This window comes from Stenotrophomonas sp. CFBP8994 (assembly GCF_034044835.1).
In the GTDB taxonomy this organism is placed as follows: domain Bacteria; phylum Pseudomonadota; class Gammaproteobacteria; order Xanthomonadales; family Xanthomonadaceae; genus Stenotrophomonas; species Stenotrophomonas rhizophila_A.
Map to the genome: position 1 here is coordinate 525,902 of NZ_JAXCWT010000003.1, position 112,178 is coordinate 638,079.

A 112,178-nucleotide genomic window follows, 5' to 3' on the forward strand; every position below is an offset into this window, starting at 1 on the left:
TCGCTGTTATCCAGAAGGTGCATGATGCTGGGCTTGCGGTCGGTGCGGACATGAGCATCTCTGTCTCCGGAAAAGACGTCTGCGGATTCTGTAAGGGCGACATCGCTGCGGCGGCCCAGGCTGCTGGCTTGAATTCCCTTAGTGTCAGAGCGGTTGACAACAAGACCGGTCTACCAAAGACCTGCTATTGGACCCAGGGTATGCGCTCAATCAGAGAGAAGCAATCGTGAAACTAGCCGGATTCTACGTAAGTTCGGATGCTGCGCGCACGCAGCTGCCAGTTCGGAATGATCCTTCCAATGAAGAGATTGACGCTGCGCTGCAGCTATTTTCGGCAATGAGCGGAATTGTCAGCCTGAGTGAAGATCCCGTGCCTGAGGTCGGAGTCTACGAACTAGCACTATATGCAGACAGCGGAAACTTCATGCTTATGCTTAGTCGCTACACCGACGACGGAGATCACGAGGTAGATACCATCACAAATCCCACTGCGGGCGAAGGTGAGATTGAAATCCTTGGGGACCTGTATCAGCGATGCATGACGACACGTGACATCGAGCCGGTAAGAATGTGCTTTCATGAATTCGCCTCTACTGGAAACGTCCAATCGGCGTCGCTGAAACTTCACGAGGGTGCCGGCTCCCCATAACTTCGGCTACTTGATCGGTCAAGGTCAGGCCAACGAATGCCGTGGTCAGCATGGGTGAACTTGCGGCGCTGCGAAGTGCACTAAAGTCAAAGCCAGGCACTGGAGGCTTTAATGCGCTGCTTGAGCAGATGATCGTTGATGCTGTCAGTAGTCCTGCGGGGCTTGGCGACAGCGGCATGCAGTCCATCTCGCGAGGCGGACCGAAGGGGATCCCCGGTTCTGGAGAGGGCGTCGGCACGCTCCACCCTGTCGCGGGAAAATTCACCAATCGACAGTTGCAGGATGCGGTCGACGCTCTCCACGCAGTTCTCGGGTCTCCATCTGTACGCGCGAGGAAGGTGACAACCGTCTCGGTCACTCCGGATGGTAAAGTGATCATATCCAACAACAATTCCGTTCCGTCGATCGCACAGCAGAAGCTGGCTCGGGAGATCTTTGGAGACAGCGTCATATTTGTCAGAGGGACAACACGGACAAATGCGCCAGGCGAGAAGGGTAATCACGCCTAACGTCGAGGCATGCAGGCAATTGAGAACCCGGCGGAACCCTACAGGCATCGAGTCACTACGCTTGCGGAAGTTGTGAGGGAGCGCAAGCCGAAGCTGGAGTTCGCAACGCGACCGGCGCTGCTTCCCAGAACGGAGGGAAAGTGACCCGTCCGATCAATCCTCCAGAAACGCCCTCAAGGCTCCATCCGCGCCCACGAAAGAGAACATCAGAATGATCGATTTGTATGACCAATACATTGAAAATCTGACCAAAAGACTTGCGTCCCTGGATCAAGATTCCGGGGTCGCAGTAATGCTGTCTGCGTGCGAGCGGATGTTCTTTGTGATTTCTCGCCCCGATACTCGCGACGCTTGTGATCCATCTCGCCTGAGAGACTTGCTGGACGCCATGTGGGACCGCAAGCCTATGAAACCCATGCAGTTATCCGTCCCAGACGAGTTCGAACTGGAGTCTCTGGCTGATGAGCTGGTAGTCATGGCGACAGATTCGATTCTGATGACAAAGGAAGCGCTGGGTGAGCAAACCATCCCGCCGGAGAGAGTTCTGATGATCGCAGTCGAGCTCGCAAATGCGGTTGACGCCGCTCAGGACCCTGACGGAAAAAGTGATGCTGGATCTCTGGATGCGTTCCTTAGGGACCCGCAATCGTGCGCCTCAATTGAAGCGGCGCGTCAATATCATGACATTGCAGATATCGCTGTGACTCGTTTCCGTGCCGATGCATGGGCAAGTCTCAGGGCAAGGGCGATCCATCAGGACATCACTCGCGGGTTGCCGCTCTAAGGTTATCAATGGCAGCTGTTGCAGGTTGACCTGAGCGTCGCCAAGGCTCCAGTGCTGGACTCGGCGGAGAAGAACGAAGGTTGATACGCTTCACATCGTTATGAAGGATGGCAATGCAATTACGTTGAACTCCCGCATGCGTCCCCCTAGTGAGTAAGGCAGATGTCAGAATTCAATTGCATATTTCTTCGTCGTGAAGTGGATCGGTCCCCCGAGCTTTCCCGGTACGCGGAAAGCTTCCTGAACTATTCCGCCGCGGAGTGGAACAAGGGCGGCGGAGACTGCGTCTTTAGCTACATAGAAGATGGACTTTCACTTGCAGTCCTCGTAGTTCTGCATGACGGAAAGGGTCGAATGTCTGTTCGATACGATCTTGCTAGGGGGAGGAAGGCCTACTACTCCATTGGAAGCAAGGATGAGATGAACACAATTGTGGATGTCGGTGACGACCGGTTCGTTCCTCTTGGCTCCTTGGTCTCACCCCTGACCGCATGGCATGCGGTAGAGGACTTCTTTGTTAAACCTCTAGAGATGCCCGGCAGACTCCACTGGATGAATGCCGAAGAGATTGTTTGGCCCGAGTAGGAGCTTCTTCAAGGGTGTCGAGAATTGCAAAGTAAAAGATCCAATCATCAATGTCGGTTGGGTACAACCTCAGATGCCGGTGGGCCAGGAACAACGTGCGTGCGAAATCGCTGGCTCCATTACCGGCCAGGGGGCGCAGCTCTCGGCAGAAGGTGATAACGGGGGTCGCCCCGAAATCATCACTTTCAACAATTCACCGGGTGGCCAATGACTCGCGCGGACAATGATATCTATCCCGATATAGCTTCCATCTTGTCGGAAGCTCCGCCAATCGGTGAAGCTCAGATGGTGATGAGTGCCAAACTTACACCGGAATCAGATGCATGCAGGCTTACGTACGATTCGGTTAAGGGCGCTGGAGAAAAGAGCTGGCTTGCACCGGGAGCGAAAGTTAACTCGTCTTTGATGGATCTACTCGTTGAGCTGCGAAATTGATCTGTTGCTGCCGGCTTGACGGCTGATCGTGCACCTTGGAGCGGTTGTGAGTTCACATTGGATCTCTCTACCGAGCGGATTAACGTTCAACCTTCTTACGATTGATCTGGAATCGTCGCAATAGCCAGGGCGAAGAGGCAAGGCTACCGGGCACGTAGTCGCGCAACTAGGTTGGTCTAGTGGGCACCCGCGCAGGCCGGCGCGTATGTGTACGCCCAAGGCCGTGTGTTCAGCCACGGCTCCAAGTCGGGCGGCGGCACGTGCTCGTTGCGCTCCAAGACACGGTGGACACCCAGAACGCCAGAACACCCAGTCCAGCAAGTCCAGTGGCTTCTCGATGGCTACAATAGGTACTTGTGTGGGGCTTTGGAAGTTTTCGATGGCCGATGCCGAAGCAGGGCGAAGAATGATGAGGTTGGAAACGTTGTCTGAGGATTTGATGATCCGATTGAGGCAGGCGTGCCCTTCTCAAAGAAGGATTGCCGCACTGGCGGCGTGTGCTTATGCAGTCGAGTATGCGCAGGTGCACGATAGTGCCGTGCTCTCCGTTCTCGGCGAACTGAACTCAGCGCGCGGCGTTGCAGCTTCTGCGATTGAGAAGGTTAAGACACTCTTGGAACAAGCCGACAAGCAATACTTCGACCTCCATGACGCCAGTGACTCATCGGAAGACATCGGTTGCCTCGCGGCATTCAGCAGGGCTCGCGCCTTGTCAGCAATGCTGTTTGTGGTCGAGGAAGAGTCGCTACGTTCGTCGTCTGAGGCGATATACGAGGCAGTCTCAGCTGTGGACGATGCTAGCGCCATTACTCTTCGAGTCGTTTCCGCTTTGGTCTGATCGCTAGTGGGGGGGCGAGGAATTGGCTACAGTTGCCGACAGGGAGGTCGTATGGAGCGCTACTTGATGCGGGCGGACTTGGCTATCCTGGACCGATGGGTTCTGGGCGATGTGAGTCACATCAACAATTGGCACCTGATCGAACCGCCGGTCAACTTCATGGAGCCCGGTAGCTATAGCCTCTCGGTCACGCACCCTGGGCGCGAGGTCGACTATTCACTGGCTGGATACGCAAGTGCCCCGGTTGTCAGTGAGAGGCTCTTCAGTGCATTGAGGGGTTTGGCCGAGGTCGACGAGCCATATGAGAACGTTGTCTTCGAGCCTGTAACTATCGTAGGGCAGGAAACGGATCATAAATATTTTCTCATGATTGTTGAGACACAGGTCGACTGTATCGACGAGGCGCGTTCAGAGTTCGTCAGGTTCGACGACGGCGATGTGGCAAGGCCAGACTCGGCTGGACAGATTCGAGCGTTCTTCAAAATGACCTTGGACGAGGATAGGACAGAATCGCGGCACGTGTTTCGATTGAAGGGTTACCCAAGCGCATTGATCGTCAGCGATGAAGTGAAGCGGCGTATCGAGGCTGCCGGTGCGGTGGGTCTTAGCTTCGAGCGGGTCAGCGGACACTGAAGCGCGACGCCCGAGTGAGCCTCTCAATGTCCGTAGTCAAAAGATGCTTCTGGGAATTCGCGGATCGTGGCGAAGTCTCTCCCGGCGAGCTGGATCTTTCGTAGCTGTCAGCAGCTATTCCGGCGCCGAGGCAGGCGTCGGCGTATCGGTCGGCGCGCAGACCGGCGTCTTGGCGCTTTCGTCTAAAGCCGCGCCTGTAAGCCGCTCAATGATCAATTTGCCCGATATCGCGAGCGCGCCAATTTTCCATCTTGGAGATTTGTAGTAATGAATGGAACGGTTCTTCCAGCGTGGTTGCATTCAATCGTATTTGCAGTGTTATCGGTCTACATGTTCATGCTTTGGGCTGGATTGAAGCGCGACTCCCTGAGTGAGGCGCAGAAGCGTTTGGTTGAACGCATTGAAGTACTTCGGTCGCCGGGCGCGGCCCTATCTGGGGGCTGCCTGTTTCTGGCTCTCGCAGTCGGCAATGCCGTTTGGGCTTATGGGTACCGGTGGTGACCGTTCCCAGCGATGCGACGCACATGTCTGGATCCTCGACTATGCCAATGCTCTCGCACCGCAACTTCACAAATGGCGGATCCACGATGAAACGGGGCCGAATACAGATAACATCGGCTCTGAGGTCAACTCCTACAAGCTGCCGTGGATACCGGGCGCACCGCCCGCCAAGTGCTGGCCGTCCATAATCGATGGAAAGAAATTTGAGGTTTGTCAATGAGTGCTTGGAACCTGCATGCCAGGATGCTTGCAGTGCCACTGAGCACTGCAGTGGCCAGTGGCATGTTCTTTCTGATCCCTGTCAAGTCCTCGAGCGGAACGTCGGTGCATGGTGCACTGCCTGTGTTGGGCATTTTCCTGATCATAGGTGCCATCATTGGCTTGATCGTGGGATGTCCACTTGTCTTGCTGGTCGACGGCATTTTCCCCAGATGGCGCCCCAGGTACATTGTTTTTGGCGCGGCCGGGGCTTTGGTGGGCTGGCTAGTCCTGGACGGTGGGTTCGCGCGCGGCGCCTGGGAAGCAATATGGTCCAATCCAAAATTCTGGGTGGACTGGGCACCCAGGCGACTCATCCTCTTCTCGCTCATCGGCGTAATGAGCGGCCTTCTTTACACCGCGTTTGTGCGGTTCATTGATCGCGCAATCCCTCGTGACACCAGGTAGCTCGTGGAATGCGCCTTGCGCAGCCGCTGGCCACGTGGCTGCCCGCCCCAATCCAAAACGTGCGCAACCCGGCGAGCATCGTGTTGCGCTACGATTTCTGCCCGCTCGCCACGACTATGCATCCTTCCAGGCAGCCCAATGAAGAGCCTGATCAACATCGTCTACTACGTCGGCTGGATTGCGTGCGCGGCGCTGTTCCATGCGGTGGCCTACAACAGATACACGTCTGGAGCCCTTGGCCTGTTTGACGTCTACGATCTGAACCCGGAGCGTGCGCTGCAGGTTGTTCAGGCAGGCGTGGTGGTGCTGTTGATCCAGACAATGGCGATCATCATCAGGATCACCGATTGGAGGAGGGCGCGAATCCTTGAGATTGCACTGGCCCTCCTTGCATGGCTGCCATTCCTCTATAACCTGTCGTTCGTTCGGGGTTGAGAAGGAAGAAAGTTCAGGGCCACGGGGAACGCACGGCGTCGTTCATCACCCGCGCAAGCACGTGGACCCCAATCTGCACGGGTGGGATTTCGCGATCCAGGACTCGCATCCTCGTCGTGAGGCCAGGACCCGCGCAACCCGCTCTCGAATCAAGCACAATCGGGTGATGCGCCAAGTCCGCCACCCGCTCGTGCTGCTCGCCACCCTCCTGCTCGCCGCGTGCGCCAGCACCGACGTGCGCAGCCCGCTCGCCACGTGGGTGCCTTCGCCAAACCACAACGTGCGCAACCCGGTGATCATCGTGTTGCACCACACCGACCAGGACAACGTGCAGCAGAGTCTGCGCACGCTGCGTACCGCCAATAGCGGTGGCCGGGTCAGCTCGCACTATCTGGTGGGTGCGGATGGGCACATCTATCAGCTGGTCGCCGACAACCGCCGAGCCTGGCATGCCGGCGGCGGGCGCTGGGGCAGCATCAGCGATCTCAACTCGGCCTCGATCGGCATCGAGATCGACAACGACGGCAGCAGCCCGTTCGCGCCGGCCCAGATCGCCGCGCTGATCCGTCTACTCAACGATGTCTGTACCCGCCTGGACATCCCGCGCCGCCAGATCATCGCCCATGCCGACCTGGCGCCCGCACGCAAGCAGGACCCCAGCCGCTACTTCCCGTGGCAACAGCTGGCCGAAGCAGGTTTCGGGCTGTGGCCGCGCGCCAATGATGGTCCCGCTCCGGAAGGCTTCGATCCGTGGCTGGCGCTGGAGGCTTTCGGCTACCCACTGGACGACCGCGCCGCCGCCGCCGGCGCCTTCCACCGCCGTTTCCGTGGCCGCGACGACCTGCCGCCCACCCTCGACGTCGAGGACGCCCGCATCCTGCATTCGCTGCTCCTGCAGCGGTAGAGCGGCCGGTTGGTCCGCTGCTTCAGCAACCCCCTACAATCAATCGCTGATACCGCCCAGAACGAGCATCCATGAAGGCCAAGCGCATCACCGCTGCAATCAGGCACCCTGCCTTGACCCTTCTAGGTCTGTCCCTGCTCACCGCCTGCAGCGTCAGCACTCCCAAGTCCGATGCGCCGCCGTCTGCAAGTCCCGCCACCTACGCAAAGGCGGACTGGAAAGCGCTCCCCGCGGTCAGCGACAGCGACCTGCAGGCCGGCTTCAGTGCCTGGCGCAGCGCCTGCCCGCGGCTGAAGAGTGACGCCACCTGGGCGCCCACCTGCGCGGCGGCTGCCAACATCGCCAACACCCCAACGGCCATCCGCCAGTTCCTGCAGGACCATCTGGAGGTCTATTCGCTCCGTGCCGGCGGCCACCGCGCCGATGGCCTGATCACCGGTTACTACGAGCCGGTGTACAGCGGCACCCTCACCCGCACTGCCAGGACGCCCGTACCGGTCTATGGCGTGCCGACCGACATGGTCAGCGTGCAGCTCGATGAGCTCTACCCCGAGCTCAATGGCAAGCGCCTGCGCGGCCGCGTGGATGGGCGCGTGCTTCGCCCCTACGACGACGCAGCAAAGATCTCCGCCAAGGGCGTCAACGCGCCCGTGCTGGCCTGGCTGTCCAACCCGATGGACCTGCAGTTCCTGCAGATCCAGGGTTCCGGCCGCATCCGCCTGGACGACGGCCGCCAGCTGCGCATCGCCTACGCCGACCAGAACGGGCATCCCTACCGCCCGATCGGCCGCTGGCTGGTGGCGCAGGGCGAGCTGAAGAAGGAAGACGTCACCATGGACGCGATCCGCGCCTGGGCCGATGCGCACCCGCAGCGCGTGACCGAGCTGCTGGCCAGCAACCCCAGCTATGTGTTCTTCACCAAGGGGCCGGACGGCGACGAAGGCCCGCGCGGCTCGTTGAACGTGCCACTCACCGCCGGCTACAGCGTCGCGGTGGACCGCACCGTGGTGCCACTGGGCAGCCTGCTGTGGCTGTCCACCACGCGCCCTGATGGCAGCCCGGTGGTGCGCCCGGTGGCCGCGCAGGACACCGGCGGCGCCATCGCCGGCGAAGTGCGCGCCGACCTCTACTGGGGCACCGGCGACGCCGCGGGCAAGTTGGCCGGAGACATGAAGCAGAAGGGCAACCTGTGGTTGCTGTGGCCCAAGGGTGCAGCACTGCCCCACACTCCCGTCGGCGGCTGAGGACACCCACATGGCAATCTGGTACATCGTGGTCGGGGTGATGGTCCTGGAGATCGTGCTGCAACTGGCTTGGAGCCCGTTCTACTTCGGAACGGGCATCCGCCTGTTCAACGAGCGGATTCCCGCCACCGCGGAGATGCGCCACCGACTGGTGCTGAACTGCCTGGAGCGCGACGTGGCCACGTCGGACTGGATGCCGATGGTATTCCGTCCACTGCCGGATGGCCGCATGGCATTCCGCGAAAGCTTCTTCACCAGCTTCACCGGGCGCTACTACCCGGTAATGCGCGGCCTGGTGGTGGTGGACGCCAGGCGCAACCAGGTACGGGTGGAAGGTATCTGCAACTGGATGACCCTGGCCATTGCGTTGCTGTGCGTGGCCATGCCGATGGTGGCCGCCTCCACCTGGCCGATGCTGATGATGCTGGGGTTGTTCGTGTACTGCTACTTCATCCAGCGCCGCCGCTACCACGCGGTTGCCGAGGCCCTGCGCGAACAGATGCGTGTGGAGCTGCCGGAAGCGATCATGGCGTTGAGGCGCCGCACCCAGTAGAACTACTGCGCCCGGCGCAGTGATTCTGCGCAGGTAGCCGCCGCGCGCCAGGGCTAGCATTCCAGCTTCAAGCCCCGTCGAGTCATACCCATGCACGAAGGACTGCTCAAAAGCTGGAACGCCGGCGCCACGCGCCAGGCCATCATCGCCTTCGTCGCACGGGTCACCCTGGAGGACGGCCCCGACTACGTGCCGCCGGCCGCACGGATCGCCGTGTTCGACAACGACGGCTGCCTGTGGTGCGAAAAGCCCACGCCGATCCAGGCCGGCTTCCTGTTGCGCCGCATTGCCGAACAGGCTGAAGCAGACCCGGCGCTACGTGACCGGCAACCCTGGAAAGCCGTTCACGAAAAGGACCAGGCGTGGCTGGGCGATGTCATCACCAAGCATTACGAGGGCGATGACACCACGCTCAAGGAAATGGCGGCCGGCCTGCTTTCGGCCTATGCCGAAGATGACGTGGAGTCGTTCGCCAGCAAGGCCGACCAGTTCCTGCGCAGCGAGGAGAACCCGGTGCTGAAACGCCCCTACCTGAAAACCGCCTACGCGCCCATGCGCGAGCTGCTGCAGTACCTGGAAGCCAATCAATTCACCAACTACATCGTGTCCGGTGGCGGACGCGATTTCATGCGGCCGATCACCCGCGAGCTGTACGGCGTTCCGCCCGAGCGCGTGGTCGGCACCACCGTCGCGCTGCAGTACCGCGAAGAAGACGGCATCGGCAAGCTGGTCCACACCTCGAAACTGGAGGTGTTCGACGACGGCCCGAACAAAGTGGTGCGCATATGGAGCCGCATCGGTGCGCGCCCGATCTTCGCTGCCGGCAATTCCAATGGCGACATCCAGATGCTGCAGTTCGCCACGCAGGGAAAGGGCGCGTCGCTGGCGTTGCTGGTTACCCACGATGATGACGAGCGGGACATTGCGTACACCTCGGGCGCCCAGAAGTCGGTGGCGCTGGCGAAGGAGCGCGGGTGGCCGCTGGTCAGCGTCCGGGAGGACTGGGCGAAGGTGTTCGTGGATTAGCGGCGGGCTGCGTGGCTGCGTGGTCCCGGACGGAAGGCGAAATAGACCCTCGTTTTGCACTACATTGGTGCAATGACCCCCGCACCACCGTCTCCGTCCCTCGAAGTCCTTGGCACCCCGGTCGCCTGGGCCGATGCTGAAGGCCGCGTCGCCGGCTGCAATCCCGCCTTTGCGCGCTGGCTGGGGGTAAGCGTGCGTCGCCTGCTCGGCCAGCCACTGGCCTCGCTGGAGGTACAGGGCGAGGCGCTGGCCCACTTCCTGGCGCGCGGCGAGCGCGACACCCTGCGCCTGCACCGCCTGGCCTTGGCCCTGCCCGGGGAGGCCCCGCGCTTCGCCGAGGGCTGGCTGAGCCGGCATGAGGAAGACGGCTGGCTGCTGGAAGCGCACCCGGTGGATGAATTCCCCGGGCTGGACCCGACCCAGGCGCTACCGAGCGCACTCAGTGCCGCCCTCAAAGGACTGGCCCACGAGCTGCGCAACCCGCTGGCCGGCCTCAAGGGCGCGGCCCAGCTGCTGGCCCGTCGCAGCGCCCAGCGCGACCCGGAAGAGCGCGAGCTGATCGAGCTGATCGGCTCGGAGATTGAACGCCTGAACGGACTGCTGGAACAGCTGCTGTCGCCGGCGCCGGCCGCGCCGCATGCGCCCCTCAACATCCACGCCTCTCTGGAGCGCGTGCTGCGCCTGGCCGAAAGCGAAGGCGGCTGGGCGGTGCGCCTGCAGCGCGATTACGACCCCAGCATTCCCGAATTCGACGGCGACGCCGACCGTCTCACCCAGGCGATATGGAACCTGGTGCGCAATGCGATCCAGGCCGGCGCCGGTACCGTCACCCTGCGCACCCGGGTGGAACATGGCGTGCGCATCGGCGACCAGCTGCAGCCGATGGCGCTGCGCCTGGAGATTGCCGATGACGGCCGTGGCGTGCCCGAAACGCTGGCCGAGCACCTGTTCCTGCCGCTGGTCAGCGGCCGCGCCGAAGGCACCGGGCTTGGCCTGGCGCTGGCCCAGCAGGTGGCGCGCGAACACCGCGGCACGCTGACCTACCGCTCGCGCCCGGGGCATACCGTATTCACCGTGCATCTGCCGATCGGGCAGGGCACCCCCGCTGCCGAGGAGACCGCGCATGGCGGATGACAGCCAAGCCACCGCCCAGCGTGTCTGGGTAGTGGATGACGACCGCGCGGTACGTTTCGTGCTGTGCACCGCGCTGCGCGATGCGGGCTATGCGGTGGAAGGCTTTGATGGCGCGGCGGCGGCCTTGGAGATGCTGGCCAGCCAACCCGCCCCGGACCTGTTGTTCACCGATGTGCGCATGCCCGGCGATGATGGCTTGGTGCTGCTGGACAAGCTCAAGGCCGCGCACCCGCAACTGCCGGTGATCGTGATGTCGGCCTATACCGATGTGGCCAGCACCGCCGGTGCGTTCCGTGGCGGCGCGCAGGAGTTCCTGTCCAAGCCGTTCGATCTGGACGATGCGGTGGCCCTGGCCCAGCGCGTGCTGCCGGAGCCGGACACCACCCTGGTCGAGCCCAGCCTCCCGTCAGTGGAGTCCGCGCCTGACCAGCGCCCGCAGCTGGTCGGCGACACGCCGGCCATGCGCGCGCTGTTCCGCGCCATCGGCCGCCTCGCGCAGGCGCCGCTGTCGGTGTTGATCAACGGCGAAACCGGCACCGGCAAGGAACTGGTGGCGCATGCGCTGCACCACGAATCGCCGCGCGTGCAGGGCCCGTTCGTGGCACTCAACACGGCGGCCATTCCCTCCGAACTGCTGGAAAGCGAGCTGTTCGGTCATGAGGCCGGGGCGTTCACCGGCGCGCAACGGCGGCACGTGGGCCGCTTCGAGCAGGCCGATGGCGGCACGCTGTTCCTGGACGAAATCGGCGACATGCCGCTGCCGTTGCAGACCCGCCTGCTGCGCGTGCTGGCCGAGGGCGAGTTCTTCCGTGTGGGTGGGCGCGAATTGATCCGGGTGGATGTACGGGTGATTGCGGCCACCCATCAGGACCTGGAAACGCTGGTGGCGCAGGGCCGCTTCCGCGCCGACCTGCTGCACCGGCTGGACGTGGTGCGGCTGCGCCTGCCGCCGCTGCGCGAGCGCCGCGATGACGTCGCCCAGCTGGCCGACACCTTCCTGGCCGCCGCGGCGCGCAAGCTGGACACGCCACCGAAGCGTCTCACCGCCGCTGCGCTGCAGGCGCTGCGCGAGCACGACTGGCCGGGCAACGTGCGCGAGCTGGAAAACGTGTGCTGGCGCATGGCCGCACTGGCCGCCTCCGACACCATCGGCGTGGCCGATGTGGACAGCGCGCTGCATCGCGGTGCCGGGCCGCGCACCCGCACGCAGGGCGACCCCAGCCAGTGGGAAGCCATGCTGTCAGCGTGGGCGCGCCAGCGCCTGGCCGAGGGCGCCGAAGGCCTGCATGCGCAGGTGCGCGACCGGGTGGACCAGGCGCTGCTGGAGGCGGCCCTGCAGATCACCCACGGCCGCCGTGCCGAAGCCGCCGCGCGCTTGGGCATGGGCCGCAACACGCTGACCCGCAAGCTCGGCGCCGGGCGCCGGCGCGGCGGATGAATCCCTGTCCATGGCATGTAAGCACCGCGTCGCGGTGCCTTTCATGGTCCGTGGACGACCATGACGTTAGTTTGCACAGAAGGAGTTCCAGATGCGTCGTTCCCACCTCGCCCTGCTGATCCCGTCACTGCTGGTGTTGGCCGCCTGTGGTTCCGCGCCCGAGCAGCGCAGCGCGCCGGTGCCGGCCGTACCGGTGGTGAGCACCGCCAAGCTGGCCGAAGCCAACCTGGCGCCTGCCTCGGCAAGCATTGTCAGCGGCCGTCTGGTGCTGGTGCCCGATGCGCAGGGCGTGCATATCACCGGCACCATCGGTGGGCTGCAGCCGTTGCAGACCGCCGCGTTCCACGTGCATGAGCGCGGTGACTGCAGTGCCGTTGACGCCAGCAGTGCGGGGCCGCATTTCAATCCGGCCAACCAGCCGCATGGCCGCAATAGCGCTGGGGCGCATCACGCTGGCGACATGGACAACCTGCGCGCCGACGCGCAGGGCCGGGTCAGCGTCGATGTACGCCTGCCAGCGGTTACCCTCGGCGGCGCTGCAGCCACCGATATCGTCGGCCGCGCGCTGGTGGTGCATGCCAACGCCGACGATTACCGCAGCCAGCCGGCAGGCAATGCCGGCGCCCGCATCGCCTGCGGCGTCATCAAGGTCACGCGCTGAACGCGCTGCCCCCCGACGTCGCTTTTCCACTCGTTACCCGCAAGGAGATCCACATGCGTCTGATCCATACCTCGCTGTTTGCCGCCATCGCCGCCATCGGCCTGACCGCCTGCAACAAGCCGGCCGACGCGCCGGCCGATGCCGCCACCGCCACCCCGCCGATCGCCGAAACCGCGCGCACCACCGAAGCGCCGCCGGCCATGACCAGCGAAGCCCACGCCAACCACACCGCCGTGGCCGAGCTGGCCCCGACCCAGGGCAATGACGTGAAGGGCAACGTGACCTTCAGCGTCGTCGACGGCAAGGTTCACGTGAAGGGCCAGGTCAGCGGCCTGAAGCCGAACAGCGAACACGGCTTCCACATCCATGAGAAGGGCGACTGCAGCGCGCCGAACGGCGACAGCGCCGGCGGCCACTTCAATCCGAGCAAGGAAGACCACGGCAACGTGGCCACCACCCCGCACCACGGTGGCGACATCCCCAACATCAAGGCCGACGCCCAGGGCAACGCGGTGGTGGATGCAGCCGTGTCGACCAACGTCAACATCGGCGAAGGCAACGACAGCGACATCATCGGTCGTGGCCTGATCGTGCATGCCGACCCGGACGACTACAAGACCCAGCCGACCGGCAACGCCGGTGCGCGCCTGGCGTGTGCGGTCATCAAAGCCGCACCGTAACCGGTAGCGCCGGCCGTTGGCCGGCCCCGTGAAACGAAGAACGCCGGCATCGCCGGCGTTTTTCTTGAACGGTAGCGCCACGCCCTGCGTGGCTGCGCGGCGTCACCGTCAGCGGGTCAACAATTCCCGCGCATCCTGGCCCGCTTCGCAATGCACGAACAGCACCGGCAGCCCGTGCGCTTCCAGCACGGCAGCCATCTGCCGCTGACGCATCAGGTACTGCTCGTAAATGCCCTGCAGGCGATCGCAGTTGCCCTTGTCGTGGCTGTAGTAGCTGCACCAGCCGGCCGGATCGAACAGTGCCATACGCACTTCGCCGTCAGCGTATCGAAGCAGCGGTTCCGGCGCTCTGTCCAGCCACTGCTCCGACTGCGGCGCCATCAGCGCCGTTTCTATCAGCGGCCACAACTCGGCCAGGCCCTGGTTGTCGTATTGCATCGACATCATCGCGGCCAGGTCGTTCACCGTGAAATACCGGGCGTGCTCGATCTGCGCGCCGAAGGCATTCTGCGCCTGCAGGGCGGTATCGGCCTGCGCCATGCCCTGGGCCAGCAGCACCTCTTCCAGTGCTTCGGCTACGGCCGTGGTCTGGGCCACGTCGGTGCCCGTCAGCAGGAACGGCACCACGCGCAGGCCACCGCCGGTGAGGCTCGCATCGGCCTGGAACGGCAGCGGCACTTCGCCGTCGGCACCGGCGCCGAACGCCAGCAGGCGCGGGCCTTCGTTGCGGCCGGGCGCACGCATCTGCAGTTCTTCCAGGCGGCGGTGGATCGGCCAGCCGGGGCGCAGGACTTCGGCGGGGTCGAAATGGGCGCCGGCGAACACGAAATCGAGTCCGCTCACGCCGGGTACCAGCTTGGCCAGGTCGCGGCCAACGCGGTCGGCCAGTTCGCCCGCCTGCGCGGATGTCAGGGCCGCGTGGCGGGGGGCGTCTCCTCCGGCCAGTTCCAATGCCAGTACGCCAAGGGCATTCATGCCGGGGTCGGGTTTGCTCATGGGTTCACAGTTGGCCCATCACAGGGCGGCAGCTACACTTGGCCCCATTATGCCTGCTCCTTCGTGCAGGCCATGTTGCAGACACCCCTCCCATGCCAGGTATCTCCATGCCCAACGCTCGTCCCGTCGCCATTCTCGGTGGCGTCCGCATCCCGTTCTGCCGCCAGAACACCGCCTATTCGGACGTTGGCAACCTGGGCATGTCGGTACGTACGCTTGGCGCGCTGGTGGAACGGTTCGGCCTGCACGGGCAGCAGCTGGGCGAAGTGGCGATGGGCGCGGTGATCAAGCATTCCAGCGACTGGAACCTGGGCCGCGAAGCTACGCTGTCCTCGGGCCTGTCCCCGCTCACCCCGGGCATCACCATGCAGCGCGCCTGCGGCACCTCGCTGGACACGATCATCGCGGTGGCCAACAAGATCGCGCTGGGCCAGATCGAATCGGGCATCGGCGGCGGTTCGGACACCACCTCCGACGTGCCGATCGTGTACGGCAAGAAGCTGCGCGCCCGCCTGCTGGCCGCCAACCGCGCCAAGACCACCGGCGACAAGATCAAGGCGATCGTGCGCGGCTTCAAGCTGGGCGAACTGAAGCCGGAATTCCCGGGCGTGGCCGAACCGCGCACCGGCAAGAGCATGGGCGACCACTGCGAAGACATGGCCAAGGAGTGGAACATCTCCCGCGATTCGCAGGACGAGTGGGCGGTGTCCTCGCACAAGAAGCTGGCCGCGGCCTATGAGCGCGGTTTCTTCAATGACCTGATCGCGCCGTTCCGCGGCGTGGAGCGCGACAACATCCTGCGCGCGGACACCTCGCTGGAAAAGCTCGCCACGCTGAAGCCGGCCTTCGACAAGGTCTCCGGCCGCGGCACGCTGACCGCGGCGAACTCCACCCCGCTCACCGATGGTGCGTCGGCGGTGCTGCTGGCCAGCGAGGAATGGGCGCGCGCGCATGGCCACGAACCGCTGGCCTACCTGCGCGATTCGCAGGTGGCCGCCGTTGATTTCGTGCACGGCGAAGGCCTGCTGATGGCGCCGACCATCGCGGTGCCGGAAATGCTCAAGCGCAATGGCCTGACCCTGCAGGATTTCGACATCTACGAAATCCATGAAGCCTTCGCCGCGCAGGTGCTGTGCACCCTGCGTGCGTGGGAAAGCGAAGACTACTGCCGCAACCGCCTGGGCCTGGATGCGCCGCTGGGCAGGATCGACCCGGCCAAGATCAACCCGTTGGGGTCGTCGCTGGCCACCGGCCATCCGTTTGCGGCTACCGGTGCACGCGTGATCGCCACGGCGGCCAAGCAGCTGGCCGAACGCGGCGGTGGCCGCGCGCTGGTCTCGATCTGCACCGCCGGCGGCATGGGCGTGGTGGCGATCGTCGAGCGCTGAGTTGTTCGCATCGCGCAAAAAAAAAGGCCGCCCGGTTGGGCGGCCTTTTTTGTTGGGGACGGCGTCAGCGGATCGGGTTGCCGTATTCATCGCGCTCGTCGCGATGGATGTCGCGCACCGGCAGCGGTTCGCTCATCAAGGATTGTTCTTCGACCGTGGCGCGTTCGGGCACTACGGCCGCCAGTGGGGCGACCGGGCGCGCGAGCACCACGCTGTCTTCGCCGCGCTGCTGGCGCAGGGCGTTGATGTAGCACTGCGCAGCCAAGGCGGGTTCGCCGCGTGCGGTGAAGACCTCACCCAGCGCTTCCCAGGCGGGGGAGCCGGCGCCGGCGGCGATGGCACGGTGCAGGTAATCCTCGGCCTGGACGTGCTCACCCTGGCGCGCGGCGATGCGGCCGAGCGCCAGCAGCAGGGCCGGGCTGGACGGCTGCTGGCCCAGCCAGCGCTGCAGGTTGGCCTGGCGGGTGGCCAGCTTCTCCACCGGCATCTGACCGTACAGCGTCACCAGCGATTCGTCCCAGCGCGTATCCAGCGCCTGTTCCAGGTTGAGCAGGGCCGGTTCATCCCAATCCAGCGCCACGGCGCGCAGCGCGTAGGCCGACACCACATCGGGGTCGCTGCGCAGGGCCTTCGGGGTGGCTTCCCACTGCGCGGCCAGCGCATTCACATCGCTGGCCTCCAGCAGCGACTGCGCGGCCAGGCGCACTTCCAGTTCGGCCACGGCCTCATCGGGCAGCACCTTCTGCTTGCGCAGCGCGCCCAGCTGGCCATAAGCCTCGTGCGCGCGGTCGGCACGTGCCAACGCTTCGGTGCGCAGCCACAGGCCGCGCGGCGGCAGCGGCTGGATGCCCGGGGCATCCAGCGCGTTGATCGCATCCACCGGGCGCTCCTGCTGCAGCAGGCGTTCGGCCTGCATCAGCGCGTAGGCGGTCGCATCGGTGGTGGACAGGCGCTGCAGGTACTGGTCCACCGCGGCCTGGTCCCCGCGCGCTTCGGCGCTGCGGATGGCGGTCACGTAGGCCACCGCGCTCACTTCTTCGTCTTCGGCGGCGGTGCCCAGCAGCTTCTCGGCGCGCTGCCAGTGGCCGTACTCGTGCGCCTGCATGCCTTCGATCAGGCGGGCGCGGCCCTGCTTGCGGCGGTAGCGGCCCCAGGCACGGAACGGCGAGGCCACCAGGCTCCACAGCAGCCACAGCACCAGCAGGCCCACCAGCACCATCAGTGCCACCTGCGGCACGGTGGAGCGGTAATCGTTGCCGCCGGCGCGGTAGATCACCTCGCCGTACTGGCGCAGCGATTCGGTGCCCAGCCATTGCGCGGCCACCACGCCCAGCACCACGGCCAGCAACAGCACCACCACGGATTGAATCGGCTTCATGTATCAACTCCCATCGCGCATGGCGCGCAGTTGCTGCAGGGTGCTGCCCAGTTCGGGCAGCGGCGGGCGTAGCACTTGGGTGCGCAACTGCTGCAGTTCACCACGACGCTCGCGCAGGCCGGGTGAATCCGGCCACAGCCGCGGCATCCACAGCGCCACCCGGTCCAATGCCTGTTCGAAACCGGCCTGGTCGCCGCGTTCAACCGCGGCACGGGCCAGGGTCAGCTCCAGCTGCAGCGAATCCCACGCGGCGGTGCGCTCGGCGCGGGTCAGGGGGCCCTGCACCGCGGTGGGGGTGATGGTCACGAACGGGGCGAGCACTTGGTGCCACCACGGCGGCGCGGCGGTGTCGGTCGCCGGAGCGATCTGTTCGGGCAGCGCCAGCAGCGACTGCGAGAAGGTGCCAAGGCGCTGGTTGATGCCGGCGCGCACGCCCGGACCGAGGGCATCGACCGCGTTACGTTCCTGCATCAGGGCCTGGCGCAGGTTGAGGAACTCGGTGCCCTGGACGTCTTCCAGCGCCGTGGCCGCCAAGGCGTACAGGCGCTTGGCGCCCTCCACGTCATCGGCGAACGCCAGGCGCTGGCCGGCCTGGCTGAGCAGCAGTTCGGCCTCTTCCAGCTGCAGCGCCTGGGCGTTGTGGCGGGTGCTGTCGGCCAGCCGTGCCAGGTTCTCTTCCAGCAGGGCATTGCGCTGGCTCAGGCCCAGCATTTCATCGCGCAGCACCCGGTTGGTGGCGGCCGCATCCTGCACCCGCTGCGAGGTGGAGCGCTGGTCGCGGCGCAGCGCTTCCACGCTGCCGGCCAGGCCCTGCACGAGCACGGCGGCATCGGCCTCGCGCTGCGCGACACGCGCCTGCTGCGCCTGCCATTGGGTCCAGCCCCACGCGGCGCCAGCGGCCACCACCGCAAGCGCGGCAAGCGGCACGATCCAGCGCAGCGGTCGGTGGGGCGGGGGCGGAACCATGTCGTTCATGCAGGCATCCTTGTCGACCGCGCCGGTGCATTCACGAGCTGGCGATCGACGAAGTGCACAGCATCGCTCGCCGCCCGCAGGCCCTGCAAGGCCGCAAACGACCCCTGTTCAGGAAGTTGCTGCGGTGGTGACAGCCGCGTGTGCGGCCTGCGCCAGCTGCGCCGGCAGCGGGCCGGCGGCGAGGGTGACCCGGGTGAATCCGGCGTCCGTCGCCAGCGCTGCCAACCGCTCGCTGGCGGCCACCACGTGCGCCTGGCGAAGCTGCGCCAGCAGGTCCGCCGGCAGCTGTTCGCTGAGCAGCGCCAGGGCCTCGGCACTGCTCAGCGCCAGCACCCACGGCCCGGCCTGGTGGCGCAGCCGCTGCAGTTGCCGGGGCGGCAGGCGCAGCGCTCTGCGCTGGTAAACATCCACCCGCTGCAGCGTCGCGCCACGCGCCTGCAGCGTACTGGCGATGATGCCGCGCCCGCCGGGGGCGGTGACCAGCGCCGCGCGCAGCCCCTGCAGCTGGGCCAGCGCCGGCAGGTCGAGCAGGCCTTCGCTGTCCATCCGGGTGGGAGCCACCACGTTGTCAACGCCATGCCCGCGCAGCGCAGCGGCAGTGCCGGCGCCTACCGCCAGCCAGGTGCCGGCGTGCGGGGCCTGCAGCGGCTGCAGCCGCGCGGCGGCATGCACCGCCGCCGGGCTGCTGAACACCACGCGGTCTGCGCCCAGCGCCTGGGCCAGGGCCGCGCGGGTGCCCGCATCGTGGCGCGCCACCAGGGCCCACGGCGACAAGCCGATCACCTGCGCGCCCAGCGCTTCGGCCGCGCGCCGCAGCGGTGCGTGCTGGCCGCGCGGGCGCAGCGACACCAGGGTCCAATCCGGCACATGTGCGTGGCTGTTCATTGCGGGCATTATGCGAGGCCTTCGTTGCAACGTCGCCGTACTGATGTCTGAACAAGATTCCCTCCCTGCGCACCTGGCCGCACTGCAGCAGGTGCTGGAGCGCATGCCGCCGGTAGCGGCCATGCAGATCCGCGTGGATGCCTATGCCGACGGCGTGCTCGCCCTGCGCGCGCCGCTGGCCGCCAACGTCAATGACAAGGGCAACGCCTTCGGCGGCAGCCTGTCCTCGGCGCTGACCCTGTCCGGCTGGGCGCTGGTCACCCTGCGCCTGCGTCTGGCCGGCTTCGATGCCGATGTCTACGTGGCCGACAGCCACGTGCGCTACCTGGCCCCGGTCTATGAGGACCTGCTGGCCCAGGCGCAGGCGGCCGACGATGCGGACTGGGACACCTTCCTGGCCACCTTCGCCCAGCGCGGCAAGGCCCGCATCGAGGTGGTGGCCCGCCAGCCCGGCGAGGCCGGCAAGCCCGCAGCTGAACTGACCGGACGTTTCGTTGCCTTCGCAAGGCGGTAGGATGGGCGCCTTGCCGATTGGGGAATTCGCATGCGTCGCACCTTTCAGATCCTGCTGCTGGCCTTGCTGGCCCTGACTTCCGTGTCGGCATTCGCCGGCGAGCAGAAAACCACCAAGAAGCAGCGCAAGCAGCTCGAGGAAACCCAGGTCAAGTACGACTCGACCATGCGCTGGGGCACCGTGGAAGACATGCTGCCGTACCTGGACCCGGCCTACGCCAAGGAGCACCCGCTGACCGACCTGGAACTGCGCAGGTTCGAGCAGGTGAAGATCTCCAGCTACCGCGCCGGCGACAACGTGCCGCTGCCCGATGGCCGGATCGGCCGCAATGCCGAGGTCCGGGTGATCAATATCAACACCCAGTCCGAACGTTCGGTGCGGGTCAAGGAAATCTGGCGCTGGGATGCCGATGGCAAGCGCTGGCTGCAGGCCAGTGGGCTGCCGGACCTGTGGCAGGAATCCTGAGCTGGCCCAGGGCTGGACGCCGGTTCGCCCGCATGTGCGACAATCGGCGCCCGCTAATCGACCCGTGATCTAAGTGAATTACGAAGAGTTGCTGGCCTTTGCCGGCCGAAACCCGATGTTGTCGATGGCCTTCGTGGGCCTGACCGTCGCCATCCTCGTCACCGAGGTGCGCCGCCTGCTGCGCGGCTACAAGTCGATCAAGCCGGCCGAGCTGACCCAGCTGATCAATGCTGGCGGCGCGGTCGTGGTCGACCTGTCGGCGGGCACCGATTTCGAGAAGGGCCATATTGCCGGCAGCCGCAACGTGCAGCCTGCCCAGTTCGGGCCGGAGCACAAGCTGGTGGCCAACGCCAAGCAGCGCCCGGTGGTGCTGGTGTGCCGCACCGGCACCGCCTCTGAAACCGCCGCAAAGGCCTTGAAGAAGGCCGGTTTCGAGCAGGTGCACGTGCTCGACGGCGGCCTGCCCGCCTGGCAGCAGGCCGAGCTGCCGCTGGTCAAGGGCCGCAACTGATTTTGCCCGGATTGCGCGGCATGCCTTGTGCGCGCCGCCACACGCCCCCATCGCAGGGCATGTAACAATCCGTTTTTACAGCATTCATTCTGGAGCAACAGGAAATGTCCGAAGCGAACACCAACGGCGCCATCGCGCCGGCCGACGCCGCCACCGGCCCCGCGTTCACCGTCGAAAAGATCTACGTCAAGGACGTTTCCTTCGAATCGCCCAACGCCCCGGCCGTGTTCAACGAAGCCGTGCAGCCGGAGCTGCAGCTCAACCTGAACCAGCGCGTGCAGCGCCTGGGTGAGAGCGCCTTCGAAGTGGTGCTGGCCGTGACCCTGACCTGCAAGGCCGGCGACAAGACCGCCTACGTGGCCGAAGTGCAGCAGGCTGGCGTGTTCGGCCTGGTCGGCCTGGACCCGCAGTCGATCGACGTGCTGCTGGGCACCCAGTGCCCGAACATCCTGTTCCCGTACGTGCGTTCGCTGGTGAGCGAGCTGATCCAGGCCGGCGGCTTCCCGCCGTTCTTCCTGCAGCCGATCAACTTCGAAGGCCTGTACGCCGAAACCCTGCGCCAGCGCCAGGAACAGGGCGAAACCTCGCTCGCCGATTCCGAGCCGGCCGGCAACGCCTGATCGGCGCTGCAGCAATGAGCAACAACGCAGACAAGGTCGCCGTTCTCGGCGCCGGCTCCTGGGGCACCGCCCTGGCCAGCCTGCTTGCACGGCACGGTCGCCAGACCGTGCTGTGGGGCCGCGACGCGGCGATGGTCGAGGCCATCGACCAGCGCCACGAGAACACCCGCTACCTGCCGGGTATTCCGTTGCCGGAATCCCTGCGCGCCACCACGGACCTGACTGCGGCCGTCAAGGATGCCACCTGGATCCTGGTGGTGGTGCCGTCGCACGCGTTCGGTGAAACCGTGCGCGCGCTGGCGCCGCTGCGCCCGGCGGCTGCCGGCGTGGCCTGGGCCACCAAGGGCTTCGAACCCGGCTCCGGGCGTTTCCTGCATGAAGTGGCGCGCGAGGTCCTCGGGCCTGAGGTGCCGCTGGCGGTGGTTACCGGCCCGTCGTTCGCCAAGGAAGTCACGCTGGGCCTGCCCACCGCGATTACCGTGCACGGCGACGATGCCGAGTTCGCCCAGCAGGTGGCCGAAGCCATGCATGGCCCGGCGTTCCGCGCCTATACCGGCGACGACATGGTCGGTGCCGAACTCGGTGGCGCCATGAAGAACGTGCTGGCCGTGGCCACCGGTGTGGCCGATGGCATGCAGCTGGGCCTCAACGCCCGTGCCGGCCTGATTACCCGCGGCCTCAACGAGATGCTGCGCCTGGCCGCTGCGATTGGCGCCAAGCCGGAGACCCTGATGGGCCTGGCAGGCTTGGGTGACCTGGTGCTGACCTGCACCGGCGATCTCTCGCGCAACCGTCGCCTGGGCTTGGCGCTGGGGCGTGGGCAGTCACTGCAGGACGCGATCCGCGAAATCGGCCAAGTGGTGGAATCGGTGCAGACCGCCGACGAAGTCATGCGCCAGGCCCGTCGCCACGGCATCGACCTGCCGATCTCCGACCGGGTCCGCGCCGTGCTGCACGGCGAACAGACCCCGGAAGAGGGCCTGCGCGCGCTGTTGGCCCGCGAACAGAAACCGGAGTATCCGGACACGCTGTTCAAATGATCAGGAAGGACCCCGGCATTGCCGGGGTTTTTTTTTACCCCGCCCGGATGCCCAGAACGCGAAAACCCAGCTTGCGCTGGGTTTCTGCGTGGCACCCCGACGAGGTAGGCGCCATATAAGTGAAGCCCGGCCTACTAAGCCGGGCTTCATGGCGTGAGGGAGAGAGAGATCACGCCATCCAACAACGTACCGTGCAGCTACAGGCTTACCAGGTGAAGCGCGGGCCGACGAACCATTCCTTGTCGCCACCCTTTGCCAGCTTCACTTGGCCGCTCAGGCCCCAGTTCTGGTTGAACTTGGCCTGCGCGCCCACCAGACCGTAGAACTCGCCGTCCGGGTTGATGCCGTGCTTCTTGCTGAAGTCTTCGTAGCCGGCCATCGCGTAGCCTTCGATCATCGGGGTGAACGCGGTGCGCACGCCCACTTCGGTGGCGTAACCGTTGAAATCCAGGCCTTCCTTCGGATCGAACTTCTGGTAGGCGACGCGGGCCACCAGGTCGGTGGTCGGCGCGATGCCGTAGTTGTAGCCCAGGCCCACGCGCCACTGGTCAACATCAACGTTGCCGCGGTCGGTTTCCTGCGAGTTGTAATCGCCAAAGACATGGAAGTTCGGCGCAATCGCGGCCGAGCCCTTCACCGCCCAACCGTCGGCGGAGCCGCCCTTGGTATCGGTGTTCACGTAGCCGCCTTCCACGTAGTTGTACGACAGGCCATCGGCAGCCGAAGCAGCGAACGGCAGGGCAGCAATCAGGCCCAAGGCAAGCAGGGAGGTCTTCATCATCGGGAACACACCTTTTTATTATTTGGTTTTGCCGACCGTCCCCCTTGGGGAGGGGAGAGAGAAGGACGGTCGACAGGTGTGAATTATCCGTTAGGCGCTCTAATCAACCCTGAATATTGAACTGACCGGTACATGAATGAAGGGCGCGTTCAGGGAACTTGGTGGAAGCGTCTTCATACCGCTCCGGCAGGCGATAGGCCGCACCTATAGGTGATGGTAGACAGCTGATAACGTAACTTATAGGTAACAAATGACGTTGCAAAATGATAACTATAGGTTACATTATAGGATGAAGCCTCAACGCCACAGGTGGCCCCATGTCATCCAGAGATGGTTCGCAGATGCGCAGACTTGCCCGGGCACGGCTGGATGAAGTTGGCAGCCGCCTTCGCGACATGCTTCCCAAGCTACCGCGCACGCCCGGCGGTGGGTGGATCGCGGGAACGCGCGAAGCGTTGGGAATGTCCAAGTCAGATCTTGCAAGGCGGCTGGGAGTGTCTCCGGCTGCGGTGGCAAAGCTGGAAAGCAATGAGCGGGCGGGCACGGTCCAGATCGACACGCTTCGACGCGCGGCAACCGTGCTCGATTGCGAGCTGGTGGTACTGGTCGTGCCTCGTCAACCGCTGCAGGCTGCGGTGGACCAGCGTCGCCTGCAGCTCTACAGCACGGAAATCGATCGGGCCTCCGTACACATGAACCTGGAGGACCAGGCCGTATCCGAGACGCTGCGCCGACACTTGTTACTGCAGGCCGAGGCGGCAATCCCGGACAGTATGTTGTGGCGGGAGCTACCCATTGGCTGACCCGTACTTCCGCGATGCACTGGACGAGGGGCAGACGCCGCTCGATCCCGATGAAGCGCGTGGCCTGAAGCTTGGGTGGGTAGCAACACGTACCGACCTCAATGATGCGGAGGGCGAAAACATTCTCCACGGAATGCGCTGGGCCCGTGCCCAGATCAGGAGGAAGGACGTCGTCGTAAACAGCGAGGCATTCCTGCGCCAGCTCCACGAACGCATGTTCAACCAAGTGTGGGACTGGGCGGGGACCTTCCGCCAGACCGAACGAAACATCGGCGTTGCCCCCTATCAGATTGCAACGCAACTGCGGCAGCTGTTCGACAATGCACACGCCTGGCAGGAGTTTGGAACCTACCCCCTTGATGAGCAGGCCGTGCGCCTCCACCACCAGCTGACCTTCATTCATCCTTTCCCAAATGGCAATGGCCGCTGCTCGCGTGTGATGGCTGACATGTTCCTGCTCAGGCATGGGGGCGAGCAGTTTTCGTGGGGGCCTGCTCCCCACGGCCCAATGGTCCGCCAGGAATACCTGGCGGCCATCAGGAAGGCGGACTGCGGAGATATTGCTTCTTTGCTCGCCTTCGTCAGAAGCTGACCAACGTCAAAGCAGCCGGCTTGCAGCCGAAGCCAGCGCATGTCTCTCGATGCTGGCGGCGAACAACGGGGTCTCGCGGCTGTTGTGGTTGCCGCCATCGCGCTGGCGGGCGTCGGCCGCGTCTTCGAACGGCGTGCCGTGTTCGGCGATGAAGTCCAGGAATTCCTGCGTGGGGTGGGCCACGACGCTGTTGGTGTATTCGCAGGTGTTCTCGTCGATCTTCTTCACGCTGAGCGTCCAGATCACCTGCACCCGCGTGCGACCGTTGGGCGTGAACGCGTCCGACGTGGATACCATGCGGCACAGGCTTGGCCTGGCAATTTCAGCCACGTAGTGCTGGACCATCAGCGTCTTGCCGATCATCTCGACATTGATGGACATGCGCGTGCCATCGTCGGTGCGGGTCGAGCCAGCGGAGATATGGTCGGGCGGGCAGCAGCGCTGATACTCCGCTTCGGGCAGGTTGAACAGCCAGTCCGCGATGTCCACCTTCTCGATCGGCGCGTTGATGATCGCGGTGTAGGCGGAGGCGGACAGCAGCTTGTCGGTGATGATGATGTCGGACATGGTGGACTCCTTGGGTGAGGCCCCACTATCGATTCGGCACCGGGTGGCGCACAGCCATCTCTTGGTATGCACGGTTGGACCGGCGCGGACACCAGGCTGCATACCAAGGTTTTAGAACGCGGCCAGCCGCACGCCGTCCACGCTCGCAATGGCATCCAGGCGCACCACGCTTCCGTCGTCCAGGTGCATGTACTCGGCGCCCTCCTTCGCACGCAGGTCGGTGATCCGCGCCAGCGCCGTGCATTCCTCTCCAGCCGCGTCCACGTACACGATGGTCACGCGGCGTTGGCCGGTGGCAGTGGCTTCCAGCACATCGTGGAACTCGCAGTTGATCGGGCGGTAGGTTGTGGTCATTGCCGCAGTCTCACGCATCAGGACGGAGGGAACACCTGGGTTGGCTGGCCGGAACCCGGCCAGCACGGACCGCTGGAATCAACGCAGTTTGACGCCGGGGAAATCGACCGGCACCGCAAAGGCGACGTTGACGTAGTTGGTGAACAGATTCAACGCCACGTGGGCGAGGATTTCGACGATCGCTTCATCATTGAAGCCCACGTTCCGCAGCTGGGCGACATCGGCATCGTCGATCTGGCCACGGCCTTCCACCACGCGCAGCGCGAAGTGCAGCGCAGCAGCCGTCTTGGGATCATCGGACTCACCGCCCTGCGCGGCGCTCATTTCCTGGCTGCTGGCACCTGCCTTGCGGCCCAGTGCGGTGTGCGCGGCCAAGCAGTACTCGCAGGCGTTGCGGTTGGCGATGGCCACGGCGATCTTCTCGCCCAGCGCGGCCGGAATGATGCCGCCGCCGAGCGCGCCGAACGACCCCCACATGCTCTTCAGGGCAGCGGTGGAATTGGCAACGGCACGGAACATGTTGGGTGTGGCACCGAAGGCGGAATGGATCTGGCCGAGCAGGGCCTGGCGTTCGCCGGTGGTGTCGGCGGCGTTGATCAGCGGGATACGGGACATGGTGTGGATTCCTCTGAATGCCGGCGCGGGGTGGCCGGTTGATGGGCATAATAGGAACCCGACCGGGACGTTTGGTGTCTTTATGTCGCTCATAGATGTCAATTCGTCCAGTCCTTCCATCGACCGTCTGACCCCGGTCCTGGAGCGGTTCCGGGTCCAGGCCACGCTGTTCCATGCCGGCCCGCTGTGCGGGCACCAGCGCTTCGACGCGCAGCCTGGCCGCGGCTTCCTGCACGTGCTGCGCCGGGGCGAAATGGACCTGCTGTATCGCGACGGCTCGCGCCTGGCGCGCACCCATCTGAGCGAGCCCACGCTGCTGCTGTTTCCGCGCGCGGTGCACCACGAATTCATCAACCCGCCGGTGGACGGCTCGGACTTCACCTGCGCCACGCTCGATTTCGATGGTGGCGCCCGCAACCCGATCGTGCAGTCGCTGCCGGAAGCGATCGTGTTGCCACTGGGCGCCATTGACGGCCTGCAGGCGACGCTTGACCTGCTGTTCGCCGAATCGGACCAGTTGCGCTGCGGGTCGCGCCTGCTCGCCAACCGCCTGTTCGAGGTCGTGTTGATCCAGGTGCTGCGCTGGATCATCGACCACCCCGGCAAGGCGCAGGTGTCGCCCGGCATGACGATGGGCCTGTCCGACCCGCGCTTGGCCAAGGCACTGATGGCGGTGCACGCCGAACCCGATGCCGACTGGACCCTCGAACGCATGGCCGAACGCGCAGGCATGTCGCGCAGCGCATTCGCCGCTGCCTTCAAGACCGCCACCGGCACCACGCCGGCGGCGTATTCGCTGGACTGGAAACTCAACGTGGCCACCTCGCTGCTGCGCGCCGGTCGTCCGGTGAAGCAGGTAGCGCTGGAGCTCGGCTTCGCCGACGCGCCCACCTTTTCGCGCGCCTTCCGCCGGCGCACCGGCACCTCGCCGCGCGAGTGGTTGAACGCGCACGGCGAGGGTGGGTAGTCAGGCGGCTACTTGTCCAGGAACGCGACCAGCGCGGGGATCGTCTGCTCCGGGGCTTCTTCCATCAGCCAATGGCCGGAGCCTTTGACGATCACGCCTTCCACGTTGGTGTCCACCAGCTTGGCCTGGTCGATCAGGAACTGGCCGCCGGCCTTCTCACCGGACAGCACCAGCATCGGCATGTGCAGCGGTGTCTTGGCGAAGCCCGCAAAGTCCTTGGCATCCTGTTCGAAGTTCTTGAAGTACTCAAAGCCCGCGCGCATGCCGCCGGGGCGTGCGTATTCGGACGCATAGAACTGCCGGTCGGCCTCGGGCACGGAGTGCGTGCGGTCGGCGGCGAAGTCGTTCCAGAAGTGCTCGAAGTAGGTGCGCTCGCGGCCATCCACCAGCTTCAGCGGGGTTTCGCCATAGAAGTGGAAGTGCCACAGATCACGCAGCAGCCACACGTGAGTCCAGTCGCCCACGCCCGGCAGGAACGCATCCATCAACACGATGCTGTCCACTTCGTCCGGGTACTGGGCGGCGTACGCGTACGCCACCATCAGGCCGATGTCATGGCCGACGATCTTGACCTTGGGGTAGCCCAACGACTTCACCAGCGCATGGACATCCTGCGCCAGTGTCTTCTTGTCGTAGCCGCCGTCCGGTTTGGACGACTGCCCGGCACCGCGCAGGTCGGGCGCGATGACCACATGGCGGCCGGCCAGCTGCGGCATCAACGGGCGCCACATGTGGCTGGTTTCGGCATAGCCGTGCAGCAGCACCACCGGCGACGCATCGCCTTGGCCGGCCTGCAGGTAATGCAGGGTGACGCCGTTGACGTCGGCGGTGTGGCTCTGGATGGCCGCGCTGCCGGCCGCCTGCGCAGTGGCATGCACGGCCAGCATCAGCACCAGCGCGGTGGCGGCGCGGCGGAATGAACGGGGAAGCAGTTTCATGACGATTCTCCTGGAAAAGGGCGGGGTGTCAGAGCTGGCTCATGCCACCGTCGGCGATGATTTCGGTGCCGACGATGTAGGCCGATTCGGGTGAGGACAGGTGCAGCACGGTGGCGGCAATTTCTTCCGGGGTGCCGAAGCGGCCCAGAGGAATCTGGCTCTGGATCTGTGCGGCGGTGGCGTCCAGCGCGGCCGCATCCAGGCCGAGCTTGGTGTAGATCGGGGTGGCCACCGGGCCCGGGCTGAGCACGTTGACGCGCACGCCGCGCGGCAGCAGTTCGGCCGAGAGCGTTCTGGCCAGCGAGATCACCGCCGCCTTGCTGGCCGCATACACCGAGGTGTTGGGCATGCCGATGCGGGCGTTGATCGAGCCGTTGATCACCACCGATGCACCTGGATTCAACAGCGGCAGCAACGCCTGCAGCTGGAAGTAGGGGCCCTTGATGTTGGTGTTGAAGATCTGGTCCCACAGCGCTTCGTCCACGTCCGGGTAGGCGGCGAACTTCGCTGCGCCGGCGTTGACGAACACGGCGTCCAGGCGCACCTCGGCGGCGGCCAGGGTTTCGGCCAGGGCACGCGCGGCGGCGATGTCGCCGGCATCGTTCACCACCACCAGCGCGGTGCTGCCCACCGCCGCTGCAGCCTGCTCCAATGCGGCGGCATCGCGGCCGGTGATGACCACACGGGCGCCTTCGGCGGCGAAGGCCTTGGCCGCCGCCAGGCCGATGCCGCTGCTGCCGCCGGTGACAAGGACGGTCTTGTTGCTGAAACGGTTCATGCTGATCTCCTTCGATGGTGGCGTTGTGCCGTGAGCCAATGTTGCGCGGGCGTTCTGCCTTTTCCGTGCCACAATCGCGACGAACTCGTTCGAAGGGATCGAACATGTTGTCTGCCGACGAACTGGCCCTGCTGGAAGCCATCCGCGAGAGCGGCAGCCTGTCGCGTGCTGCAGCCCGCTTGGGCAAGGCGCCGTCCACGGTGTCGCACGCCGCCCGCCAGCTGGAGGCACGCTTCGATGCCCTGCTGTTCGACCGCCGCCGCTACCGCCTGCAGCTCACCCCGGCCGGCCACCTGCTGGCCCAGGAAGCGGCGCGCCTGATGCTCGATGTGTCCCGGCTCACCCGCCGGGTCAAACAGGTGGCCGGTGGCTGGGAAGACCGGCTGTGGATCGTTACCGACGAAATCCTGGAATTCGAAACGCTGCTGCCGGTCATCCATGCCTTCGACGCGCTCGCCTCCGGCGTCACCCTGCGGATTACCCACGAAGTCCTTACCGGCACCTGGGACGCGCTGCGCGACGGGCGTGCCGACCTGGTGGTGGGCGCCACCAACGAACCGCCCGTCATTCCGGGCCTGCGCTGGTTCGAGCTGGGCGTGATGGAATGGGTCTTCGCCGTGGCGCCCCACCATCCGCTGGCCAAGGCGTTGGAGCCGGTCGACGCGTCAGCATTGCTGCAGCACCGCGCGGTGGTGGTGGCCGATACCTCCCGCAGGCTCGAGGTGCGCGGCTATGGCGTGCTCGGTGGCCAGCCGTCGCTGGCGGTGCCGAGCATGCATGCCAAGATCCGCGCGCAGTGCGAGGGCCTGGGCGTGGGCTGGCTGCCGCGCGAGCGGGTGGCCGGCCTGCTCGCGCGCGGCGCGCTGGTGGAAAAACGCATGGCCGACCCGCGCGAGCCCAACCTGCTGTACGTGGCCTGGCGCGGCGATCACCAGGGCAGGGCGCTGGAGTGGTGGCTGGCACAGCTCAAACATGAACGCCTCGCCTCGCGTCTGGTGAAGGGCATCGCGCTGGCGTGATCACGCGCTGCGCTCCGCGTCCACGGCGACGTCGCGGGGCAGGTGCCGCTCGATCCATTGCTGGAAGTCGCGCACCACGCCTTCGCGCCCTGCATCGTTGAGCAGGTCATGGGCGTGGTCCTTGTACAGCAGCAGCGTCTTGTCGGCGGAACCGGCGTTGTCGTCGAACACCTGGCTGCCGGCGGGGACGGTGACCTTGTCGGCGGTGCCATGCGCGATCAGTACCGGCAGGCGCAGGCTCGGGAAACCGCGCCTGAGCCGGTCGATGCCGACCAGCATCTGCGCCACGGTGAGCGCCGTCTGCTTCTCGTTGGCGATGAGGGGATCGGCATTGAGCGCGGCTACCACCTCGGGCAGCCGCGAGAATTCCTTGTTGGGCAGCTTGAGCACCCGCAGCTTCGGGAACGGGCCACTGAGCCAGCGCACCAGTGCCAGTACCGGCGCCGGTGCCGGCACCTGGAAGGCGTAGCTTTCGCAGATCAGGCCGGCCAGTTCGTCCTGGTGCGCCAGCGTGTACGCCGAGGCGATCACCCCACCGGCACTGTGCCCGAGCAGGAATACCGGCAGCCCGGGTTCGCGCGAGCGCGCGACATCCAGCAGCGACTGCACGTCGGCCAGGTAATCGTCGAAGTGCTCGACATGGAAACGTTCGCCAGTGGATTTGCCGCGGCCGCGCAGGTCCACGGCATACACGGCCAGGCCCATCGCCGTGAACTGCGCGGCGGCCCACTGGTAGTGCCCGCTATGGGAGTTGAAGCCTGGCACGATGGCCAGCACCGCGCGCACCTTCCCGGTCGGGCGCCAGCTGCGGATGAACAGCTCGCGCTCGCCCCCGCTGATGAACTCTTCGCTGCGCGATGGACCCCTGCCACGAACGTCGTCGGTCAGGTCATGCAGGGCGGTGGGGGGAACGGTGTTCATGGCGGCTCCTCGTCACGGAGGGAAGGACGACAGGCTCACATGCGGGTGCATGCCGGGCATCGGGCGTTCGGGCGCGCGTCGATGCCCCCACATGGGGGAGTTACGGATACCCCGGGCAGCGCCGGCCACACCGGAGTGCCGGCGCTATGCTTTGCCCCGGCACGGCACCGCGCCGTGCATCGGGAGAACGCCATGCTCGACCGCCTGGCTGTGCTGGATGAGATCCTGGAGCGCCACGCCAATGTGCTGGGCCGGGACTTCCATCCCTACCGCAACCACACCTACCGCGTGGCCAATTTCCACTGGTGCATGCTGCCGGGCACGGTGCACGATCTGTACGCCCTGTCGGTGGCCGTTGCGTTTCATGATCTCGGGATCTGGACTGCTGGCACCTTTGATTACCTGGCGCCTTCCGAAGCGCTGGCCCGGCACTACCTGCTCGAGCAGGAGCGGCCGGAACTGGTGCCGGTGGTGGTGGCGATGATCAGCGAGCACCACCGGATCTCGCGCGTCCCACCGGACCAGGACCGCCGCATCGAGGCGTTCCGCCGCGCCGACTGGATCGATGTTTCGCTGGGGCTGCTCCGCTTCGACCTGCATCCGGATGACTTCACCCGCGCCGTAGAGCGATTCCCGCGCCTGGGCTTCCACCTGCGCCTGGTCCAGTTCTCGCTGCGGCATGGGCTGCGCCATCCGCTGCGGCCGCTGCCGATGATGAAGCGCTAGTCGTCCAGCCGCACCAGCCCACGACGCAGGGCGATATGGATGGCTTCGGTACGGGTGCGTGCACCGATCTTCTCGAAGATGCGCGCCAGGTGTGACTTCACCGTTTCCGATGAGATGCCCAGGTCATTGGCGATGCGCTTGTTCTCCCACCCCTGCGCCAGCGCGGCCAGGATGGACTGCTCGCGCGCGGTCAGCGGTTCCTCGCCGATGTGCTGGGCGATCTCTTCGGAGATCTCCGCCGACAGGCAGCGTTTGCCCTGTGCCACGCGGTGCAGCGCCTCCACCAGTTCGCGGCGCAGCGAGCTCTTCAGCAGGTAGCCGCAGGCGCCCGCTGCCAGTGCGTCGCGCGCATTGGCGTCGCCCCGGTAGGTGGTCAGGATGACCACGCGGGCCTGCGGAAACTCCGCGCGCAGGCGGCGGGTCAGTTCGATCCCATCCACACCGGGCATCTGCAGGTCGACCAGCGCGATGTCCGGCCGCAGGCGCCGGTACTGTTCGATGCCGTCCAGTGCATCGGCGGCCTCGCCGACCAGTTCCAGGCCCGGTTCCACCTCCAGCATGGATGCGATGCCCTGGCGGATCAGGGGATGGTCATCGATGGTCAGGATGCGGAGGGTCATGGCAAGGTCCTGGTGAGGAGTGCACCGTGCATCGTGGCGCTGCCCAACGCAAGCGCTTTCCTCAGCGCCGGAAGCCCCGCCAGCGTGGCAGGCGCACCGCTACCCGGGTGCCGCCGGTGGCCAGTGCCTGCACCGACAACGTGCCGCCGCACAGTGCCGCGCGTTCGCGCATGCCAGGCAGGCCCCAATGTCCTTCGCTGCCGCCGTGGACCACCACCTCGTCCTGGATGCCACAGCCATCGTCCTCGATCTCGACGAGGGTGTGCAGCAGCGCATAGGTGATGCGGACGGTGATGCGCGATGCATGGGCATGGCGGGTGGCATTGGCCAATGCCTCGCGCACGATCCGGTACACCTCGCCCAGTTCGGGTTGGCGCCAGCGACGCGGCCGGCCGCGTACCTCGAGCGCGAACGCGATCCCCGCGGGCAGTTCGAGCTGGGCCGGCAATGCGCGCACTGCCGTTTCCAGATCGTCGACGCCGGCCTCGTCGCGGCGCAGCGCCCGGATGCGGTCGCGCCCTTCGGCCAGGCCGGACTCGGCCTCTTCCAGCGCATGCACCAGCCCGGCCTCGGCGCCGGCGGCATCGCCCAACGCCAGCCGGCGGCGCGAGGACTCGATGCGCAGCATCAGTGCCTGTACCGACTGCAGCAGGGTGTCATGCAGGTCGCGGGCAATCCGCTCGCGTTCACCCACCCGCGCCCGGTACAGGCGCTGCACCCGCAGCCGCGCGATCGCCACCCGCCAGCGCACGAACAGCCACACCAGCGCGCCGGCCAACGCCAGCATCGCCAGCGCGAACCAACCGGTCTGCCAGAACGCGGGCAACACGGTGACGTTGAACGATGCTTCCTGCGGTGACCAGGTGCCGGCGTCATCGCTGGCGATCACCCGGAAGCGGTAGCTGCCGGGTTCCAGCCGGCTGTACAGCGCCTGGCGGCGGGTGCCCGCTTCGCGCCACGCATCGTCCACCCCATCCAGCCGGTAGCGGAAACGCACGCGTTCGGGAATGCGCAGTGCCGGCGCGGTGTAGTCCACGCGCAGGTCGCGGCTGCCGGCGGGCAGGCGCAGGTGCGGGGACAGTGGCAGCGCCTTGTCGTCCACCTGCACGCCCAGCAGGGTCGGCGGCAGTGGCGCGGGCGCGGGGTTGCGGGTGATGGCGTGCGGGTCGATCCAGTGCACGCCGCGGTTGGTCGCGAACCAGATGCGGCCCTGGCCATCGCCCAGCACCGAGGGCACGCCACCGTTCTGCTCGGTGCTGCCGCGCAGGCCGTCGAGCACGCCGAACCGTTCGAAGGCCACCGCATGGGAGGGATCGGCGCGCCAGCGCTTCACCTCTGCGGCCGGCACCCGGCTCAAGCTCGATCCGCCGCCCAGCCACAGCTCGCCATCGGGCAGCAGCACGATGCCGGTGGTGCGCTCGAAGCGCTCCCCGCCCTGGCCGAGCAGGCGGTGGAACACCTCGCCACTGCGCACCGCCACGCCCTGCGCGGCGCCGATCCAGAGGTCGTCGCCGTGCGCCTGCAACAGGGCGATTCGACCGATGCCCGGGCCGTCATCGGTGAAGTCGCGTCGCTTGCCGTTTTCGAACACGCGGATGGTCTGCCCGGCATCGGACCAGATGCGGCCCTGCGCGTCTTCGGCCAGCGCGCGTGGCATTACCCCCGGTTGCAGGCCGAACTTCGCGTTCTGGCCTTCCCACGTGCCGTTGTACAGCCGGAGCAGGCCGCCATTGAGCCGGCTTACCCAGAGGCCGCCGGCGCGGTCGCTGGCCAGCATGCCGATCATGCCGCTGCCCTGCAGCTCCGGCGGCAATGCCACGTTTTCCAGGCCGGCGGGTCCCACCCGTGACAAAAGGCCACCGCCGCTGCCGACCCACAGCGTACCGCTGCCGTCGCGGTGCAGGGCCGTTACCCCATCCATCTTCATGCCACCCAGGTCGACCACACGGGCGCCACTCGGCTGGCTGGCATCAGGCGTGACCCACATCGGGCTGCCGTCGGCGTTCCCGGCCAGCAGCCGCCCGGCCTTGTCCATCGCGATCGAGAAAGACTGCTCCCGGCGTGGCAGCGATATCGCCGCCAGTGCATTGCCGCGGAAGCGGTCCAGCCCGTTGGCCGTGCCGGCCCAGACGCTGCCCTCGCGGTCCTCGAACAACGTCCACACCACCTCGGAGCTGAGGCCCTGCTGCGTGCCGAAGTATTCAATCGGCGCCGGCAGGTTGCCGCTGCCAGGGGCGCGCAGCACCTTCGGATCGCGCACGCGCGCGATGCCGCCGGCGGTGCTGAGCCACATGCCGCCATCGCGGTCGAAACGCAGCCCGGCGCCCTTGAAGGCGGGATCGAGCCAGCTGACCGTGGCCCGTGGATGGCGCGCGTCGGGGTCGGCCTGGGCGAGCGGACGCGCGCCCCAATAGTCCACCGCCCACAGCGTGCCGTCGGCGGCTTGGTCGAAATAGGGAATCTGCACCGGCTTGGGGTAGGCCTGGAACCGCGCGGCGCCCGGCGCCAGATGCGCGATGCCGAAGGTGTTGCCGACCGAGTACGCCAGCCAGAGACCGCCCTGGCGGTCGGCAAAGAGGCGCTCCGGTCGCCACGCCGGATCGATCCCCTGGTCCTGCGCGGTTTTCCAGGTATCGCTGGCGGGGTCCAGCCAGACCACCGCCGCCGCCGTGATCGCCCACAGGCGGCGGGTGCTGTCGCGGGCGAAACCCATCACCGAACCCAGCGGGACATCTTCGCGCTGGTACGCGTACTGCCCGGGATGCGGACCACCGAGACGACTCATGCCGCCGTTGAAATAGCCCACCCACAGCGAGCCGTCGGGCTCGGCCAGCAGGCTCAGCACGTCGTCATCGATCAGCGGCTTGCTGCCGGCCGTGGTGATCCGCTCGAAGCGCACGCCATCGAAGCGGTACAGACCCTGCCGCGAACCCAGCCAGAGCAGCCCGTCGGGGGTCTGGGCAATGGAGAAGATCTGTGCCGGTGCTCCGTTGTCCGGGGTCCAGCGGTCATGCCGCAACTGGGACAGCGCCCGGTCCGGCGACAGCGCCTGCGCCGACGGCAGCGCGCCGAGCAGGGCCAGCAGGCCAATCAGCAGCGGCCGGCAGAAACCGGCGCGGCTCCTGTTCGTGACGTGCGCGGATGCATGACGAACCGGAAGCCAGGGCATGGCGGCGGACCAGAGGAGCAGGCGCACCTGCGGCCGGAGGGAAAGTCGGCGGAGTATGCCACGCGTCGCGCCGCATCCGGCCCCACCCGTAGGGGCACGCCATGCGTGTCCTCGCGGTGCCCGGCGCCCACGAAGCGCGACGGGGCCGTTCCTTGCACAAGTAAACCTAACACTGTTAGATTCGCTCCCTAACAACGTTAGGTAGAAGCCCCCAGTGCGTCAACCCATCGCCCGGGACAACATCGTCGAGGCTGCCTTCAAGATCCTCGACGAGGCCGGCATGGAGGGCGTGACCCTGCGCAAGGTGGCCTGCACGCTGGGCATCCGCGCGCCGTCGCTGTACTGGCACTTCAAGAGCAAGCAGGCGCTGGTCGATGCCATGGCCGACGCCATGATTGTCGACGTGGCCCGCGACATTCCCGAAGGCCAGCCCTGGCGGCAGACCCTGCTGCAGATCGCCCGCGAATTCCGGGTAGCCTTCAAGGCCCGCCGCGATGGTGCCCGGGTGTATGCCGGCACCTTCCTGGCCACCGAGAACGTGCTGCGGGTGGGCGAAGCCAGCATCGCCGCGCTGGTCGGCGCCGGTGCGTCGGTGCGGTTCGCCGCGACTGCCTCGATGGACCTGGTGTATTACGCGATGGGCTTTGTCATCGAAGAACAGTCCTGGCCCGGCGACGGCAGCATGGAAGCGCTGGGCGAGGCCTTCATGGCCCTGGCCGAAGCGCGTTTCCCGCACTGCTGGGACGCCCGTGAGGTCTGGAGCGAGGTCGATTTCGACACGCGCTTCGAACAGGGCCTCGGCCTGATGCTCGACGGCATCGAGCTGCGCCTGGCCCGCACACCCTGATTCGTTTTCCCTTTCCCCTGTTCCCGCGGTTTCGACACGGAAGCTCCTCCATGCGTGCACCTCTTCTCCGCAGTTCACTGCTCCTGCTCACCCTCACCCTGGTCACCGCATGCGGCGGCAAGGACGAAAAAGCCGAAGCGGAGGCAGCGGCCGCCAGCTCCGCGCTGCCGGTTTCGCTGGCCACCGTGCAGCAGCAGACCATGGCGCGCACGGTGCTGGTCTCCGGCCCGGTCTCCGCGTACGAGGAAATGCAGCTGGGCGTCGAAATCAGCGGCCAGCGCGTGACTGCACTGCCGGTGGACGTCGGCCAGTGGGTCAAACAGGGCCAGGTGCTGCTGCAGCTGGACCACCGCACGCTGGACAGCGAACTGGCCCAGGCCGACGCCTCGCTGAAGCAGGCGCAGGCGGCGCAGGACCTGGCGCGGATGAACTACGAGCGCAGCGCCAAGCTGGCCGCGCAGCAGCTGATCAGCGAAAGCAGCCTGGACGAGCTGCGCGCCAACCGCATCAATGCCGAAGCGCAGACCGCCACCGCCCGTGCGGCGCGTGACGCGGCCAAGCTGCGCCGCGACTTCGCCGATCTGCGCGCGCCCGCCGATGGTCTGATCTCCAAGCGTCTTGTGCAGCCCGGCCAGGTCGTGTCGGGCGGCACCGAGCTGCTGCGCCTGATCCGCGACGGCCGCCTGGAATGGCGCGCCGAGTTGCCCGAAGACCAGCTCACCGGCGTGGCCGTGGGCAACACGGTGGAGCTGCCGTATGCCGGTGCCGTGGTCACCGGGCGCATCCGTGCGGTGACCCCGGGCGTGGACGCGCAGACCCGCACCGGAACGCTGTATGCCGACCTGCCCGAGCCGGGCACGCTCAAGCCGGGGGTGTACGTCGAAGGCCGCATCGTCACCGGCGAGGGCCCGGTGCTGACCCTCCCGACCGCTGCGATCGTGCAGCGCGATGGCCACAGCTATGTGTTCACGGTGAACGACAAGCAGCAGGCCGCGCGCCTGCGCGTGCGCACCGGCCAGGCGGTGCAGGGCCGTACCGCCATCCTCGAAGGCGTCAAGGCCGGCGACCGCGTGGTGGTGGACGGCGCCGGCTTCCTCGGTGAAGGCGATCGCGTGCGCGTGGTGGCCGATGCCAAGGCGGCCGCGAAATGAATGTCTCCGCCTGGGCAATCAAGCGCCCTTTACCCGCGCTGCTGATCTTCTTCGTGCTGTGCGTGGCCGGCCTGTGGGGCTTCTACCAGCTGCCGGTCGCCCGCTTCCCCGACATCGCCTTCCCGATGACCACGGTCACCGTGACCCAGCCGGGCGCCTCGCCCAGCCAGCTGGAGGCGGAGGTCACCCGCAAGGTCGAGGACTCGGTAGCCACGGTCAACAACGTCAAGCGCGTGATCTCCTCGGTCAGCGAAGGCGTCAGCACCACCACCATCGAATTCCAGCTCGAGGCCGACCTGGCCACGGCGCTCGACGATACCCGCGATGCGGTCACCCGCATCCGCACCGACCTGCCGCAGGACATCCAGGAGCCGGTGATCTCCAAGGTCGATATCGGCGGCTCGCTGATGACCTACGCGCTGGTCGCCCCGCACATGACCCCGGACGAGGCCAGCTGGTTCGTGGACCGCGACATTTCGCGCGCGATGTACGGCGTGCCGGGCGTGGCCCGGGTCACCCGCGTGGGCGGCGTGCAGCGCCAGGTGCGCGTGGACCTGGACCCCAACGCCCTGATCGCCATGGGCATCACCGCCGGTGATGTCTCGCAGCAACTGGCGCGCATCCAGGTCGAGCGCGCCGGTGGCAAGGCGGAGATCGAAGGCGCGCAGCAGACCATCCGCACCTTGGGTACGGTCGGTGACGCACAGGCGCTGCGCGACTACTCCATCGCGCTGCCGGATGGCCGCGCGGTCCGGCTGTCCACCCTGGCCACGGTGACCGACGCTGCGGCCGACCCCACTGAAGCGGCGTTGCTGGACGGCGAGAAGGTCGTGGCATTCTCGATGTCGCGCACCCGCGGTTCCAGCGAAGTGAAGGTGGAAGCCGGCGTGCATGACGCGCTGGACAAGATAAAGGCCGAGCACCCGGGCATCGACTTCCGCCTGGTCACCACCGCCATCGACGAAACCCACCGCTCCTACGATTCGTCGATGACCATGCTGTGGGAGGGCGCGCTGCTGGCGCTGCTGGTGGTGTGGCTGTTCCTGCGCGACTGGCGCGCTACGTGGGTGTCAGCGCTGGCGCTGCCGCTGTCGATCATTCCCACCTTCGCGGTGATGTACTTCTTCGGCTTCACGCTCAACATCATCACCCTGCTGGCGCTGTCGGTGGTGGTCGGCATCCTGGTGGATGACGCGATCGTGGAGATCGAGAACATCGTGCGCCACCTGCGCATGGGCAAGCCCCCGCTTGAGGCCGCGCGCGAAGCCGCCGGCGAAATCGGCAATGCGGTGATCGCGACCTCGCTGACCCTGGCCGCCGTATTCGTGCCGGTGGCATTCATGCCCGGCATCGCCGGCAAGTTCTTCCGCGAATTCGGCTGGACCGCCGCAACCGCCGTGCTGTTCTCGCTGCTGGTGGCGCGCCTGCTCACCCCGATGATGGCGGCCTACCTGCTCAAGCCGCATGGCGAGGAGAAGCCCGAATCGAAATTGATGGGCTGGTACCTGGGCTGGGTGGACAAGGCACTGCGCCACCGCGGCTGGACCCTGTGGCTGGCCTTCGCCATGTTCGTAGGGTCGCTGGCGCTGGTCCCGTTGATCCCGGCCACCTTCATTCCGCAGTCCGACCTGGGCCGCAGCAACCTCAATCTGGAGCTTCCACCGGGCACCCGCCTGCAGGAAACCGTGGCCGTGGCCGAACATGCGCGTGCGCTGCTCAAGGACATGCCCGAGCTGAAGCAGGTCTACACCGCCGTGGGCGCCGTGCTCGACCTGGGCGACCCCAGCGCCACCGGCGTGGGCGAGCCGCGCAAGGCCACGCTGATCCTGGATTGGGGCGTGGCCGATGACCGCGACCGCGACCAGCGCGCGCTGGAACGCGATGCGCGCGCACGCCTGGCCAACCTGCCCGGCGTCCGCGTGAGCTACGTCAGCTCCGAGCCGGGCAACCTGCTGCAGCTGGTGTTGTCCGGTGACGACCCGCAGCGCCTGCAGGACGCCAGCACCGCCTTGGAGCGCGACCTGCGCGGTATCCAGGGCCTGGGCAGCGTGACCTCCACCGCCTCGCTGCTGCGCCCGGAGCTGCAGATCGTGCCCAATGCGGCGCGTGCGGCCGACCTCGGCGTGGCCACGCAGGACATCGCCGAAGCCGCGCGCATTGCCACAGCGGGCGACTACGAACAGCGCCTGGCCAAGCTCAACCTGCCCGACCGCCAGGTGCCGATCCGGGTCGGCTTCGCCGAGGCCACGCTGGCCAACCCGGCGCTGATCGGTCAGCTGCGCGTGCCCGGCCGCGATGGCCCGGTGCCGCTGGCGGCGGTGGCCGAGATCCGCCAGGGCAGTGGCCCATCGCAGATCTCGCGCTACCAGCGCCAGCGCAACGTGACCCTCACCGCCGAACTCAACGGCCGCCCGCTGGGCGATGTGATGACCGAAGTGCAGGCCTTGCCCAGCGTCAAGCAGCTGCCGCCGGGCGTGACCTTCCTCAACACCGGCGATGCCGAAGTGTTCGTGGAGCTGTTCATCGGCTTCATGCTGGCCATGGCCGCCGGCCTGATCTGCATCTACATGGTGCTGTTGCTGCTGTTCAACCACGCGCTGATGCCGGTGACCATCCTGGCGGCGGTGCCGCTGTGTGCCGGCGGTGCGTTCGGTGCGCTGCTGATCACCCAGAACATGCTCTCGCTGCCGGCGTTGATCGGGTTGCTGATGCTGATCGGCATCGCCACCAAGAACTCCATCCTGCTGGTGGATTACGCGGTGATGGCCGAAGACGAACAGGGCATGAGCCAGCATGACGCGCTCATCGATGCGTGCCGCAAGCGTGCGCAGCCGATCATCATGACCACCCTGGCGATGGGCGCCGGCATGATGCCGATCGCGCTGGGCTTCGCCGGTGATTCCAGCTTCCGCGCACCGATGGCGATTGCCGTTATCGGCGGCCTGATCACCTCCACGCTGCTCAGCCTGATCGTGATCCCGGCGGCATTCACCGTGATGGATGACCTCGGCGAATGGATGTCGCGCAGGTTCCGCCACCGCTCCACGCACGGCGCGCATTGAGGGAATGACACGTGCGCGCGACGGAACGCCCGTCGCGCGCATGTCATGGGCACGTAACCCCAGCTGCCAATACTGCCGGCCGACCCCACTGCCGCGCCCATGACCGATGCTCCACCGACCCGGCGCTGGGCACCGGGGCGATGCGCTTTCTGCTCGACTGAGGCATTACGCGCCGGCGGTGGCGGCGCGTTCGATCAGCTTCCAGCCGTTGCCGGACGGATCGCGGAAGCCGGCATCCACCGTGCCGTAACGCTCCACTGGTTCCTGGTTGAATTCCACTCCGGCGGCTGACCACTGTTTGTAGACCGCCTTGCAGTCATCCACGGTCAGCACCAGCGGCGGCATTGCGCCCTTGGCCACCAGCGCGTTGAGCGCCTGTGCGGTGGCCGCGTCGTGCACCGGCGGGCCGGGCTGGAACAGGCCCAGCTGGAAACCGGGCTGGTCGGGGTGCTGCACGGTGAGCCAACGGTAATCGCCATTGCCGGCATCGGTGTGCACCACAAAGCCCAGCTTGCCGACGTAAAACGCGAGTGCTTCTTCCTGGTCGCGCACGTACAGGCCGACCGTTTCAATACCCTGGTTCATGGGACCTCCGTTGTTGGTGGGTCCTTTTTACCGGTCCCGCCGCCCAGCCGCTTCTCCGAAACTGAGGTCTTGAGATCGGGCCGGCCGGCCGCGCGCGCGATGCATTCCGGCGCCTGCGCAGCGGTACCGGCGGCCAGGCTTGTACGCAGCTCGCCCGGGCTCTGCCCGGTGATGTCGCGGAAGATCCGCCCGAACGTGCCCAGGCTGTTCCAGCCGGTCTGCAGCGCGATCTCGGTGATCGGCAGGTCGGTGTCGCGGCACAGTGCCACCGCGCGTTCAATGCGCCGCGTCAGCAGGTAGCGGTGCGGCGGCAGCCCGAACGCCTGGCGGAACTGCCGCGCGAAGTAAGCGTCCGACACCGCGCTGACCTGCGCCAGCCGCGCCACCGGCCACGCCTCGTGCGGGGCGCGGTCCATGTGGTCCTTGGCCCGCAGCAGCCGGCGCAGCAGTTCGGGGGTCTGGTTCATCCACGCAAGCCTAGCGCGGTTTCAGTGCCGCCCCGGCATGGCCCGCGGCCGACCACGCGCGCAGGCCCATCACGGCCAGGCCGACGAACACCAGGTACAGCCCGGCGGTGATGTCCAGCGATTTGGCCAGGTACATGCCCACGTAGACCACGTCCACCACGATCCACAGCCACCAGGTGGCCACGTGGCGACGTGCCTGCCACCACTGCGCCACCAGGCTGAGCGCGGCCAGCATCGCGTCCAGCCAAGGCAGCGCGGCATCGGTCCAGGTGTGCATGGCCGCGCCCAACGCGATACCGAAGACGATGCCCACGCCGAGGTCACGCAGCAGCTGCCGTCGCGGCAGCGGCACGATCACGATCGCGCCATCCTGCTCGGCATGCCGGTGCCAGCTCAGCCAGCCGTACAGCAGGAAGCCGCCGAAAGCGACCTGCAGCAGGGTGTCCGAATACAGCCGTGCTTCGATGAACACCACCGCATACAGGCCCACCGCCAGCAGTCCCACCGGCCACGCCAGCACGCGGCGCTTGGCCATCAGCCACACCCCCAGCAGGCTGGCGGCGACGGCGCTCCATTCGAGCAGGAGCGCGCTCACAGGCCGAAGGTGACTGACAGGCGCGCCTGGCGTGGTGCACCGGCGAACAGGTAGTAATCGCCATAGCTGCTGCCGGTGTCACGCCAGTAGAAGCGGTCGAATACGTTGTCCACCGACAGCGTCCAGGTCACCGGATGCTCGCGCAGCGCGTGCTGGAAGCGCACACCGGCATCGAACACCGAATACGAGGGTGCCTTGACGCTGCCATCCACGGTGGCCGCATTCGACGAGGCAAAGCGCCAGCCGCCGCTCACCGCCAGGCCGGCCACGAACGGCAGGGCATAGTCCACGTGCAGTGCCGCACGCACCTTGGGCACGTTGACCAGCTGCTGGCCGTCGTAGAACGCGGTGCCGGCATCGCGCGCGCGCGCCTGCAGCACGCTGGCGCTGGCGTTCAGCGCCAGCCGCTCGGTGACCTGGCCATTGGCGGTCAGCTCCAGCCCGGTGTGGGCCTGGGTGCCTTCCTGCACGAAGGTGAAGCCGGCATCGCTGGCGTCCGGCTTGGCGTATTGGAACGGCTGGGTGGTGCGGAACACCGCCGCGCCCAGCATCAGGCCGTCGGTGGCGGCGTACTTGACCCCCAGCTCGCGCTGGCGCGACTGCATGGCCGGCAGGAAGGTGCTGCCGTTGGAGGTCCAGAACGGCGCTTCCTGGCCCAGCGACAGGCCTTCCACGTAGCTGGCGTACACGTTCAGCTGTTCGGTGGCCTGCCACACCAGTGCGGTCTGCGGCAGGAACTGCGACAGCCGGCTGTGCCGTTCCGGGGTGCCGCGCTTGTCGTAGGCGCGCTCATCCAGGCGCACGTAGCGGCCGCCGGCCAGCCATTGCCAGTCATCGCCGAAGTGCATGCGGTCCAGCGCGAACACCGCGCGCTGCCAGCTGTCCAGGCGCCGCGCGGACGGGCCCGGCTGCAGCGGCGAGGGATCGAACACGGGTACCTGCGCATCGCCGATGTTGGCCGTGCCCACGTACTCGTTGACGTTCTGGCGCTTGTCCACGGTGCGGTGGAACGCGCTCAGCCCCACCGACAGTTCGTGTTCCACCGCGCCGGTGCTGAAGCGGCCGCGCAGTTCGCCGCGTGCCTCGTCATTGCGGCGCACGTCGTCGGGGCTGCGGTAATCGTAGATGTCGTAGTCGCCGTTAGGCGCGAAGTAGTTGCCCGGCACGCTGCCATCGGCGCAGCCAGCAGCGTAGTAGCAGCCGTACGCAAAGGCGACGTTGTCCTGGATCACCGAGCGGCTGTGGCCCACCGACACGCGCGACTGCCAGTCCGGGCTGAAATCGTAGGTATGCAGCGCGGTGAGGTTGGTGCTGTCGATGCCCACCGGCTGCTGCCACGGCTGGTGGCCCAGCATGCGGCTGCGGTCCACGCCGCGCGGCAGTTCGCTGCCGCCCAGCAGCTGGTAACCGGACGCCGAACGCTGCGCGCTGGTCTGGTAGTTGGCATCCACTTCCAGCTTGCCGCGTTCGCCGATCAGCCAGTCGGCGGCCAGCGAATAGAAGTTGCGGCGGCCGTCGGCATGCTCGATGTAGGACGAGGTGTCATCCCAGGCCGCGTTGAAGCGCAGCCCGAAGCGCGGGGTAAGCCAGCCGCCCAGGTCCACCGCCGCGTAGCGCGAGCCTTCCGAATCGGTAGCCAGGGTGATGTTGCGCACATCGGCGGGGCGCTTGCCGACGTAGTTGATGATCCCGCCCGGCGCCATCACGCCCGCGGCCAGCCCCGCCTCACCCTTGAGGATTTCCACCTGCTGCACGTTTTCCAGCGCCAGCCGCTGTTCGCCGGCGATGGACAGCCCGTTGAAGCGGTAGCCGGTGGCCGGGTCCAGCGCGAAACCGCGGATGGCGATGTTCTGGTAATAGCCCACCGGTGCGTAGCTGTCGCCCAGCGACGCGTCGTGCCGGGCCAGCTCGGACAGGGTGCGTACCTGCAGGCGGTCCAACAAGGCGCTGTCGAGCACGTTGACCGAGGCCGGGGTGTTCTTCCAGTCCGCGCTGCCGAAGCTGCTCGACGGTGCCAGCGGCGCGGCGGGCTTGCGCGCCTGTACGCGGATGCCGGCCAGATCGGTGGGCGAGCGCTCGCCCGCGGCGCTGTCGGCGTCACTGGCGTACAGCGGCAGGGCGGCGCAGAGGGCGGCGGTCAACAGCGTGAGGCGGTAGCAGCGGTTCATTCGATTCGTCATCAGCCAGAGGAGACGAAGCGACGGCGCGCAGGCGCACCGGCCCGCAATGGGGGGATGCGCTCGCTGCTCAAGCTCCCTACGCCGGTGCAAACCGGATCAGGTTCCAAGGGACTCTCTCAGCCTGGCAACGCCAGGCACCCCCGCTTCAGTGGCTAGTTTCACACCAATCGGCCGCCGTTGCGACCCCGGTGGCTCAGGCAGCGGCGTGCAGGGCATCCAGCAGGGCCCGGCCCGGGCGGCTGGCGAACCAGTCGGCATGGCCCAGCAGGAACGTGTGGTACGCCACGTCGGCGTTGGCCGGGGAGCCGGTAACCCCTTGGAAGTACTCCACTTCCGAAAGGGCGAAGTCCAGGTGCACCACCGGCAGCAGGTCGGCCAGCAGGTGCACCTGGGCGGCCTCCAGCGGCCGTACCTGGCGGTAGCCGGCCAGCAGTGCCAGCGCGATATCGGCATGCGCCACCGGGCCATCGCCGCCTGCATCCAGCCAGGCGATGGCATTGCGCTCGATCGCCGTGGCCAGGTCGAACAGGGCGCTGGTCGGCGACGCCAGGCCGAAATCGAACACGGTGGCGATCGACGCCGTGGCGCCCTGGCCGTGCCAGAGCAGGTTGGAGACGTGCCAGTCGTTGTGCCCCCACAGCACCGGCTCGGCGGCCAGGCGCTCGCCCAGGGCCGCGTGCCAGGGCAGCACCGCGCGCTGCAGGTCGTGTTCCCACTGCTGGCGCGACAGGTAGCTGGCCAGCCCCGGTCGGTCGGGCAGCTCACGCTGCAGCAGTGAAAGCGGATCATGGGCGCGGATCAGGTCATCGCGCGCCACCAGCAGGTGCGTGCTGCGCTGGGGCGCGGGGTAGCTGGCCGATGCAAGGTGCAGGCGGGCCAGCATCGCACCGGCAGTGCGCGCCTGCGCGGCATCGCCGAGCGGTGTCCAGGAGGGGCTGTCGCGGTACAGGTCATGGCCGTCACCCTGCGCGTGCAGTTCGTAGGTCCAGTCGCCATGGGCGATCGCGGTGGCGCCATCGCAGCCCTGCAGCACCTGCACGACCGGGAGTCCGGCAGCGGCCAGGTGCGCGATGAAACGGTGCTCTTCGACCAGCACGTCGGCCGTGCGTACGCGGCGATGGTGGCGTTTGATGAAGCAGCGCCGTGACCCGCACTCCACCAGCGCGGCCGCTGAAAACGGTCGCGGGCTGTGCCACACCACGTGGCAGTCGCCCTCAAGCACCGGATAGTGCCCGCGCAGCCAGGCAAGTTCGGCGTCGTCGATTGCAGGCCAATCTGCGGCGACGTCATCGTTGTCCAGGCCCTGCACGCGGTGATCGGTGTTCGTCATTGAAACGGTAGTGTCGGCAAACAGGGCATGGATCGGTGACGCACCTTCAGAAGCGGTGGATCTTGATGTAATCGAACAGATCGGCGTCATTGTCCAGGCCAAGCTTGAGCATGGCATCGCCTTTCTGCCGGCTGATGGTGCTCACGCTCTTGTGCAGTTTCGCGGCGATTTCCTTCACGATCAGGCCGCTGCCCAGCAGGCGCAGGACTTCCACCTCACGGGGCGACAGCGCGCGTGCGCGATCGTCGCCCATGCCCTCCGTGCCGATCTTGTCGATGCGTTTTTTCAGGGTCCGGCTGACATACGGCTGGCCGCGGTGCACGGTCTGGATCGCTACCGGCAGTTCTTCCATCGACGAGGTCTTGTCGACCAGCCCGAGCACGCCGGTGCCTACCACCATGCGCAGAATCGCCAGGTTGTTGGAGACGCTCAGCATCAGCACCGGCAGGTCCGGATAGTGACGGCGGACCTGGCCGATCATGGCAAAACCGTCAGGCTGGCCGCCGCCGGGCATGGAGTAATCGGTGACCAGCACGTCGCACTCCTTGACCTTGAGCACGGCCAAAAGCTCATCCACGCTGCTGGCTTCGGCCACCACGTGGCCCACGCCACTGGATTCGATCACGGATTTGGTGCCGATGCGGACCACCGGGTGGTCGTCGGCGATGATTATGCGCAAGCTCATGGAATAGTATGGCCGTTAAGGCAGCGGCCCCTCGGGGCACGTCGCGGTGGGCGGATCACTCCTGGGAGAACTGACAGCATGCGTACCTCGGTTGTCCGCTGGCTGGTCGTGCTGGGCCTGGTGATCGCGCTGGGCGCCATCGCGGCTCCGGCGCCTGCACCGTCGCTGTCACCGCGCCAGGCTGAATGGATCGACCGGAACCCTACCATCTTACTGGGGCTGTACGACAGCGGCTGGCCACCATTCGAATTCATGCACAACGGCCGCCCCGACGGACTCGGCTACGACTACCTGATGTTGTTGACCCGGCAGCTCGGCGTGCGGGTGAAGGTGCGGGTGTATCGCGATTGGGCAGACGTGCTGGATGCGGCATGCCGGGGCGAGGTCGACGTGGTGATGAACATCACCCTCACCCCGGACCGCACCCGCTGCATGGTCTACACCGGCTCCTACGCCGACGCGCCGTTGGCCCTTGTGGGCCGGGTGGGCGATACCCGGACCTCAAGCGACCCGGACCTGGCCGGGCTGCGCGTGGTCACCGAGCAGGAATTCCTCACCAGCAACCAGGTGCGTTCACGCTTCCCCGCCGCCCGCCAGGTGACCGCGCCCAATACCCGGGCCGCGCTGGCGATGGTGGCCCAGGGCAAGGCCGATGTGTACATCGGCAATGCGCACGTCGCCAGCACCCTGATCCGCGAGCAGGACATTGACGGTATCGCCCTGCTGCGGCCCAGCGACCTGCCGCCCGAGCGCCTCCACTTCGGCGTGCCCAATGCCCGCCAGCCGCTGGCCGAAGCGCTCGACAGCGCGCTGTCCACCGTGACCGCCGCGCAGCGCGAGGCGCTGTACAAGCGCTGGCTGCCGCCACTGCAGTGGTCGGCGCAGTCGCGGCTGATCCTGGGCGAGGCCGAACGCCGCATCCTGGCCACCCCGTTGCGCATGGGCTATGCGCCGAATGGGGCGCCGCTGTCGTTCATCGATGCGGCCGGCGAACCCAGCGGGGTGGCCGGCGATTACCTGCGCCAGCTGCGCATGGTCGGGGCCCAGTTGAACCGCGTGCCCGCTCACGACTGGTTCGAGGTGCGCGAGCAGATGCGCCGCGGCGATGTCGATGTGGTGATGGGCATGCCGAACGATGCGCATTACCTAGGCGATGACTGGGTCTTCAGCCAGCCCTTCATCAGCGTGCCCAACGTGATCGTCACCCCGAACAACAGCCGTTCGGTACTGGGGCTGGGCGACCTGGACGGGCGCAGCATCCTGCTCTCCGACCCCGAGCGCCTGCGCGGCTACATCCTCCAGTACGCGCCCAAGGCGCGCATCGTGCCGGCGCGCGGCGTTGAGCAGGCACTGTCGCGACTGGCCAATGGCGACGCCGATGCCTACGTGGGCAACCTGGCGATGGTCGACCGCGTGGTTCGCGAGGTGTATCCGGCCAAGCTGCACGTGGCCGCGCCGGCGGGCTTCAGCGACCAGCTGTCGCTGGCCGTCAAACGCCAGTACGCGCCGCTGGCCACCACCTTCGACCGGGTGCTGGCCAACCTCACCCCACGCGAGCACGCCGCCATCCGGGGCGACTGGCTGCTGGCCGAATACCGCACCGGGCTGGACTGGCGCTCGGTCGCGCGCTGGGCGGTGCCGCTGTCGCTGGTGCTGCTCACCGGCATCATCGTGCATGGCTGGGGCTACTGGCGGCTGCGCCGCGAGGTCGGCATGCGGCGCCGGCTGGAACAGCGGCTGGTGGAAGTGACCGACAACCTGCCGGCGATCGTCTACCAGGCGCGCCGTGACAGCGATGGCCGGGTGACGTTCCCGTACATCACCGGCGACCTGCAGTCGATGTTCGGGGTCAGCACCGCCGAAGTGGTCGCTGATGAAACGCGCCTGGTCGACCAGATCGACCCGCGCGACCGCGAGGCGGTCAACCGCGCGCTGCACGACGCCGCGCGCGATTTCTCCGCGCTGGACATGGAGTTCCGCACCAGCCCGCACGGCGCGGTGCGCTGGGTGCGTACCCGCGCATTGCCGTATGCCGCCGAACACGGCGTGGTGCTGTGGAGCGGTTACTGGGTGGATGTGACCGAAGCGCGCGCACAGGCCGATGCGTTGGCCGCCGCCAAGTCCGACGCCGAACGGGCCACCGCGGCCAAATCCAACTTCCTGGCCACCATGAGCCACGAAATCCGCACGCCGATGAGTGGCGTGCTGGGCATGGTTGAAGCGCTGTCGCATACCGACCTGGATGGCGAGCAGCGGCGCATCATCGCGGTCATCGAGGATTCGGCGCAGATGCTGCGGCAGATCCTGGATGACATCCTCGACTACTCGCGCATCGAAGCCGGCGCGTTGCCGCTGGAACCGCAGCCGGTCATGCTGCGCAGCCTGCTCGACAACGTGCAGCAGCTGCTGTCGCCACAGGCCTCCAGCAAGAACCTTTCGCTCAGCCTGGAGGTCGATCCCGCCGTCGCCCACCAGCACCTGGTCGATGGCATGCGGCTGCGCCAGATCGTGTTCAACCTGCTCAGCAACGCCATCAAGTTTACCAACGAAGGCGCGGTGACCATCGCATTGAGCGTGGAGCGCGATGATGAGATGGCGCAGGCGTTGCGGCTGACGGTGGCCGACACCGGTATCGGCATTTCACCCGAGCAGCGCGAGCGGCTGTTCAAACCGTTTGCCCAGGCCGATGTGGCGATCACCCGCCACTACGGGGGCACCGGGTTGGGCCTGAGCATCTGCCAGCGCCTGGTGGGGTTGATGCGCGGGCGACTGGAGATGCACAGCGTGCCGGGCGAGGGCACGCGCGTGGAGGTGCTGTTGAGCCTGCCGCTGGTGCCCGGCGAGGAAACCGTGCGTGACGAGCAGCGCCCCGGCGGCGACGTCGACCCGCTGCCGCCGGGCCAGGCACGGCGCCGGGTGCTGGTGGTGGAAGACCATCCCACCAACCAGGCCCTGATGCGCTGGCGGCTGCAGCAGCTGGGCCTGCAGCATGAGCTGGCGGTGGATGGTGAAGCCGCGCTGGCGTTGCTGGCATCCTAGCACTTCGACCTGGTCATCACCGATTGCCGCATGCCGGTGATGGACGGCTACACCCTTACCCGGCGCATCCGCGAGCGCGAACGTGGCAGGGGCCAGCGCATGCCGGTGCTGGCGCTCACCGCCAGCGCGCTGGCCGAAGACGTGCAGCGCTGCCGCGAAGCCGGCATGGATGACCTGCTGGCCAAGCCGGTGGCGCTGGCCACGTTGCGCCAGGCGCTGCGCCGCTGGCTGCCCTCGGACGATGCGGACGACGCTGTGCGTGACGCCACGCCGCCGGTGGAAGCCGCGCCTGCGGCGGCGCCCACGCGCGCGGCGATCGTGCGCCGCTTCGGTTCCGAACACGTGGCCACGGTGCTGATCGACAGCATGCGCCAGGCCACCGCCGACGACCTGCAGCGCGGCTGGGAAGCGCGCGACATGGGCGACAGCAACACCGCGGTTGAGGTGCTGCATCGCATTGTCGGAGGGCTGGGCACGCTGGGCGCCGAAGCACTGGCCACCCAGGCGCGCGACCTGATGCAGCGGATTCCAGAACACGGCCTGACGGCCAGCGCCGACGACATCCGCGCGTTCGAGGACGCCTTGCAGGTGTACCTGGCCAGCCTGGACGAATCGTAGGGACACCCCATGGGTGTCCGCGCGATGCCTGATCAAAGCGCAGACACCCATGGGGTGTCCCTAGGGCTGTTCCTTCAGGTATTCGATGACCAGCCGCCGGCGCTCCGGATCCGCCGTTGCATTGACCATCCTGGAGCCCGGCACCACGGTGGCCGGAGAGCGAAGGAACGCATCCAGGGTCTGCTCGGTCCAGACCAGGTCGGCGCGCTGCATCGCAGGCGAGTAGGGATAGCCGGCCACGCTGCCCGCGCGGCGCCCCAGCACGCCGTGCAGGTTGGGACCGAAGCGGTGCACGCCGCCGGCAGTGACCGTGTGGCAGCCACCGCAGATCGCGAACGCACGCTGGCGTTCCTGCTGCCGCGCCTGCTCGGGCGTCTGCGGCGTACGTGCGCACGCGCCCAGCAGCAGGCAGCACAGCAGCACCAGCAACCGGCGCGGCAGCCGCATCACATCGCCGGGTAGTTCGGCCCGCCGCCACCTTGCGGAGTGACCCACACGATGTTCTGGGTGGGGTCCTTGATGTCGCAGGTCTTGCAGTGCACGCAGTTCTGCGCGTTGATCTGCAGCTGCTCGTGGCCTTCGCTGCCGACGAATTCGTACACCCCGGCCGGGCAGTAGCGCGCTTCCGGCCCGGCGTACTCGGCGAGGTTGACCCGCACCGGTACGCTCGCGTCCTTGAGGGTCAGGTGCGAAGGCTGGTCTTCTTCGTGGTTGGTGCTGCTCAGGAACACCGAGCTGAGCCGGTCGAAGGTGAGCACGTTGTCCGGCTTGGGGTACTCGATCCTGGTGTGCTGCGATGCCGGTTCCAGGCACTCGTGGTCAGCCTTGCTGTGGCGCAGCGTCCACGGCGGGTTGCGGATGCCCAGCTTGGGCAGCAGCCACTGCTCGATACCGGTCATCAGCGTGGCCACGCTGCGGCCCTTCTTGAACCACTGCTTGAAGTTCTTGGACTGCTTCAGCTCATCGTGCAGCCAGCTGCTTTCGAACGCGGCCGGGTAGGCGCTGAGCTCGTCGCACTGGCGATCGGCCGCCAGCGCGTCGAAGGCGGCATCGGCGGCCAGCATGCCGGTCTTGATCGCCGCGTGGCTGCCCTTGATCCGGCTGGCATTGAGGTAGCCGGCTTCGCAGCCGACCAGCGCACCGCCGGGGAACACGGTCTTGGGCAGGGACAACAGGCCACCGGCGGTGATCGCACGCGCGCCGTAGGCGATGCGCTTGCCGCCTTCAAGGTGCTTGCGGATCGACGGGTGCGTCTTGAAGCGCTGGAACTCCTCGAACGGGCTCATCCACGGGTTGCGGTAATCCAGCCCGACCACGAAGCCCACTGCGACCTTGCCGCCGTCGGCGTGGTACAGGAACGAACCACCGTAGGTATCGCTGTCCAGCGGCCAGCCGGCGGTGTGCACCACCAGGCCCGGCTCATGCTTGGCCGGGTCGATCTGCCACAGCTCCTTGATGCCGATCCCGTACGCCTGCGGGTCCTTGCCGGCGTCGAGCTGGAAGCGGGCGATCAGCTGGCGGCCCAGGTGGCCGCGCGAGCCTTCGGCGAAGATCGTGTACTTGGCATGCAGCTCCATGCCACGTTCGAAGTTGGGCCCGTGCGAGCCATCCTTGCGGATGCCCATGTCGCCGGTGGCCACGCCCATCACCGCGCCGTTCTCGTCGTACAGCACTTCGGCGGCGGCAAAGCCGGGGAAGATCGCCACTTCCAGCGCTTCGGCCTGCTGTGCCAGCCAGCGGGTGACCTCGCCCAGGCTGATGATGTAGTTGCCTTCGTTGTGGAAGCATTCCGGCAACAGCGCATGCGGCGTGCTGCGCGCGCCTTCCGGGCTGAGGAACAGGAATTCGTCGCGGGTGACCTTCTGCTTCAGCGGCGCGCCGCGTTCGGCCCAGTCCGGGAACAGTTCGGTCAGCGCGCGGGTATCCATGATCGCGCCGGACAGGATGTGCGCGCCGGGTTCGGAGCCCTTTTCCAGCACGCACACCGACAGCTCGCGGCCGGCCTCGATGGCGCGCTGGCGCAGGCGGATCGCGGTGGCCAGGCCGGCAGGGCCGGCGCCGACGATCACCACGTCGAATTCCATGGCTTCACGCGGGGGCAGGGCAGTGGTCTCTTCGCTCATGGGGGTGCGTAACTCGTGGGTAGTGCCGTCCCGGCCGGAGCCGGCGGCGGTTGCCTGGGAATCGCGCGCGACGTGTCACTGCGCAATGCTGGATCAAGCCATCAGGGTAGCGGCACGCGGCGTTTCCGCCTAGTTCGCTGAGATTCGCTGTCATATGGTGCGCCGCATCAATCCAGCACGGACGGTGATCGTACGGGGATTGCGGACAGCACGTCAGCTCGCGGCCCCGAACGCCGCGTGATACTCCACCTCTGCATCTGGACACCCGCCGTGCAGCTGCAGCGCCTGGAAATACGCCGCCGGCACCCCGGGGAACCGCAGGCGCGGTTCGGCCCGGAACCCGAACCGGCCGTAATACGCCGGATCCCCCAGCAGCACGCAACCGGCCGCACCGCGCGCCCGCAGTGTCTCCACTGCTGCCCGCATCAACGCGCTCCCCACGCCCTGCCCCTGCCGCCCCGGTGCCACCGAAATCGGCCCCAGCCCATACCAGCCCGGGCTGCCATCACTGAGCTGCACCTTTGACAGCGCCACGTGCCCGACGATGCCATCGGCGTCTTCGGCCACCAGGGAGACCGCCAGCGCACCGGCACGGCGCAGCGCATCCACGATGTACTGCTCGGTGTGGCTGCTGTGCGGCGCATCGACGAACGCTGCGCGGGTGAGGGCATGAATGGCGTCGGCCTCGCCGGGACGCTCGCTGCGGATCTGCATGGGCGGAGATCTCTGCGGGAGGAGGTCGCCATTGTACCGGCGTGGTGCGGCGTCCCTTGGCCGGTCCCGGGCCAGGCATCACAATGGAGGTCCTGCTACTGCCCCCGATGTCGCCGCCCATGGCCCTCAATCCGTACGATCTGTTCGATGTCCGCTCGCTGCTCACCGAAGAGGAGCGCGCAGTGCAGGCCACGGTGGCGCGTTTCACCGACGAACGCGTGCTGCCGATCATCGGCGACGCGTTTGACGAGGGCCGCTTCCCGGATGAACTCATTCCCGAAATCGCCTCGCTTGGCCTGCTCGGCTCCAGCCTGCCGGAACAATACGGCGGTGGCGGCCTCAACGCGGTCAGCTACGGCCTGATCTGCCAGGAACTGGAACGCGGTGACTCGGGCCTGCGCAGTTTCGTTTCGGTGCAGAGCTCGCTGTGCATGTACCCGATCTTCGCCTACGGCAGCGAAGAACAGCGCCTGCGCTGGTTGCCGGACATGGCGGCCGGCCGGGTGATCGGCTGCTTCGGCCTGACCGAAGCCCACGGCGGTTCCGACCCGGCCGCGATGAAGACCCGCGCGGTGCGCGATGGCGGCGACTGGGTGATCAACGGCAGCAAGATGTGGATCACCAGCGGCCCGGTGGCCGATATCGCCATCGTCTGGGCGCATACCGAAGACGGCATCCAGGGGTTCGTGCTGGAAAAGGGCATGGCCGGGTTCACCACCCAGGAAATCAAGCACAAGATGAGCCTGCGCGCCTCGCTCACCGGCGCGCTGTTCTTCGACAACGTGCGCGTGCCCGAGCGCAACCGGCTGCCCAACGCGCAGGGCCTGAAAGGCCCGCTGGGCTGCCTCAACCAGGCCCGCTACGGCATCAGCTGGGGCCCGATCGGCGCGGCCGTGGCCTGCCTGGACGAGGCGTTGAACTACACCAAGGAACGCGTGTTGTTCGGGCGCCCGGTGGCGGCCACCCAGAGCGCCCAGATCAAACTCGCCGACATGGCCCGGCGCATCACCACCGCGCAGCTGCTGTCACTGCAGCTGGGGCGGTTGAAGGATGCCGGCCAGCTGCAGCCGCAGCAGGTCAGCCTGGCCAAGTGGAACAACTGCCGCATGGCGATCGACATCGCCCGGGAGTGCCGCGACCTGCTCGGCGGCGCTGGCATCACCACCGAACACGTTGCGATCCGGCATGCGTTGAACCTGGAATCGGTGATCACCTACGAGGGCACCGAAACCGTGCACCAGCTGGTGATCGGGCGCGAGTTGACCGGAATCAACGCGTTTTAAGCGCCGCCGGCGAATCCGTTCTGGCGCCACGCTTCGTACATCACCACGGCGACCGTGTTGGACAGGTTGAGGCTGCGGTTGTCCGGCTGCATCGGCAGGCGCAGGCGGCGGCCGTGCGGCAACGCATCCAGCACGTCCTGCGGCAGGCCACGGGTTTCCGGGCCGAACAGGAACGCATCGCCGTCTTCGAACTGCTGGGTGTCATAACGCACGCTGCCGCGGGTACTCAGGGCGAACAGGCGCTTGGGCGCGATCACCTGCAGGGCGGTATCCAGGTCCGGATGCACCTGCAGTCGAGCGTATTCGTGGTAATCCAGGCCGGCGCGCTTGAGCTGCTTGTCGCTCAGGTCGAAACCGAGCGGCTCGATCAGGTGCAGTCGCGCGCCGGTGTTGGCGCAGAGCCGGATCACATTGCCGGTATTCGGGGGAATTTCCGGCTGGAACAACACAACATGGAACGTAGGGTTGGCGGTCATTCGTGCATTTTACGCCGCGACCCCCTGGCAGGTATCGACCGTCGGTCAATACCTGCGGTTACGGACGAACCAGGACCGACGCGGTTTCAACCGCGAAGGCCTGCAGGTCGTTCGGCGACGGGCGCACCTGCAGGGTCGGCAGGTTGATGATCACGTCGCGGGCGATCGTGCCGGCGGCCGAGGCCAGGGCACCCATGTAATCGGTGCTGCGGGTGTCCTGCTCGGCAGCCAGGGCTTCGCGCTGTTCGGCGGTCGGGCGGACCTCGACGGCGGCCAGGGTGGTGACGCGCTGGCTGTTGGCCAGTTCGGCACGGTATTCGGCGATCTGGCCGGCGGTCGGACGGACTTCCACCAGCGCCAGGGTGGGGATGCTGCTGGTGCGTTCGACTTCGGCCTGGGCCAGCTGGTCGGCGGCGGGGCGGACCTGCACGGTCGGCAGCGTGGTGATGGCGGAAGCGGCATGCACGTTCGAAACAAACGCGGAGCCGGCAGCGAGGGCGATGGCAATTGCGATGGTCTTGGTGTTCATGACGGGGCCTGTTTAGTGTTGGTGAGCAGTGGTGTGGTAGTAAGGTAGTACACCGAATCTGGGAGTGCAAGAGAAATTTTCAGATTCCGTGTTGTGTTCAGCGATCAGTCAGCTTTGGTTTGATCGCGTCCTTTCCGCACTTGGGTGTAAGCAGGGCCCGTGCCAACTTTTAGTCATTGATTTGAAAGGGTTTTGTCGGATGCGCAGAGTGTCCGCTGTCCGGACACCTGTCCGATCCAGGGCTGCGCGACTGTCCGGACGTGGGTTCAGGTGGCGGCAGAAGGCGCCGTGGCGGTCAGCGGCGCGCCCGGAAAGTTCCCTGACAAAGGGAGTGACTGTTGGCCGATGCCTTTACCCGTACTCCCGGGCTAGCATCCCCCTTCACTTTCATGACCAAGGAAACGGAATGACCTCCCAACTTCGACCGCGTGCCGCGCTGCTGGCTGTAGCGCTTTCCGCCGCCCTGGGCAGCTTCGCCCCGGCCCCGGCGATGGCAAGGCCGGCACAGGTCGCCAAGGTCGACATTCCGTTTGAAGAGTTCACCTTGCCCAACGGCCTGCGCGTGGTGGTGCACACCGACCGCAAGGCGCCGATCGTGGCGGTGAACATCTGGTACCACGTGGGTAGCAAGGACGAACCGGCCGGCCGCACCGGCTTTGCGCACCTGTTCGAACACCTGATGTTCCAGGGCAGCGAAAACCACGCCGGCGAATACTTCGAACCGTTCAAGCAGGTCGGCGTGACCGGGCAGAACGGCACTACCAACACCGACCGCACCAACTACTTCGAGAACGTACCCACCACCGCGCTGGACATGGCGCTGTGGATGGAATCGGACCGCATGGGCCACCTGCTCGGCGCCATCGACCAGGCTGCGCTCGACGAACAGCGCGGCGTGGTGCAGAACGAAAAGCGCCAGGGCGAGAACCAGCCTTACGGGCAGGTGTGGGACAAGCTCACCCGCTCCATGTACCCCGAAGGCCACCCGTACCATCACGGCGTGATCGGGTCGATGAACGACCTCAACGCGGCCTCGCTGGACGACGTCAAGAACTGGTTCCGCACCTGGTACGGCCCCAACAACGCGGTGCTGGTGCTGGCCGGTGATATCGACGTGGCCACCGCCAAGGAAAAGGTCGCCCGGTACTTCGGCGACATCCCGGCCGGCCCGAGCATGGCCCAGCCGGCGGTCAACGTGGCCAAGCGCGAGACGTCCACGCGCGAAACCATGACCGACAAGGTGCCGCAGGCGCGCATCTACCGCGTCTGGAACGTCGCCCAGACCGGCACCACCGACATCGACCAGCTGCAGCTGTTCGCGCAGGTACTGGGCGGGGCCAAGTCCTCGCGCCTGGACCAGCGCCTGCTCCACCAGGACAAGCTGGTGGACAACATCAGCGCCGGTGCCTACACCTCGCAGCTGGGGTCCAACTTCGTGATCATGGCCACCGTCAAGCAGGGCGTGGACCCGGCCAAGGTCGAAGCGATCATCGATGAGGAAGTGCGCCGCCTGGTCAAGGACGGCCCCACCGCCGATGAGCTGAGCCGCGGCAAGACCGCGTTCCGCGCCGGCTTCATCCGTGGCATCGAACGCATCGGCGGGTTCGGCGGCAAGGCCGACGCGCTGGCCGAGTGCGCCGTGTTCGAAGGCGACCCGGGCTGCTTCCGCCGTTCGCTGGCCAACATCGACGCGGCCAGCGCCGCCGACGTGCGCGCGGCCGGCGCCAAGTGGCTGGGCGTGGGCGACCACACCCTGGTGGTGGAACCGGGCGCGCGCGTGGCGCTGCCGGAACTGCCGTCGGCCACCCCCAAGCCGTTCACCGTGCCGGGCGTGGACCCCAGGTTCAGCACCAGCCCGACCGTGGTGGACCGCAGCACCGGCGTGCCGCAGACCAAGACCTTCCCGGAGCTGAAGTTCCCGCAGCTGCACCGCGCCACGCTGAAGAACGGCACGCAGGTGATCCTGGCCGAGCGCCATGACATTCCGGTGGTGCAGTTCAGCTATGAATTCCCCGGTGGTTTCACCGCCGACCAGGGCCGCAAGTCCGGCACCGCGAACTTCACCATGGACCTGATGGGCGAGGGCGCTGGCAAGCTGGGCGCACTGCCGTTCGCCGATGCGGCCGACGCATTGGGCGCCAGCCTGGGTGCATCGGCCACGCTGGACAGCGCCGCCGTGTACCTGTCGGCGCTGAAGGAAAACCTGGCCCCGTCGCTGGCCCTGTACGCGGACATGCTGCGCCAGCCGCGCTTCGACCAGGCCGAGATCGACCGGGTCAAGGCCACCTGGATCGCCGGCATCCAGCAGGAGAAGGTCAACCCGAACGCCTCGGCCATGCGGGTGCTGCCCACCCTGCTGTATGGGGCTGGCCATCCGTACGCCATTCCGTTCACCGGCAGCGGCAACGAAGCCGACATCCAGTCGCTGACCCGCGCCGACCTGGTCGACTTCCACCGCGATTGGCTGCGCCCGGAGCAGGGCACCCTGATCGTGGTCGGTGACACCACCCTGAAGGAAATCGTGCCGCTGCTGGAGCGCCAGCTTGGCGACTGGAAGAGCAGCACCCCGGCGCCGCTGGCCAAGGCGCCGGTGGATGTCGCGCGCCCGGCCAAGGGCCGCGTGTACCTGATCGACCAGCCCGGCGCGGTGCAGGCCAACCTGTTCGCCGGCCAGGTGGTGCCCTCCACCATGGACGCGGGTGCCACCCGCTTCGACATCGCCAACGGCGTGCTCGGCGGCGACTTCACCTCGCGCCTGAACATGAACCTGCGCGAGGAGAAGCACTGGTCCTACGGTGCCCGCACCATGGCCAGCAGCACCCTGGGCCAGCGCCCGTGGATGGCCGTGGCCCCGGTCCAGATCGACAAGACCGCCGAGGCAATGAAGGAGATGCAGAAGGAAATCGCCGACTTCGCCTCCGGTGCCGAAACCATCACGCCGGCCGAGGTCACCCGCATCCGCAACATCCAGAACCTGAGCCTGCCGGGCGCCTACGAGACCGCCAGCGCGGTGCTGGGCACCATCAGCGGCATCGTCCGCTACCAGCGCCCGGACGACTACGTGTTCAAGCGCAAGGCCGAGATCGAAGCGATGACCCCGGCCCAGGTGCAGCAGGCCGCCGCCACGCTGGATCCCAAGACCCTGACCTGGGTGGTGGTGGGCGACCTGAAGCAGACCGAAGCCCCGGTGCGCGCGCTGAACCTGGGCGAGGTGACCATCATCGATGCCGATGGCAAGCCGGTTCCGTAACGGGCGACCGGGTGGCTTCGGTGGGTGTAAACGCCGGTCGGGTTGATTCGACCGGCGTTTTTCCCGCGTCGGACGCTTTGGCCGCGCTGCGCGCGGTGTCCGGCCAACGGCCGGACCTACGAATTGCTACGTGGCGGTTGGGATCTGGATCAATCAACCAACGGCAGTTCCCGGTAGCGCCGGCCGTTGGCCGGCCCTCGGGGTCCATCTACCCGCGATTCAGCCCGTTCAGGCACACTGCCTTTCTCATCTTCACGAGCCCTCCGCCATGCGCATTCTGCTGCTCTCCCTTCTTACCCTCAGCGCCACCGCCTGCACCTGGGTGCCGATCGAACCGGTGGGCAAGGCCGTGCGGGTGCTGCCGAACGGCCCGGTTCCCACCGGCTGCGTCACCAAGGGCGAGGTGGTGGTCACCGTGAAGGACAAGGTCGGCTTCTACAACCGCAACCCGCTGCGGGTGCAGGAAGAACTGGAAACCCTGGCCCGCAACGAGGCGCCCAGCGCCGGCGCAAATGCGGTCCAGGCGTCGGGCCTGCCGGCTGATGGCAGCCAGCGTTTTGCTGCCTTCCAGTGCCCGCCACGCTGAACCCGTCAGGTCCGGGCCGGAACCATACGCCCGGACGTGAATTCGTAAAGGTGCGGTGAAGGCGCAGGGGGCTTACAATAGCGCCCCCTTTGCCTGAGCCTTGGCGCTAACTGATGCTCTTCAAGAATGTATCGATCGCCGGCCTGGCGCACATCGACGCGCCGCACACGCTGACGTCCAAGGAAATCAACGAACGTCTGCAGCCGACGCTGGATCGTCTGGGCATCCGTACCGACGTGCTGGGCGATATCGCCGGCATCCACGCCCGCCGCCTGTGGGACGCGGACATGCTCGCCTCCGACGCCGCGACCCTGGCTGCCCGCAAGGCGCTGGACGACGCCGGCATCGGCGCTGACAAGATCGGCCTGCTGGTCAACACCTCGGTCAGCCGCGACTACCTGGAGCCGTCCACGGCCAGCATCGTCTCGGGCAACCTGGGCGTCAGCGACCAGTGCATGACCTTCGACGTCGCCAACGCCTGCCTGGCCTTCATCAACGGCATGGATATCGCCGCCCGCATGCTTGAACGCGGCGAGATCGACTATGCGCTGATCGTCGATGGCGAAACCGCCAACCTCGTCTACGAGAAGACCCTCGAGCGCATGGCCCTGCCGGGCGTGACCGCCGACGACTTCCGCAACGAGATGGCCGCCCTGACCCTGGGCTGTGGCGCTGCCGCCATGGTCATGGCGCGCACCGAACTGGTGCCCGACGCGCCGCGTTACCGCGGTGGCGTGACCCGTTCGGCCACCGAGTGGAACCAGCTGTGCCGCGGCAACCTGGACCGCATGGTCACCGACACCCGCATGCTGCTGATCGAAGGCATCAAGCTGGCGCAGAAGACCTTCGTGGCGGCCCGCGAAGCACTGGGCTGGGCGGTGGAGGAACTGGACCAGTTCGTCATCCATCAGGTCAGCCAGCCGCACACCGCTGCCTTCATCAAGAACTTCGGCATCGACCCGAAGAAGGTGATGACCATCTTCGGTGAGCACGGCAACATCGGTCCGGCCTCGGTGCCGATCGTGCTGAGCAAGCTCAAGGAGCTGGGCCGCCTGAAGAAGGGCGACCGCATTGCGCTGCTCGGCATCGGTTCGGGCCTGAACTGCTCGATGGCCGAAGTGGTCTGGTAAACCGCCACTTCAGCGCCGCTGCGCGGTTCTTCCCATACTCGAGGGCCGGTTCTACCGGCCCTTTCCACAGGTGCGCTTCCATGCCCAAGCTTCCCGGTTATCCCGCCCATCCGCAGCGCTTCGAGGTCCGCCCGGGCCTGACCATGGGCTACCTCGACGAAGGCCCGCGCGATGGCGAGGTGGTGGTGATGGTCCACGGCAATCCGTCGTGGAGCTACTACTGGCGCACGCTGGTGGCCGGGCTGTCGGACCGCTACCGCTGCATCGTGCCCGACCACATCGGCATGGGCCTGTCGGACAAGCCCGATGACGCGCACTACGAGTACACCCTGCAGTCGCGCGTGGACGACCTGGACGCGCTGCTGGCGCACCTGGGCATCACCGGCCCGGTGACCCTGGCCGTGCACGACTGGGGTGGCATGATCGGCTTTGGCTGGGCGCTGTCGCACCATGTGCAGGTCAAGCGACTGGTGGTGCTCAACACCGCCGCCTTCCCGATGCCGGCGGCCAAGCAGATGCCGTGGCAGATCGCGCTGGGCCGGCACTGGAAGATCGGCGAGTGGATCATCCGCACCTTCAACGCGTTCTCGTCCGGTGCCTCGTGGCTGGGCGTGGAACGGAAGATGCCGGCCGACGTGCGCCGTGCCTATGTGTCGCCGTACAACAGCTACGCCAACCGGATCAGCACCATCCGCTTCATGCAGGACATTCCGCTGAGCCCGGCCGACAAGGCCTGGTCGCTGCTGGAACGCGCCGGCAAGGCGCTGCCGTCGTTCGCCGACCGCCCGGCCTTCATCGGCTGGGGCCTGCGCGATTTCGTGTTCGACCACCACTTCCTGGCAGGCTTCCAGGCGGCGCTGCCGCAGGCGCAGGTGCACGCGTTCGAGGACGCCGGGCATTACGTGCTGGAAGACAAGCACGAGGTGCTTGTGCCGGAAATCCGCGCGTTCCTGGACCAGAACCCGATTTAACGGAGTACCGACCAACGGTCGGTACCTACCTTTCACGCTGCGTCGGGGTGGTCCGCGCCATCGCGCCAGGCCCAGCTCTCCAGGCTCAGCGCCGGCAGCCCATGGATCGCCCGCGCCTTGTCGCACTGCGGGCTGGCCTTGCCGAACTCCCACGACGCATCCACCTCGCGGCACACGCTGGGGCGGTTGGGGTGGATGCTGCAGCGTGAATACACCCCGATCTCCGCATCCAGCGCCACGCAGCGCACCGGCTTGGAATGGGTGCCGCGCATGCACAGGCGGTGCGGGTCGAGCGGCTCGGTCAGCTGGTGCGGCACGCCGCCGGGGGTGACCTCGTCCGATTCCATCCAGTGGAAGGCCACGCGGTACTGGGTGCAGCAGGCGCCGCACGTCATGCAGGGATGGGACATGGGCGTGCCGCCTCGGGCGGCAGGGGGATGGAAAGGCGAAGGGGGCGAATTTTCCACGCCTGCGGCCGCCGCGCAAGAATTTTCTGCAGCGGCGACAATGAACGGATGAACAGCCCGATCAACATCGCCGCGCGCCTGCCCGAACTGGCCCGCGAACGCCCCGACCAGATCGCCATCCGCTGCCCCGGCCGGCCCGGCCCCGGCGGCATGGCGCGCTATGACGTGACCCTCGATTACCGCACCCTGGACGCCCGCAGCGACGCCATGGCCGCCGGCCTGGCGGCCTACGGCATCGGCCGCGGCGTGCGTGCGGTGGTGATGGTGCGGCCCTCGCCGGAGTTCTTTCTGCTCATGTTTGCGCTGTTCAAGAACGGCGCGGTGCCGGTGCTGGTCGACCCGGGCATCGACAAGCGCGCGCTGAAGCAGTGCCTGGACGAGGCCCAGCCGGAAGCCTTCATCGGCATCGGCCTGGCCCACGTGGCGCGGCTGGTGCTGCGCTGGTGCCCGTCCGCCACGCGCCTGGTCACGGTCGGCCGCCGCTGGGGCTGGGGCGGCACCACCCTGGACCAGCTGGAAGCGCAGGGCGCACGCCAGCCGCAGCCGATGGCCGCCACCGATGGCGAGGATGTCGCCGCCATCCTGTTCACCAGCGGCTCCACCGGCGTGCCCAAGGGCGTGGTCTACCGCCACCGCCATTTCGTCGGCCAGGTGGACCTGCTGCGCTCGGCATTCGGCATGGAGGCCGGCGGGGTCGACCTGCCCACCTTCCCGCCGTTCGCGTTGTTCGACCCGGCGCTGGGGCTGACCTCGGTCATTCCGGACATGGACCCGACCCGCCCGGCCAAGGCCGACCCGCGCAGGCTGCACGACGCCATCGCCCGTTTCGGCGTGACCCAGCTGTTCGGCTCGCCCGCACTGATCCGGGTGCTGGCCGACCACGGCCAGCCGCTGCCCGGCGTGCGCCGGGTGACCTCGGCCGGCGCGCCGGTGCCGCCGGACGTGGTGGCCCGCATCCGCCGCCTGCTGCCCGACGACGCCCAGTTCTGGACCCCGTATGGCGCCACCGAGTGCCTGCCGGTGGCGGTGATCGAAGGCCGCGAGCTGGAAAGCACCCGCCAGGCCACCGAGGCCGGCGCCGGCACCTGCGTGGGCCGCGTGGTGGCGCCCAACGAGGTGCGCGTCATCGCCATCGACGACGCGCCGCTGCCGCACTGGTCGCAGGTGCGCGAAGTCGCCCAGGGCGTGGTCGGTGAAATCACCGTGGCGGGCCCGACCGCCACCGACAGCTACTTCAACCGCCCGCAGGCCACCGCCGCGGCCAAGATCACCGAAACGCGCGCCGACGGCAGCACCCGCGTGGTGCACCGCATGGGCGATGTCGGTTACTTCGATGCCGACGGCCGCTTGTGGTTCTGCGGGCGCAAGACCCAGCGCCTGGAAACCGCGCACGGCCCGCTGTACACCGAACAGGTGGAGCCGGTGTTCAACGCACTCGACGGCATCGCGCGCACCGCGCTGGTCGGCGTGGGCCCCGCTGGCCGGCAGCTGCCGGTGCTCTGCTATGAACTGCAGCCGGGCAGCGCCGATTCGCCGGCCCTGCAGCAGCGGTTGCGCGATGAAGCGGCCGCGCACGCCGGCACGCTGCGCATCGAACGCTTCCTGCTGCACCCCGGCTTCCCGGTCGATATCCGCCACAACGCCAAGATCGGCCGCGAGAAGCTCGCGGTCTGGGCGGCAACCCGAATGGAACAACCCGCATGAAGATCCTTGTCACCGGTGGTGGTGGTTTCCTCGGCCAGGCGCTGTGCCGTGGCCTGGTCGCGCGCGGCCACGAGGTCCTCAGTTTCAACCGCGGCGATTACCCGCCGCTGGCCGCGATGGGCGTGGGCCAGATCCGCGGCGACCTGGCCGACGCCGACGCCGTGCGCCACGCGGTGGCCGGGGTGGATGCGGTGTTCCACAACGGCGCCAAGGCCGGCGCGTGGGGCAGCTATGAGAGCTACCACCTGGCCAACGTGGTCGGCACCGACAACGTCATCGCCGCCTGCCGCAGCCACGGCGTGCGCACGCTGGTGTACACCTCCACGCCCAGCGTCACCCACCGCGCCACCCACCCGGTGGAAGGCCTGGGCGCCGATGAAGTGCCCTACGGCGAGAACTTCCAGGCCCCGTACGCGGCGACCAAGACCATCGCCGAGCAGCACGTGCTGGCCGCCAACGACGCCACCCTGGCCACCGTCGCACTGCGCCCGCGCCTGATCTGGGGCCCGGGCGACCAGCAGCTGGTGCCGCGCCTGGCCGAACGCGCGCGCGCTGGCCGCCTGCGCTTCGTTGGCGATGGCAACAATCTGGTCGACACCACCTACATCGACAATGCCGCGCTGGCCCACTTCCTGGCCTTCGAACACCTGGCCCCGGGCGCGGCGTGCGCCGGCAAGGCGTACTTCATCTCCAACGGCGAACCGCTGCCGATGCGCGAGCTGCTCAACAAGCTGATGGCCGCGGTAGGCGCGCCGCCGGTGGAGAAATCGATCAGCTTCAAGACCGCGTACCGCATCGGCGCGGTGGCCGAACGGCTGTGGCCGCTGCTGCGCCTGCGCGGCGAGCCGCCGATGACCCGCTTCCTCGCCGAGCAGCTGTGCACGCCGCACTGGTACAGCATGGAACCGGCGCGGCGCGACTTCGGCTACGTGCCGCAGGTCAGCATTGACGAAGGGCTCACGAGGCTGAAGGCTTCATCGCGCGGCGAGGAATCCATCACTTCCTGAACACCGGGGGTTGGTGAAGATGGCAGCACGCCAATCCGGCACGCACGACGCGAGGATCGACATGCTGCACTACGCCGTAATCTTTTTTGTCATCGCCATCATTGCGGCGGTGCTCGGCTTCTCCGGCATCGCCGGCGCTGCCAGCAACATTGCCTGGATCCTGTTTGTGGTGTTCCTGATCCTGGCCATCATTTCGATGTTCCGTAAGCGAGGGTAGTAGCGCAGGATCCTGCGCGCCCCCTCTCTCCGGGCAACCAGGATCCAGCGCAGTCTCCGACGGCCTGGCGCTCGCAAGAGCGCCGGGCCGTCGTTGCATCAGGTGCCGGTGATCGAACTGCGCAGCGCGCGCTCGCTGGCGTGCCGTTCCAGTGCCAGCTCCAGCAGCCGGGTGATCAGCGCGGTGTAATCCAGACCGCTGGCCGCCCACAGCTTGGGATACATGCTGATCCGGGTGAAGCCGGGCAGGGTGTTGATCTCGTTGATGACCACCTCGCCATCGCGGGTGAGGAACACATCCACTCGCGCCAACCCCGCGCAGTCCAACGCCTGGTAGGCACGCACCGCGATCTCGCGGATGCGCTGCTGGTCGCCCGCGCTGATGTCGGCCGGTACCACCACATCGGCGCCGTTCTCGCTGATGTATTTGGTGTCGTAGGAATAGAACTCGTCGTGCACCACCACCTCGCCGCACACGCTCGCCTCGGGCGACGCGTTGCCCAGCACCGCGCATTCGATCTCGCGGCCGTCGATGGCCGCTTCGACCAGTGCCTTGTGGTCGTAATCCAGTGCCAATGCCAGCGCGTCCTGGAATTCCTGCGCCGTGCGCACCTTGCTCACGCCCACCGACGAGCCCTGGTTGGCGGGTTTGACGAACAGGGGGTTGCCCAGCCGGGCGGTCAGCGCGGCGTAATCGGCTGCACCTGCGGTGGCCCGGGTAAAGCAGGCGAACGGTGCCACGGCCAGCCCGGCATCGCGCAGCAGGCGCTTGGCCACATCCTTGTCCATCGCCACCGCCGAGCCCAGCACGCCCGAGCCCACGAAGGGCAGGTTGGCCATGCGCAGCAGCCCCTGCAGCGAGCCGTCCTCGCCCAGCGTGCCGTGCACGATCGGGAATACCACGTCGATCTGGGCCAGCGCGGCCGCCGGGGTGGCCGGCACCAGCTGCTGGCGTTCGGCGCCGGGCAACACCGCCACGCCCTGGCCGGAACGGTTCAGCGCGATCCGCGCCGGGTCGTCGGCGTGCAGCAGGAACCCGTCCTGATCGCTCACATGCCACTGGCCCTGCTTGTCGATGCCGATCAGGGTGACCTCGAAACGCTCCTTGTCCAGCGCGTCCAGGATGTTTTTCGCCGACTGCAGCGAGACCTCGTGTTCGGCCGAACGGCCACCGAAAATGATGCCAACCCGGATCCTGCCCATGCTGCTGCCGCTCCTGCCATGCGTGTGAGGGATATTGTAGAGCCACGCCCTGCGTGGCTGGAGCGGCCGACGATGGTTCAGCCACGCGGCGCGTGGCTCTACGCATCAAGGCGGCGGGTACAATGACGCAATGGCACGCTCCCTGCTCTCTTCCCTCAAGCCCCTGGCCGGCAATGCGCTGCAGCTCGCGCTCAACCGCACCCTGGCGCTGGACCCCGATACCCGCCGCGCGCTGGTCGCGCTGGATGGCCGCCACATCGCCCTGACCCTGGAATCGCCCGCGCTGGCGATGCGGATCGGTGTCGAGGGCGAGCGCCTCACGGTGGGCCCGGTGGACCCGCAGCAGGAACCGGACCTGGCCGTGCGCAGCACGTTGGGCGGGGTGCTGGCACAGCTGCCGTTCCTGGCCAATGCACGCCGTGGCGGCGACGCCCCGGCCGGGCGGGTCAAAGTGTCCGGCGACGCCGAACTGGCGCGCCGCCTGCAGCAGCTGGCCAGTCGCTTCGATCCGGACTGGCAGCAGCCGTTCGTGCGGGTGTTCGGCGAAGTACTGGGTGTGCAGATCGCCAATGCCCTGCGCTCGGCCCTGCAGCATGCGCGCCGTGGCGCGTCCGACCTGGCGCACAGCGCCGCCGATTTTGTCACCGAGGAGTCGCGCGACGTGGTAGCCCGAGCCGAACTGGATGCCTTCCATGACGATGTGGATGTGATGCGCGACGACGTCGAGCGCATCGCCGCCCGCGTGCAGCGCCTTGCCCAGGTGCGCGCATGAAGGCGGTGTTCCGGGCAAGCCGCATTGGTCGGGTGATCCTGCGCTACCGCCTCGACGACCTGCTCGAAGGCACCCCGCTGGAAGGCTGGCTGCGCTTGGCCAAGCCGTTCGTGCCGCGCGCCTCGGCCGACATTGCCGTGCAGTCGCGGGGCGCGCGCCTGCGCCTGGCGCTGCAGGACCTCGGCCCGATCTTCGTCAAGTTCGGGCAGATCCTGTCCACCCGCCGCGACCTGATCCCGGCCGACATCGCCAACGAACTTACGCTGCTGCAGGACCGGGTCAAACCGTTCGATGGCGCCACCGCGCAGCGCATCGTGGAAGCCGCGCTTGGCCGCCCGGTCAGTGAGGCGTTCGCCAGTTTCGAGCTCGAACCGCTGGCCTCGGCCTCGATCGCGCAGGTGCACGCCGCCACGCTGGCCGATGGCCGCCAGGTGGTGGTCAAGGTGCTGCGCCCGGATATTGAAAAGCAGATCGACGCCGACATCGCGCTGCTCAAATCGGCCGCCGCGCTGGTCGAACGCACCCACCCGCGCGCCGACAAGATCCGCCCGCGCGAAGTGGTGGCCGAAGTCGAAAACACCCTGGCCGCCGAGCTGGACCTGCAGCGCGAAGGCGCCAATGCCAGCGTCCTGCGCCGCAACTGGGTGGACTCGGACGACCTGTACGTACCCGAGGTGGTCTGGAGCCACACCGCCGAACGCGCGCTCACCCTGGAACGGGTGTGGGGCATCCCGTCGGATGACATCGCCGCGCTGGACAAGGCCGGGATCGACCGCAAGGCGCTGGCGGCCAAGGGCGTGCGCGTGTTCTACACGCAGGTGTTCCGCGACAACTTCTTCCACGCCGACGCGCACGCCGGCAACATCTGGGTTGATGTCGATCCGGCGCGCCGCGACAACCCGCGCTTCATCGCGCTGGATTTCGGCATCATGGGCCAGCTGTCCGAGGAAGATCAGTACTACCTGGCCGAAAACTTCATGGCCATCTTCAACAAGGACTACCGGCGCATGGCCGAGCTCCACGTCGAAGCCGGCTGGATGCCCAACAACGTGCGCATCGATGAACTCGAAGCCGCCGCACGTTCGGTATGCGAACCGTACTTCACCCGCCCGCTGTCGCAGATCTCGCTGGCCGAAGTGCTGATCAAGCTGTTCCGCGTGGCCCAGCGTTACGAACTTACCCTGCAGCCGCAGCTGATCCTGCTGCAGAAGACCCTGCTCAACATCGAAGGCGTGGGCCGCCAGCTGGATCCGGAACTGGACATCTGGGCAGTGGCACGGCCGGTGCTGGAACGCATCCTGCGCGAACGCTACAGCCCGCGCCGCGTGTTCAAGGAACTGCGCAAGCGCCTGCCGGAAATCATGACCCACACCCCCGACATGCCGCGCCTGGTGCACGCCTGGCTGCGCCAGCAGGTGGAAGGCGGGCATGAGCTGTCGATGCGCTCGCAGGACCTGGTGGCACTCAACAGCAACCTGCAGAAGCTGCAGAAGCGCGCCGTGGCCGCCATTGCCGGCGTCGGCCTGCTGATCGTGGCGGCGGTGCTGTACGGCATGCAGCCGGGCGGCTGGTACTTCGGCGATGCGCCGGTGTGGAGCTGGGTGAGCGGGGCAGCGGGTCTGTTCTCGCTGGCCAGCGCCTGGTGGCGCCGGTGACCAATATCGGGATGTCCGCCGACGCCACGGTCGAGGCGCCGGTGGCGCTGCCGCCGCTGCAGCCGCTGCAGCTGCTGCACGTGGACGAGCGCCTGGCCGTGGTCAACAAGCCGGCCGGGCTGATGGTCCATGACAGCAAGCTGGCCCGCGGCGAAGATGATTTCCTCGCCGACCGCCTGCGCGAGCAGCTGGGCAAGCCGATCTTCCTGGTCCACCGCCTCGACCGCGCCACCAGCGGCTGCCTGCTGCTGGCCTTCGACCGCGAAAGCGCCAGCGTGCTGGGCAAATCGCTGATGGGCGGCGATGTCACCAAGGATTACCTGGCCATCTGCCGTGGCTGGCCGGCCGAAGAAGCGTTCACGGTCGACCACGACCTGGATGGCGGCCCCGGCAAGCCGGTGAAGAAGCCCGCCATCACGCATTTCCAGCGCGTGGCCGTGGGCGAGATCAGCGTGCCGGTGGGCGAGTTCGCCACCTCGCGCTATGCGCTGCTGCGCTGCCAGCCGCAGACCGGGCGCTTCCGCCAGATCCGCCGGCACCTCAAGCACCTCTCACATCACCTGATCGGCGACACCAGCCACGGCGATGGCCGCCACAACCGCAGCTTCCGCATGCAGGGCATCCACCGCATGCTGCTGCACGCCGAGCGCCTGCGTTTCCCGCATCCGGACGGCACGCAGATGGATGTCAGCGCGCCGGTGGATGGCGAGTTCCGCAAGGCGATGGATCTGTTTGGCTGGTAACGCGTTGCGCGGGTCTCGGGCCGCGAGGACACGCATGGCGTGTCACTACGTGGCAAGCCCGTCACCGTCTGCAATCACCCCGCACCGACCAACCGCGTAGCGACACGCCACGCGTGTCCCACGCACATCCACACCGTTCGACCTTACTTGGCCGGAGCCGGGGCTGCCGCCGGTGCGTTTCCTTCGTTCACGATCGCCTCCAGGTCCTTCTGCAGGTCCACGAACAGCGGCTGCATCTTGTCCTGGATGGCCACCATGACGTTCTGCATCAGCGCGGGGGTCTTGTCCAGCAGGCTCTGCCCGGCCGAGCTCTCGTAGAACTCGGCCATGGCCAGCACGTCTTCCTTGCTGAAGGTCTTCTTGTAGAGGTCCACGTACATCGGCCGCAGCTGCTGCCACGACAGCGCCTGGCGGATGGTCTGGTTGGTGCGCTGTTCAATGCGCTGCAGCTGCGCCTTCTTGGCCTCATCCAGCTGGCGCTGTTCGGCCACCTGCTGGAACTGCTGGCGCTGCATCGCCTCGATCTGCGGCAGCATGGTGTCCAGCATGCTCTGCGCGCGCGACGCCGCCAGCAGGCGGTTGATGTCCGCATCCGACGGCGGCGCGGCCAGCGCCGGGGCAATGGCGGCCAGCCCCAGCGCGAGGGTCAGGGCCAGGCGGGTCAGGCCACGGCGGGCCGGCGAACGGGTCGACATCATGTAAGTGCATCCTGCGTTGCGTGGAAGCCCGAGCATACCTGCGATCCGGTCAAGCAGCCGTGCGCGCGTCGCATTGCCGCGTCCGGTGCCGACGGTTCCGGCCCGTACCCGGCTTTTATGCCCCTTATCGGCGGTATTGGTGAACATTACGGTCACCTCAGGCGGCGATCCTGCCCTTACAATGCCGCCCATGGGAAACGGGCCTGTCACCATCAACGCGCACCTGGCGATTCCGGACACGGAGATCGTCGAACGTTTCGTGCGCGCCAGCGGGGCCGGCGGGCAGAACGTGAACAAGGTATCCAGCGCCGTTGAACTGCGGTTCGACGTGGCCGGATCGCCCTCGCTGCCCGAGCCGCTGCGCACCCGCCTGCTGGCCCGGCGCGACCGGCGCATGACCGGCGACGGCGTGCTGGTCATCGATGCCCAGCGTTTCCGCACCCAGGACCGCAACCGCGACGATGCGCGCGAGCGCCTGGCCGCCTTCATCCAGGCCAGCCTCAGCGTGCCCAAGCCGCGCGTGGCCACCAAGCCCTCGCACGGCTCCAAGCTGCGCCGGCTGGATGAAAAGAAGGGCCGCGCGCAGATCAAGCGCGGCCGCACCACACGCAATTGGGAGTGATTGCTTGAACAACCGAAGTCCGCTGCTGCCAGCCGTGCCGCCCAACATGCCGCAGGTCAAACCGAACCGCTTCCTGCGCTGGCTGGCACGCTGCACCCTGCGCCTGGGCGGCTGGAAAGTCACCGGCACCTTCCCGGACGTGCCCAAGCTGGTCTTCATCGTCGCCCCGCACTCCTCCAACTGGGACGGCTTCTGGGGCATGGCGGCCAAGATCGCGCTGGGCATGCAGGTCAAGGTGCTGGGCAAGGCCTCGCTGTTCTGGTGGCCGCTGTCGCCGCTGCTGCGCACCCTCGGGGTGATCCCGCTGGACCGCAGCTCGCCGCAGGGCACCGTGGAACAGGCGGTGAGCCTGCTGCGCAACTCCGACCGCCTCTGGTACGCGATCACCCCCGAGGGCACCCGCAAGGCCGTGACCCACTGGAAGGCCGGGTTCCTGAAGATCGCCCGCATGGCCGACGTGCCGGTGCTGGCCTGCTATTTCCACTACCCGGAAAAGACCATCGGCATTGGCCCGCTGTTCTACTCCACCGGCGACGACGTGGCCGACATGGCCGCCATCCGTGAGTATTACCGCCCCTGGCAGGGCAAGAACCGCGGCACCGTTTGAAGCAAGCCCAGGCGCCACGTCCGGCACATGCCGGGCGCGGGCAATGGGAGTAGGGTGACCGGCTGCGGTTGTGTGCCGCTTCACCTCATTCCAGGAGCCCGTTTCATGTCGCGTACCGTTATCTTGGCCGCCGCCATCAGCCTGGCGCTGGCGGCCTGTTCCGGCAAGGAGTCCACCCCCGTGTCCGACGCCCAGACCCCCGCCGCGCAGCAGCCGGCCGACGCCTCCACCAACCCCCTGTTGAGCGCCAGCACGCTGCCGTTCCAGGCCCCGCCGTTCGACCGCATCAAGGACAGTGACTACCTGCCGGCCTTCAACGAAGGCATGAAGCAGCACCTGGCCGAAGTGCGCAAGATCGCCGACAACGCCGAACCGGCCACCTTCGACAACACCATCGAAGCGCTTGAGCGCAGCGGCGAAACGCTGGACCGCGTGTCGCGCGTGTTCTTCGGCCTGGTGCAGGCCGATACCAACGAAGCGCGCCAGAAGATCCAGGAAGAAGTCGCCCCGAAGCTGGCCGAACACCAGGATGAAATCAGCCTGGACCCGAAGCTGTTCGCGCGCATCAAGACCATCTACGACCAGCGCGCCTCGCTGGGCCTGGACCCGGTGCAGACCCGCCTGGTCGAACGCGATTACCAGGAGTTCGTCCGCGCCGGTGCGCAGCTGAACGACGCCGACAAGGCCGCCCTGCGCAAGCTCAACGTGGAAGAAACCACGCTGGCCACCCAGTTCCATACCCGTCTGGTCGCCGCGACCGCCGCCGCTGCCGTGGTGGTGGATGACAAGGCCAACCTGGCCGGCCTGGGCGAGGATGAGATCAACACCGCCGCTGCCGACGCCAAGGCCCGCAACCTGGAAGGCAAGTTCCTGCTGCCGCTGCAGAACACCACCCAGCAGCCGGTGCTGGCCTCGCTGAGCAACCGCGAGCAGCGCGCCGCCGTGCTCAAGGCCTCGGAAACCCGCGCCGAGCGCGGCGATGGCAACGACACCCGCGAAACGGTGCAGCGCCTGGCCCAGCTGCGTGCGCAGAAGGCCAAGCTGCTCGGCTTCGAGAACTACGCCGCCTACAGCCTGGCCGACCAGATGGCCAAGACCCCGGCCGCCGCGCTCAAGCTGCTCACCGACACCGTGCCGGCCGCCACCAACAAGGCACGCGGTGAAATCACCGAGATGCAGAAGGTGATCGACGCGCAGAAGGGTGGCTTCCAGCTGGCCGCATCGGACTGGGACTTCTACGCCGAACAGGTGCGCAAGGCGCAGTACGACCTGGACGAATCGCAGATCAAGCCGTACTTCGAACTGGACAACGTGCTGCAGAACGGCGTCTTCTACGCCGCCACCCAGCTGTACGGCATCACCTTCAAGCCGCGTACCGACATTCCTACCTACCACCCGGACATGAAGGTGTATGAAGTGTTCGACAAGGACGGCACCTCGCTGGCGCTGTTCTACACCGACTACTTCAAGCGCGACAGCAAGTCCGGTGGCGCCTGGATGGACGTGTTCGTCGAGCAGAACGGCCTGACCGGCGCCAAGCCGGTGGTCTACAACGTCTGCAACTTCACCAAGCCCGCTGCCGGCCAGCCGGCCCTGCTGAGCTTCGACGACGTCACCACCATGTTCCATGAGTTCGGCCATGCGCTGCACGGCATGTTCTCGAACGTGAAGTACCCGTCCATCGCCGGCACCAGCACCTCGCGCGATTTCGTCGAGTTCCCCTCGCAGTTCAACGAGCACTGGGCGCTGGACCCGAAGGTGTTCGCCAACTACGCCAAGAACTACAAGACCGGCGAGCCGATGCCGCAGGCGCTGGTCGACAAGATCCTCAAGGCGCGTACCTTCAACCAGGGCTACGCCACCACCGAGTACCTGTCGGCCGCACTGCTCGACCTGGCCTGGCACACCCAGCCGGCCGACGCCAAGCTGCAGGACGTCGCCCCGTTTGAAGCGGCTGCGCTGAAGAAGTACAAGGTCGACCTGGCCCAGGTGCCGCCGCGTTACCGCACCACCTACTTCGACCACATCTGGGGCGGCGGCTACTCGGCCGGTTACTACGCCTATTTCTGGGCCGAAGTGCTGGACCACGACTCGTTCGAGTGGTTCAAGGAACACGGTGGCCTGACCGCTGAAAACGGCCAGGTGTTCCGCGACAAGATCCTCTCGCGCGGCAACAGCGTGGAACTGGCGGACCTGTACCGCGAATTCCGCGGCAAGGACCCGTCGGTCGAACCGCTGCTGGTCAACCGCGGCCTGAAATAATGCGGCCGATGTAACAACGAACGGCGGGGGAAACCCCGCCGTTCGCATATCGGTGCCGGGGCCGGCCGGTGCCGGGGCCTGCCGGTGCCGGTCGCCCAACCGGTAGTGCCGACTGTTAGTCGGCAAAGCGCGGTCCAAGGACGTTCGATCGCCTACGTTCCCACGCGACAACCGACCTCGCTGCATCCCAGGTGATCCAACGCGATCTCCAACGCGTGCATGTAACTCTGCGCGCAATACCCGTGCGCCACGCCGATGCGCTGGCCCACGTCCGCCGGCAGGCAATCCTCCGGCGCGCCCGCATCATCGTCATGCACTTCCACGTACACGTTGTGCAGATGCGGCAACAACCGCTGCAAGCGCGTACTGCCCACGCACGCCCCCGGATCCAGCAGTGTGACCTCGCCGCGGCTGTGATCGGCCACGCGCAACGCATCCAGCAGCTCCTGCTCCGACCCACACGCACGGATTGCCACCGTGGTACCCGCATCGATCGCCCGGTGCACCAGCGCCTTCAGAACGGGCGCCGGCAGCGGCTGCGCGGTGCGGATCAATTGCCCGCTCGCTTCCGGGCCACGAATGATGAAGATCGACATGGCTCAGACACTCCCGGCAACGGTCTGCAACCGGCGCGCGGCAATTGCCAGCGACAACCGGCACGCATCCTCGCGGCCACTGCTGCACACCACCCGCGCCACTGGCGCATGCAGCGGGTGCAGGTGTGCATCCAACCCATCGTCATCGTTGGCCGCCATCTCGATGTACGGCGCCGGCAACGCCTCCAGCGCCGCGCACAGCGCGCGGCCATGCGCGGCCCATTGCGCCGGCTCGGCGGCGCCGGTCTCGATCAGCACCCACGCCGGCTGGCTTTCCCGGGCCTGGCGCAGGCACTGCAGCAGCGCCGGCAGCGTGGCGCAGTCCTGGCAGTGCACGGCGTGGCCGGCCAGCTGGGCCGGCACCGGCAGCGGGTCCGGCGACGGCTGCCGGAGCAACAGGATGGTCATGGAACACCTCGACAAAGCGCCCGGAGGCGCGGTGTCGACACGATGCGCGCGCGGGCCATAAAGGGGCGATCACCCGCTTGCCCGGGGCGCGTAAACAACGCGTAGTTTTTTTATCGGGGCACGACCAACGGTATGCCCGGCCGTGGCCGGGCACCCTCCGGGCCGTCGCGGGCGACGTTACTCGCGGCTGCGCCGCTCCTTGCGTGCCCTACCGATCCTGGCGGTAGGTGACGACCGTTGGTCGTCACGGCGGGAACTCCGGAACGTCCTGATGGTCAGACCCCAACCAACGCCCGCAAGGATCGCCACCATGACCGCTGCCGCCGCCGAACCCCGCTCCAACGGCCTGCTCCACTGGCTGAAGAAGGAAGCCCTGCCGCTGCTGGTCATGCTCGGCCTGCTCGCCGCCGCGCGCGACAGCCTGGCCAACCACTACCAGGTGCCCAGCGGCTCCATGCAGCACACCCTGATGCCCGGCGACCGGGTGGTGGTGGACATGCGCGCCTACGGCCTGCGCCTGCCGTTCACCTCGGTGGAACTGCTGCACACCGGCGTGCCACAGCGCGGCGAGGTGGCGGTGTTCGATTCCCCGCAGGACGGCACCCGCCTGATCAAGCGCATCGCCGCCGTGGGCGGCGACCGCGTGGACCTGCATGAAGGCCACCTCAGCATCAACGGCCACCCGCTCGGCCAGGTGGGAACCGATGACGTGGAGGACTTCGGCCGCACCCTGGCCCAGCTCGACCTGGGCCAGGGCGGCGGCCCGGAGATCACCGGGCTGGCCGTACCCGCCGGCAAGGTGCTGATGCTGGGCGACCACCGTGGCAACAGCGCCGACGGCCGCTACTTCGGCCTGGTCGACGCCAAGGCCCTGTATGGAAAGGCGGCGCGCGTGTATTACCGCCGCGGAGAGGGTTTTACCTGGCAGGCGCTGTGAGATCACGGGGGCCGGCCAACGGCCGGCGCTACCGGGGTCGGGCGCCCAAAACCGCGATCGGGGTCGGGTGCCCAAAACCGTGATCCACGGGTAGCGCCGGCCGTTGGCCGGCCCTCGCAAAACCTTGATCGATACGTACAACGTCTCAATCCAGACCCGTCAGGTTATGGATCGACCTGTACCGGCTGCCTATCCTGAGCGCTGATCCTTACGCACCGGCCCGCCCCCACGGGCCCAGACGCAATGAACGGCGACACCGCAGCGCTGCCCGAGCGCAGTTCCACCGCCCATCCGCCCGCGCCCACTCAGCACATCGAGCAGGGCACCCCCGCGTTCCGGCGCACGGCGGCGGCGCTGTTCCTGGCCGGCTTCTCCACCTTCGGCCTGCTCTACACCGTGCAGCCGCTGCTGCCGGAGTTCAGCCGCCACTTCGGCGTCTCCGCCGCCAACAGCGCCCTGGCCCTGTCGCTCAGCACCGGCCTGCTGGCCGTTTCGATGCTGGTGGCCGGGTTGATCTCCGACCGGGTCGGCCGCCGTGGCGTGATGATCACCGCGCTGCTGGCCTCCACCGTGCTCTCGGCCGCCAGCGCCATGGTCGACGACTGGACCACGCTGCTGATCCTGCGCACCCTGCTCGGCATCGCACTCAGCGGCGTGCCGGCGGTGGCGATGACCTACCTGGTCGAAGAAATGGACAGCCGCGCGCTCGGCCTGGCCATGGGCCTGTACATCGGCGGCAACGCGGTGGGCGGCATGAGCGGGCGCCTGATCGCCGGCATCGTGGCCGACCACTGGGGCTGGCGTTGGGGCATCGGCGTGGTCTCGCTGATCGCCGTGCTCAGCACCGTGCTGCTGTGGGTGCAGCTGCCGCCGTCGCGCCATTTCCAGAGCCGTCGCGGCGGCCTGCGCGAACTGCCCGCGCGCTGGCGCCAGCTGTTCGCCGATCCCGGCCTGCCCTCGCTGTTCGCCACCGCGTTCGTGCTGATGGGCGTGTTCGTCACCCTCTACAACTACCTCGGCTACCACCTGCTGGCGCCGCCGTACCGGCTCAGCCAGACCGTGGTTGGCCTGATCTTCAGCGTGTACCTGGTCGGCACCTTCAGTTCGGCGTGGATGGGCCAGCAGGCCAACCGGCATGGCCGGGGCCGCGTGCTCGGCATCTGCTACGGCCTGATCGCGCTCGGCATCGTGCTGCTGTCCCTGCCGTGGCTGGGCTGCATGGCGCTGGGCATCGCGCTGGTCACGTTCGGCTTCTTCGGCGGCCATTCGGTGGCCAGCAGCTGGGTCGGCAGCCGCGCGGGCGTGATGCGCGCCGAAGCCTCGGCGCTGTACCTGTTCGCCTATTACCTCGGTTCCAGCCTGGCCGGTGCCGCCGGCGGCGTGTTCTACACCCGCTGGGACTGGTGGGGCGTGTGCGCCTTCGCCGCCGTGCTCACCGCGATCGGCGCCACCATCGCCTGGCGGCTGGGCCGCCGCGCACAGCCGCTGCCGGCCGCGCTCGCACTCAGCCGCTGAAGCCGCCCTGCAGCAGCCGGGTGAAATGGGTAATCAGGGGTGAGGGTGCGCCACGCCGGTAGGCCACATGCACTTCCGAACTCGCCGCGCGATCACTCAGCGGCACGAAGCGCGCGCCTTCCACGTGGATGTGGCTGCATGAAGCCGGCAGCACCGTCACCCCCAACCCGGACGCGGCCAGGCTGATCAGCGTGGACGCCTCGCCGGCTTCCTGGATGATGCGCGGCGTGAAGCCGGCACTGCGGCACAGCGCAATGAAGTGATCGTGGATGCCGGCGCCCACCTCGCGCAGGAAGCCCACGAACGGCTCATGCGCGAACTGGCGCAGCGCCACCGGCGCACTGGCCGGCAGGTCGCGGATCAGCGGATGCTGGTCATGCACCACCAGCGCCAGGGGATCGCTGAACAACTTGCGTGACATCAGCGGCGTGGGCAACGCGCGCTTGCGGATCAACCCCACATCCAGCTCATTGGCTACCAGCGCATCGATCTGCTGCAACGTGTTCATTTCGCGCAGCTTCAACTGCACCTGCGGGAACTGCTGGCGGTAGGCGAAGATCGCCCGCGGAATCTGCGTGGACAACGGCGTGGCGCGGGTCAACCCGATGCGCAGCTCGCCGGTTTCACCGCGTTGAGCGCGCTGGGTGAGTTCGATGGCCTGGTCCACCCGTGCCAATGCGTCGGTGGCCTGCGCCTGCAGCACGCGCCCGGCCTCGGTGAGTTCCACCCGGCGGTTGCTGCGCAGGAACAGGCGCGCGCCCAGCAGCGTTTCCAGCTGCCGGATCTGCTGGCTGAGCGGCGGCTGCGACATGCCCAGCCGCTCGGCGGCACGCCCGAAATGCAGGGTATCGGCCACCGCCAGGAAGTAGCGCAGGTGGCGCAGTTCAATCGACATGGCAGCGCATCAGCGTTCGGAATGACCGCTTTCATCATAGCTGCGCGGACTGAACAGGTCCGGCTGGATCAGCTCGATGAAGGCGCGTGCCTGCGGCGACAGGAAGCGGCCCCGGCGCACGATCACCCCATAGCTGCGCTCGGGGAACCACGCGCTCATCGAGCGCGTCACCAGCCGGTCGCGGTCGGCATCGTTGAGGCACAGCGCCGGCACGATGGAAATGCCCATGCCCATCGCCACGTACTGCTTGATCACCTCCCAGCCGCCCACCTCCAGCGCCACCGTGTACGGCACGCGCTGGCGCTGGAACACCTGGTCCACCAGCCGGTAGGTGATCTGCCGCTTGGGTGGCAGCACCAGCGGGTAGGCCGAGATCGCCTGCAGGGTCAGCTCCGGCGCGGTGGCCAGCGGGTGGTCGGGCGGGGCGATCAGCACCTGCTCGAAGCGGTAGGCCGGCGCATAGCTCAGGTCGGCCGGCACATCGGTCATCGAGCCCACCGCCAGGTCGGCCGCATCGCTGCGCAGCAGGTCGGTGCCATCGGCGCTGATCGCGTTGTGCAGGGTCAGGCGCACGTCCGGGTGGCGCTGGCGGAAGCGCTCCACGATGCGCGGCAGCAGGTACAGGATGGTGGAGCTGTTGGCGGCAATGTTGAGCTCGCCCGCATCCAGCCCTTTGACCTTGTCGCGGAAGCTGGCCTCCAGCCCGTCCAGGCTTTCCACCAGCGGCTGGGCCATTTCAAACAGCAGCTGGCCCTCGCGGCTGGGCACCAGCCGCCGCCCGCTGCGCTCGAACAGGCCCACCCCCAATTCGCGTTCCAGCGCCTGCAACTGCTGGCTGATCGCCGGCTGGCTGACGAACAGCGCCTCAGCCGCACGTGAGACTGAGCCCAATCGCACCGTCTGGCAGAACGCCCGCAGCGGCTTGAGCCGGTCAGACTTGTAGGAAAAACGGGGACTTGGCGGCTTGGGTGTGGGCATGGCGTAACGAATATAAGCGCAGCTTATGTAAAGCATTGCGATAACTGTTTTGTCAAATACCACACTCCGGCGCACGGTGGCATCACCCGCAACGCAGGAGTTGGACATGTCCGCTGTCGCCGCCTTCGCCACCGCCCAGCCCACCCCGGCCGATGCCCCGGCCACCCCGGGCATCGCCCTGACCACCCAGCTTGCCGGCCAGTCGGCCCTGCTGCCGGCGGGGGTATTGGCGCTGCTGGTGTCGCTGCACCGCGCGGTGGAACCCGAACGCCAGCGCCGCCTGCAGGCCCGCCGTGAGCGCCAGGCCTTCTTCGACGGCGGCGGCCTGCCGGATTTCCGCACCGACACCGCCGCCATCCGCAGCGAGGACTGGCGCGTGGCGCCGATCCCCGACGCCCTGCAGGACCGCCGCGTCGAGATCACCGGCCCGACCGACCCGAAGATGGTCATCAACGCGCTGAACTCCGGCGCCAAGGTGTTCATGGCCGATTTCGAGGATTCCACCGCCCCGGCCTGGCGCAACCTGCTGGCCGGCCAGCAGGCGCTGATCGGCGCAGTGCGCGGCGACCTCACCCACACCGCGCCCGGCGCGGACGGCAAGCCGGGCAAGCACTACGCGCTGCGCCCGCTCGACGAACAGGCCGTGCTGATCGTGCGCCCGCGCGGCTGGCACCTGGATGAAAAACACGTGCGCATCGATGGCCAGCCGCTGGCCGGCGGCCTGTTCGACGCGGCCGTGTTCGCCTTCCACAACGCCCGCACCCTGATGTGCCGCCAGCGCGGCCCGTACTTCTACCTGCCCAAGCTGCAGTCGATGGAAGAGGCCGCGCTGTGGGAAACCGCCCTGTCGCACATCGAAGGCATGCTCGGCCTGCCGCATGGCCAGATCAAGGTCACCGTGCTGATCGAAACGCTGCCGGCGGTGTTCGAGATGGACGAGATCCTGCACGCGCTGCGCGACCGCATCGTTGGCCTGAACTGCGGCCGCTGGGATTACATCTTTTCCTACATCAAGACCTTCCGTAAGCACGCCGACAAGGTGCTGCCCGAACGCGGCCAGGTGACCATGACCCAGCCGTTCCTGAAGGCCTATTCGGAACTGCTGATCCAGACCTGCCACCGCCGCGGTGCCCACGCGATGGGCGGCATGGCCGCACAGATCCCGATCAACCACGATGCCGCCGCCAACGAACAAGCCATGGCGCGGGTGCGTGCCGACAAGCTGCGCGAAGTCACCGCCGGCCACGACGGCACCTGGGTGGCGCACCCGGCGCTGATTCCGGTGGCGCAGGCGATCTTCGACGCGCACATGCCCGGCCCCAACCAGCACGCGGTGCTGCGCCGCGATGTGCGGGTGGGCCGCGACGAGCTGATCGCCGCGCCCACCGGCACCATCACCCGCGCCGGGTTCGAGGGCAACGTGGAAGTGTGCGTGCGCTACCTGGCCGCCTGGCTGGACGGCAACGGCTGCGTGCCCATCCACCACCTGATGGAAGACGCGGCCACCGCAGAGATCAGCCGCAGCCAGCTGTGGCAGTGGCTGCACGTGCCCGGCCAGCACCTGGACGACGGCACCGCCATCGACCTGGCCCTGCTCGACGCCACCCTGGCCGCGCTGCCGGCGCGGTTGGGCGAGCGCAGCGCGCTGCCGGGCGGGGCGCGGATCGACGAGGCCATCGCCCTGCTCGGTGAGCTGAGCCGCCGCAATGAACTGACCGATTTCCTGACCTTGCCGGCCTACGACCGGATCGATTGACCCGCCCAGCCGGGCAGGGCCCGGCGCTACCGCTTTCGATGTTCATCCCCTGGAGAATTGCCATGACCAAGCTGCCGACCGCCGAACAGATCCAGCACGAATGGAACACCGACCCGCGCTGGGCCGGCATCCAGCGCAACTACAGCGCCGCCGACGTGGTGCGCCTGCGCGGCACCGTGCACGTGGAGCATTCGCTGGCCCGGCTGGGCGCGGAGAAGCTGTGGAAGTACCTGCATGAAAAGGACTTCGTCAACGCGCTCGGCGCGCTGACCGGCAACCAGGCCATGCAGCAGGTCAAGGCCGGCCTCAACGCCATCTACCTGTCCGGCTGGCAGGTCGCCGCCGATGCCAACCTGGCCGGCCAGATGTACCCCGACCAGTCGCTGTACCCGGCCGATTCGGTGCCGGCCGTGGTCAAGCGCATCAACAACACCCTGCTGCGCGCCGACCAGCTGCACCACGCCGAAGGCAAGGACGACATCGACTTCCTGCAGCCCATCGTGGCCGATGCCGAAGCCGGCTTCGGCGGCGTGCTCAACGCCTTCGAGCTGATGAAGGCGATGATCGAAGCCGGCGCGGCCGGCGTGCACTTCGAAGACCAGCTGGCCTCGGTGAAGAAGTGCGGGCACATGGGCGGCAAGGTGCTGGTGCCCACCCGCGAGGCCATCGAGAAATTGAACGCCGCGCGCCTGGCCGCCGACGTGCTGGGCGTGCCCACCCTGCTGGTGGCCCGCACCGACGCCGAAGCCGCCGACCTGCTGACCAGCGACATCGACGCCAACGACCAGCCCTTCGCCACCGGCGAGCGCACGGTGGAAGGCTTCTACAAGACCCGCAACGGCCTGGACCAGGCCATCAGCCGCGGCCTGGCCTACGCTCCCTACGCCGACCTGATCTGGTGCGAGACCGGCAAGCCGGACCTGGAGTTCGCGCGCAGATTTGCCGAAGCCATCCATGCGAAGTACCCGGGCAAGCTGCTGGCCTACAACTGCTCGCCCAGCTTCAACTGGAAGAAGAACCTGGACGACGCCACCATTGCGAAGTTCCAGAAGGAAATCGCCAGGTACGGGTACAAGTTCCAGTTCATCACCCTGGCCGGCTTCCACGCCCTGAACTACTCCATGTTCAACCTGGCCCACGGCTACGCCCGCCGCCAGATGAGCGCCTTCGTGGAACTGCAGGAAGCCGAATTCGCCGCCGCCGATCGGGGCTTCACCGCGGTCAAGCACCAGCGCGAGGTCGGCACCGGCTACTTCGACGCCGTCACCCAGGCCATCCAGCAGGGCCAGTCCTCCACCACCGCCCTGGCCGGCTCGACCGAAGAGGAACAATTCCGGGCGGCGTGACGCCCGGAATCGGCGGCTGCGGCCGCCGCCGGGTGGCCGCGCCACCCGGGTAACCCCGGCCGTTGGCCGGATCCCCGGGAACCCACCCCGAAGAAGGCCGCCCCTGTAGGGGTGGCCCTTCTTCTATATGCTCCCGCCAGATGCTACGGTCCGCAAAAGGCTACATGCGGTAGGGGATGGCCGGTTCAAACCGGTCGCTGCGTTGGGGAAGACTGGGCCGGAGCGCCGGAGAAATCCGGGCGCCGGGGCATGGAAATGGGATGAGGCGCACACTTTTAAGGGGTGCTATCCTCATTCGCTCACCGGGGAACGCTGGGAAGCGGGTGTACGGGAATGACCGGCAAGCTTGCGACGAATGTGTGCGAACGAGCGTCAGACATCGCGCAGACCGCGATGGCTGAGATCGTGCACGCTGTCCTGAGCGCCGGCGAATTCGCCCTGTTTGCCGAATTCGGCCAACACCGCGCGCTGCGCGCCGGAGAGCACCTGTTCCTGCGCAACCAGGCCGGCAGCACCATGTATGTCATCGTTACCGGTGCCATCGAGCTGGATTTCGGCGAAGACCTGGTGGTCAAGACGCTGGGCCAGCATGAGTTCTTCGGCGAACTGGGCCTGCTGATCGGCGACCACCCGCGCAGCGCCGACGCGCGCGCCACCACCGATTCGCTGGTGCTGGAACTGGACCACACCGATTTCCAGCGCCTGGTCGACCGCGACCCGGGCCTGGTTGCCTACTTCCTGCGCCGCACGATCATGCGCGTGGTGAGCAACGAACAGGTGCTGATCCGCCAGCTGCGCCGGCGCAACCATGACCTGGAAACCGCGCTGGACAACCTCTACGTCACCACCCACCAGCTCACCCACACCCGCGAGCTGGTGCGTACCGACGAGTTGACCGGCCTGCACAACCGCCGCGGCCTGGCGTTGTACCTGCAGGAATGTCGCAACCATGACAACGGCGCGCCGCAGGGCCTGCTGCTGATCGACTGCGACCACTTCAAGCAGGTCAACGATGAGTACGGCCACCAGGCCGGCGACCGTGTGCTGCAGAGCGTGGCCAACATCCTTCGCTCGGTAGCCACCGAACAGGATCGTGCCTGCCGGTTGGGCGGGGATGAGTTCTGCCTGCTGCTGCGCCAAGCGGATCCCGATGCCCTCCAGCACGCGGCCCAGTTCATCCTCAGTGCCGTGCACGGCCTGATGGGCCGACCGGGCGGCCAGCCGCATGTCTGCCCGGTCAGCATCGGCGTGAGCCTGCTGGAACCGGACAGCGACTGGAGCGATTGGTACGCCCGCGCCGACAATGCGCTGTACCAGGCCAAGCGCCTGGGCGGCAACCGGTTGCACTGGTCGCGTGCCGCGACCGCCACGCCCTGACGGGGTATTCGAATGAACGGCGACAACGGAACGTCGACCCAGTCCCCACAGCTGCGCGCGCTGCTGTTCACCGATCTGTGCGATTCGCTGATCCTGGTTGAACGCATAGGCGACAGCGCCGCAGCCGAGGTCTTCCAGCAGCACGACCGTTTGGTGCTGGCGCTGCAGCAGCAATGGAATGGACGCCAGATCGACCGCTCCGATGGTCTGTTCCTGCTATTCGACCGGGCGATCGACGGGTTGGGGTTCGCGCTGGACTATCGCCGCGAACTGCAGAAGCTGGGCGAGCAGTGCAACCTGCCACTGCGCGCCCGTGCCGGACTACACGTGGGCGAAGTGTTGATCTGGGACAACACGCCTGAAGCTGTCCAGGCGGGTGCCAAACCAGTGGAAGTGGAAGGTTTGGCAAAGCCGATGGCTGCGCGCCTGATGGCGCTGGCCCTGCCCGGGCAGATCCTGCTGTCGTCGGTAGCCGAATCGTTGACTCGTCGCGCCAGCAGCGAGTTGGGAGAACGAGCGGAAAAACTGCAATGGCGCTCGCACGGCCCGTGGTTGTTCAAAGGCATTTCAACAGTGCAGCAGGTGTTCGAGGTGGGTGAGCCCGGCTTCGGACCGATGCGCATGCCCAAAGCCAACGCCAAGGCACAGCGCAAGCTGCCGATCTGGCGTCGCCCGGCGGCATTGGCGGCAGAAATTGCAGTGATGGCGATGTTGGGCGTCGGGGGCTGGATGCTGCTGCGTCCCGAGCCTGCCATCGCCTTCGCCGAGCGCGACTGGGTAGTGGTGGCAGACGTAGACAACATCAGCGGCGAGCCGCTGTTCGACAGCAGCCTGCAACGGGCATTGTTGCTGAGCCTCGAGCAGTCACGCTACGTCAACGTGCTGTCGGTGGCGAAGGTGCAGGAGTCGCGCGAGCTTCTGCGGGTGCCGGCCGAACGTGGGCTTGACCGCCAACTGGCCGGCGACATTGCCTCGCGGGAGGGGGCGCGCATGGTCTTGGCGCCCAGTATCAACGTGTCCAACGGACGTTATGTCGTTGCAGTGGACCTGCTGGATCCGACCACCGACAAACTGGTACGAACCTACCGGGCGGAGGCCAAGGGGCCTGAAAGCGTTATCGAAGCGGTAGACGACGTGATTGGTCGATTGCGCGCTGGCCTGGGCGAAACCGTTGCATCGGTGCAGGAATCGGTGCCTCTTCCGCAGGCATCCACCGGCAATCTGCAGGCTCTTAAATCCTTCGCGCTGGCCGAGAACGCCCTGGGACGCCGCCGCTTTTCCGAAGCGGCAAAGTTGTACGAAGCAGCGCTCGATGCAGACCCGGATTTCGCCATGGCGCATGTAGGACTGGCCAAGCTGCTGGTACGCCTGGACCGGCGAACCGAAGCGCTGCCACATCTGGAACGCGCCCAGTCTTTGTACGACCGCCTTCCCCACCGCGAGCGGCTTTACCTGAAGGCATGGGCCACCGAGATGCGACCCGACGCGTGGCCGCTGGAAGACTGGCGGGTGCTGGCCGATGTGTATCCGGATTCCTTTGCTGGACTCGCGAACACATCCTGGTATCTGGTTATGGACAATCGGTTCGAAGAGGCTGAGCGATATGCCCGTGCGGCGGCGGTGCCGCAAGACCCGATGCGTGCATATCCAATGCAGCACTTGGGCTGGATCCAGCTGGGCACCAATCGCTATGACGAAGCGATGCGCAGCTTCCAGGTATCCGAGCAGATGACGGGGCGCAATGCCAGCGATGCACGGGTGGACGCTCTCATCGCGCTGCGGCGCTACAAGGATGCCCACGCACTGCTGGCCATGTTGCCCAAGGGCCGCGACGAGGTGCAGGCCATCATGAACCAGCGCGCGCGAATGTTGCTGGCGGCAGATCAGGACGACTGCACCGGAATGGCAGATGCGATGGCCAGCGAGGCCGAGCCGGCTGAATCGGTGGACTTCCGCATCCACGTGCAGCTGATGCATGCAGTGGTGGATGCGGCCTGCGATCGCCGCAATTCCACGGCGCTGGCCCAGATCGCCACTCAGCTGGCTCCGTTGCTGGCGAACACCCGTGACCCGAACCTGCCGGACCGGGTCAGCCGGCTGCTCAGCCTGATATACCTGGCCCAACGCCAAGGCGACCACACCTTGGCAAACCGCTTGCTGCGTGAGTACGCGCCGCTGTTTGTGGAACAAAAGAGTCCGGTCATCACCAAGTGGCGCACCCTGGTGCTGGCCATGCAACAACTGGGCGAAGGCCAACCTGCGAAAGCAGAAGCGCTCTTGCTACCGTTGATGGACGGCACCGAGCCGGTGCAGGCGCGTGTGGCCCTGCGCCAGGTGCAGCGCGAACTTGGCAACGTGGTGGAATTCCAAGAGCAGAACGAATGGCTGTTTGATCATCGCGGCCGCGGCTTTGCGGAAGTCGCAGTCATGCAATTGATGCAGCCGCTCAACGTTCACGACACGTTGGCCGACGCCAGCCTGCGCCCGCAGTAACGCGGGCACAGGCCGACTGTCTTACTTGAGCGCGTCGCCGACCTTGCCAGCTTCAAAGCAGAAGATCACATGCATGGCGGTGTAGGAGGTGCTCAGGTGCTGCTCGAGCTGCGCCTGCACGGCGCGCAATTCCTCCACCGACGCCAACTTCTGGATATCGCAGCAGTCCGGCTGCGCGTCCACGTCGTAGCCGATCTCGGCCAATGCCTTGCGTGCGTCCGCCTGGAAACGTTCGCGGAAAGCGGAATCGTCGATCAGCTTGCTGACCAGTCGTGCAGCGGCTTCAGGTGCAATCTTGCTCTTACCGGAGTTTTCTTCGCTCATTGCGGTCAGTCCAAGGGTGGAGACACCGTTATCGGCCGGTTTGACCCGGAATGTAGAGCCACGCCCTGTGTAGCTGGTTAGCGCAGGGTTGCGGGCTGTGAGGCAACACGTAAAGCCCGCCGATTACAGGACACGCAGGCCGTGCTGTCCAGTTTCCTCCCTTAGAATGGCCAACTACGCGTACTGACCGTCCACATGAAACTGCGCCGCTGCACCATCGTGATGTTTGAGCCCCGGGAAGAGGTCCAGTTCGACCTGCAGGCGATTCTGCAGGGCCGGGCGGAGCTTGCTACCCGCAGTGCCTGGTTCGCCATTGCCGCGCATCTCGAACAGCCCGTGGCGGTCAGCGTGGCGCAGCGCGAGCTGCTGGGCAGCTTGAGTCCACGGCATTGGCAGCATGCATCCAGCCTCGAGGACAGTCAGCAGGTGTGGCAACCCCTGCTCGATGCAGGCCTGCTGATCTCGGACGACGACTCACATTCCTCCCATCGCCTGCGCGATGAAGCCCTCCGAGACAGCCACTGGTGGCCACTATCCGCCTTGGCGCACCGCCATGGCCGCTGGGAAGGGGTAGACAGTGCAGCCGAGATGCACGCCAACAACCTCACTACCGCCAGCGGGCTGCGCTCGCAGCTGGGTGCGCCGCCGCCGGCCGTGGAGCCACGGCCCGGGCACTACGAACCGCTGCCGCCGGTAGGCCGTACCGACTACGATCAGTTACTCGAGCGCAGGACAACCTGCCGAAATTTCGACGGACAGCGGAGCATCAGCCGAGAGCTTCTTGCGCAGCTCCTGCAGCGAACAGTCAAGGCACAGGCCGTGGTGCAGGTGGAAGCAGATACCGAGTTCCTGAAAAAAAACGTGCCCTCCGGCGGCGGCCTGCATGCCACCGAGACCTACCTGCTGGTGCAGCGCGTGGACGACCTCCAGCCGGGGCTGTACCACTACCACCCGGTGCAGCATGCACTGGTCGCGCTGCCGCGCCATTGCGACCGTCCGCTGCAGGAGGTTGCCAACGCCATGCTCTCAGGGCAGGACTGGTTTGCAGACGCGGCCGTGCACCTGGTGCTGGTGCCGCGCTACGCGCGTACCTACTGGAAGTACCGCAATCACGCCAAAGCATACCGCGCGTTGCTGCTGGACGTGGGGCACATCTCCCAGGCCCTGTACATGGCGGCCACCGAACGTGGCATGGCCGCATTCGTCACGGCCGCCATCAATGAAGGCGATACGGAAGCAGCGTTCGGCCTGGATGGTATTACCCAGAGCCCCGTGGCGATTGTTGGCGTGGGATGGCGGGGTGAAACCCTCGGCACCGCCGAGTTTGACCCCAACCAGGTGGTTTGGGGCTGAGCGTCAGCCCGCTTCGAAATCCACCAGCACTGCGCCATCGGCCACCTGGTCACCCGCCTTGACCCGATACCCCTGCACCGTGCCATCGGCCGGGGCCTGCAGGGTGTGCTCCATCTTCATCGCCTCCAGCACCAGCAGCGGGGTGCCGCGTACCACCTGCGTGCCCGGTGCCAGCAGCGTGGCCACGATGCGGCCCGGCATCGGTGCGACCAGGCTGCCCGCATCCGCTACCGCGTGGTCGGCTTCGCTGACCGGATCATGCAGGGTGAAGCGCTGCACGCCGTCGTTGCCGAACAGGTACAGCTCGCTGCCATCGCGCACCACCCGGGCGCGGTGCAGGCGCTCTCCCACCTGCAACGCCAGCCGCTCGCCCACCATCCGGCCCTGCGCCGATACCGTGGTGCCGCCCACCTCGATGGACCACGCCTCGCCATGGCCTTCAACGGCCACCACCTGCTGGTGGCCACGATGCTCCAGGGTCAGGCGCCGCGCCGCACGCTGGCCGAGCCGCCAGCCATCGCGCGCCTGCCACGGCGAGTGCGGGTCGCGCGCATCCACCGGGGCCGCTGCGTCCGTCGCCATCGCAGCTACGGCCGCCAGCGCCCACAGGGCAGGGTCGGTATCGCCCTGATGTGGCGCCAGCGCGGCCTGCTCGCGTTCGATCAACGCGGTATCCAGCCTCGCGTTGGCGAATGAATCGGTCATCACCAGCCGGCGCAGGAACGCGGCGTTGGTGGTCACGCCCACCACTTCGCACTCGGCCAGCGCCTGCTGCATGCGGCGCAGGGCGGTATCGCGGTCCACATCCCACACGATCAGCTTGGCAATCATCGGGTCGTAGAACGGGGTGATCGCATCGCCCTGTTCCACACCCGCATCCACGCGCACGTGCGCGCTGCCGGACGGCAGGCGCAGGTGGCGCAGGGTGCCGGTGGAAGGCAGGAAGCCCTTGTCGGCATCTTCGGCATACAGCCGCGCTTCCAGCGCATGGCCGCTGATCTGCAGCTGTTCCTGCTGCAGCGGCAGCGGGGCGCCGCCGGCCACGCGCAGCTGCCACTCCACCAGGTCGGTACCGGTGATGCACTCGGTCACCGGGTGCTCCACCTGCAGGCGGGTGTTCATTTCCATGAAATAGAAATCGCCGTCGGGCCCGGCGATGAATTCCACCGTGCCGGCGCCCACGTAATTCACCGCGCGCGCGGCATCCACCGCGGCCTTGCCCATGGCGGCGCGGCGCTCGGGCGTCATGCCCGGCGCAGGTGCTTCTTCCAGCACCTTCTGGTGGCGGCGCTGCACCGAGCAGTCGCGCTCGAACAGGTACACCACGTTGCCGTGGCTGTCGCCGAACACCTGGATCTCGATATGGCGCGGGCGCTCCACGTACTTTTCCACCAGCACGTGCGCATTGCCGAAGGCGGACTGCGCCTCGCGCTGGCAGCTGGCCAGCGCGTCGGTGAACGCTGCGCTGTCGTCCACCTTGCGCATGCCCTTGCCACCGCCGCCGGCGCTGGCCTTGATCAGCACCGGGTAGCCGATGCCGTCGGCCTGTTCGCGCAGGAACGCCGGTTCCTGGGCGTCGCCGTGGTAGCCCGGGGTCAGCGGCACGCCGGCCTGCGCCATCAGCGCCTTGGCCGCGCTCTTGTCGCCCATCGCGCGGATCGCCGCCGCAGACGGGCCGATGAACACGATGCCCGCCTCGGCGCAGGCCTGGGCGAAGTCCGCGTTTTCCGACAGGAAGCCGTAACCGGGGTGGATCGCCTGCGCGCCGGTGCGGCGTGCCGCATCCAGGATGGCGTCGGCGCGCAGGTAGCTTTCGCGCGCGGGTGCCGGGCCGATGCCCACGGCCTCGTCGGCCAGGCGCACATGGCGTGCGTCGCGGTCGGCGTCGGAGTACACCGCCACCGTGGCAATGCCCAGGCGCTGGCAGGTGGCGATGACGCGGCAGGCGATTTCGCCACGGTTGGCGATCAGGATCTTGGTGAACATGGAAGTCTCGTTGCGCATGCCAGGGGGCCGGATCACATCCGGAACACGCCGAAATCGGTCTTGCGGGCCGGGGCGTTGAGGCTGGCCGACAAGGCCAGGCCCAGCACGCGGCGGGTGTCGGCCGGGTCGATCACGCCGTCATCCCACAACCGCGCGCTGGCGTAGTAGGGGTGGCCCTGCTGCTCGAACTGGTCGCGGATCGGACTCTTGAAGGTGTCTTCGTCCTGCGCCGACCACTGCCCGCCCTTGGCCTCGATGCCATCGCGCTTCACCGTGGCCAGTACGCTGGCCGCCTGCTCGCCGCCCATCACGCCGATGCGCGCGTTCGGCCACATCCACAGGAAATTGGGCGAATAGGCGCGGCCGCACATGCCGTAGTTGCCGGCGCCGAACGAACCGCCGATCACCACCGTGAACTTGGGCACCTTGGCGCAGGCCACCGCCATCACCAGCTTGGCTCCGTCCTTGGCGATGCCGCCGTGTTCGTACTTGCGGCCGACCATGAAGCCGGTGATGTTCTGCAGGAACACCAGCGGAATGCCGCGCTGGGTGCACAGCTCGATGAAGTGCGCGCCCTTGAGTGCCGATTCGGAGAACAGGATGCCGTTGTTGGCGATGATCCCCACCGGGTAACCGTGCAGGTGCGCGAAGCCGGTCACCAGCGTGTTGCCGTAGCGCGGCTTGAATTCGTCGAAGCGCGAATCGTCCACCACGCGCATGATCACCTCGCGCACGTCGTAGGGCTTGCGCGTGTCGGCCGGGATCACCCCGTACAGTTCCTGCGCCGGGTAGCGCGGTTCCACCGGGGCCTGCACCGCCAGTGCCGGCTCGGGCTTGCGCCAGTTGAGCTGGGCGATGATCGCGCGCACCCGCGCCAGTGCCTGCAGGTCGTTGTCGGCCATGTGGTCGGCCACCCCGGAAATGCGCGTGTGCACATCGGCACCGCCCAGTTCCTCGGCGGTGACCACTTCACCGGTGGCGGCCTTCACCAGCGGCGGGCCGCCCAGGAAGATGGTGCCCTGCTCGCGCACGATCACCGTTTCATCGCTCATCGCCGGTACGTACGCGCCGCCGGCGGTGCACGAGCCCATCACGCAGGCGATCTGCGGAATGCCCTGCGCCGACAGGTTGGCCTGGTTGTAGAAGATCCGGCCGAAGTGGTCGCGGTCCGGGAACACCTCGTCCTGCAGCGGCAGGAACGCGCCACCCGAATCCACCAGGTAGATGCACGGCAGCCGGTTCTGTTCGGCCACCTCCTGCGCGCGCAGGTGCTTCTTCACCGTCATCGGGTAATAGGTGCCGCCCTTGACCGTGGCATCGTTGGCCACGATCACGCATTCCACCCCGGACACCCGGCCAATGCCGGCCACCACGCCTGCGCTGGCGATGCTGTCGCCATACATGCCGTGCGCGGCCAGCGGCGCGATTTCCAGGAACGCGCTGCCCGGGTCGAGCAGGGCATCGATGCGGTCGCGCACCAGCAGCTTGCCGCGCGCGGTGTGTTTCTGCCGCGCCGCTTCCGTGCCGCCCAGCGCGGTCTGCGCCAGGGTGGCGCGCAGGTCGTCGACCACCGCCTGCAACGCAGTGCGGTTGGCCTCGAAGCTCTCGCTGCCCGGTTGCAGCTGGGTGCTCAGTACCGTCATGGCATCGTCCTTACTTGGTGCGCTGGAACAGTTCGCGGCCGATCAGCATGCGGCGGATTTCCGAGGTGCCCGCGCCGATCTCATACAGCTTGGCATCGCGCCACAAGCGCCCGGTCGGGTATTCGTTGATGTAGCCGTTGCCGCCCAGGATCTGGATCGCCTGGCCGGTCAGCCAGGTGGCCTTCTCGGCCGAATACAGGATCGCACCGGCTGCATCCTGGCGGGTGGTGCGGCCCAGGTCGCAGGCGCGCGCCACTGCATACACATACGCGCGGCAGGCGTTGAGGCCCACGTACATGTCGGCCAGCTTGGCCTGCATCAGCTGGAACGTGCCGATCGCCTGGCCGAACTGCTTGCGCTCATGCACGTACGGCATCACCACGTCCATCGCGGCCGACATCAGGCCCAGCGGGCCGCCGGACAGCACCACGCGCTCGAAATCCAGCCCGGACATCAGCACGTTCACGCCACCGCCGACCGCGCCCAGCACGTTCGCTTCGGGCACTTCGCAATCCTCGAACACCAGCTCGCAGGTGTTGGAGCCGCGCATGCCCAGCTTGTCCAGCTTCTGCGCGGTGGAGAAGCCCTTCATGCCCTTTTCGACCAGGAAGGCGGTGATGCCCTTGGCGCCGGCTTCCACGTCGGTCTTGGCGTACACCACCAGCACGTCGGCATCCGGGCCGTTGGTGATCCACATCTTGTTGCCGTTGAGCACGTAGTGGTCGCCGCGCTTGTCCGCGCGCAGCTTCATCGACACCACGTCCGAACCGGCGCCCGGTTCGCTCATGGCCAGCGCGCCGACCTTTTCACCGCTGCACAGGCCGGGCAGGAAGCGCTGCTTCTGCTCTTCGGTGCCGTTCTTGCGCAGCTGGTTCACGCACAGGTTCGAATGCGCGCCGTAGGACAGGCCGATGCCGCCGGAGGCGCGCGAAATTTCTTCCATCGCCACCACATGGGCCAGGTAGCCCATGCCGCTGCCGCCGTATTCTTCTTCCACGGTCAGGCCGAGCAGGCCCTGCTCGCCGAGCTTGCGCCACAGCGGGTGCGGGAACAGGTTTTCCTCATCGGCCTTGGCCGCCAGCGGCGCGATCTCGGCCGAGGCAAAATGGGCCACGCTCTGGCGGAGCATGTCGATCTCTTCGCCGAGGTCGAAGTTCATGGTGGGGACGTGCATGAGGCGGCTCCGCAACGGCTGGAAGGGGTCGAATGCTCCCAGCCTAGTCCTCCCGGGGGTAAAAGTGAACACAAATTCAAAAATTGAACATAGAATCAACAAATGGCCTATAAACGCTCAGCTCTGATGGAAGAACGCCTGGCCGGGGCCCGCGAGCGGATCCTGCTGGCCACCCGGCGCCTGGTGGCGGCCGGCGGCTACCGGAATGCCCCGGTCACCGCCGTGGCGGCAGAAGCGGGGGTATCCACCGGGCTGATCTACCGGCACTTCCCGTCCAAGGCCGAGCTGTTCGTGGAGGTGCTGACCGACGCGGTCGAGCACGAACTGCGCATCTTCGAGGCCATTGCCGCCGAACCGCTGCCCGCGCCCGAGCGCCTGCGCCGGGCGATCACCGCCTTCGTGCGCCGCGCGCTGGCCGGCCCCGGGCTGGCCTATGCCTTCATCGCCGAACCGGTGGATCCGGAAGTGGAAGCCGAGCGCATCCGCTGCCGCCGCCTGTTCGGTGACGTGTTCCGCCGCATCGTGGCCGAAGGCGTTGAAGCCGGCAGTTTCCCTGCGCAGGACACCGACGTGGCGGCCGCCTGCATCGTCGGTGCGTTCACCGAAGCACTGGTCGGCCCCACCGCGCCCAGCCGCGATGCGCACGGCGACCAGACCGCGCTGGTCGAATCCATCTGCGTTTTCTGCCTGCGTGCTGCAGGCGCCTCCCAGGTCTGATGCTGCATTGCGGTAGTGGGAGGCGGCTTGCAGAGCGCCGCCGACGCTGGTCATACTCGGCCGACAAGCCGTGGTCCAACGACTACCAGCCAGGGGTAACAGAGAGTGCGGAATTACGACCTCGAGTTCCTGAAACGCTTTTCCATGGTCATTGCCTTATTGATGGCCATCACGCTCGGATTGATCCTGTTCGCCGCGTACCTGCACACCCGCATTCCCCCTGAAGTCTCGCCCCAGGCCGCCAAGCGCACCGAACTGCGTATTGCCCCGGCCGGTGCGGTCTATGCCGGCGCCACCGGTGCTGCCGACCAGGCCGCAGCCAAGGCGGCGGCGATGGCCAAGGCCGCCTCGCAGGTGGCTTACGGAGGCACCACCGACGGCAAGGTGATCTTCGACAACCTGTGCACCGCCTGCCACACCACCGGCGTCGGCCAGGCACCGACCCTGGACCACGCCCATTGGGATGCACGCCTGGCCCAGGGCAAGGACACCCTCTACAAGCACGCCATCGAGGGCTACACCGGCCCGGATGGCGGGATCATGCCGCCCAAGGGCGGCAACCCCGGCCTGAGCGAAGAGCAGATCCACGCCACCGTCGATTGGATGCTGGCAAACCTGAAATAACCCGCGCACATCACGAACGGCAAAGCCGACAGGTAGAGCCGACTGTTAGTCGGCTGCAGGTAGAGCCGACTGTTAGTCGGCTGCCGTTCGCGCGGACCCTGCAACCCCCCGTGCTCCGGAGCCAAGCCGACTAACAGTCGGCTCTACCGGTCGGCTCTACCGGCCGGGTCCAACCGTCCCGCCCGGTCCGCGCATCCAGCCTCTCCGGCAAAGCCGACTTTCATGTTTCACGGTTACCCTGTGCACCCGTTCCCGGAATCGCCGTCGATGCGCCGTCGCACCCTCGCTCTTGCCCTGTCGCTGCTGCTGCCCGCCACCGCCTTCGCCCAGGCCCAGCCACAGCCACACCCGACCGCATCGACCCCGGCGACCTCCGCCCCCGTCACCCTCACCGCCGCGCCCGCCGACTGGCGCACCCTCGACGGCCAGCACGTGCGCATCGCCGCCCCGCTGACCCTGGCCGGCACCGACGGCCTGGCCCGTTTCGGCGAACTCACCGTCGCCTTCGACGGCCGCCTCTGGCAGCCCAGCGAAGTGGCCGCCCCCGGCACCGACGCCCACGCCAAGGTGATCGCCGATAACCAGCGCCGCCGCTTGCTGCTCGATGACGGCAGCACCGCGCGCGACCCGGGTCCGGTGGCCTACCTGCCCGCCGCTGCCACCCTGCGCACCGGCACCGTGCTGCGCAACGTCGAAGGCATCGTCCACGTGGACGCCAAAGGCACCCCGCGCCTGCAGGTCACCACCCCGGTGACGCTGCCGGCACTGAACCGCCCCGCCGCCCCGTTGGTGCCCGGCGCGCTCAAGGTGGCCGCCTTCAACCTGGAAAACTTCTTCAACGGCGACGGCCAGGGCGGCGGTTACCCGACCCTGCGCGGCGCCCGCACCTTGGCCGAACACCAGGCCCAGACCGCCAAGCTGGTGGCCACCGTCAACGCGCTCGGCGCCGACGTGGCCGCGCTGATGGAACTGGAAAACGACGGCTACGGCCCGCAGTCGGCGATTGCCGAACTGGTCGCCGCGCTCAATGCCAACCGCGGCAAGGGTGCGGACTGGGCCTTCATCGACGCCGGCAAGGGCCCGGGCGAGAACCCCATCCGCGTGGGCATCATCTACCGCAGCTCGCGGGTGACCCCGGTGGGCGCCCCCGCCGTGCTGGACACCGCCCCGTTCGGCCCGCACAGCCGTGTACCGCTGGCCCAGGCGTTCCGTGCCGGCAAGGGCGCGCCGTTCGTGGTGGTGGCCAACCACTTCAAGTCCAAGGGCTGCTCGGAAGCGGCCGGCGCCGATGCCGACCAGAACGACGGCCAGGGCTGCTGGAACGCCACCCGCGTGGAATCGGCGCGCCTGCTCAACCAGTGGCTGGGCACCGACCCGACCGGCGCCGGCACCACCGACGCGATCCTGCTGGGTGACTTCAATGCCTATGCGATGGAAGCCCCGATCCGCACCCTGCACGACGCCGGCTGGCGCGACGCCTTCGCCGTGGCCAAGGTCGAGCGCCCCTACAGCTACGTCTACAACGGCATGACCGGCCGCCTCGACCACGCCCTGCTCAGCCCGGGCATGGCCAAGCGCCTGCGCGGCGCGGCCGAATGGCACATCAATGCAGACGAAGCCGACGACGTCGGCTACCGCGACCGCAACGAAGCCGGCCCGTGGCGCAGTTCCGACCACGACCCCTTGATCCTCGGTTTCGACCGGTAACGCCCCGAATACAGGCGGATATCGAACCGGAAACGAACGGATATCGAACCGGTAGGTGCCGACCGTTGGTCGGCACTGCGCGCGGCCTCACCCCCACGCGATAAACCCAATCGCCACCACCGCCAACACCAACCCCGCGCGGTTCCACCGCGTGGTCGGCTCGCCGAACGCCAACACCCCCACCAGCGCCCCCAGTACCACCACGCCGATATTCATCCCGGCAAACACCGTGGCAGGGCTGTCCGGCATCGCCTGGTGGGCGTGCACGTAAAACAGGATGTTGCCGCCATTGAGCAGCCCCAACAGCGCCCCCGCACCCACGTTGCGCGCGCGCAACCGGCTGCGCCCACTGAAGTGCCGCCACAGCTGCAGACCCAGCATCAACATAAACGCAATGCTGAAACACGCCAGCAGTGCCGCCATCGACGGCGTCCCCGACAGCGCCACCTGCTTCAGCAGCACATCCACCAGCGCAAACCCCACCCACACCGCCAGCAGCCAGCGCCAGCTGCCCGCCTCACCGGCCACCGCCGGCCCACGCGGGCGCAGGCTGATGCCCAGCATCGCCACCAGCCCCAGCCCCAGTCCAAGCAGCTTGAGCGCGGTCGCCGTCTGCCCAAAGAACACAAACGCAGCCAACAACGACAGCAACAGCGACAACCGCTGCGCCACATCCGTGCGCACGATCCCGGCCACCGCCACCGTGCGGCCCAGCACCAGGAACAGCGAAGGCAGCACCACCGCCAGCACCAGCAGCGCCGGCCACGGCGCATGGCTTGATTGCAGCGCCTCCAGCGGCGGCCGCAGCACCCCCGCCGTAAGCCCGGCGGCCACCAGGTAATTCCAGGTCACCATCTGGGCGACATCCAGCTGGCGGCGTGCGGCCAGCTTCAGCAGCACCGACACCAACACGCTGCAGACCACACTGAAAAGCAGATAGAACATGGGGTTCCAGGCAGGCGCGGCAGTGCAGCCCGCGGGGGAGCGGTATTATGACGCCATGCACAATCCCCCTTTCCCCAATGAAAGCACCACTCTGCAGCTGGCCGGGCCGGTTGGCGCGCTGGACGTGATGGTCGACCCGCCCAAGGCCGACGTGCCCGCGCAGCCGGTGGTGGCGGTCATCTGCCACCCGCTGTCCACCGAAGGCGGCAGCATGCACAACAAGGTGGTGACCATGGTCGGCACCACCCTGCGCGAGCTGGGCATTGCCACCGTGCGCTTCAACTTCCGCAGCGTCGGCACCTCGGCCGGCGGGTTCGACCATGGCGTGGGCGAGCAGGACGACCTCAAGGCCGTGGTGGCCTGGGTGCGCCAGCAGCGCCCCGACGCCACCCTGTGGCTCGCCGGCTTCAGCTTCGGCGCCTTCGTCTCCCTGCGCGCGGCCGCCGAGCTGCAGCCGCAGGTGCTGGTCTCGATCGCCCCGCCCGCCGGGCGCTGGGACTTCGACGGCGTGCAGCCGCCGGCCAACTGGCTGGTCATCCAGGGCGAGGCCGACGAAATCGTCGATCCGCAGGCGGTCTATGACTGGCTGGACCAGCTGGGCGCCCCGCACGAGCTGGTGCGCATGCCCGAAACCAGCCACTTCTTCCACCGCAAGCTGATCGACCTGCGCGGCGCGGTGCTCCACGGCGTCAAGGGCTGGCTGCCGAACCCGGAAAGCGCCACCGCATGAGCGATACCGCACTGACCCCGTCGCAGCGCTACGCCGAAGGCGTGGCCCGGGGCGAATGGCAGAACGACCCGGCCCAGCACGCCGCCCTGGCCGAGCTGGACCGCATCCACCTGGCCCTGGTCGACAGCGCCCAGGACGGCTGGCTGGATCGCCTGTCCGCCTTCTGGAAGAAGCCGGACCCGGTCAAGGGCCTGTATTTCTGGGGCGGGGTAGGGCGCGGCAAGACCTTCCTGGTGGACCTGTTCTACGACGGGCTGCCGATCGAACAGAAGTACCGCACCCACTTCCACCGCTTCATGCGCGGCATCCACGAGCGCCTGCGCGAACACCAGGGGCAGAGCGACCCGCTGGCCCGGATCGCCCAGGAATGGCGCGCCAAGCTGCGCGTACTGGTGCTGGACGAGTTCTTCGTCACCGACATCGGCGATGCCATGCTGCTGGCGCGCCTGCTCGAACGCCTGTTCGCCGAAGGGGTGACCCTGGTTACCACCTCCAACACGGCGGTGGAGAACCTGTACCTGAATGGCCTGCAGCGCGACAGCTTCCTGCCTGCCATCAGCCTGCTGCAGACCTACTGCGTGGAGCTGTACGCCGAGGGCACCGAAGACTACCGGATGCGCGCGCTGACCCATTCGCCGGTCTACCAGGCCCCGCGCGACGAGCACAGCGATGCCTGGCTGGCCAGCCGCTGGGCCGCGCTGAGCGGCGGCCAGCCGCCCAAGCCGGGCAACATCGAGATCGAAGCACGCAAAATCCCGGTGCGCGCCCGGGGCAAGAGCATCGTCTGGTTCGACTTCAAGGCCCTGTGCGAAGGCCCGCGCGGCCCCTCGGACTACATCGAGATCGCCCGCGAGTTCAACACCGTGCTGCTGGGTGACATCCCGCATTTCGATCGCATGAATGAGGATGCCGCGCGCCGCTTCGTGAACCTGATCGACGAGCTGTACGACCGCCACGTCAACCTGGTCTGCACCGCCACCGACGCCCCGGTAGCCCTCTACACCGGCACCCGCCTGCAGGGTGCCTTCGAGCGCACCGCCTCGCGCCTGATAGAAATGCAGAGCGCCGAATACCTCGGCACGCCCCACCGGGCGTAACCGGGGCAACCGGCCGTCACCCAGGCTCGAACAACGGGCCGGAACAACGGGCCGGAACAAGGCGTAGGGACACGCCACGCGTGTCCGCGCGGTGCCCGATCCGCGCGTAATTGTTACGTCCACGTGACGCCCATCGTTCCGTTTTTCGAACGCTTGAATCGCACGAAAAGTCGCCCCCAACCCTTGACTGCGCACTCGCTTTCGACGGGTCGCGACCGTTCGTCGGACGCCTGCAACACCGGATCCTTGCGCCGCAAGGGATTGGCCTGATTCCCTACATTTGGCGTTGACGGCCCCCTACACCCCCACTATCTTGTGGCCGTCGGTCTCTTCGACCACAAGTCGAAGGGTCCAACGGGCCCAACGCCCACCGACAACCGCATGCCGTACAGGGTGCGGTGCTGGTAGCACCAGTCTCCGGGGGGAGATGACCGGTGACGCAAGGGGAATCGTCCGCAGCGCCAGTGCGCCGGTCGCGTCCCATGCGACACCGATAGTCCACCCTGAGCGCTGAGCGCATCGGCCCCACGCCTGCCCCGCAGGCGACCCTGCACCACCCCAAATCACGCCAAGAGGAAAACGCCGTGAGCACCGAAACCAGCGCAGCCACCGACCAGGAAAGCGAATTCCTGTTGACTTCGCCGCCGACCGCGACCGCCATGAGCGTGACCAAGCGCAACGGCACGACCGAACTGGTGGATCTGAACAAGATCGTGCGCGCGGTGCAGCGTTCGGCTGAAGGCCTGCATTCGGTCGACCCGATGCGCGTGGCCACCCGCACCATCTCCGGCCTGTACAACGGCGCCACCACCCAGGAACTGGACGAACTGTCCATCCGCACCGCCGCCCTGCTGATCGGTGAAGAGCCCGAGTACGGCCGCCTGGCCGCGCGCCTGCTGGCCAACTACATCGCCAAGGAAGTGTCGGGCCAGGAAATCCACGCCTTCTCGCAGTCGGTCGGCCGTGGCCACGAAGTGGGCCTGATCAACGACCGCCTGCTGAACTTCGTGCAGACCAACGCGCGCAAGCTCAACGATGCCATCGACCTCAGCCTCGACCTGAACTTCGACTACTTCGGCCTGCGTACCCTGTACGACCGCTACCTGCTGCGCCATCCGCACACCCGCAAGGTGATCGAGACCCCGCAGCAGTTCTTCCTGCGCATCGCCAGCGCACTGAGCGAAGACGTGCCGGAAACCCTGGCGCTGTACAAGCGCATGGGCAACCTGGACTACCTGCCGTCCAGTCCGACCCTGTTCAACTCCGGCACCACCCACGAGCAGCTGTCCTCGTGCTTCCTGCTCGATTCGCCGCAGGATTCGCTGGAATCGATCTACTCCAAGTACGGCGACATCGCCCAGCTCTCCAAGTTCAGCGGCGGCATCGGCGTGAGCTACACCCGCGTGCGTTCGCGCGGCTCGCTCATCAAGTCCACCAACGGCCACTCCAACGGCATCGTGCCGTGGCTGAAGACCATGGATTCGTCCGTGGCTGCGGTGAACCAGGGTGGCAAGCGCAAGGGCGCGGCCTGCGTGTACCTGGAAACCTGGCACGCCGACATCGAAGACTTCCTCGAACTGCGTGACAACACCGGCGACGAATCGCGCCGTGCGCACAACCTCAACCTGGCCAACTGGGTGCCGGACCTGTTCATGAAGCGCGTCGAAGCCGACCAGGAATGGTCGCTGTTCGATCCGCGCGTGGTGCCCGAGTTCACCGACCTGTTCGGTGAAGCCTTCGAGGCCGCCTACCTGCAGGCCGAAGCGCAGGGCAAGGCCAACCGCACCATTTCCGCGCGCAAGCTCTACTCGCGGATGATGCGTACCCTGGCCGAAACCGGCAACGGCTGGATGACCTTCAAGGACAAGTGCAACCGCGCCAGCAACCAGACCCTGCGTCCGGGCAACGTGATCCACCTGTCCAACCTGTGCACCGAAATCCTGGAGGTCACCTCCAACGATGAAACCGCCGTGTGCAACCTGGGTTCGATCAACCTGGGCAACCACTTCGACGAGCACAACGAGTTCAACTACGAAAAGCTGGCCGAAACCGTTCGCCTGGCCGTGCGCCAGCTCGACCGCGTGATCGACCTGAACTTCTATCCGATCGAAACCGCCCGCCGCGCCAACATGCGCTGGCGCCCGGTCGGCCTGGGCTGCATGGGCCTGCAGGACGTGTTCTTCCGCAAGCGCCTGCCGTTCGACAGCGCCGAAGCCCGCGCGCTGTCGAAGAAGATTGCCGAGACCATCTACTTCCACGCCCTGGAAACCTCGGTCGAACTGGCCCAGGAACGTGGCAAGCACCCGTCGTTCAACGACACCCGTGCGGCCAGCGGCGAACTGCAGTTCGACGCCTGGAACGTGGTGCCGGAAGACGGCGCGCGCTGGGACGCCCTGCGTGCCCGCATCAAGGAACACGGCCTGCGCAACTCGCTGATCATCGCCATTGCCCCGACCGCGACCATCGCCTCCATCGCCGGCTGCTACGAGTGCGTCGAGCCGCAGGTGTCCAACCTGTTCAAGCGCGAAACGCTGTCGGGCGACTTCCTGCAGGTGAACCGCTACCTGGTGAACGAGCTGAAGAAGCTCGGCCACTGGACCCCGGAAATGCGCGACACCATCAAGATGGCCGAAGGCTCCATCCAGGGTATCGCCCAGATCCCGGAAAGCCTGCGCCAGATCTACCGCACCGCGTGGGAACTGCCGATGCGTTCGCTGATCGACATGGCCGCCGACCGTGGCGCGTTCATCGACCAGTCCGCCTCGCTCAACCTGTTCATGGAAAGCCCGAACATCGGTGCGATGTCCTCCATGTACATGTACGCCTGGAAGCAGGGCATCAAGACCACTTACTACCTGCGTTCGCGTCCGGCCACCAAGATCGCCAAGACCACCATCAGCCACACCGCAGCGGCTGCCCCGGAAAAGGTGTTCAGCCCGGAAGAAGCCATCGCCTGCTCGCTGGAAAACCCGGAAGCCTGCGAAGCCTGCCAGTAATCGGCGGGAGCCCACCGCCCGGTAGCGCCGGCCGTTGGCCGGCCTCGACCAACCGCAGCGCCGGGCTCTGCCCGGCCGCTCCACCGGCCCAATCGCCGGAACATACACCCGGCAGGTGCCGACCGTTGGTCGGCACACACACCCGGTAGGTACCGACCGTTGGTCGGTACACCTCAGAAGGAAAGACCCACCATGGCCGACACCCGCAAGCAGATGCTGCTCGATCCCGGTTTTGAACTGACCCTGCGCCCGATGCGCTACCCGCAGTTCTATGACATGTATCGCAACGCGATCAAGAACACCTGGACCGTGGAAGAAATCAACTTCCAGATCGACATCAGCGACCTGCACACCAAGATGTCGCCGGGCGAGCGCCACCTGATCCACCGCCTGGTTGCCTTCTTCGCCACCGGCGACTCGATCGTGTCCAACAACCTGGTGCTGAACCTGTACCAGCACTTGAACGCGCCCGAAGCACGCATGTACCTGTCGCGCCAGCTGTACGAAGAAGCGCTGCACGTGCAGTTCTACCTGACCCTGCTGGACAACTACCTGCCGGACCCGGAAGAGCGTTCGAAGGCGTTCTCGGCAGTGGAGAACATCGACTCCATCAAGAAGAAGGCCGACTTCTGCTTCAAGTGGATCGACTCCATCCAGGGCCTCACCCGCATCGAAACCCGCGACCAGCGTCGCCAGTTCCTGCTCAACCAGATCTGCTTCGCCGCCTGCATCGAAGGCCTGTTCTTCTTCGCCGCGTTCGCCTACGTGTACTACTTCCGTTCGCGTGGCCTGCTCAACGGCCTGGCCTCGGGCACCAATTGGGTGTTCCGCGACGAAAGCGCACACATGGACTTCGCCTTCGAATGCGTGGACGTCATCCGCGAGGAAGAGCCGGACCTGTTCGACGATGAAATGAAGCGGCAGGTCTACGACATGCTGGCCGAAGCCATCGAATGCGAAGTGCAGTTCGCCGAAGACGTGCTGTCCGGCGGCGTGGCCGGCATCTCCACCCGCGACATGCGCCAGTACCTGCAGCACTGCGCCGACAACCACTTCCACCGCCTCGGCATGGAAAAGAAGTACAACGTGCGCAACCCGCTGCCGTTCATGGAACTGCAGGACGTGCAGGAGCTGACCAACTTCTTCGAACGCCGCCCCTCGGCCTACCAGGTGGGCGTGCAGGGCGAAGTGTCCTTCGACATGTCGTTCTGATCCAAGCGCACCATGCGTTCCAGAAAGCCCCGGCACTGCCGGGGCTTTTTGTTTGCGGGCGCTGCCGTATCATCCTCGTCGACCCCATCACACGGCCCACCGCCATGACCGCCACCCCTGACGTCGTCCCGCCCACTGAAGTGCGCATGGCCGAAATCGTCTTCCCCAACCACACCAACCACATGGGCACCCTGTTCGGTGGCCAGGCGCTGGCGTGGATGGACAAGGCCGCGTTCCTGGCCGCCGCGCGCTACTCGCGCCGCACCGTGGTCACCGCCCGCTCCGACCAGGTGGACTTCAAGCTGCCGATCAGCATCGGCCAGATGGTGGAAACCGTGGGCCGCATCGTCGAAGTGGGCCGCAGCTCGATGAAGGTGGAAGTAGAGCTCATCGCCGAAGACCTGCACACCGGCGAGCGCAAGCTGTGCACCCGTGGCCACTTCGTGATGATCGCGCTGGACGAGAACCACAAGCCCACCGCCGTGCCTGCGCTGCCGGCCGACATCGCCGGACCCTGAACGGGCAGGGGCGATTGCGAACCCTCCAATCGCCCCCATCTAGCTGGCATGTCTACCCCACTGGCTGACTTCATCGACCGCGCCCGCCGCCTGTTCGTCCTCACCGGGGCCGGCTGCAGCACCGACTCGGGCATTCCCGATTACCGCGATGCCGACGGCCAGTGGAAGCGCACCCCGCCGGTGAACTACCAGGATTTCATGGGCGAAGCGGCCACCCGCCAGCGCTACTGGGCGCGCAGCCTGCTCGGTTGGCCGCGCTTCGGCCAGGCCCAGCCCAACGCCACCCACGCCGCACTGGCCGCGCTGGAAGCGCGTGGAAAGGTTGAAGTGCTGCTCACCCAGAACGTGGACTGCCTGCACCAGCGCGCCGGCAGCGCAGCGGTGATCGACCTGCACGGCCGCTTGGATCAGGTGCGCTGCATGGGCTGCGAAACCCGCAGCGGCCGCGAAGCTTTCCAGCAGGCGCTGCTCGCCGCCAACCCGGGCTGGGACCGCCTCGACGCCGCCCAGGCCCCCGATGGCGATGCCGACCTTGAAGGCGTGGATTTCAGCGCCTTCAACGTGCCCGCGTGCCCCACCTGCGGCGGCATCCTCAAGCCCGACGTGGTGTTCTTCGGCGAAAACGTACCGCGCGCCCGCGTCGATGCCGTACACGCACACCTGCAGCAGGCCGACGCCGTCCTCGTGGTCGGCTCCTCGCTGATGGTCTATTCCGGCTACCGCTTCGTCCAGGCCGCCGCCAAGGCCGGCCTACCCGTAGCCGCCCTGAACATCGGCCGCACCCGAGCAGACGACCTCCTCACCCTCAAGGTAGAGCAGTCCTGCGCAGAAGCCCTGTCCTTCCTGCTCCCCACGACCACCCCCGCGTAGAGACACGCCATGCGTGTCTGGCCACACCGTTCCAAACAAACGGTTGCCTGCACCCCCGCTTCCGGGTGCAATAACCCCCCGGTTTCAACATCCCCCCGAGTCGCCCGCCCGTGAGCCAGCTTTTCTCCCCCGTAACCTTCGGACCGCTGACGCTGTCCAACCGCATCGTCATCGCCCCGATGTGCCAGTACTCCTCCACCGACGGCCTGGCCAACGACTGGCACCGCCAGCACCTGGGCATGCTGGCCCAATCCGGCGCCGGCCTGCTCATCCTCGAAGCCACCGCCGTGCTGCCGGAAGGGCGCATCAGCTACGCCGACCTGGGCCTGTGGGACGACGCCACCGAAGCCGCCCTCACCGACGTGATCGCCTCGGTGAAGCGCTGGTCGCCGATGCCGGTGGGCGTGCAGCTCGCGCATGCCGGTCGCAAGGCCTCCTCCGCACGTCCGTGGGAGGGCGGTGGCCCGCTGCCGCCGACCGACCCGAACGGCTGGACCGTGAAAGCTCCCTCGGCGCTGCCGTTCACCGCCAACGGCCCCACGCCCGAAGCGCTGGATGAAGCCGGCATCGACGCCGTGGTGGAGGCCTTCGCCGTGGCCGCAAAGCGCGCCGAGCGCGCCGGCCTGGACCTGATTGAACTGCACGCCGCGCACGGCTACCTGCTGCACCAGTTCCTCTCCCCGCTCAGCAACAAGCGCCAGGACGAGTACGGCGGTTCGCTGGAAAACCGCATGCGCCTGCTGATCCGCGTGTTCGACGCCGTGCGCGCGGCGGTCTCCGACCGCATCAGCGTAGGCGTGCGCATTTCCGCCAGCGACTGGGTCGACGGCGGCTGGGACATCGAACAGAGCACCACCCTCGCGCAGATCCTCGACCTGTGCGGCTGCCAGTTCCTGCACGTCTCCAGCGGCGGTCTCGACGCACGCCAGAAGATCGCCCTCGAGCCCGGCTACCAGGTACCGTTCGCCGCCGCGATCAAGGCAGCCAAGGTGCGCATGCCGGTCATCGCTGTCGGCCTGATCACCGACCCGGCCCAGGCCGAATCGATCCTGCGCCACAACCACGCCGACGCCGTCGCACTGGCCCGCGGCATCCTCTACGAACCGCGCTGGCCGTGGCACGCCGCCGCCGCCCTCGGCGACTCCATCACCCCCGCCCCACAGTACCTGCGCTGCGAACCGCGCGAAGCCCGCGGCGTCTTCACCGCCCCGTCTGCTTGATTGAATCGGTAGCGCACGACCGTTGGTCGTGCGCCGCCTGATCTCACGCAACATCCACCCGCCACGCGGCCGGCAACCCCTCCACCACGTGCTGCATCAACGCCCGCACCTTGGGCGTCAAATCCCTTCGATCACTCACACACAAAAACAACCGCATCGGCTCGGGCGACGTCCGCGCCCCATCGCCCGACGCAAACAACACCTGCAACTCGCCCCGCGCCAACCAAGGCGCCGCCACGAACGCTGCCAGCCGCGCAATGCCACCGCCAGCGGCCGCCATCGCCGCCAACGCATCAATGTCATCCGACACCAGCGCCGGCCGCATCTCCGCCTCGAAGCGGATCCCATCGCGCACGAATCCCCACGGCAACAACCGCCCATCCACCGGGTAGCGGAACACCAGGCAACGGTGCTCACGCAGCTCCTCCGGCGTGGCCGGTATTCCCGCCTGCGCCAGGTAAGAAGGCGCCGCACACACCTGGAACGGCACCTGCGCAATCGCCCGCGCCACCAGGCCTTCCACCAGCTGCGGCTCGATCCGGAAACTCACATCCAAATCTTCATGCGCGTGGTCCACGCTGCGGTCGGCGAGCAGCAGCTCGATCGACAACCGTGGATAGCGCGCCTGCAGCGCCGGCAGCATCGGCGCCAGCACATGCCGGCCAAACGCGGAGGTGCTGGCAATGCGCAGGCGACCATGCGGTGTGGCTTCGGGATCGGTCACCGCCGCCTGCGCCCGCTGCAGGTCGCGCTCGATATGCCGCACCTCGGCCAGGTACAGCGCGCCACGCTCGGTCAGCGCCAGCGTGCGCGTGGTGCGGTTGAACAGGCGCACGCCCAGATGCGTTTCCAGCCGCGCGATGTTCTGGCCCACCGCCGCCGGGCTGATCCCCAGCGTGCGCGCCGCCGCCGCCAGGCTGCCGGCATCGGCGGTACGGATGAAACTGCGGATTGACTGCAGAATGTTCATGCTGGCGCCAATTCTGGCCGGTCATTGCAAAGAATTACTTTATAAAGAGCCAACGCCCGGCGGTCTACCCGCACCTGGCCCCGCTGACTATCGTGCCGGTCCCGCAACCGCTGGTTGCCGCCCACTGGACCCCTGATGTCGCAACAAGCTCAAACCCTGGCCACCGCCCGCTGGAAGCTCGGCGCCCGCGCCACCCCGTACGTCTTTGCCTTCTTCATGGCCTCCATCATGGCCATGCTGATGTGCCTGGTGATCACCGCCGCCAACGCCGGCATCAACGCCGACTTCCCCATGCGCGTACTCGGCGCCTACCAGCTCGCCATGCCCACCGCGTTCTGCTGCGTGCTGCTGGTGCGCCCGGTGGTGATGCGGCTGGTGGCGCTGACCGTGCATCCGGCGCGCTGACGGTTGATGAAAACATTCGAAATCCAGGTTTCGATTGATTCTTCACACACCAGTACGTCGGACACAGATTTGCGTTTGCGTTGGCCGCACATTCGGTCTGCGGCAACAACGCCGCAGACCTGAAGAATGTTGATATGAACTACAAGAACGTAGCCTTCCTGTGTCTTACTCTCTTTAGTGCAAACGCATACGCAGACTGCCCGGGTACGTCCCCGATAGACAGGCAGCTGAGCCTTGCGGAAGAGTCAACGGCTCCCATCCAAAGCGAGGCCGGTCTACTGGAATACCTCAACGCCATGCCGCAGAACTCCCCGCTCCGGGCGTTCAGTGATGATGCGATGGCAAGCTTCGTCGCATCTCTCCGATTCAACGAGAAGGGCCTGACCAGCTTCTCAACCATCGAAATGGAGCGCGAACTGACGTTGGGCCAAGCCTACGACGTGCTATCCCTGCTGGGCGCGCAACGCTCAGCTCGCCGCCTCCCCATCCCGATTCAGGGAGAGCGGGACTCGGAAATCATGAAGATGCTGAGTCCTCGCTGTGAGGACCATCATTACAGCTATCAGTGCGTAGGTACTGGCACCTGCAAAACGTCGGCCAGTTCCATCTGCACCCCAAAGTGCTGACCGCGTGCAGGCTCTTCTGCTGATGACAGTGCTGTTGTCGGCCTTGCCAAAGCCCGATAGCAGCACTTCTACGCTTTACGATGCGGTGCGGGACATCGAGAGTAGGCCAGAAACAGATGATGATCGCCTACGGATCATGCGTCATGCCTATGACGAAGGCATACCTCCCGCACTGAGAAGCTTGGAATGCGACTCCATACCCATCGATAGGAGGGAGGATCTGTTTCTTGCGACGCATCTGGTCGTAGTCCACAGGCCGGATGCTTTACTTGTCGATCGCCTCATCTGTCTCCATGGCGCAATTGTGGCGACGAACAACGCGCGTCCATATCATCACCACAGGGTGCATGGGGTGTTGGTGGCGTCCAGGCGTTTCAGCGCGGCCAATGAGCTCCGCAGCAAGTTCGGTATCTCGGTATCCGAGCTTCCAGTCCTGGAGCTGGCAGGTGGCACCGGACCGCGCCGTCTGCTTCTCAGCGGAGATGGCGTCATGGACGTACCGTGGCCCAACCAGGAAGGGTGGCAGATCGTGGCGGTAGTACATCCGCACTGCGCGCCTTCCCAGCGGGCGATGTCGAAAGTGATGGAGGGCAGCACGTGGTCGTGGATGCTACCCATGCTGACATTGCTGGTGCCCGCAGGCTCTGCATGGGAGGAGGGCGAGATGCGCAAATGGAACGCGCACCACCCAACCCACCCGATGGCAGCAGAGGTGCCTGGACGTACGCCGAAGGGTGTGGCAACCAACGAGACGCCGGTGTTTCATCTACTACAGAATGGCCGGGTCATTGATACCCTTCGCGGGATGCCGGAGGACGGTGAAGCCCTGAAGGCTTGGCGGAGCCGAGTGGTTGAAGAGCCGATGGAGCGACGACGATCTCCATAGTTACATCTGATAACACCATTTCGCCTCGGAAGCCGCTGGCATAGACTTCATCCATGCGCCCTGACTCCATCCTCACCCTCTCATGCCCGGACCGTACCGGGATCGTCTACCGCGTTTCCGGCCTGCTGTTCGAGCAGGGCTGCAACATTTTGGATGCGCAGCAGTTCGGCGATGACGAAAGCGGCCGGTTCTTCCTGCGCGTGCATTTCGACCGCGACCCGCGCCAGCCCATCGACACCATCCAGAGCCGCATGGCCGGGCTGGCCACCGACTTCAAGATGGACTGGCAGCTGCACGACGCCCGCCGCCGTGCGCGCCTGCTGGTGCTGGTGAGCAAGCAGGGGCACTGCCTCAATGACCTGCTGTTCCGGGCGCACAGCCGCCAGCTGCAGGTGGACATCGCCGCAGTGGCCTCCAACCACGAGGATTTCGGCCCGCTGGCCGGTTCGTACGGCATCCCGTTCCACCACCTGCCGGTGAATGCAGACAACCGGGAAGTGCAGGAACAACAGATCATCGATCTGGTCGAGCGCGAACAGATCGACCTGGTAGTGCTGGCGCGCTACATGCAGATCCTCTCACCGCGTCTGTGCCAGGCACTGGCCGGGCGGGCGATCAACATCCACCACAGCTTCCTGCCCAGCTTCAAGGGCGCGCAGCCGTACCACCAGGCCCACGCGCGCGGGGTAAAGATCATCGGCGCAACGGCCCACTACGTCACCTCCGATCTCGACGAAGGCCCGATCATCGAACAGGACGTCGCGCGGGTAGACCACGCCATGACCCCCCGCGACCTGGTCCGCCTCGGCAGCGACACCGAATCGCAGGTACTGGCGCGTGCCGTACGCAGGCACGTAGAGCACCGCATCATCCTCAACGGGCACCGCACCGTTGTATTCAGGTAACCGATGGGGCGGCTCCTCCTGCTGGGCGCCTTTAGGCTGCAAGGCGCCACAACGTGCAATGTGCATACGGCTACGATAAAGCCACCGCCCAACTGCGACCGCCCCCATGATCGACCACCTGGATCACCTCGTGCTGACCACATCTGCAGAGGAGGCCACTACCCACTTCTACGTCAACGTCTTGGGGATGACCCTGGAAACGTTCGGGGCGGGCAGAAAGGCATTCCGGTTTGGCAACCAGAAGATCAATCTGCACATCAAGGGACATGAGGTTGAACCCAAGGCGCACCTACCTGTGCCGGGCTCCCTGGACCTCTGCTTCATTACCGCAGTTCCATTGGATGAGGTCATCCAGAAGCTAGGCAGCAACTCCGTGAAGATCGAACAGGGTCCCGTCGAGCGCACCGGTGCATTGGGCAAGATCCGATCTGTGTACGTCCGGGACCCCGAACTCAACCTGATAGAGATCTCCGAGTACCTTTCTGCAAACTAGCCGAGGGATTCTGAGCCAGACTACAGGTCACAGATACTGGGCCGCGTCGTCCGCAGGCATGCTCGACGGACACCGCGCCGCAGTCTTCTGATAGCGACCCCACAGTCGCAAGAGACCCGGTAGCCCCGGCCGTTGGCCGGCCTTCACGATACCGGCAGAAAACCGTGCGGTAGTGCCGGCCCCCAGGCGGCACCGCACGGAGAATGGAGCGCCACCGCACCACCACGGAGTCAACAGTGTTCGCACCCTACTGGGCAGAATTCCTAAGCTTGGCGATAGTCCACCTGCTTGCAGTAATAGCCCCTGGCCCAGACTTCGCAGTAGCCGTCCGTCAAAGCGTCCGCTTCGGCCGAAAAGCAGGCATCTACACCTCGCTGGGAATAGGTGCAGGCATCTCGGTCCATGTCCTCTACACCCTCATCGGCGTAGGCGCACTACTGCACACAACCCCCTGGCTGATGACCGCAGCCAAGTGGCTGGGCGCGGCCTACATCTTCTACCTCGGCATCAAGTTCCTCCGCAGCAAGCCCAGCACGGGCGGCGAGGCCACTCCCGACGGGCCGAGTGAAGTCGCGCAGCAAACCCCCAGACAAGCCTTCGCCATCGGCTTCATGACCAACGCCACCAACCCCAAGGCGACCCTGTTCTTCCTGGCGGTGTTCACAACACTGGTCAGCGCAAAGACACCGCTCCCCGTACAGATGCTCTACGGCCTGTGGATGTGCCTGGTCAACGCGGCATGGTTCGTCCTGGTCAGCGTAGCGCTCTCCACAGCAGCCGTACGCCAGCGCTTCATGCGCGCCAGCCACTGGTTCGAACGGGTGATGGGCGTGCTGCTGATCGGGTTTGCGCTGAGGCTGGTGTTCGTAGCGTAAGCAGTCCGACAGAGAGCCCCTACCGTGTAATATGCCCCCATCTGGATGTATACGGAGCTTTGGGCGAAGGCCTGAAGTGTCCAGATGCCGCCACTGGTTACAGGCTTTGGCCGTTTGATGGGAGTGATCCCTAAGGGCATCCGCGAAACCCCCGCAAGGGGGTTTGTTTTTTTAGGCGCTGTGATGGGTGCTCAGGGCGTAGAAGCAGCAGCCGGGCAGGGCCCGGCTCTACCCGGATTCCGCGTCATTCTCTACTGTTCCGAACGCTCCTTGCGTGAGCGCTCCTTCTTCGGCTCGTGCTTGCGATATCGATACGGCAATGGCACCGGCGTCTCATCCAGCGTCAATGTAACGCGCCCGGGTGCCACCTCTACAAACACACGATGACCCGTCTTGAACCCCAACCGCTCCATCCATACCCCGCAAAGCGACAGGCAGGGAATGGACAGACCCGGCGGCAGGATGTTGCCGGCAGGGTGCCGCAGGGCGGAAATGCGTAGGCTCTTGGGCTGATACCAGCCGATGCCAACCTGCTGGCTGGCATCGTTGCATGAATCCATCTTTGAACTGCGCATGCGTCTACTCCATCGGAAGTACTCCCTTGTCGGCGACAAGGGAGTCGGGAGGTTGATATCCGCTAGGTCGACGGCGTGACTTATTTCCCAGGGGGTGTTTTATTCGCCACCCTCCCGACGTAGAACTTCGCACTTCCATAGACCTAGTGAGGGGATATCAAGCCCCGAATGCAGAAGATGCATCCCTGATCAATAGAACAGAAGTTGATTATTGGCCAGCATACCGGGATGTTCGATTCATCGGGTCAATGGTGTGACGCAAGTGAGCAAGAACTGTGTATTCACTGTGTGCTTATTGGGACGGGCATCCCAGAACATCAAGGGTATCCATCGTGCCGCGCGCAGCTGCACGCCGAATGGAGCGAGAGATAAGGATGTCGTAAGAGACACCGGATGCGCTGAGCATCGCAAGACATTCCAGGCGCAATACGGAGCTCACCGTTGGAAGGTTTGTGGCGGTGGAGGTGGGCCCTGCAGAGTACTTCCGGGGCTACTGCGACTGCGCCGCGATTTGATCGGCATTGTGAGAGATATCGAAATAGACGGGGGCTATCGTGAGGGCTAGCTTGGAGTTACGCGAGACGAGAGCCCAGCCAATGCTTGCGAATCGCTTCCGACGAAGCATCTCAGCCGGCGAACCGATTCTTAATGCGGTGAATTCGTTCTTGGACTACGGGGCAACTCCGCGTTGCATGAAGCCACTTCTGCGAGCAGCCACATCCCGCTCTAGCCACTGCCTCCAAGTTGGTGTCGCATCTGTTCAACAATAGCCTGAACTATAGCCTCGGCATCCAATTCATCCTTCAACCGCATTGCTTCAGTGTTACTGAAGAACGCAAGGAATGCTTTCGCGTACCGATCAGGCTCTGCCCCAATGCGCTTCATCAGGCGAATGAAGTCTTCCCCTCGACGGAGGAAGTCTGCGTTAAGTTGCATGCAGGCAATGGACATCGCTTCATTGACAGTATCCACTGGCGCGGAAAAAGTGCCATCGTTGTAGTCCACATACAGGCCCGCTTTCTTGATGTCGTTCATGCTCTTGTGAAAGTCTTTCTGGAACTTTCTAAATGCAGCCTGGGCGGCTTCCCAATCGCGGCGCTCGCGAGCAGAATGTTCCTCGTCCGTTGGCTCTGCGTTGTAAGCGTTCGCGTAATTCTTGGCTTTGTGATCTCGAAAATTTTTCGTCAGCGACGCCTCATCGACCTCCTGACCCGCGAGGATAGAGACAACGACGGCGCCAATTGTGTCCACTTTCGAACATTCCTCCATCGAGATCTGATGGAGTACAGAGGCGCGGGCGAACGCACCAGCGGCCCGAAGAATGAGGGCCTCGCGATAGAGGGCGGCGGCGTTGAAGTGGATCATCTCGGCGCCCTTAATGAAACATCGCACGCGTGCGGTGATCTCCGGTTTCAGATCCATGGGTTACGTTTCCAAAGCGCGGAAAGAGGCCGGCGGGGTCGTTGGTACCCGCTGGATGGTACCTCAGTGCAGGATGCGCGCATACTCTACAAGAAAGCGAAATGCTAACTGCGAACTTGGACAGTCAGGCCTACTATTGCTTTGCCTGCATCCGCACGATTGCGGAGATCTACCCAAGGTAGATGTCCCGTCACTGACGCCGCCGATGCCGATGCCGGGCTCTGACGCGCGCGACCGTCAGTGGCCGGACGCGCTTGTAGGCTAAGTGAGCAGACTAGCCTAGCCTCTTATGTCCGCTAGACCTAGTGCCGACTTAGTCTATTGATAAGCGACCGCTTGAACATGGAGTTGAGGCGCCGGTAGCCTTGAACGCAGGCTGAGGTTCAACACCCCACAGAGGCGTCAGTAGATCCATGCACCTGAGTGGCCTTGACGCGAACTCGATTTCTGTAAGCATAGTTATGTGGATGGGGGCTCCATAGATTCTTGTTGCGCTTTCGAGCGCAGCCCGCAGATCGTAGAACGTGTCGAGCGCCACTGTCGGTTGAGCCTTGGCTACGGCAAGGATGTCAATGTCGCGGAAGAGCTCGCCGCGGAAGGCTGACCCGAAACCATATACAGCCCTAAGCCTGATCTCTGCTGAGGTGATGGATTGGATTGCCGTCCTTGTCACGCTGGTGATAAGCCCAATACTCAGTGGCCCACAGCGCTCCTGACATTTCATTGGTAA

General features: G+C 66.6%; 110 protein-coding genes and 1 riboswitch (2 of these 111 running past the window's edge). Of the genes, 70 read left to right on the top strand and 40 right to left on the bottom strand.

The annotated features are described in order from the left end of the window. The 17 genes from SOM39_RS10745 to SOM39_RS10825 all read left to right on the top strand — a co-directional run. Nucleotides 1-230 carry the end of a cytidine deaminase-like fold-containing protein gene (locus SOM39_RS10745; protein ID WP_249833443.1) on the top strand. The gene continues 1,066 nt to the left of window position 1, outside the view, so only the last 230 of its 1,296 coding nucleotides appear in the window; its start codon lies beyond the left edge, outside the window; the stop codon is at nt 228-230. Further along, nucleotides 227-649, top strand: a complete 423-nt coding sequence (locus SOM39_RS10750) for a DUF6911 family protein (RefSeq protein WP_249833444.1) — start codon at nt 227-229, stop codon at nt 647-649. The genes SOM39_RS10745 and SOM39_RS10750 overlap by 4 nt, the downstream gene beginning before the upstream one ends. 50 nt (nt 650-699) lie before the next feature. Beyond that, on the top strand, nt 700-1,158 hold the full coding sequence (locus SOM39_RS10755; RefSeq protein ID WP_249833445.1) for a hypothetical protein: 459 nt from the start codon (nt 700-702) through the stop codon (nt 1,156-1,158). Between the two features lie 211 nt (nt 1,159-1,369). Then, nucleotides 1,370-1,942: a hypothetical protein gene (locus SOM39_RS10760; protein ID WP_249833446.1), complete on the top strand. Its 573-nt coding sequence runs from the start codon at nt 1,370-1,372 to the stop codon at nt 1,940-1,942. A 162-nt stretch (nt 1,943-2,104) separates the two neighbouring features. Beyond that, nucleotides 2,105-2,527, top strand: a complete 423-nt coding sequence (locus SOM39_RS10765; RefSeq protein WP_320458318.1) for a hypothetical protein — start codon at nt 2,105-2,107, stop codon at nt 2,525-2,527. An 814-nt stretch (nt 2,528-3,341) separates the two neighbouring features. Next, entirely contained in the window at nt 3,342-3,800 is a 459-nt protein-coding gene (locus SOM39_RS10770; RefSeq protein ID WP_249833448.1) for a hypothetical protein, read from the top strand. Between the two features lie 51 nt (nt 3,801-3,851). Continuing rightward, nucleotides 3,852-4,433, top strand: coding sequence for an imm11 family protein (locus tag SOM39_RS10775; RefSeq protein WP_320458319.1), 582 nt, complete (start codon nt 3,852-3,854; stop codon nt 4,431-4,433). A 391-nt stretch (nt 4,434-4,824) separates the two neighbouring features. After that, a complete protein-coding gene (locus SOM39_RS10780; protein WP_320458320.1) occupies nt 4,825-5,154 on the top strand; it encodes a hypothetical protein in 330 nt (109 codons plus the stop codon). Nucleotides 5,155-5,738: 584 nt separating this feature from the next. Further along, nucleotides 5,739-6,035 carry a hypothetical protein gene (locus SOM39_RS10785; RefSeq protein ID WP_249833450.1) on the top strand — a complete coding sequence of 99 codons (297 nt, stop codon included), beginning with the start codon at nt 5,739-5,741 and terminating at the stop codon, nt 6,033-6,035. A gap of 166 nt (nt 6,036-6,201) precedes the next feature. Further along, complete coding sequence (locus tag SOM39_RS10790; RefSeq protein ID WP_320458321.1) at nt 6,202-6,939, top strand: N-acetylmuramoyl-L-alanine amidase; 738 nt, start codon at nt 6,202-6,204, stop codon at nt 6,937-6,939. Nucleotides 6,940-7,010: 71 nt separating this feature from the next. Continuing rightward, nucleotides 7,011-8,183: a murein transglycosylase A gene (locus SOM39_RS10795; RefSeq protein ID WP_320458322.1), complete on the top strand. Its 1,173-nt coding sequence runs from the start codon at nt 7,011-7,013 to the stop codon at nt 8,181-8,183. Nucleotides 8,184-8,193: 10 nt separating this feature from the next. Next, entirely contained in the window at nt 8,194-8,736 is a 543-nt protein-coding gene (locus tag SOM39_RS10800; protein WP_320458323.1) for a hypothetical protein, read from the top strand. 90 nt (nt 8,737-8,826) lie between these two features. Further along, a complete protein-coding gene (locus tag SOM39_RS10805; RefSeq protein WP_320458324.1) occupies nt 8,827-9,762 on the top strand; it encodes an HAD family hydrolase in 936 nt (311 codons plus the stop codon). Between the two features lie 72 nt (nt 9,763-9,834). Then, on the top strand, nt 9,835-10,896 hold the full coding sequence (locus SOM39_RS10810) for a two-component system sensor histidine kinase NtrB (protein ID WP_068848254.1): 1,062 nt from the start codon (nt 9,835-9,837) through the stop codon (nt 10,894-10,896). Next, the gene (ntrC, locus tag SOM39_RS10815; protein ID WP_320458325.1) at nt 10,886-12,334 is read left to right on the top strand and encodes a nitrogen regulation protein NR(I); all 1,449 of its coding nucleotides are present in this window, start codon (nt 10,886-10,888) and stop codon (nt 12,332-12,334) included. The genes SOM39_RS10810 and ntrC overlap by 11 nt, the downstream gene beginning before the upstream one ends. A 91-nt stretch (nt 12,335-12,425) precedes the next feature. After that, the gene (locus tag SOM39_RS10820; RefSeq protein ID WP_320458326.1) at nt 12,426-12,995 is read left to right on the top strand and encodes a superoxide dismutase family protein; all 570 of its coding nucleotides are present in this window, start codon (nt 12,426-12,428) and stop codon (nt 12,993-12,995) included. Nucleotides 12,996-13,048: 53 nt separating this feature from the next. Further along, on the top strand, nt 13,049-13,675 hold the full coding sequence (locus tag SOM39_RS10825) for a superoxide dismutase family protein (RefSeq protein ID WP_184126260.1): 627 nt from the start codon (nt 13,049-13,051) through the stop codon (nt 13,673-13,675). A 108-nt stretch (nt 13,676-13,783) separates the two neighbouring features. Here the strand turns inward: SOM39_RS10825 and SOM39_RS10830 are convergent, their stop codons facing one another. Next, nucleotides 13,784-14,671: a hypothetical protein gene (locus SOM39_RS10830; protein WP_068848262.1), complete on the bottom strand. Its 888-nt coding sequence runs from the start codon at nt 14,669-14,671 to the stop codon at nt 13,784-13,786. Between the two features lie 92 nt (nt 14,672-14,763). Here SOM39_RS10830 and SOM39_RS10835 point away from each other — a divergent pair, with 92 nt between their 5' ends. After that, complete coding sequence (locus tag SOM39_RS10835; RefSeq protein WP_095362474.1) at nt 14,764-16,059, top strand: acetyl-CoA C-acetyltransferase; 1,296 nt, start codon at nt 14,764-14,766, stop codon at nt 16,057-16,059. Between the two features lie 64 nt (nt 16,060-16,123). On the opposite strand, the gene SOM39_RS10840 is transcribed toward SOM39_RS10835, so the two are convergent. From SOM39_RS10840 to SOM39_RS10850, 3 genes are all read right to left on the bottom strand, one after another. Beyond that, nucleotides 16,124-17,437, bottom strand: a complete 1,314-nt coding sequence (locus SOM39_RS10840) for a heme biosynthesis protein HemY (RefSeq protein WP_320458327.1) — start codon at nt 17,435-17,437, stop codon at nt 16,124-16,126. Nucleotides 17,438-17,440: 3 nt separating this feature from the next. Further along, on the bottom strand, nt 17,441-18,412 hold the full coding sequence (locus tag SOM39_RS10845; RefSeq protein ID WP_320458328.1) for a uroporphyrinogen-III C-methyltransferase: 972 nt from the start codon (nt 18,410-18,412) through the stop codon (nt 17,441-17,443). Nucleotides 18,413-18,520: 108 nt separating this feature from the next. Then, nucleotides 18,521-19,297 carry a uroporphyrinogen-III synthase gene (locus SOM39_RS10850; RefSeq protein ID WP_320458329.1) on the bottom strand — a complete coding sequence of 259 codons (777 nt, stop codon included), beginning with the start codon at nt 19,295-19,297 and terminating at the stop codon, nt 18,521-18,523. 43 nt (nt 19,298-19,340) lie between these two features. Here SOM39_RS10850 and SOM39_RS10855 point away from each other — a divergent pair, with 43 nt between their 5' ends. From SOM39_RS10855 to SOM39_RS10875, 5 genes are all read left to right on the top strand, one after another. After that, a complete protein-coding gene (locus tag SOM39_RS10855; RefSeq protein WP_068848272.1) occupies nt 19,341-19,811 on the top strand; it encodes a YiiD C-terminal domain-containing protein in 471 nt (156 codons plus the stop codon). Between the two features lie 30 nt (nt 19,812-19,841). After that, a complete protein-coding gene (locus tag SOM39_RS10860) occupies nt 19,842-20,276 on the top strand; it encodes a hypothetical protein (RefSeq protein ID WP_249833460.1) in 435 nt (144 codons plus the stop codon). A 73-nt stretch (nt 20,277-20,349) separates the two neighbouring features. After that, nucleotides 20,350-20,787: a rhodanese-like domain-containing protein gene (locus SOM39_RS10865; RefSeq protein WP_184126254.1), complete on the top strand. Its 438-nt coding sequence runs from the start codon at nt 20,350-20,352 to the stop codon at nt 20,785-20,787. 104 nt (nt 20,788-20,891) lie between these two features. Next, entirely contained in the window at nt 20,892-21,407 is a 516-nt protein-coding gene (gene secB / locus SOM39_RS10870; protein WP_068848278.1) for a protein-export chaperone SecB, read from the top strand. Between the two features lie 14 nt (nt 21,408-21,421). After that, a complete protein-coding gene (locus tag SOM39_RS10875; protein WP_068848280.1) occupies nt 21,422-22,447 on the top strand; it encodes an NAD(P)H-dependent glycerol-3-phosphate dehydrogenase in 1,026 nt (341 codons plus the stop codon). A 205-nt stretch (nt 22,448-22,652) separates the two neighbouring features. On the opposite strand, the gene SOM39_RS10880 is transcribed toward SOM39_RS10875, so the two are convergent. Further along, nucleotides 22,653-23,225: an Ax21 family protein gene (locus SOM39_RS10880; protein WP_068854490.1), complete on the bottom strand. Its 573-nt coding sequence runs from the start codon at nt 23,223-23,225 to the stop codon at nt 22,653-22,655. A gap of 344 nt (nt 23,226-23,569) precedes the next feature. Between SOM39_RS10880 and SOM39_RS10885 the strand changes: the two genes are divergently transcribed. Next, on the top strand, nt 23,570-24,031 hold the full coding sequence (locus SOM39_RS10885; RefSeq protein WP_320458330.1) for a helix-turn-helix domain-containing protein: 462 nt from the start codon (nt 23,570-23,572) through the stop codon (nt 24,029-24,031). Then, nucleotides 24,024-24,623 carry a mobile mystery protein B gene (locus SOM39_RS10890; protein WP_320458331.1) on the top strand — a complete coding sequence of 200 codons (600 nt, stop codon included), beginning with the start codon at nt 24,024-24,026 and terminating at the stop codon, nt 24,621-24,623. The genes SOM39_RS10885 and SOM39_RS10890 overlap by 8 nt, the downstream gene beginning before the upstream one ends. 6 nt (nt 24,624-24,629) lie before the next feature. Here SOM39_RS10890 and SOM39_RS10895 read toward each other — a convergent pair whose 3' ends face one another. The 3 genes from SOM39_RS10895 to SOM39_RS10905 all read right to left on the bottom strand — a co-directional run bounded on the left by SOM39_RS10895 (nt 24,630) and on the right by SOM39_RS10905 (nt 26,159). Beyond that, nucleotides 24,630-25,190 (bottom strand): hypothetical protein, encoded by a 561-nt coding sequence (locus tag SOM39_RS10895; protein ID WP_068848284.1) that lies wholly within the window; start codon nt 25,188-25,190, stop codon nt 24,630-24,632. Nucleotides 25,191-25,301: 111 nt separating this feature from the next. Further along, complete coding sequence (locus SOM39_RS10900; protein WP_320458332.1) at nt 25,302-25,544, bottom strand: hypothetical protein; 243 nt, start codon at nt 25,542-25,544, stop codon at nt 25,302-25,304. Between the two features lie 78 nt (nt 25,545-25,622). Further along, complete coding sequence (locus SOM39_RS10905; protein ID WP_068848288.1) at nt 25,623-26,159, bottom strand: carboxymuconolactone decarboxylase family protein; 537 nt, start codon at nt 26,157-26,159, stop codon at nt 25,623-25,625. An 82-nt stretch (nt 26,160-26,241) separates the two neighbouring features. Between SOM39_RS10905 and SOM39_RS10910 the strand changes: the two genes are divergently transcribed. After that, nucleotides 26,242-27,126, top strand: a complete 885-nt coding sequence (locus tag SOM39_RS10910; protein WP_320458333.1) for an AraC family transcriptional regulator — start codon at nt 26,242-26,244, stop codon at nt 27,124-27,126. Nucleotides 27,127-27,134: 8 nt separating this feature from the next. Here the strand turns inward: SOM39_RS10910 and SOM39_RS10915 are convergent, their stop codons facing one another. Both SOM39_RS10915 and SOM39_RS10920 read right to left on the bottom strand, forming a co-directional pair. Then, on the bottom strand, nt 27,135-28,064 hold the full coding sequence (locus tag SOM39_RS10915) for an alpha/beta hydrolase (protein WP_320458334.1): 930 nt from the start codon (nt 28,062-28,064) through the stop codon (nt 27,135-27,137). 28 nt (nt 28,065-28,092) lie between these two features. Beyond that, entirely contained in the window at nt 28,093-28,842 is a 750-nt protein-coding gene (locus SOM39_RS10920) for an SDR family oxidoreductase (protein WP_320458335.1), read from the bottom strand. 104 nt (nt 28,843-28,946) lie between these two features. Here SOM39_RS10920 and SOM39_RS10925 point away from each other — a divergent pair, with 104 nt between their 5' ends. Next, on the top strand, nt 28,947-29,861 hold the full coding sequence (locus SOM39_RS10925) for a LysR family transcriptional regulator (RefSeq protein WP_320458336.1): 915 nt from the start codon (nt 28,947-28,949) through the stop codon (nt 29,859-29,861). Here the strand turns inward: SOM39_RS10925 and SOM39_RS10930 are convergent, their stop codons facing one another. Beyond that, nucleotides 29,862-30,782 (bottom strand): alpha/beta hydrolase, encoded by a 921-nt coding sequence (locus tag SOM39_RS10930; protein WP_320458337.1) that lies wholly within the window; start codon nt 30,780-30,782, stop codon nt 29,862-29,864. 192 nt (nt 30,783-30,974) lie between these two features. Between SOM39_RS10930 and SOM39_RS10935 the strand changes: the two genes are divergently transcribed. Next, a complete protein-coding gene (locus tag SOM39_RS10935) occupies nt 30,975-31,508 on the top strand; it encodes a hypothetical protein (protein ID WP_320458338.1) in 534 nt (177 codons plus the stop codon). Here the strand turns inward: SOM39_RS10935 and SOM39_RS10940 are convergent. Continuing rightward, the gene (locus SOM39_RS10940; RefSeq protein WP_093535221.1) at nt 31,505-32,128 is read right to left on the bottom strand and encodes a response regulator; all 624 of its coding nucleotides are present in this window, start codon (nt 32,126-32,128) and stop codon (nt 31,505-31,507) included. The genes SOM39_RS10935 and SOM39_RS10940 overlap by 4 nt on opposite strands. Before the next feature lie 61 nt (nt 32,129-32,189). After that, the gene (locus tag SOM39_RS10945; protein WP_320458339.1) at nt 32,190-35,297 is read right to left on the bottom strand and encodes a sensor histidine kinase; all 3,108 of its coding nucleotides are present in this window, start codon (nt 35,295-35,297) and stop codon (nt 32,190-32,192) included. Between the two features lie 214 nt (nt 35,298-35,511). Here SOM39_RS10945 and SOM39_RS10950 point away from each other — a divergent pair, with 214 nt between their 5' ends. From SOM39_RS10950 to SOM39_RS10960, 3 genes are read left to right on the top strand one after another with little or no spacing between them, the layout of a single operon-like run. Beyond that, nucleotides 35,512-36,144 (top strand): TetR/AcrR family transcriptional regulator C-terminal domain-containing protein, encoded by a 633-nt coding sequence (locus SOM39_RS10950; RefSeq protein ID WP_083214029.1) that lies wholly within the window; start codon nt 35,512-35,514, stop codon nt 36,142-36,144. Nucleotides 36,145-36,194: 50 nt separating this feature from the next. After that, a complete protein-coding gene (locus SOM39_RS10955) occupies nt 36,195-37,295 on the top strand; it encodes an efflux RND transporter periplasmic adaptor subunit (protein ID WP_320458340.1) in 1,101 nt (366 codons plus the stop codon). Then, nucleotides 37,292-40,357: an efflux RND transporter permease subunit gene (locus SOM39_RS10960; RefSeq protein ID WP_184126241.1), complete on the top strand. Its 3,066-nt coding sequence runs from the start codon at nt 37,292-37,294 to the stop codon at nt 40,355-40,357. The genes SOM39_RS10955 and SOM39_RS10960 overlap by 4 nt, the downstream gene beginning before the upstream one ends. Before the next feature lie 165 nt (nt 40,358-40,522). Here SOM39_RS10960 and SOM39_RS10965 read toward each other — a convergent pair whose 3' ends face one another. The 6 genes from SOM39_RS10965 to SOM39_RS10990 form a co-directional block, all read right to left on the bottom strand. After that, on the bottom strand, nt 40,523-40,942 hold the full coding sequence (locus SOM39_RS10965) for a VOC family protein (protein WP_320458341.1): 420 nt from the start codon (nt 40,940-40,942) through the stop codon (nt 40,523-40,525). Further along, a complete protein-coding gene (locus SOM39_RS10970) occupies nt 40,939-41,409 on the bottom strand; it encodes an AraC family transcriptional regulator (RefSeq protein ID WP_320458342.1) in 471 nt (156 codons plus the stop codon). The genes SOM39_RS10965 and SOM39_RS10970 overlap by 4 nt, the downstream gene beginning before the upstream one ends. Nucleotides 41,410-41,419: 10 nt before the next feature. Then, nucleotides 41,420-41,992 carry a nicotinamide riboside transporter PnuC gene (pnuC, locus tag SOM39_RS10975; RefSeq protein ID WP_184126402.1) on the bottom strand — a complete coding sequence of 191 codons (573 nt, stop codon included), beginning with the start codon at nt 41,990-41,992 and terminating at the stop codon, nt 41,420-41,422. Nucleotides 41,993-42,000: 8 nt separating this feature from the next. Then, complete coding sequence (locus tag SOM39_RS10980) at nt 42,001-44,172, bottom strand: TonB-dependent siderophore receptor (protein WP_320458344.1); 2,172 nt, start codon at nt 44,170-44,172, stop codon at nt 42,001-42,003. A gap of 68 nt (nt 44,173-44,240) precedes the next feature. Further along, nucleotides 44,241-44,336: riboswitch (TPP riboswitch) on the bottom strand. A gap of 41 nt (nt 44,337-44,377) precedes the next feature. Further along, nucleotides 44,378-45,514 carry a phosphotransferase enzyme family protein gene (locus tag SOM39_RS10985; RefSeq protein WP_320458345.1) on the bottom strand — a complete coding sequence of 379 codons (1,137 nt, stop codon included), beginning with the start codon at nt 45,512-45,514 and terminating at the stop codon, nt 44,378-44,380. A gap of 46 nt (nt 45,515-45,560) precedes the next feature. Continuing rightward, nucleotides 45,561-46,199 carry a response regulator gene (locus SOM39_RS10990; protein WP_068848316.1) on the bottom strand — a complete coding sequence of 213 codons (639 nt, stop codon included), beginning with the start codon at nt 46,197-46,199 and terminating at the stop codon, nt 45,561-45,563. 78 nt (nt 46,200-46,277) lie between these two features. On the opposite strand from SOM39_RS10990, the gene SOM39_RS10995 reads away from it, so the two are divergent. Together SOM39_RS10995 and SOM39_RS11000 are read left to right on the top strand one after the other, a co-directional pair. Further along, a complete protein-coding gene (locus SOM39_RS10995; protein WP_320458346.1) occupies nt 46,278-49,238 on the top strand; it encodes an ATP-binding protein in 2,961 nt (986 codons plus the stop codon). A 9-nt stretch (nt 49,239-49,247) separates the two neighbouring features. Continuing rightward, nucleotides 49,248-49,856, top strand: coding sequence for an Hpt domain-containing response regulator (locus SOM39_RS11000; protein WP_341849677.1), 609 nt, complete (start codon nt 49,248-49,250; stop codon nt 49,854-49,856). A 60-nt stretch (nt 49,857-49,916) separates the two neighbouring features. Here the strand turns inward: SOM39_RS11000 and SOM39_RS11005 are convergent, their stop codons facing one another. From SOM39_RS11005 to SOM39_RS11015, 3 genes are all read right to left on the bottom strand, one after another. Next, nucleotides 49,917-50,303, bottom strand: a complete 387-nt coding sequence (locus SOM39_RS11005; RefSeq protein ID WP_068848320.1) for a c-type cytochrome — start codon at nt 50,301-50,303, stop codon at nt 49,917-49,919. Beyond that, complete coding sequence (locus SOM39_RS11010; protein WP_320458347.1) at nt 50,303-51,979, bottom strand: electron transfer flavoprotein-ubiquinone oxidoreductase; 1,677 nt, start codon at nt 51,977-51,979, stop codon at nt 50,303-50,305. Before SOM39_RS11010 ends, SOM39_RS11005 begins: the two co-directional genes overlap by 1 nt. 213 nt (nt 51,980-52,192) lie before the next feature. Then, on the bottom strand, nt 52,193-52,693 hold the full coding sequence (locus SOM39_RS11015; RefSeq protein ID WP_320458348.1) for an N-acetyltransferase: 501 nt from the start codon (nt 52,691-52,693) through the stop codon (nt 52,193-52,195). Nucleotides 52,694-52,812: 119 nt separating this feature from the next. On the opposite strand from SOM39_RS11015, the gene SOM39_RS11020 reads away from it, so the two are divergent. Then, nucleotides 52,813-53,976 carry an acyl-CoA dehydrogenase family protein gene (locus SOM39_RS11020; RefSeq protein WP_320458349.1) on the top strand — a complete coding sequence of 388 codons (1,164 nt, stop codon included), beginning with the start codon at nt 52,813-52,815 and terminating at the stop codon, nt 53,974-53,976. Here SOM39_RS11020 and trmL read toward each other — a convergent pair. Beyond that, nucleotides 53,973-54,452: a tRNA (uridine(34)/cytosine(34)/5-carboxymethylaminomethyluridine(34)-2'-O)-methyltransferase TrmL gene (gene trmL, locus SOM39_RS11025; protein ID WP_320458350.1), complete on the bottom strand. Its 480-nt coding sequence runs from the start codon at nt 54,450-54,452 to the stop codon at nt 53,973-53,975. The two genes, SOM39_RS11020 and trmL, sit on opposite strands and share 4 nt — an antisense overlap. A gap of 58 nt (nt 54,453-54,510) precedes the next feature. Beyond that, the gene (locus SOM39_RS11030; protein WP_095362501.1) at nt 54,511-54,981 is read right to left on the bottom strand and encodes a hypothetical protein; all 471 of its coding nucleotides are present in this window, start codon (nt 54,979-54,981) and stop codon (nt 54,511-54,513) included. Nucleotides 54,982-55,387: 406 nt separating this feature from the next. On the opposite strand from SOM39_RS11030, the gene SOM39_RS11035 reads away from it, so the two are divergent. From SOM39_RS11035 to SOM39_RS11050, 4 genes are all read left to right on the top strand, one after another. Then, nucleotides 55,388-58,231: a pitrilysin family protein gene (locus tag SOM39_RS11035; protein ID WP_320458351.1), complete on the top strand. Its 2,844-nt coding sequence runs from the start codon at nt 55,388-55,390 to the stop codon at nt 58,229-58,231. Nucleotides 58,232-58,499: 268 nt separating this feature from the next. Beyond that, entirely contained in the window at nt 58,500-58,817 is a 318-nt protein-coding gene (locus SOM39_RS11040) for a DUF4156 domain-containing protein (protein ID WP_068848330.1), read from the top strand. Nucleotides 58,818-58,930: 113 nt separating this feature from the next. After that, nucleotides 58,931-59,947, top strand: coding sequence for a 3-oxoacyl-ACP synthase III (locus SOM39_RS11045; protein ID WP_068848332.1), 1,017 nt, complete (start codon nt 58,931-58,933; stop codon nt 59,945-59,947). 80 nt (nt 59,948-60,027) lie between these two features. Further along, nucleotides 60,028-60,918 carry an alpha/beta fold hydrolase gene (locus SOM39_RS11050; protein ID WP_095362503.1) on the top strand — a complete coding sequence of 297 codons (891 nt, stop codon included), beginning with the start codon at nt 60,028-60,030 and terminating at the stop codon, nt 60,916-60,918. A gap of 32 nt (nt 60,919-60,950) precedes the next feature. Here SOM39_RS11050 and SOM39_RS11055 read toward each other — a convergent pair whose 3' ends face one another. Beyond that, on the bottom strand, nt 60,951-61,328 hold the full coding sequence (locus SOM39_RS11055) for a YkgJ family cysteine cluster protein (RefSeq protein WP_068848335.1): 378 nt from the start codon (nt 61,326-61,328) through the stop codon (nt 60,951-60,953). Nucleotides 61,329-61,433: 105 nt separating this feature from the next. On the opposite strand from SOM39_RS11055, the gene oleC reads away from it, so the two are divergent. From oleC to SOM39_RS11070, 3 genes are all read left to right on the top strand, one after another. Beyond that, nucleotides 61,434-63,089 (top strand): olefin beta-lactone synthetase, encoded by a 1,656-nt coding sequence (oleC, locus tag SOM39_RS11060; protein ID WP_320458352.1) that lies wholly within the window; start codon nt 61,434-61,436, stop codon nt 63,087-63,089. Further along, entirely contained in the window at nt 63,086-64,096 is a 1,011-nt protein-coding gene (oleD, locus tag SOM39_RS11065; protein WP_095362505.1) for a 2-alkyl-3-oxoalkanoate reductase, read from the top strand. Before oleC ends, oleD begins: the two co-directional genes overlap by 4 nt. 61 nt (nt 64,097-64,157) lie before the next feature. After that, nucleotides 64,158-64,313, top strand: a complete 156-nt coding sequence (locus tag SOM39_RS11070; protein WP_068854496.1) for a DUF1328 domain-containing protein — start codon at nt 64,158-64,160, stop codon at nt 64,311-64,313. 98 nt (nt 64,314-64,411) lie between these two features. Here the strand turns inward: SOM39_RS11070 and ddlA are convergent, their stop codons facing one another. Further along, nucleotides 64,412-65,515, bottom strand: coding sequence for a D-alanine--D-alanine ligase (gene ddlA, locus SOM39_RS11075; RefSeq protein ID WP_320458353.1), 1,104 nt, complete (start codon nt 65,513-65,515; stop codon nt 64,412-64,414). 130 nt (nt 65,516-65,645) lie between these two features. Here ddlA and SOM39_RS11080 point away from each other — a divergent pair, with 130 nt between their 5' ends. Genes SOM39_RS11080 through SOM39_RS11090 form a run of 3 tightly spaced genes read left to right on the top strand, consistent with a single transcriptional unit; the run spans nt 65,646 to nt 68,685 of the window. Next, nucleotides 65,646-66,287 (top strand): ubiquinone biosynthesis accessory factor UbiJ, encoded by a 642-nt coding sequence (locus tag SOM39_RS11080; protein ID WP_068848343.1) that lies wholly within the window; start codon nt 65,646-65,648, stop codon nt 66,285-66,287. After that, complete coding sequence (ubiB, locus tag SOM39_RS11085) at nt 66,284-67,942, top strand: ubiquinone biosynthesis regulatory protein kinase UbiB (protein WP_068848346.1); 1,659 nt, start codon at nt 66,284-66,286, stop codon at nt 67,940-67,942. Before SOM39_RS11080 ends, ubiB begins: the two co-directional genes overlap by 4 nt. An 11-nt stretch (nt 67,943-67,953) precedes the next feature. After that, complete coding sequence (locus SOM39_RS11090; protein ID WP_320458480.1) at nt 67,954-68,685, top strand: pseudouridine synthase; 732 nt, start codon at nt 67,954-67,956, stop codon at nt 68,683-68,685. Between the two features lie 143 nt (nt 68,686-68,828). Here SOM39_RS11090 and SOM39_RS11095 read toward each other — a convergent pair whose 3' ends face one another. Further along, nucleotides 68,829-69,383, bottom strand: a complete 555-nt coding sequence (locus tag SOM39_RS11095; protein WP_217537686.1) for a DUF2059 domain-containing protein — start codon at nt 69,381-69,383, stop codon at nt 68,829-68,831. A 190-nt stretch (nt 69,384-69,573) separates the two neighbouring features. Between SOM39_RS11095 and arfB the strand changes: the two genes are divergently transcribed. The 3 genes from arfB to dcp all read left to right on the top strand — a co-directional run bounded on the left by arfB (nt 69,574) and on the right by dcp (nt 72,874). Next, nucleotides 69,574-70,005: an alternative ribosome rescue aminoacyl-tRNA hydrolase ArfB gene (arfB, locus tag SOM39_RS11100; RefSeq protein WP_068848350.1), complete on the top strand. Its 432-nt coding sequence runs from the start codon at nt 69,574-69,576 to the stop codon at nt 70,003-70,005. A gap of 46 nt (nt 70,006-70,051) precedes the next feature. Further along, on the top strand, nt 70,052-70,612 hold the full coding sequence (locus tag SOM39_RS11105) for a lysophospholipid acyltransferase family protein (RefSeq protein ID WP_254622084.1): 561 nt from the start codon (nt 70,052-70,054) through the stop codon (nt 70,610-70,612). A 105-nt stretch (nt 70,613-70,717) separates the two neighbouring features. Next, nucleotides 70,718-72,874, top strand: a complete 2,157-nt coding sequence (gene dcp / locus SOM39_RS11110) for a peptidyl-dipeptidase Dcp (RefSeq protein ID WP_093535183.1) — start codon at nt 70,718-70,720, stop codon at nt 72,872-72,874. Between the two features lie 152 nt (nt 72,875-73,026). Here the strand turns inward: dcp and SOM39_RS11115 are convergent, their stop codons facing one another. Beyond that, complete coding sequence (locus SOM39_RS11115; protein WP_068848362.1) at nt 73,027-73,470, bottom strand: 3-dehydroquinate dehydratase; 444 nt, start codon at nt 73,468-73,470, stop codon at nt 73,027-73,029. A gap of 3 nt (nt 73,471-73,473) precedes the next feature. After that, entirely contained in the window at nt 73,474-73,878 is a 405-nt protein-coding gene (locus SOM39_RS11120; RefSeq protein WP_320458354.1) for a hypothetical protein, read from the bottom strand. A 310-nt stretch (nt 73,879-74,188) separates the two neighbouring features. Between SOM39_RS11120 and lepB the strand changes: the two genes are divergently transcribed. Further along, entirely contained in the window at nt 74,189-74,815 is a 627-nt protein-coding gene (gene lepB / locus SOM39_RS11125) for a signal peptidase I (protein WP_320458355.1), read from the top strand. 243 nt (nt 74,816-75,058) lie between these two features. Next, on the top strand, nt 75,059-76,330 hold the full coding sequence (locus tag SOM39_RS11130) for an MFS transporter (protein WP_320458356.1): 1,272 nt from the start codon (nt 75,059-75,061) through the stop codon (nt 76,328-76,330). On the opposite strand, the gene SOM39_RS11135 is transcribed toward SOM39_RS11130, so the two are convergent. Both SOM39_RS11135 and SOM39_RS11140 read right to left on the bottom strand, forming a co-directional pair. Continuing rightward, complete coding sequence (locus SOM39_RS11135; RefSeq protein WP_320458357.1) at nt 76,320-77,225, bottom strand: LysR substrate-binding domain-containing protein; 906 nt, start codon at nt 77,223-77,225, stop codon at nt 76,320-76,322. The genes SOM39_RS11130 and SOM39_RS11135 overlap by 11 nt on opposite strands. Before the next feature lie 9 nt (nt 77,226-77,234). Further along, nucleotides 77,235-78,203: a LysR family transcriptional regulator gene (locus tag SOM39_RS11140; RefSeq protein WP_320458358.1), complete on the bottom strand. Its 969-nt coding sequence runs from the start codon at nt 78,201-78,203 to the stop codon at nt 77,235-77,237. Between the two features lie 106 nt (nt 78,204-78,309). Between SOM39_RS11140 and aceB the strand changes: the two genes are divergently transcribed. The 4 genes from aceB (at nt 78,310) to SOM39_RS11160 (ending at nt 85,175) form a co-directional block, all read left to right on the top strand. Then, nucleotides 78,310-79,959 (top strand): malate synthase A, encoded by a 1,650-nt coding sequence (aceB, locus tag SOM39_RS11145; RefSeq protein ID WP_320458359.1) that lies wholly within the window; start codon nt 78,310-78,312, stop codon nt 79,957-79,959. Between the two features lie 62 nt (nt 79,960-80,021). Beyond that, nucleotides 80,022-81,305: an isocitrate lyase gene (aceA, locus tag SOM39_RS11150; RefSeq protein WP_320458360.1), complete on the top strand. Its 1,284-nt coding sequence runs from the start codon at nt 80,022-80,024 to the stop codon at nt 81,303-81,305. Nucleotides 81,306-81,638: 333 nt separating this feature from the next. Beyond that, entirely contained in the window at nt 81,639-82,682 is a 1,044-nt protein-coding gene (locus SOM39_RS11155) for a GGDEF domain-containing protein (RefSeq protein ID WP_320458361.1), read from the top strand. 12 nt (nt 82,683-82,694) lie between these two features. Further along, the gene (locus SOM39_RS11160) at nt 82,695-85,175 is read left to right on the top strand and encodes a putative peptide modification system cyclase (protein ID WP_320458362.1); all 2,481 of its coding nucleotides are present in this window, start codon (nt 82,695-82,697) and stop codon (nt 85,173-85,175) included. A 21-nt stretch (nt 85,176-85,196) separates the two neighbouring features. On the opposite strand, the gene SOM39_RS11165 is transcribed toward SOM39_RS11160, so the two are convergent. Beyond that, complete coding sequence (locus SOM39_RS11165; RefSeq protein WP_320458363.1) at nt 85,197-85,499, bottom strand: NHLP-related RiPP peptide; 303 nt, start codon at nt 85,497-85,499, stop codon at nt 85,197-85,199. A gap of 195 nt (nt 85,500-85,694) precedes the next feature. On the opposite strand from SOM39_RS11165, the gene SOM39_RS11170 reads away from it, so the two are divergent. After that, nucleotides 85,695-86,852, top strand: coding sequence for a putative peptide maturation dehydrogenase (locus tag SOM39_RS11170; protein ID WP_320458364.1), 1,158 nt, complete (start codon nt 85,695-85,697; stop codon nt 86,850-86,852). Between the two features lie 3 nt (nt 86,853-86,855). Here SOM39_RS11170 and SOM39_RS11175 read toward each other — a convergent pair whose 3' ends face one another. Genes SOM39_RS11175 through SOM39_RS11185 form a run of 3 tightly spaced genes read right to left on the bottom strand, consistent with a single transcriptional unit; the run spans nt 86,856 to nt 91,655 of the window. Then, nucleotides 86,856-88,838, bottom strand: a complete 1,983-nt coding sequence (locus SOM39_RS11175; RefSeq protein WP_320458365.1) for an acetyl/propionyl/methylcrotonyl-CoA carboxylase subunit alpha — start codon at nt 88,836-88,838, stop codon at nt 86,856-86,858. A 32-nt stretch (nt 88,839-88,870) separates the two neighbouring features. Next, nucleotides 88,871-90,481, bottom strand: coding sequence for a carboxyl transferase domain-containing protein (locus SOM39_RS11180; RefSeq protein ID WP_320458366.1), 1,611 nt, complete (start codon nt 90,479-90,481; stop codon nt 88,871-88,873). A 10-nt stretch (nt 90,482-90,491) separates the two neighbouring features. Continuing rightward, complete coding sequence (locus tag SOM39_RS11185; protein WP_068848392.1) at nt 90,492-91,655, bottom strand: isovaleryl-CoA dehydrogenase; 1,164 nt, start codon at nt 91,653-91,655, stop codon at nt 90,492-90,494. 102 nt (nt 91,656-91,757) lie between these two features. Here SOM39_RS11185 and SOM39_RS11190 point away from each other — a divergent pair, with 102 nt between their 5' ends. The 3 genes from SOM39_RS11190 (at nt 91,758) to SOM39_RS11200 (ending at nt 94,703) form a co-directional block, all read left to right on the top strand. After that, nucleotides 91,758-92,372: a TetR/AcrR family transcriptional regulator gene (locus tag SOM39_RS11190; RefSeq protein ID WP_320458367.1), complete on the top strand. Its 615-nt coding sequence runs from the start codon at nt 91,758-91,760 to the stop codon at nt 92,370-92,372. Nucleotides 92,373-92,477: 105 nt separating this feature from the next. Continuing rightward, nucleotides 92,478-92,996, top strand: a complete 519-nt coding sequence (locus tag SOM39_RS11195) for a c-type cytochrome (protein ID WP_068848396.1) — start codon at nt 92,478-92,480, stop codon at nt 92,994-92,996. A 267-nt stretch (nt 92,997-93,263) separates the two neighbouring features. Then, nucleotides 93,264-94,703: an ExeM/NucH family extracellular endonuclease gene (locus SOM39_RS11200; protein WP_320458368.1), complete on the top strand. Its 1,440-nt coding sequence runs from the start codon at nt 93,264-93,266 to the stop codon at nt 94,701-94,703. 87 nt (nt 94,704-94,790) lie between these two features. Here SOM39_RS11200 and SOM39_RS11205 read toward each other — a convergent pair whose 3' ends face one another. Next, entirely contained in the window at nt 94,791-95,648 is an 858-nt protein-coding gene (locus tag SOM39_RS11205; RefSeq protein WP_320458369.1) for an EamA/RhaT family transporter, read from the bottom strand. 55 nt (nt 95,649-95,703) lie between these two features. Between SOM39_RS11205 and SOM39_RS11210 the strand changes: the two genes are divergently transcribed. The 7 genes from SOM39_RS11210 (at nt 95,704) to SOM39_RS11240 (ending at nt 104,291) form a co-directional block, all read left to right on the top strand. Further along, entirely contained in the window at nt 95,704-96,378 is a 675-nt protein-coding gene (locus SOM39_RS11210) for an alpha/beta hydrolase (protein ID WP_320458370.1), read from the top strand. Beyond that, a complete protein-coding gene (zapE, locus tag SOM39_RS11215; protein WP_184126211.1) occupies nt 96,375-97,475 on the top strand; it encodes a cell division protein ZapE in 1,101 nt (366 codons plus the stop codon). The genes SOM39_RS11210 and zapE overlap by 4 nt, the downstream gene beginning before the upstream one ends. 584 nt (nt 97,476-98,059) lie before the next feature. After that, complete coding sequence (locus SOM39_RS11220) at nt 98,060-100,471, top strand: ribonucleoside-diphosphate reductase subunit alpha (protein ID WP_068848405.1); 2,412 nt, start codon at nt 98,060-98,062, stop codon at nt 100,469-100,471. 192 nt (nt 100,472-100,663) lie between these two features. After that, complete coding sequence (locus SOM39_RS11225) at nt 100,664-101,683, top strand: ribonucleotide-diphosphate reductase subunit beta (protein WP_093535153.1); 1,020 nt, start codon at nt 100,664-100,666, stop codon at nt 101,681-101,683. Between the two features lie 104 nt (nt 101,684-101,787). Next, on the top strand, nt 101,788-102,201 hold the full coding sequence (locus SOM39_RS11230) for an acyl-CoA thioesterase (protein ID WP_068848408.1): 414 nt from the start codon (nt 101,788-101,790) through the stop codon (nt 102,199-102,201). Between the two features lie 48 nt (nt 102,202-102,249). Beyond that, complete coding sequence (locus SOM39_RS11235; protein ID WP_320458371.1) at nt 102,250-103,071, top strand: NAD-dependent protein deacetylase; 822 nt, start codon at nt 102,250-102,252, stop codon at nt 103,069-103,071. Between the two features lie 110 nt (nt 103,072-103,181). Then, nucleotides 103,182-104,291, top strand: a complete 1,110-nt coding sequence (locus tag SOM39_RS11240) for an NADH:flavin oxidoreductase/NADH oxidase (RefSeq protein WP_320458372.1) — start codon at nt 103,182-103,184, stop codon at nt 104,289-104,291. A 43-nt stretch (nt 104,292-104,334) separates the two neighbouring features. On the opposite strand, the gene SOM39_RS11245 is transcribed toward SOM39_RS11240, so the two are convergent. Next, nucleotides 104,335-105,261 (bottom strand): LysR family transcriptional regulator, encoded by a 927-nt coding sequence (locus SOM39_RS11245; protein WP_320458373.1) that lies wholly within the window; start codon nt 105,259-105,261, stop codon nt 104,335-104,337. 135 nt (nt 105,262-105,396) lie between these two features. On the opposite strand from SOM39_RS11245, the gene SOM39_RS11250 reads away from it, so the two are divergent. The 6 genes from SOM39_RS11250 to SOM39_RS11275 all read left to right on the top strand — a co-directional run bounded on the left by SOM39_RS11250 (nt 105,397) and on the right by SOM39_RS11275 (nt 109,451). Beyond that, a complete protein-coding gene (locus SOM39_RS11250) occupies nt 105,397-105,666 on the top strand; it encodes a DUF2798 domain-containing protein (RefSeq protein WP_095362528.1) in 270 nt (89 codons plus the stop codon). 134 nt (nt 105,667-105,800) lie between these two features. After that, the gene (locus SOM39_RS11255; protein WP_320458374.1) at nt 105,801-106,292 is read left to right on the top strand and encodes a hypothetical protein; all 492 of its coding nucleotides are present in this window, start codon (nt 105,801-105,803) and stop codon (nt 106,290-106,292) included. A gap of 4 nt (nt 106,293-106,296) precedes the next feature. Continuing rightward, complete coding sequence (locus SOM39_RS11260) at nt 106,297-107,178, top strand: hypothetical protein (RefSeq protein ID WP_320458375.1); 882 nt, start codon at nt 106,297-106,299, stop codon at nt 107,176-107,178. Between the two features lie 53 nt (nt 107,179-107,231). After that, nucleotides 107,232-108,083 carry a formyltetrahydrofolate deformylase gene (purU, locus tag SOM39_RS11265; RefSeq protein WP_320458376.1) on the top strand — a complete coding sequence of 284 codons (852 nt, stop codon included), beginning with the start codon at nt 107,232-107,234 and terminating at the stop codon, nt 108,081-108,083. A 106-nt stretch (nt 108,084-108,189) separates the two neighbouring features. Next, entirely contained in the window at nt 108,190-108,576 is a 387-nt protein-coding gene (locus tag SOM39_RS11270; protein ID WP_320458377.1) for a VOC family protein, read from the top strand. 203 nt (nt 108,577-108,779) lie between these two features. Then, nucleotides 108,780-109,451: a LysE family translocator gene (locus SOM39_RS11275; protein ID WP_320458378.1), complete on the top strand. Its 672-nt coding sequence runs from the start codon at nt 108,780-108,782 to the stop codon at nt 109,449-109,451. 251 nt (nt 109,452-109,702) lie between these two features. Here the strand turns inward: SOM39_RS11275 and SOM39_RS11280 are convergent, their stop codons facing one another. The 3 genes from SOM39_RS11280 to SOM39_RS11290 form a co-directional block, all read right to left on the bottom strand. Beyond that, complete coding sequence (locus tag SOM39_RS11280) at nt 109,703-110,026, bottom strand: SymE family type I addiction module toxin (protein WP_320458379.1); 324 nt, start codon at nt 110,024-110,026, stop codon at nt 109,703-109,705. A 726-nt stretch (nt 110,027-110,752) separates the two neighbouring features. Then, complete coding sequence (locus tag SOM39_RS11285; protein WP_320458380.1) at nt 110,753-111,448, bottom strand: AbiV family abortive infection protein; 696 nt, start codon at nt 111,446-111,448, stop codon at nt 110,753-110,755. A gap of 623 nt (nt 111,449-112,071) precedes the next feature. Then, nucleotides 112,072-112,178, bottom strand: partial view of a hypothetical protein gene (locus SOM39_RS11290; protein ID WP_320458381.1) — the end only. The gene runs 307 nt beyond the window's last position; 107 of the gene's 414 nt are visible here — the last part of the coding sequence; the start codon falls outside the window, past its right edge; it ends in the stop codon at nt 112,072-112,074.

Bases quoted from the DNA above. Each gene is read 5' to 3' on its own strand.
- aceB (WP_320458359.1), top strand. From the start codon at position 78,310: ATGTCCGCTGTCGCCGCCTTCGCCACCGCCCAGCCCACCCCGGCCGAT.
- SOM39_RS10935 (WP_320458338.1), top strand. From the start codon at position 30,975: ATGCTCGACCGCCTGGCTGTGCTGGATGAGATCCTGGAGCGCCACGCC.
- SOM39_RS10955 (WP_320458340.1), top strand. From the start codon at position 36,195: ATGCGTGCACCTCTTCTCCGCAGTTCACTGCTCCTGCTCACCCTCACC.
- SOM39_RS10930 (WP_320458337.1), bottom strand. From the start codon at position 30,782: ATGAACACCGTTCCCCCCACCGCCCTGCATGACCTGACCGACGACGTT.
- SOM39_RS10990 (WP_068848316.1), bottom strand. From the start codon at position 46,199: ATGAGCTTGCGCATAATCATCGCCGACGACCACCCGGTGGTCCGCATC.
- SOM39_RS10895 (WP_068848284.1), bottom strand. From the start codon at position 25,190: ATGTCCGACATCATCATCACCGACAAGCTGCTGTCCGCCTCCGCCTAC.
- SOM39_RS11120 (WP_320458354.1), bottom strand. From the start codon at position 73,878: ATGACCATCCTGTTGCTCCGGCAGCCGTCGCCGGACCCGCTGCCGGTG.
- SOM39_RS10765 (WP_320458318.1), top strand. From the start codon at position 2,105: ATGTCAGAATTCAATTGCATATTTCTTCGTCGTGAAGTGGATCGGTCC.
- SOM39_RS11160 (WP_320458362.1), top strand. From the start codon at position 82,695: ATGAACGGCGACAACGGAACGTCGACCCAGTCCCCACAGCTGCGCGCG.
- SOM39_RS11155 (WP_320458361.1), top strand. From the start codon at position 81,639: ATGACCGGCAAGCTTGCGACGAATGTGTGCGAACGAGCGTCAGACATC.
- SOM39_RS11005 (WP_068848320.1), bottom strand. From the start codon at position 50,303: ATGCGGCTGCCGCGCCGGTTGCTGGTGCTGCTGTGCTGCCTGCTGCTG.
- SOM39_RS10770 (WP_249833448.1), top strand. From the start codon at position 3,342: ATGGCCGATGCCGAAGCAGGGCGAAGAATGATGAGGTTGGAAACGTTG.
- oleD (WP_095362505.1), top strand. From the start codon at position 63,086: ATGAAGATCCTTGTCACCGGTGGTGGTGGTTTCCTCGGCCAGGCGCTG.
- arfB (WP_068848350.1), top strand. From the start codon at position 69,574: ATGGGAAACGGGCCTGTCACCATCAACGCGCACCTGGCGATTCCGGAC.
- SOM39_RS10985 (WP_320458345.1), bottom strand. From the start codon at position 45,514: ATGACGAACACCGATCACCGCGTGCAGGGCCTGGACAACGATGACGTC.
- SOM39_RS11055 (WP_068848335.1), bottom strand. From the start codon at position 61,328: ATGTCCCATCCCTGCATGACGTGCGGCGCCTGCTGCACCCAGTACCGC.
- oleC (WP_320458352.1), top strand. From the start codon at position 61,434: ATGAACAGCCCGATCAACATCGCCGCGCGCCTGCCCGAACTGGCCCGC.
- SOM39_RS11040 (WP_068848330.1), top strand. From the start codon at position 58,500: ATGCGCATTCTGCTGCTCTCCCTTCTTACCCTCAGCGCCACCGCCTGC.
- SOM39_RS11130 (WP_320458356.1), top strand. From the start codon at position 75,059: ATGAACGGCGACACCGCAGCGCTGCCCGAGCGCAGTTCCACCGCCCAT.
- SOM39_RS11035 (WP_320458351.1), top strand. From the start codon at position 55,388: ATGACCTCCCAACTTCGACCGCGTGCCGCGCTGCTGGCTGTAGCGCTT.
- SOM39_RS11175 (WP_320458365.1), bottom strand. From the start codon at position 88,838: ATGTTCACCAAGATCCTGATCGCCAACCGTGGCGAAATCGCCTGCCGC.
- SOM39_RS11200 (WP_320458368.1), top strand. From the start codon at position 93,264: ATGCGCCGTCGCACCCTCGCTCTTGCCCTGTCGCTGCTGCTGCCCGCC.
- SOM39_RS10915 (WP_320458334.1), bottom strand. From the start codon at position 28,064: ATGAAACTGCTTCCCCGTTCATTCCGCCGCGCCGCCACCGCGCTGGTG.
- SOM39_RS10755 (WP_249833445.1), top strand. From the start codon at position 700: ATGGGTGAACTTGCGGCGCTGCGAAGTGCACTAAAGTCAAAGCCAGGC.
- ubiB (WP_068848346.1), top strand. From the start codon at position 66,284: ATGAAGGCGGTGTTCCGGGCAAGCCGCATTGGTCGGGTGATCCTGCGC.
- SOM39_RS11050 (WP_095362503.1), top strand. From the start codon at position 60,028: ATGCCCAAGCTTCCCGGTTATCCCGCCCATCCGCAGCGCTTCGAGGTC.
- SOM39_RS10825 (WP_184126260.1), top strand. From the start codon at position 13,049: ATGCGTCTGATCCATACCTCGCTGTTTGCCGCCATCGCCGCCATCGGC.
- SOM39_RS11170 (WP_320458364.1), top strand. From the start codon at position 85,695: ATGAAACTGCGCCGCTGCACCATCGTGATGTTTGAGCCCCGGGAAGAG.
- SOM39_RS10905 (WP_068848288.1), bottom strand. From the start codon at position 26,159: ATGTCCCGTATCCCGCTGATCAACGCCGCCGACACCACCGGCGAACGC.
- secB (WP_068848278.1), top strand. From the start codon at position 20,892: ATGTCCGAAGCGAACACCAACGGCGCCATCGCGCCGGCCGACGCCGCC.
- SOM39_RS10800 (WP_320458323.1), top strand. From the start codon at position 8,194: ATGGCAATCTGGTACATCGTGGTCGGGGTGATGGTCCTGGAGATCGTG.
- purU (WP_320458376.1), top strand. From the start codon at position 107,232: ATGCGCCCTGACTCCATCCTCACCCTCTCATGCCCGGACCGTACCGGG.
- SOM39_RS11275 (WP_320458378.1), top strand. From the start codon at position 108,780: ATGGAGCGCCACCGCACCACCACGGAGTCAACAGTGTTCGCACCCTAC.
- SOM39_RS11230 (WP_068848408.1), top strand. From the start codon at position 101,788: ATGACCGCCACCCCTGACGTCGTCCCGCCCACTGAAGTGCGCATGGCC.
- lepB (WP_320458355.1), top strand. From the start codon at position 74,189: ATGACCGCTGCCGCCGCCGAACCCCGCTCCAACGGCCTGCTCCACTGG.
- SOM39_RS11095 (WP_217537686.1), bottom strand. From the start codon at position 69,383: ATGATGTCGACCCGTTCGCCGGCCCGCCGTGGCCTGACCCGCCTGGCC.
- SOM39_RS11250 (WP_095362528.1), top strand. From the start codon at position 105,397: ATGTCGCAACAAGCTCAAACCCTGGCCACCGCCCGCTGGAAGCTCGGC.
- SOM39_RS11070 (WP_068854496.1), top strand. From the start codon at position 64,158: ATGCTGCACTACGCCGTAATCTTTTTTGTCATCGCCATCATTGCGGCG.
- SOM39_RS10810 (WP_068848254.1), top strand. From the start codon at position 9,835: ATGACCCCCGCACCACCGTCTCCGTCCCTCGAAGTCCTTGGCACCCCG.
- SOM39_RS10835 (WP_095362474.1), top strand. From the start codon at position 14,764: ATGCCAGGTATCTCCATGCCCAACGCTCGTCCCGTCGCCATTCTCGGT.
- SOM39_RS11210 (WP_320458370.1), top strand. From the start codon at position 95,704: ATGCACAATCCCCCTTTCCCCAATGAAAGCACCACTCTGCAGCTGGCC.
- SOM39_RS11080 (WP_068848343.1), top strand. From the start codon at position 65,646: ATGGCACGCTCCCTGCTCTCTTCCCTCAAGCCCCTGGCCGGCAATGCG.
- SOM39_RS11015 (WP_320458348.1), bottom strand. From the start codon at position 52,693: ATGCAGATCCGCAGCGAGCGTCCCGGCGAGGCCGACGCCATTCATGCC.
- SOM39_RS10940 (WP_093535221.1), bottom strand. From the start codon at position 32,128: ATGACCCTCCGCATCCTGACCATCGATGACCATCCCCTGATCCGCCAG.
- SOM39_RS10980 (WP_320458344.1), bottom strand. From the start codon at position 44,172: ATGAACCGCTGCTACCGCCTCACGCTGTTGACCGCCGCCCTCTGCGCC.
- dcp (WP_093535183.1), top strand. From the start codon at position 70,718: ATGTCGCGTACCGTTATCTTGGCCGCCGCCATCAGCCTGGCGCTGGCG.
- SOM39_RS11165 (WP_320458363.1), bottom strand. From the start codon at position 85,499: ATGAGCGAAGAAAACTCCGGTAAGAGCAAGATTGCACCTGAAGCCGCT.
- SOM39_RS11045 (WP_068848332.1), top strand. From the start codon at position 58,931: ATGCTCTTCAAGAATGTATCGATCGCCGGCCTGGCGCACATCGACGCG.
- SOM39_RS10965 (WP_320458341.1), bottom strand. From the start codon at position 40,942: ATGAACCAGGGTATTGAAACGGTCGGCCTGTACGTGCGCGACCAGGAA.
- SOM39_RS11185 (WP_068848392.1), bottom strand. From the start codon at position 91,655: ATGCACGTCCCCACCATGAACTTCGACCTCGGCGAAGAGATCGACATG.
- SOM39_RS11090 (WP_320458480.1), top strand. From the start codon at position 67,954: ATGTCCGCCGACGCCACGGTCGAGGCGCCGGTGGCGCTGCCGCCGCTG.
- SOM39_RS10945 (WP_320458339.1), bottom strand. From the start codon at position 35,297: ATGCCCTGGCTTCCGGTTCGTCATGCATCCGCGCACGTCACGAACAGG.
- SOM39_RS10820 (WP_320458326.1), top strand. From the start codon at position 12,426: ATGCGTCGTTCCCACCTCGCCCTGCTGATCCCGTCACTGCTGGTGTTG.
- SOM39_RS10880 (WP_068854490.1), bottom strand. From the start codon at position 23,225: ATGAAGACCTCCCTGCTTGCCTTGGGCCTGATTGCTGCCCTGCCGTTC.
- SOM39_RS11105 (WP_254622084.1), top strand. From the start codon at position 70,052: ATGCCGCAGGTCAAACCGAACCGCTTCCTGCGCTGGCTGGCACGCTGC.
- SOM39_RS10995 (WP_320458346.1), top strand. From the start codon at position 46,278: ATGCGTACCTCGGTTGTCCGCTGGCTGGTCGTGCTGGGCCTGGTGATC.
- SOM39_RS11180 (WP_320458366.1), bottom strand. From the start codon at position 90,481: ATGACGGTACTGAGCACCCAGCTGCAACCGGGCAGCGAGAGCTTCGAG.
- SOM39_RS11280 (WP_320458379.1), bottom strand. From the start codon at position 110,026: ATGCGCAGTTCAAAGATGGATTCATGCAACGATGCCAGCCAGCAGGTT.
- SOM39_RS10860 (WP_249833460.1), top strand. From the start codon at position 19,842: ATGCGTCGCACCTTTCAGATCCTGCTGCTGGCCTTGCTGGCCCTGACT.
- SOM39_RS10760 (WP_249833446.1), top strand. From the start codon at position 1,370: ATGATCGATTTGTATGACCAATACATTGAAAATCTGACCAAAAGACTT.
- SOM39_RS10850 (WP_320458329.1), bottom strand. From the start codon at position 19,297: ATGAACAGCCACGCACATGTGCCGGATTGGACCCTGGTGTCGCTGCGC.
- SOM39_RS10775 (WP_320458319.1), top strand. From the start codon at position 3,852: ATGGAGCGCTACTTGATGCGGGCGGACTTGGCTATCCTGGACCGATGG.
- SOM39_RS10845 (WP_320458328.1), bottom strand. From the start codon at position 18,412: ATGAACGACATGGTTCCGCCCCCGCCCCACCGACCGCTGCGCTGGATC.
- ddlA (WP_320458353.1), bottom strand. From the start codon at position 65,515: ATGGGCAGGATCCGGGTTGGCATCATTTTCGGTGGCCGTTCGGCCGAA.
- zapE (WP_184126211.1), top strand. From the start codon at position 96,375: ATGAGCGATACCGCACTGACCCCGTCGCAGCGCTACGCCGAAGGCGTG.
- SOM39_RS10910 (WP_320458333.1), top strand. From the start codon at position 26,242: ATGTCGCTCATAGATGTCAATTCGTCCAGTCCTTCCATCGACCGTCTG.
- SOM39_RS11030 (WP_095362501.1), bottom strand. From the start codon at position 54,981: ATGAACACCAAGACCATCGCAATTGCCATCGCCCTCGCTGCCGGCTCC.
- SOM39_RS10960 (WP_184126241.1), top strand. From the start codon at position 37,292: ATGAATGTCTCCGCCTGGGCAATCAAGCGCCCTTTACCCGCGCTGCTG.
- SOM39_RS10900 (WP_320458332.1), bottom strand. From the start codon at position 25,544: ATGACCACAACCTACCGCCCGATCAACTGCGAGTTCCACGATGTGCTG.
- SOM39_RS11190 (WP_320458367.1), top strand. From the start codon at position 91,758: ATGGCCTATAAACGCTCAGCTCTGATGGAAGAACGCCTGGCCGGGGCC.
- ntrC (WP_320458325.1), top strand. From the start codon at position 10,886: ATGGCGGATGACAGCCAAGCCACCGCCCAGCGTGTCTGGGTAGTGGAT.
- SOM39_RS10855 (WP_068848272.1), top strand. From the start codon at position 19,341: ATGTCTGAACAAGATTCCCTCCCTGCGCACCTGGCCGCACTGCAGCAG.
- SOM39_RS11245 (WP_320458373.1), bottom strand. From the start codon at position 105,261: ATGAACATTCTGCAGTCAATCCGCAGTTTCATCCGTACCGCCGATGCC.
- SOM39_RS10875 (WP_068848280.1), top strand. From the start codon at position 21,422: ATGAGCAACAACGCAGACAAGGTCGCCGTTCTCGGCGCCGGCTCCTGG.
- SOM39_RS11225 (WP_093535153.1), top strand. From the start codon at position 100,664: ATGGCCGACACCCGCAAGCAGATGCTGCTCGATCCCGGTTTTGAACTG.
- SOM39_RS10785 (WP_249833450.1), top strand. From the start codon at position 5,739: ATGAAGAGCCTGATCAACATCGTCTACTACGTCGGCTGGATTGCGTGC.
- SOM39_RS10925 (WP_320458336.1), top strand. From the start codon at position 28,947: ATGTTGTCTGCCGACGAACTGGCCCTGCTGGAAGCCATCCGCGAGAGC.
- SOM39_RS10920 (WP_320458335.1), bottom strand. From the start codon at position 28,842: ATGAACCGTTTCAGCAACAAGACCGTCCTTGTCACCGGCGGCAGCAGC.
- aceA (WP_320458360.1), top strand. From the start codon at position 80,022: ATGACCAAGCTGCCGACCGCCGAACAGATCCAGCACGAATGGAACACC.
- SOM39_RS10830 (WP_068848262.1), bottom strand. From the start codon at position 14,671: ATGAGCAAACCCGACCCCGGCATGAATGCCCTTGGCGTACTGGCATTG.
- SOM39_RS11255 (WP_320458374.1), top strand. From the start codon at position 105,801: ATGAACTACAAGAACGTAGCCTTCCTGTGTCTTACTCTCTTTAGTGCA.
- SOM39_RS11270 (WP_320458377.1), top strand. From the start codon at position 108,190: ATGATCGACCACCTGGATCACCTCGTGCTGACCACATCTGCAGAGGAG.
- trmL (WP_320458350.1), bottom strand. From the start codon at position 54,452: ATGACCGCCAACCCTACGTTCCATGTTGTGTTGTTCCAGCCGGAAATT.
- SOM39_RS10970 (WP_320458342.1), bottom strand. From the start codon at position 41,409: ATGAACCAGACCCCCGAACTGCTGCGCCGGCTGCTGCGGGCCAAGGAC.
- SOM39_RS11285 (WP_320458380.1), bottom strand. From the start codon at position 111,448: ATGGATCTGAAACCGGAGATCACCGCACGCGTGCGATGTTTCATTAAG.
- SOM39_RS11235 (WP_320458371.1), top strand. From the start codon at position 102,250: ATGTCTACCCCACTGGCTGACTTCATCGACCGCGCCCGCCGCCTGTTC.
- SOM39_RS10885 (WP_320458330.1), top strand. From the start codon at position 23,570: ATGCGCAGACTTGCCCGGGCACGGCTGGATGAAGTTGGCAGCCGCCTT.
- SOM39_RS11135 (WP_320458357.1), bottom strand. From the start codon at position 77,225: ATGTCGATTGAACTGCGCCACCTGCGCTACTTCCTGGCGGTGGCCGAT.
- SOM39_RS11115 (WP_068848362.1), bottom strand. From the start codon at position 73,470: ATGTCGATCTTCATCATTCGTGGCCCGGAAGCGAGCGGGCAATTGATC.
- SOM39_RS11020 (WP_320458349.1), top strand. From the start codon at position 52,813: ATGGCCCTCAATCCGTACGATCTGTTCGATGTCCGCTCGCTGCTCACC.
- SOM39_RS10840 (WP_320458327.1), bottom strand. From the start codon at position 17,437: ATGAAGCCGATTCAATCCGTGGTGGTGCTGTTGCTGGCCGTGGTGCTG.
- SOM39_RS10790 (WP_320458321.1), top strand. From the start codon at position 6,202: ATGCGCCAAGTCCGCCACCCGCTCGTGCTGCTCGCCACCCTCCTGCTC.
- SOM39_RS11205 (WP_320458369.1), bottom strand. From the start codon at position 95,648: ATGTTCTATCTGCTTTTCAGTGTGGTCTGCAGCGTGTTGGTGTCGGTG.
- SOM39_RS11010 (WP_320458347.1), bottom strand. From the start codon at position 51,979: ATGAGCGAAGAGACCACTGCCCTGCCCCCGCGTGAAGCCATGGAATTC.
- SOM39_RS10795 (WP_320458322.1), top strand. From the start codon at position 7,011: ATGAAGGCCAAGCGCATCACCGCTGCAATCAGGCACCCTGCCTTGACC.
- SOM39_RS10805 (WP_320458324.1), top strand. From the start codon at position 8,827: ATGCACGAAGGACTGCTCAAAAGCTGGAACGCCGGCGCCACGCGCCAG.
- SOM39_RS11140 (WP_320458358.1), bottom strand. From the start codon at position 78,203: ATGCCCACACCCAAGCCGCCAAGTCCCCGTTTTTCCTACAAGTCTGAC.